This window comes from Paraburkholderia sp. BL17N1 (genome assembly GCF_003634175.1).
Taxonomy (GTDB): domain Bacteria; phylum Pseudomonadota; class Gammaproteobacteria; order Burkholderiales; family Burkholderiaceae; genus Paraburkholderia.
Genome location: NZ_RBIW01000001.1, coordinates 3,035,366 through 3,150,708, shown reverse-complemented (window position 1 = coordinate 3,150,708; position 115,343 = coordinate 3,035,366). Strand labels below are relative to the sequence as shown.

The 115,343-nt window shown below is 60.2% G+C and carries 96 protein-coding genes and 6 pseudogenes; 36 read left to right on the top strand and 66 right to left on the bottom strand.

Features of this window, described 5'->3' with window-relative positions; genetic code table 11:
- The first annotated feature begins 204 nt into the window (after positions 1-204).
- Positions 205-528 (top strand): carboxymuconolactone decarboxylase family protein, encoded by a 324-nt coding sequence (locus B0G82_RS14205; protein ID WP_121307712.1) that lies wholly within the window; start codon positions 205-207, stop codon positions 526-528.
- A 252-nt stretch (positions 529-780) separates the two neighbouring features.
- Positions 781-1,962 (top strand): porin, encoded by a 1,182-nt coding sequence (locus tag B0G82_RS14200; RefSeq protein WP_199730132.1) that lies wholly within the window; start codon positions 781-783, stop codon positions 1,960-1,962.
- A gap of 114 nt (positions 1,963-2,076) precedes the next feature.
- Here B0G82_RS14200 and B0G82_RS14195 read toward each other — a convergent pair whose 3' ends face one another.
- Entirely contained in the window at positions 2,077-3,048 is a 972-nt protein-coding gene (locus B0G82_RS14195) for an NAD(P)-dependent oxidoreductase (protein WP_158608143.1), read from the bottom strand.
- A gap of 233 nt (positions 3,049-3,281) precedes the next feature.
- Here B0G82_RS14195 and B0G82_RS14190 point away from each other — a divergent pair, with 233 nt between their 5' ends.
- Complete coding sequence (locus B0G82_RS14190; RefSeq protein WP_121307709.1) at positions 3,282-4,619, top strand: MFS transporter; 1,338 nt, start codon at positions 3,282-3,284, stop codon at positions 4,617-4,619.
- A 335-nt stretch (positions 4,620-4,954) separates the two neighbouring features.
- A complete protein-coding gene (locus tag B0G82_RS14185; RefSeq protein ID WP_347237209.1) occupies positions 4,955-5,788 on the top strand; it encodes an amidohydrolase family protein in 834 nt (277 codons plus the stop codon).
- A gap of 264 nt (positions 5,789-6,052) precedes the next feature.
- Here B0G82_RS14185 and B0G82_RS14180 read toward each other — a convergent pair whose 3' ends face one another.
- The 8 genes from B0G82_RS14180 to B0G82_RS14145 all read right to left on the bottom strand — a co-directional run bounded on the left by B0G82_RS14180 (position 6,053) and on the right by B0G82_RS14145 (position 16,889).
- Positions 6,053-7,483 (bottom strand): aldehyde dehydrogenase family protein, encoded by a 1,431-nt coding sequence (locus tag B0G82_RS14180; protein WP_121308699.1) that lies wholly within the window; start codon positions 7,481-7,483, stop codon positions 6,053-6,055.
- The gene (locus B0G82_RS14175) at positions 7,483-9,237 is read right to left on the bottom strand and encodes an NAD(P)-binding domain-containing protein (RefSeq protein WP_121307708.1); all 1,755 of its coding nucleotides are present in this window, start codon (positions 9,235-9,237) and stop codon (positions 7,483-7,485) included. The genes B0G82_RS14180 and B0G82_RS14175 overlap by 1 nt, the downstream gene beginning before the upstream one ends.
- 20 nt (positions 9,238-9,257) lie before the next feature.
- The gene (locus tag B0G82_RS14170) at positions 9,258-10,232 is read right to left on the bottom strand and encodes a tripartite tricarboxylate transporter substrate binding protein (RefSeq protein WP_241974578.1); all 975 of its coding nucleotides are present in this window, start codon (positions 10,230-10,232) and stop codon (positions 9,258-9,260) included.
- 98 nt (positions 10,233-10,330) lie between these two features.
- Positions 10,331-11,731 carry an MmgE/PrpD family protein gene (locus tag B0G82_RS14165; protein ID WP_121307707.1) on the bottom strand — a complete coding sequence of 467 codons (1,401 nt, stop codon included), beginning with the start codon at positions 11,729-11,731 and terminating at the stop codon, positions 10,331-10,333.
- A 349-nt stretch (positions 11,732-12,080) separates the two neighbouring features.
- Positions 12,081-13,163: an amidohydrolase family protein gene (locus B0G82_RS14160; RefSeq protein WP_241974567.1), complete on the bottom strand. Its 1,083-nt coding sequence runs from the start codon at positions 13,161-13,163 to the stop codon at positions 12,081-12,083.
- Positions 13,164-13,230: 67 nt separating this feature from the next.
- Entirely contained in the window at positions 13,231-15,081 is a 1,851-nt protein-coding gene (locus B0G82_RS14155; protein ID WP_121307705.1) for an NAD-binding protein, read from the bottom strand.
- Positions 15,082-15,127: 46 nt separating this feature from the next.
- Positions 15,128-16,495 carry an MFS transporter gene (locus tag B0G82_RS14150; protein WP_241974565.1) on the bottom strand — a complete coding sequence of 456 codons (1,368 nt, stop codon included), beginning with the start codon at positions 16,493-16,495 and terminating at the stop codon, positions 15,128-15,130.
- Between the two features lie 202 nt (positions 16,496-16,697).
- Positions 16,698-16,889 (bottom strand): rubredoxin, encoded by a 192-nt coding sequence (locus B0G82_RS14145; RefSeq protein ID WP_347237504.1) that lies wholly within the window; start codon positions 16,887-16,889, stop codon positions 16,698-16,700.
- Positions 16,890-17,281: 392 nt separating this feature from the next.
- Between B0G82_RS14145 and B0G82_RS14140 the strand changes: the two genes are divergently transcribed.
- The 3 genes from B0G82_RS14140 to B0G82_RS14130 all read left to right on the top strand — a co-directional run bounded on the left by B0G82_RS14140 (position 17,282) and on the right by B0G82_RS14130 (position 20,101).
- The gene (locus B0G82_RS14140; RefSeq protein ID WP_121307703.1) at positions 17,282-18,451 is read left to right on the top strand and encodes a thiolase domain-containing protein; all 1,170 of its coding nucleotides are present in this window, start codon (positions 17,282-17,284) and stop codon (positions 18,449-18,451) included.
- 5 nt (positions 18,452-18,456) lie between these two features.
- Positions 18,457-18,858, top strand: coding sequence for an OB-fold domain-containing protein (locus B0G82_RS14135; RefSeq protein ID WP_121307702.1), 402 nt, complete (start codon positions 18,457-18,459; stop codon positions 18,856-18,858).
- Between the two features lie 76 nt (positions 18,859-18,934).
- Positions 18,935-20,101, top strand: a complete 1,167-nt coding sequence (locus B0G82_RS14130; protein ID WP_121307701.1) for a beta-propeller fold lactonase family protein — start codon at positions 18,935-18,937, stop codon at positions 20,099-20,101.
- Between the two features lie 42 nt (positions 20,102-20,143).
- Here B0G82_RS14130 and B0G82_RS14125 read toward each other — a convergent pair whose 3' ends face one another.
- Complete coding sequence (locus B0G82_RS14125) at positions 20,144-20,971, bottom strand: SDR family NAD(P)-dependent oxidoreductase (protein WP_241974563.1); 828 nt, start codon at positions 20,969-20,971, stop codon at positions 20,144-20,146.
- Positions 20,972-21,223: 252 nt separating this feature from the next.
- On the opposite strand from B0G82_RS14125, the gene B0G82_RS14120 reads away from it, so the two are divergent.
- Positions 21,224-22,345: a CapA family protein gene (locus tag B0G82_RS14120; protein WP_121307700.1), complete on the top strand. Its 1,122-nt coding sequence runs from the start codon at positions 21,224-21,226 to the stop codon at positions 22,343-22,345.
- A 50-nt stretch (positions 22,346-22,395) separates the two neighbouring features.
- Positions 22,396-23,172 (top strand): SDR family oxidoreductase, encoded by a 777-nt coding sequence (locus tag B0G82_RS14115; protein WP_121307699.1) that lies wholly within the window; start codon positions 22,396-22,398, stop codon positions 23,170-23,172.
- Between the two features lie 18 nt (positions 23,173-23,190).
- Here the strand turns inward: B0G82_RS14115 and B0G82_RS14110 are convergent, their stop codons facing one another.
- The 9 genes from B0G82_RS14110 to B0G82_RS14065 all read right to left on the bottom strand — a co-directional run bounded on the left by B0G82_RS14110 (position 23,191) and on the right by B0G82_RS14065 (position 34,185).
- On the bottom strand, positions 23,191-23,928 hold the full coding sequence (locus B0G82_RS14110; protein WP_199730088.1) for an IclR family transcriptional regulator: 738 nt from the start codon (positions 23,926-23,928) through the stop codon (positions 23,191-23,193).
- Positions 23,929-24,117: 189 nt separating this feature from the next.
- A complete protein-coding gene (locus tag B0G82_RS14105; RefSeq protein ID WP_121307698.1) occupies positions 24,118-25,680 on the bottom strand; it encodes a tripartite tricarboxylate transporter permease in 1,563 nt (520 codons plus the stop codon).
- On the bottom strand, positions 25,677-26,162 hold the full coding sequence (locus B0G82_RS14100) for a tripartite tricarboxylate transporter TctB family protein (protein WP_121308694.1): 486 nt from the start codon (positions 26,160-26,162) through the stop codon (positions 25,677-25,679). The genes B0G82_RS14105 and B0G82_RS14100 overlap by 4 nt, the downstream gene beginning before the upstream one ends.
- A 199-nt stretch (positions 26,163-26,361) precedes the next feature.
- Entirely contained in the window at positions 26,362-27,522 is a 1,161-nt protein-coding gene (gene tcuB, locus B0G82_RS14095) for a tricarballylate utilization 4Fe-4S protein TcuB (protein ID WP_121307697.1), read from the bottom strand.
- A complete protein-coding gene (gene tcuA / locus B0G82_RS14090; RefSeq protein ID WP_121307696.1) occupies positions 27,509-28,918 on the bottom strand; it encodes an FAD-dependent tricarballylate dehydrogenase TcuA in 1,410 nt (469 codons plus the stop codon). The genes tcuB and tcuA overlap by 14 nt, the downstream gene beginning before the upstream one ends.
- Before the next feature lie 475 nt (positions 28,919-29,393).
- A complete protein-coding gene (locus B0G82_RS14080) occupies positions 29,394-30,182 on the bottom strand; it encodes an enoyl-CoA hydratase-related protein (protein WP_241974561.1) in 789 nt (262 codons plus the stop codon).
- Between the two features lie 49 nt (positions 30,183-30,231).
- The gene (locus B0G82_RS14075) at positions 30,232-30,960 is read right to left on the bottom strand and encodes an enoyl-CoA hydratase/isomerase family protein (protein ID WP_121307694.1); all 729 of its coding nucleotides are present in this window, start codon (positions 30,958-30,960) and stop codon (positions 30,232-30,234) included.
- Between the two features lie 26 nt (positions 30,961-30,986).
- Positions 30,987-32,027, bottom strand: coding sequence for a CDP-6-deoxy-delta-3,4-glucoseen reductase (locus B0G82_RS14070; RefSeq protein WP_121308692.1), 1,041 nt, complete (start codon positions 32,025-32,027; stop codon positions 30,987-30,989).
- A gap of 37 nt (positions 32,028-32,064) precedes the next feature.
- Entirely contained in the window at positions 32,065-34,185 is a 2,121-nt protein-coding gene (locus B0G82_RS14065) for an acetate--CoA ligase family protein (protein WP_121307693.1), read from the bottom strand.
- Between the two features lie 487 nt (positions 34,186-34,672).
- On the opposite strand from B0G82_RS14065, the gene B0G82_RS14060 reads away from it, so the two are divergent.
- Positions 34,673-35,290 (top strand): hypothetical protein, encoded by a 618-nt coding sequence (locus tag B0G82_RS14060; RefSeq protein WP_121307692.1) that lies wholly within the window; start codon positions 34,673-34,675, stop codon positions 35,288-35,290.
- 310 nt (positions 35,291-35,600) lie between these two features.
- Here B0G82_RS14060 and B0G82_RS14055 read toward each other — a convergent pair whose 3' ends face one another.
- The 3 genes from B0G82_RS14055 to B0G82_RS14045 form a co-directional block, all read right to left on the bottom strand.
- Entirely contained in the window at positions 35,601-37,712 is a 2,112-nt protein-coding gene (locus B0G82_RS14055) for a 3-hydroxyacyl-CoA dehydrogenase NAD-binding domain-containing protein (protein WP_121307691.1), read from the bottom strand.
- A gap of 199 nt (positions 37,713-37,911) precedes the next feature.
- Positions 37,912-38,724: an IclR family transcriptional regulator gene (locus tag B0G82_RS14050; RefSeq protein WP_241974557.1), complete on the bottom strand. Its 813-nt coding sequence runs from the start codon at positions 38,722-38,724 to the stop codon at positions 37,912-37,914.
- 98 nt (positions 38,725-38,822) lie between these two features.
- Entirely contained in the window at positions 38,823-39,746 is a 924-nt protein-coding gene (locus tag B0G82_RS14045; RefSeq protein ID WP_121307690.1) for a LysR substrate-binding domain-containing protein, read from the bottom strand.
- 292 nt (positions 39,747-40,038) lie between these two features.
- Here B0G82_RS14045 and B0G82_RS14040 point away from each other — a divergent pair, with 292 nt between their 5' ends.
- Together B0G82_RS14040 and B0G82_RS14035 are read left to right on the top strand one after the other, a co-directional pair.
- Entirely contained in the window at positions 40,039-41,010 is a 972-nt protein-coding gene (locus B0G82_RS14040; protein ID WP_241974555.1) for a tripartite tricarboxylate transporter substrate-binding protein, read from the top strand.
- Between the two features lie 144 nt (positions 41,011-41,154).
- A complete protein-coding gene (locus tag B0G82_RS14035; protein ID WP_121307688.1) occupies positions 41,155-42,462 on the top strand; it encodes an NAD(P)-dependent oxidoreductase in 1,308 nt (435 codons plus the stop codon).
- A gap of 100 nt (positions 42,463-42,562) precedes the next feature.
- On the opposite strand, the gene B0G82_RS14030 is transcribed toward B0G82_RS14035, so the two are convergent.
- The 7 genes from B0G82_RS14030 to B0G82_RS14000 form a co-directional block, all read right to left on the bottom strand.
- Positions 42,563-42,970 carry a GFA family protein gene (locus B0G82_RS14030; protein ID WP_121307687.1) on the bottom strand — a complete coding sequence of 136 codons (408 nt, stop codon included), beginning with the start codon at positions 42,968-42,970 and terminating at the stop codon, positions 42,563-42,565.
- Between the two features lie 863 nt (positions 42,971-43,833).
- Complete coding sequence (locus B0G82_RS14025; RefSeq protein WP_121307686.1) at positions 43,834-44,817, bottom strand: aldo/keto reductase; 984 nt, start codon at positions 44,815-44,817, stop codon at positions 43,834-43,836.
- A gap of 212 nt (positions 44,818-45,029) precedes the next feature.
- Positions 45,030-46,136: an IS5 family transposase gene (locus B0G82_RS14020; protein ID WP_199730087.1), complete on the bottom strand. Its 1,107-nt coding sequence runs from the start codon at positions 46,134-46,136 to the stop codon at positions 45,030-45,032.
- An 88-nt stretch (positions 46,137-46,224) separates the two neighbouring features.
- Positions 46,225-46,671, bottom strand: coding sequence for a type 1 glutamine amidotransferase domain-containing protein (locus B0G82_RS14015; protein ID WP_241974551.1), 447 nt, complete (start codon positions 46,669-46,671; stop codon positions 46,225-46,227).
- Positions 46,668-47,732 carry an NAD(P)-dependent alcohol dehydrogenase gene (locus B0G82_RS14010; protein WP_121307684.1) on the bottom strand — a complete coding sequence of 355 codons (1,065 nt, stop codon included), beginning with the start codon at positions 47,730-47,732 and terminating at the stop codon, positions 46,668-46,670. Before B0G82_RS14010 ends, B0G82_RS14015 begins: the two co-directional genes overlap by 4 nt.
- A gap of 104 nt (positions 47,733-47,836) precedes the next feature.
- Positions 47,837-48,136, bottom strand: a complete 300-nt coding sequence (locus tag B0G82_RS14005; protein ID WP_121307683.1) for a superoxide dismutase — start codon at positions 48,134-48,136, stop codon at positions 47,837-47,839.
- Positions 48,137-48,168: 32 nt separating this feature from the next.
- On the bottom strand, positions 48,169-48,735 hold the full coding sequence (locus B0G82_RS14000; protein WP_121307682.1) for a flavodoxin family protein: 567 nt from the start codon (positions 48,733-48,735) through the stop codon (positions 48,169-48,171).
- Positions 48,736-48,915: 180 nt separating this feature from the next.
- Here B0G82_RS14000 and B0G82_RS13995 point away from each other — a divergent pair, with 180 nt between their 5' ends.
- The 7 genes and pseudogenes from B0G82_RS13995 to B0G82_RS39405 all read left to right on the top strand — a co-directional run bounded on the left by B0G82_RS13995 (position 48,916) and on the right by B0G82_RS39405 (position 53,349).
- Complete coding sequence (locus B0G82_RS13995; RefSeq protein ID WP_121307681.1) at positions 48,916-49,821, top strand: LysR family transcriptional regulator; 906 nt, start codon at positions 48,916-48,918, stop codon at positions 49,819-49,821.
- A gap of 70 nt (positions 49,822-49,891) precedes the next feature.
- On the top strand, positions 49,892-50,314 hold the full coding sequence (locus B0G82_RS13990; protein ID WP_199730086.1) for an antibiotic biosynthesis monooxygenase: 423 nt from the start codon (positions 49,892-49,894) through the stop codon (positions 50,312-50,314).
- Between the two features lie 25 nt (positions 50,315-50,339).
- Positions 50,340-50,858, top strand: coding sequence for a DUF1330 domain-containing protein (locus tag B0G82_RS13985; protein ID WP_121307680.1), 519 nt, complete (start codon positions 50,340-50,342; stop codon positions 50,856-50,858).
- 64 nt (positions 50,859-50,922) lie between these two features.
- On the top strand, positions 50,923-51,288 hold the full coding sequence (locus tag B0G82_RS13980; protein ID WP_121307679.1) for an antibiotic biosynthesis monooxygenase: 366 nt from the start codon (positions 50,923-50,925) through the stop codon (positions 51,286-51,288).
- Positions 51,289-51,307: 19 nt separating this feature from the next.
- On the top strand, positions 51,308-52,240 hold the full coding sequence (locus B0G82_RS13975) for an NAD(P)-dependent alcohol dehydrogenase (protein ID WP_121307678.1): 933 nt from the start codon (positions 51,308-51,310) through the stop codon (positions 52,238-52,240).
- A gap of 2 nt (positions 52,241-52,242) precedes the next feature.
- Positions 52,243-52,434: pseudogene (locus B0G82_RS13970) on the top strand (HTH domain-containing protein); the annotation flags it as partial.
- 471 nt (positions 52,435-52,905) lie between these two features.
- The gene (locus B0G82_RS39405; protein WP_147439481.1) at positions 52,906-53,349 is read left to right on the top strand and encodes a hypothetical protein; all 444 of its coding nucleotides are present in this window, start codon (positions 52,906-52,908) and stop codon (positions 53,347-53,349) included.
- A 795-nt stretch (positions 53,350-54,144) separates the two neighbouring features.
- On the opposite strand, the gene B0G82_RS13960 is transcribed toward B0G82_RS39405, so the two are convergent.
- Positions 54,145-57,123, bottom strand: coding sequence for a TrlF family AAA-like ATPase (locus B0G82_RS13960; RefSeq protein ID WP_121307676.1), 2,979 nt, complete (start codon positions 57,121-57,123; stop codon positions 54,145-54,147).
- A gap of 206 nt (positions 57,124-57,329) precedes the next feature.
- Entirely contained in the window at positions 57,330-58,307 is a 978-nt protein-coding gene (locus B0G82_RS13955; RefSeq protein ID WP_241974547.1) for an ATP synthase subunit J, read from the bottom strand.
- Positions 58,308-59,156: 849 nt separating this feature from the next.
- Here B0G82_RS13955 and B0G82_RS13950 point away from each other — a divergent pair.
- Both B0G82_RS13950 and B0G82_RS13945 read left to right on the top strand, forming a co-directional pair.
- The gene (locus B0G82_RS13950) at positions 59,157-59,990 is read left to right on the top strand and encodes a DUF932 domain-containing protein (RefSeq protein WP_121307674.1); all 834 of its coding nucleotides are present in this window, start codon (positions 59,157-59,159) and stop codon (positions 59,988-59,990) included.
- 123 nt (positions 59,991-60,113) lie between these two features.
- Entirely contained in the window at positions 60,114-62,312 is a 2,199-nt protein-coding gene (locus B0G82_RS13945; RefSeq protein WP_121307673.1) for a ParB/RepB/Spo0J family partition protein, read from the top strand.
- A gap of 58 nt (positions 62,313-62,370) precedes the next feature.
- Here B0G82_RS13945 and B0G82_RS13940 read toward each other — a convergent pair whose 3' ends face one another.
- The 3 genes from B0G82_RS13940 to B0G82_RS13930 all read right to left on the bottom strand — a co-directional run bounded on the left by B0G82_RS13940 (position 62,371) and on the right by B0G82_RS13930 (position 64,280).
- Positions 62,371-62,997 (bottom strand): hypothetical protein, encoded by a 627-nt coding sequence (locus tag B0G82_RS13940; protein ID WP_241974545.1) that lies wholly within the window; start codon positions 62,995-62,997, stop codon positions 62,371-62,373.
- 82 nt (positions 62,998-63,079) lie between these two features.
- Positions 63,080-63,802 (bottom strand): protein mobD, encoded by a 723-nt coding sequence (locus B0G82_RS13935; RefSeq protein ID WP_121307671.1) that lies wholly within the window; start codon positions 63,800-63,802, stop codon positions 63,080-63,082.
- Between the two features lie 10 nt (positions 63,803-63,812).
- Positions 63,813-64,280 carry a hypothetical protein gene (locus tag B0G82_RS13930; RefSeq protein WP_241974544.1) on the bottom strand — a complete coding sequence of 156 codons (468 nt, stop codon included), beginning with the start codon at positions 64,278-64,280 and terminating at the stop codon, positions 63,813-63,815.
- Positions 64,281-64,551: 271 nt separating this feature from the next.
- Here B0G82_RS13930 and B0G82_RS13925 point away from each other — a divergent pair, with 271 nt between their 5' ends.
- Positions 64,552-65,658 carry an IS5 family transposase gene (locus B0G82_RS13925; protein ID WP_199730085.1) on the top strand — a complete coding sequence of 369 codons (1,107 nt, stop codon included), beginning with the start codon at positions 64,552-64,554 and terminating at the stop codon, positions 65,656-65,658.
- A gap of 1,033 nt (positions 65,659-66,691) precedes the next feature.
- Here B0G82_RS13925 and B0G82_RS41075 read toward each other — a convergent pair.
- The 4 genes from B0G82_RS41075 to acnA all read right to left on the bottom strand — a co-directional run bounded on the left by B0G82_RS41075 (position 66,692) and on the right by acnA (position 71,892).
- Positions 66,692-67,060: an aldolase/citrate lyase family protein gene (locus tag B0G82_RS41075; RefSeq protein ID WP_277872790.1), complete on the bottom strand. Its 369-nt coding sequence runs from the start codon at positions 67,058-67,060 to the stop codon at positions 66,692-66,694.
- 492 nt (positions 67,061-67,552) lie between these two features.
- Positions 67,553-68,287, bottom strand: coding sequence for an ABC transporter substrate-binding protein (locus tag B0G82_RS13910; RefSeq protein ID WP_121307666.1), 735 nt, complete (start codon positions 68,285-68,287; stop codon positions 67,553-67,555).
- 38 nt (positions 68,288-68,325) lie between these two features.
- Entirely contained in the window at positions 68,326-69,219 is an 894-nt protein-coding gene (locus B0G82_RS13905) for a GntR family transcriptional regulator (protein ID WP_116142001.1), read from the bottom strand.
- 48 nt (positions 69,220-69,267) lie between these two features.
- Entirely contained in the window at positions 69,268-71,892 is a 2,625-nt protein-coding gene (acnA, locus tag B0G82_RS13900; protein ID WP_121307665.1) for an aconitate hydratase AcnA, read from the bottom strand.
- A 247-nt stretch (positions 71,893-72,139) separates the two neighbouring features.
- Between acnA and B0G82_RS13895 the strand changes: the two genes are divergently transcribed.
- The 5 genes and pseudogenes from B0G82_RS13895 (at position 72,140) to B0G82_RS13875 (ending at position 76,862) form a co-directional block, all read left to right on the top strand.
- Positions 72,140-73,201: a lactonase family protein gene (locus B0G82_RS13895; RefSeq protein WP_121307664.1), complete on the top strand. Its 1,062-nt coding sequence runs from the start codon at positions 72,140-72,142 to the stop codon at positions 73,199-73,201.
- A 55-nt stretch (positions 73,202-73,256) separates the two neighbouring features.
- Entirely contained in the window at positions 73,257-74,582 is a 1,326-nt protein-coding gene (locus B0G82_RS13890; protein ID WP_121307663.1) for an MFS transporter, read from the top strand.
- Positions 74,583-74,665: 83 nt separating this feature from the next.
- Complete coding sequence (locus B0G82_RS13885) at positions 74,666-75,892, top strand: porin (RefSeq protein WP_121307662.1); 1,227 nt, start codon at positions 74,666-74,668, stop codon at positions 75,890-75,892.
- A 118-nt stretch (positions 75,893-76,010) separates the two neighbouring features.
- Positions 76,011-76,364 (top strand): annotated as a pseudogene (locus B0G82_RS13880) (transketolase C-terminal domain-containing protein); the annotation flags it as partial.
- Between the two features lie 303 nt (positions 76,365-76,667).
- Positions 76,668-76,862, top strand: a complete 195-nt coding sequence (locus B0G82_RS13875) for a hypothetical protein (protein WP_121307661.1) — start codon at positions 76,668-76,670, stop codon at positions 76,860-76,862.
- A 612-nt stretch (positions 76,863-77,474) separates the two neighbouring features.
- Here B0G82_RS13875 and B0G82_RS13865 read toward each other — a convergent pair.
- From B0G82_RS13865 to B0G82_RS13835, 7 genes are all read right to left on the bottom strand, one after another.
- Positions 77,475-77,852, bottom strand: coding sequence for a Rieske 2Fe-2S domain-containing protein (locus B0G82_RS13865; RefSeq protein ID WP_116148536.1), 378 nt, complete (start codon positions 77,850-77,852; stop codon positions 77,475-77,477).
- Between the two features lie 4 nt (positions 77,853-77,856).
- Entirely contained in the window at positions 77,857-78,813 is a 957-nt protein-coding gene (locus B0G82_RS13860) for a VOC family protein (protein WP_116142020.1), read from the bottom strand.
- A gap of 75 nt (positions 78,814-78,888) precedes the next feature.
- The gene (locus tag B0G82_RS13855) at positions 78,889-79,998 is read right to left on the bottom strand and encodes an FAD-dependent monooxygenase (RefSeq protein ID WP_121307659.1); all 1,110 of its coding nucleotides are present in this window, start codon (positions 79,996-79,998) and stop codon (positions 78,889-78,891) included.
- A 139-nt stretch (positions 79,999-80,137) separates the two neighbouring features.
- Positions 80,138-81,136 (bottom strand): fumarylacetoacetate hydrolase family protein, encoded by a 999-nt coding sequence (locus B0G82_RS13850; RefSeq protein WP_241974543.1) that lies wholly within the window; start codon positions 81,134-81,136, stop codon positions 80,138-80,140.
- 172 nt (positions 81,137-81,308) lie between these two features.
- Positions 81,309-81,797 carry a PaaI family thioesterase gene (locus B0G82_RS13845; RefSeq protein WP_121307658.1) on the bottom strand — a complete coding sequence of 163 codons (489 nt, stop codon included), beginning with the start codon at positions 81,795-81,797 and terminating at the stop codon, positions 81,309-81,311.
- Positions 81,790-82,785: a fumarylacetoacetate hydrolase family protein gene (locus B0G82_RS13840; RefSeq protein ID WP_199730083.1), complete on the bottom strand. Its 996-nt coding sequence runs from the start codon at positions 82,783-82,785 to the stop codon at positions 81,790-81,792. The genes B0G82_RS13845 and B0G82_RS13840 overlap by 8 nt, the downstream gene beginning before the upstream one ends.
- Positions 82,782-83,642, bottom strand: a complete 861-nt coding sequence (locus B0G82_RS13835; protein ID WP_121307657.1) for an ABC transporter substrate-binding protein — start codon at positions 83,640-83,642, stop codon at positions 82,782-82,784. The genes B0G82_RS13840 and B0G82_RS13835 overlap by 4 nt, the downstream gene beginning before the upstream one ends.
- 173 nt (positions 83,643-83,815) lie before the next feature.
- Here B0G82_RS13835 and B0G82_RS13830 point away from each other — a divergent pair, with 173 nt between their 5' ends.
- Positions 83,816-84,382: a cupin domain-containing protein gene (locus B0G82_RS13830; protein WP_121307656.1), complete on the top strand. Its 567-nt coding sequence runs from the start codon at positions 83,816-83,818 to the stop codon at positions 84,380-84,382.
- Positions 84,379-85,308: a 3-keto-5-aminohexanoate cleavage protein gene (locus B0G82_RS13825; RefSeq protein ID WP_121307655.1), complete on the top strand. Its 930-nt coding sequence runs from the start codon at positions 84,379-84,381 to the stop codon at positions 85,306-85,308. Before B0G82_RS13830 ends, B0G82_RS13825 begins: the two co-directional genes overlap by 4 nt.
- A gap of 55 nt (positions 85,309-85,363) precedes the next feature.
- On the opposite strand, the gene B0G82_RS13820 is transcribed toward B0G82_RS13825, so the two are convergent.
- Positions 85,364-86,047: a TetR/AcrR family transcriptional regulator gene (locus B0G82_RS13820; protein WP_121307654.1), complete on the bottom strand. Its 684-nt coding sequence runs from the start codon at positions 86,045-86,047 to the stop codon at positions 85,364-85,366.
- Between the two features lie 390 nt (positions 86,048-86,437).
- Here B0G82_RS13820 and B0G82_RS13815 point away from each other — a divergent pair, with 390 nt between their 5' ends.
- Positions 86,438-87,610: an MFS transporter gene (locus tag B0G82_RS13815; protein WP_121307653.1), complete on the top strand. Its 1,173-nt coding sequence runs from the start codon at positions 86,438-86,440 to the stop codon at positions 87,608-87,610.
- 609 nt (positions 87,611-88,219) lie between these two features.
- Here the strand turns inward: B0G82_RS13815 and B0G82_RS13810 are convergent.
- The 6 genes from B0G82_RS13810 to B0G82_RS13785 all read right to left on the bottom strand — a co-directional run bounded on the left by B0G82_RS13810 (position 88,220) and on the right by B0G82_RS13785 (position 94,099).
- Positions 88,220-88,714: a MarR family winged helix-turn-helix transcriptional regulator gene (locus B0G82_RS13810; protein ID WP_121307652.1), complete on the bottom strand. Its 495-nt coding sequence runs from the start codon at positions 88,712-88,714 to the stop codon at positions 88,220-88,222.
- A gap of 164 nt (positions 88,715-88,878) precedes the next feature.
- Positions 88,879-89,574 (bottom strand): TetR/AcrR family transcriptional regulator, encoded by a 696-nt coding sequence (locus B0G82_RS13805; RefSeq protein ID WP_121307651.1) that lies wholly within the window; start codon positions 89,572-89,574, stop codon positions 88,879-88,881.
- A gap of 244 nt (positions 89,575-89,818) precedes the next feature.
- Positions 89,819-91,288 carry an NAD-dependent succinate-semialdehyde dehydrogenase gene (locus B0G82_RS13800; protein ID WP_121307650.1) on the bottom strand — a complete coding sequence of 490 codons (1,470 nt, stop codon included), beginning with the start codon at positions 91,286-91,288 and terminating at the stop codon, positions 89,819-89,821.
- An 11-nt stretch (positions 91,289-91,299) separates the two neighbouring features.
- Positions 91,300-92,310, bottom strand: a complete 1,011-nt coding sequence (locus B0G82_RS13795) for a dihydrodipicolinate synthase family protein (RefSeq protein WP_121307649.1) — start codon at positions 92,308-92,310, stop codon at positions 91,300-91,302.
- 43 nt (positions 92,311-92,353) lie between these two features.
- A complete protein-coding gene (locus B0G82_RS13790) occupies positions 92,354-93,358 on the bottom strand; it encodes an ornithine cyclodeaminase family protein (RefSeq protein ID WP_121307648.1) in 1,005 nt (334 codons plus the stop codon).
- 150 nt (positions 93,359-93,508) lie between these two features.
- Positions 93,509-94,099, bottom strand: a complete 591-nt coding sequence (locus tag B0G82_RS13785) for a YceI family protein (protein ID WP_121307647.1) — start codon at positions 94,097-94,099, stop codon at positions 93,509-93,511.
- A gap of 330 nt (positions 94,100-94,429) precedes the next feature.
- Here B0G82_RS13785 and B0G82_RS13780 point away from each other — a divergent pair, with 330 nt between their 5' ends.
- Positions 94,430-95,110 (top strand): FCD domain-containing protein, encoded by a 681-nt coding sequence (locus tag B0G82_RS13780; RefSeq protein ID WP_121307646.1) that lies wholly within the window; start codon positions 94,430-94,432, stop codon positions 95,108-95,110.
- Positions 95,111-95,144: 34 nt separating this feature from the next.
- Here the strand turns inward: B0G82_RS13780 and B0G82_RS13775 are convergent, their stop codons facing one another.
- Both B0G82_RS13775 and B0G82_RS13770 read right to left on the bottom strand, forming a co-directional pair.
- Positions 95,145-96,761 carry a methyl-accepting chemotaxis protein gene (locus B0G82_RS13775; RefSeq protein ID WP_121307645.1) on the bottom strand — a complete coding sequence of 539 codons (1,617 nt, stop codon included), beginning with the start codon at positions 96,759-96,761 and terminating at the stop codon, positions 95,145-95,147.
- An 89-nt stretch (positions 96,762-96,850) separates the two neighbouring features.
- On the bottom strand, positions 96,851-97,936 hold the full coding sequence (locus B0G82_RS13770; RefSeq protein ID WP_121307644.1) for a porin: 1,086 nt from the start codon (positions 97,934-97,936) through the stop codon (positions 96,851-96,853).
- A 1,138-nt stretch (positions 97,937-99,074) separates the two neighbouring features.
- Between B0G82_RS13770 and B0G82_RS41070 the strand changes: the two are divergent.
- Positions 99,075-99,197 (top strand): annotated as a pseudogene (locus B0G82_RS41070) (LysR family transcriptional regulator); the annotation flags it as partial.
- Positions 99,198-99,535: 338 nt separating this feature from the next.
- Here B0G82_RS41070 and B0G82_RS13760 read toward each other — a convergent pair.
- Positions 99,536-99,845 (bottom strand): annotated as a pseudogene (locus B0G82_RS13760) (acetyl-CoA C-acetyltransferase); the annotation flags it as partial.
- Positions 99,846-99,884: 39 nt separating this feature from the next.
- A pseudogene (locus B0G82_RS13755) lies at positions 99,885-100,259 on the bottom strand (FAD-binding protein); the annotation flags it as partial.
- 103 nt (positions 100,260-100,362) lie between these two features.
- Between B0G82_RS13755 and istA the strand changes: the two are divergent.
- Together istA and istB are read left to right on the top strand one after the other, a co-directional pair.
- Complete coding sequence (gene istA / locus B0G82_RS13750) at positions 100,363-101,889, top strand: IS21 family transposase (protein ID WP_121306548.1); 1,527 nt, start codon at positions 100,363-100,365, stop codon at positions 101,887-101,889.
- A complete protein-coding gene (istB, locus tag B0G82_RS13745) occupies positions 101,879-102,655 on the top strand; it encodes an IS21-like element helper ATPase IstB (RefSeq protein ID WP_121306549.1) in 777 nt (258 codons plus the stop codon). The genes istA and istB overlap by 11 nt, the downstream gene beginning before the upstream one ends.
- A 68-nt stretch (positions 102,656-102,723) precedes the next feature.
- On the opposite strand, the pseudogene B0G82_RS13740 reads toward istB, so the two are convergent.
- From B0G82_RS13740 to guaB, 4 genes and pseudogenes are all read right to left on the bottom strand, one after another.
- Positions 102,724-103,773: pseudogene (locus tag B0G82_RS13740) on the bottom strand (integrase arm-type DNA-binding domain-containing protein); the annotation flags it as partial.
- A 222-nt stretch (positions 103,774-103,995) separates the two neighbouring features.
- Positions 103,996-105,579 (bottom strand): glutamine-hydrolyzing GMP synthase, encoded by a 1,584-nt coding sequence (gene guaA / locus B0G82_RS13735; RefSeq protein WP_106279670.1) that lies wholly within the window; start codon positions 105,577-105,579, stop codon positions 103,996-103,998.
- Between the two features lie 203 nt (positions 105,580-105,782).
- On the bottom strand, positions 105,783-106,520 hold the full coding sequence (locus B0G82_RS13725; protein ID WP_121307642.1) for a hypothetical protein: 738 nt from the start codon (positions 106,518-106,520) through the stop codon (positions 105,783-105,785).
- Positions 106,521-106,526: 6 nt separating this feature from the next.
- On the bottom strand, positions 106,527-107,987 hold the full coding sequence (guaB, locus tag B0G82_RS13720) for an IMP dehydrogenase (protein WP_106279664.1): 1,461 nt from the start codon (positions 107,985-107,987) through the stop codon (positions 106,527-106,529).
- Positions 107,988-108,259: 272 nt separating this feature from the next.
- Here guaB and B0G82_RS13715 point away from each other — a divergent pair, with 272 nt between their 5' ends.
- Positions 108,260-109,237, top strand: coding sequence for a DMT family transporter (locus B0G82_RS13715; RefSeq protein WP_121307641.1), 978 nt, complete (start codon positions 108,260-108,262; stop codon positions 109,235-109,237).
- A 43-nt stretch (positions 109,238-109,280) separates the two neighbouring features.
- On the opposite strand, the gene B0G82_RS13710 is transcribed toward B0G82_RS13715, so the two are convergent.
- Complete coding sequence (locus B0G82_RS13710) at positions 109,281-109,613, bottom strand: RnfH family protein (protein WP_121307640.1); 333 nt, start codon at positions 109,611-109,613, stop codon at positions 109,281-109,283.
- Positions 109,610-110,047: a type II toxin-antitoxin system RatA family toxin gene (locus tag B0G82_RS13705; RefSeq protein ID WP_012433427.1), complete on the bottom strand. Its 438-nt coding sequence runs from the start codon at positions 110,045-110,047 to the stop codon at positions 109,610-109,612. The genes B0G82_RS13710 and B0G82_RS13705 overlap by 4 nt, the downstream gene beginning before the upstream one ends.
- A 100-nt stretch (positions 110,048-110,147) precedes the next feature.
- Here B0G82_RS13705 and smpB point away from each other — a divergent pair, with 100 nt between their 5' ends.
- On the top strand, positions 110,148-110,594 hold the full coding sequence (smpB, locus tag B0G82_RS13695; protein WP_012433428.1) for an SsrA-binding protein SmpB: 447 nt from the start codon (positions 110,148-110,150) through the stop codon (positions 110,592-110,594).
- A 109-nt stretch (positions 110,595-110,703) separates the two neighbouring features.
- Here smpB and B0G82_RS39690 read toward each other — a convergent pair whose 3' ends face one another.
- The 4 genes from B0G82_RS39690 to ppsA form a co-directional block, all read right to left on the bottom strand.
- Entirely contained in the window at positions 110,704-110,853 is a 150-nt protein-coding gene (locus tag B0G82_RS39690; protein WP_158608139.1) for a hypothetical protein, read from the bottom strand.
- Positions 110,854-110,912: 59 nt separating this feature from the next.
- Positions 110,913-111,845, bottom strand: a complete 933-nt coding sequence (locus B0G82_RS13690; RefSeq protein WP_106279656.1) for an SPFH domain-containing protein — start codon at positions 111,843-111,845, stop codon at positions 110,913-110,915.
- A 61-nt stretch (positions 111,846-111,906) separates the two neighbouring features.
- Positions 111,907-112,362 carry an NfeD family protein gene (locus B0G82_RS13685; RefSeq protein ID WP_121307639.1) on the bottom strand — a complete coding sequence of 152 codons (456 nt, stop codon included), beginning with the start codon at positions 112,360-112,362 and terminating at the stop codon, positions 111,907-111,909.
- Between the two features lie 166 nt (positions 112,363-112,528).
- Positions 112,529-114,934 carry a phosphoenolpyruvate synthase gene (gene ppsA / locus B0G82_RS13680; RefSeq protein ID WP_121307638.1) on the bottom strand — a complete coding sequence of 802 codons (2,406 nt, stop codon included), beginning with the start codon at positions 114,932-114,934 and terminating at the stop codon, positions 112,529-112,531.
- Positions 114,935-115,343 lie beyond the last annotated feature (409 nt).

Below are 115,343 nucleotides of genomic sequence, written 5' to 3'. Positions count from 1 at the left end.
TTGATTCCCGCTTCGAAACAGGCATAACCTCCGCTTACCGCGTTCGGCCGGTTGCGGTCTCGCCCAACCAAAGAAGCCACCTCGCATCAGTAGACCCGTCGTGCGAACGTCCCCTCGCTCGAGGCGGCACATCATTCTCTCCAGACGGTCAGTGATATGTAGCGCCGCCGCAAGTCGGTGAACACTACCCACAGCATCTTTTTCATGAAGAAAAAAGAAAGAATCCCGTCATCGCAGAGATTGGCGGACGCGAATCCGGAAGCCATGCAGCACTACAAGAGGTTGCGCTTCGCGGTTTCGGCGTCCGCCGCTGTCGACGGCGGCCTTCGTGAAGCCGTGCTCACGGCGCAGTTTGCCGTCTTGGGGCATGAGTTCCCGTTCAAGATTCATGCGCGTCGCGCAATGGAACAAGGCCTGACTGCAGACGCACTGCGCGCGCTGCTGATGGCAGGGCTCGGCGTGACCCTTGTTGCGAGCGAGGTCGGTTGTGCCCTCTCGTGGCTGGAGGAAGCCACCACCGAAGCGTGATGCATCGTCGTTCCTCCAACTCCGGATCACACTTGTGCATTAGACACAAGTTCCACTCAGTGGCACTGATTCCGTTAAATTGACGGTGCTCCACACGGCGGATAGATTCGGAAGCGCGTGCTCCTGTCCGGCCATAGAGCGATGGTCGTGGAAGTCCTGGCTACCGACGCTTGCGACAGTGAGACCGTGCGCATGTCCATTACGGAATGGCATCGCGTCCATGCACCTACTACAAGACATTGGAGACAGATGATGCGAAAGCAGTTGTTTGCGCTTGCCGCGCTTGGCAGTTTCAGTTTGTCCGTCTATGCCCAGAACAGTGTGACCCTGTACGGGGTCATTGACGAAGGTATCAACTACAACAGCAACGCGGGCGGACAGCGTCTTTACAATCTTTCGAGCGGTGTCCTGCAAGGGAGCCGGTGGGGACTCAAGGGCCGTGAAGACCTCGGCGGCGGAATGAGCGCCCTTTTCGTACTTGAAAGCGGCTTCGACGTTAATAATGGCAAGATGGGCCAAGGCGGCCTGCTATTCGGTCGACAGGCGTATGTCGGCCTGGGCAGCCGATATGGGACTTTGACGCTTGGCCGTCAATACGACATGGTCGTCGACAATCTCGGCCAGTTTATAGTCGGCGATCAATGGGGCGGCTACATGGCCGCGCATCCGGCCGATCTCGACAACTTCAACAACACGTACCGCGTCAACAACGAAATCAAATACACGAGCCAGCCAATCGCCGGACTCACATTCGGAGGCACCTACTCGCTCGGCGGTGTCGCGGGCAACGTCAGCCGCAATCAGATCTGGTCTCTTGGCGCCAACTATGCGAACGGCCCACTTCTGGCGGGCATTGGATACCTGAATATCCGCAATCCCAACACCTCCTTCTATGGCGGCGGAGGTGCGCAGGCGGCCATGACTGCCGGAGTGCCGGGATCCAACCTGGGCTCGTCGCCGGTCATCTCTGGATACGCATCGGCTCATACGTTACAGGTGATCGGTGCAGGTGCCGCGTATACGTTCGGGGCTGCCACAGTGGGGGCGACATACTCGAACACCCGGTTCATGAGTCTTGGCGACAGGACCAGCGGTCCTGTACCAGCCGGTGGCATCGCTGGCACCGCGGCCTTCAACAACGCCGAAGTGAACTTCAAGTACCAGCTTACTCCTGCTCTCGTAGCCGGCGTCGCGTACGACTACACTCACAACAGCGGAGCCGCGGGTCAAAGCTCAGCAACATATCATCAGGGGTCGGCCGGCATGGATTATTTTCTGTCGAAACGGACCGATGTTTACACTGTCGCAACGTTCCAGCACGCGCATGGCACAGACTCCACCGGCAAAACTGCTGTGGCCTCGATCAACCAGTTGACGCCATCGACCTCGGACCGCCAATTGGCGATCCGCATTGGCATTCGGCACAAGTTCTAACCGTCACTGTCGCGGCGCCGGTGAGCCCCGGCGCCGTCTCATGCTGAAACAACCACAGTTCGCCAAACAAACAGATGACGACCACACGCCGGCATCGTCGCGTTCGTGACGCCGTCAGGATTCCCGGTAGTTCCGGTAGGTCTCCAGGTATTCGGCGATTCCGCGTTCGATCTGAAACTGTGGTGCCCAGCCCAGCAGATTCTTCGCCATTCCGATGTCGAGTGGCACCCGCGACTTGAGGTTTTCCTCCTCTAGCGGCGTCAAGGTATCCCCGATTTCGATCTCGGCGCCGGGCACCATATCCCGCACGATGCGTGCGATCTCAGCCGGCAACACAAGGTTCCCCGCTGCAATATTGATGACGTGCGACTGGCCGGGCTGTGTGCCGTCGAAGTGAACCGCTGCGGCAACTGCCCGGCCAACGTCCAGCACATGAGTCAGATCCCGCTTCATTCGTCCCCCTGTCGCGAATGTCGTCTTGAGCCCATCTACTGCATTCTCGATCATCGGTTTGATATAGAGCGGTGTCCGCATGCCAAAACCGTACACGGCAGCAACACGAAGCGCCCGAAAATCGATGCCGTGAAATTGGCCGTAAGACATTCCGATTGCCTCGGAAATCATCTTCGAAGTGCCGTAGTGAGCGGAGGGATTTGCACGCACTATCGAAAACGCGGGATCGGTTTCTTTCTGCACGGGCCCGACTCCGGCATGACATGCAGTGTTGCTTGAAATCAGAACGACTTTCCGGACATTAAACGCTCGCGCAACTTCGCAGACGTTCACGAAACCCATCACGTTGGTCTGGTAGAAACCGCTCGGGTCTTCGAGCGAAGGCTCAAACCCTACACGCGCCGCCGCGTGCACAATGACGTCCGGCCTGACGCTACTGCACGCCGAAGACAGCGAAGCGAAGTCTGCGATTTCGCCGTGAATCAGCGCATCGGGCAAACCCTTGGCAACCCACGCGAGATCGGCCGCAACCTGCGCCCGGTCATACGCATAGACCTCGCTCCCCGCTCGCGTCAGGGCGTCGAAAATGTATGCGCCGAGAAAGCCTGCACCGCCAGTAACAAGAATTTTCAAAATCCGTTCCTCATGATTGTCGCAATCGGATATGAGCGCATCGTGCTTCCTCACACTGCCCTCGCACTCCCGATTATGACAATCAAAACTTCTTCTACCAAAGTTTCATTGTTCGAAACTAATTCTGTAAACGTTGACCCTGTCAAATAATCGGAATAGATTCGGCTCAACTGGTCGAGGGATGTGAAGCCACCGCGACCACAAGAACGGATATCAAATCACGGAGACAAACGATGGCAAGTCCAGCATCGGCAACGACGCGGCAGAAACGCCTCATCATCGCATCCACGTTCATCGGGTCGACGATCGAGTGGTATGACTTTTTCATCTTCGGCACGGTTTCGGCGCTGTTCCTGAACAAGCTCTTCTTCCCGGCTGTCGACCCGACAATGGGCGCGATGTTCGGCTTCATGACCTTTGCGACCGCCTGGCTGGTCCGCCCGATCGGCGGTGTGATTGCCGGGCATCTGGGCGACAAGGTAGGTCGCAAGACAACCCTCCTGTGGAGCTTTGTCATCATGGGCGCGGCCACCACGCTAATCGGACTGTTGCCGACGTACGATAGCGCCGGATATATCGGCGCCGTCCTGCTCGTGCCGCTGCGGATCGTACAGGGTCTGTCGGCCGGTGCCGAATACGGAGGCGCGATCGTAGCCGTCGTCGAGCATGCTGACGAGAAACGACGCGGCCTGTTCGGCAGTGTCCCGCAGAGTGCGGCGTTTTTTGGTCTGCTGCTCGGCAATCTTACGTTTCTAGCCATGACGACACTCGACAAGCAGGCGCTGATGGCATGGGGCTGGCGCGTTCCGTTCATTCTGAGTGCCGCCATGCTGATGGTAGGCATCTACATCCGTAATCGGGTGGCCGAGTCTCCCGCATTTGTGAAGGCAAAAGCGTCTGGCAACATCGAAAAACTACCGGTAATGACCGTATTGCGCGAGTACCCGCGTCAACTGCTCGGCGTCCTGTTTGCGCAAGCAGCGCCGAACACGTTCTTCTACACCTGTGCCGTCGCGATGGTGTCGTACGCGGTGTCGAAGCTCAAGATCGCCCAGGCCGACATGCTTATTGCAGTCTCGATGGGGGCCGCGGTCGAGATGCTGACGATCCCGATCTACGGCATGCTGGCCGACGCGATCGGTCGCCGCAAGGTATTCGTATGGGGCATCGTTGCGCTTCTGGCGGGTGCCATCCCATTCTGCCTGGCAGTGGAAGCACGCTCGTATGCGGGCATGGTTGCCGGTTATATCTGGGTTCTTGGCATCGGTCATGCCGCATGTCACAGTTCACAGGCGTCATTGTTTTCCGACATGTTCCCCACATCGGTGCGCTATACAGGCATCTCGGCCGGCTACCAAACGTCTGGCGCGATCTTCGGAGGCCCGCTGCCAATTATCGCAACCGCGTTGATTGCTTACCAGAACGGGGGTATCCGCGTGTTTTTCGGCTACACCGTGCTTATTGGCGTAGTCAGTCTGATTGCTATCATGGCTAGCAAACCGCATTACTCGCTGGTGGACAAAGTCGCAACGGCGACGCCCGGAAACCGGCAAGTTAAAACGTCGCTCTGACTTACCCAGTCAATCACATCGCGGCAAGCGATGATACGTTGCCCGGCTCGACAAGCCGGGTAACGTAACAAACAATTGCCGTCTACACCTTTTGCGTCATGGGTAACACGCATGCCTGACGATTCGATAGACGCTGTACTCAAGGCACACCCGTCTGTGAGACATGACTGGCTGGCATTGCGGTCAGAAGACCTTCTCGATCCCGAACTGGCGATCGTGGATCCCCACCACCACCTGTGGGACCACCCTGGCGATCGCTACCTCGCGAACGAGGCCATCGCGGATTTCACATCCGGTCATAACATCATTTCGACCGTACATGTGCAGTGCGAAGCATGTATCGCGAGCACGGCCCCGAACCATTCAAGCCGGTGGGCGAGACAGAATTCGTCCGGGAACTCGCAGCGGCAACGAACACCGCGCACGCGCCGCTTCAGCTGTGTGCCGGAATCATAGGCACTGTGGATTTGCAACTCGGCGACGACGTTCAGCCGGTGCTCGACGCGCATACCGACGCAGGCGTCGGTCAGTTCAAGGGCATACGGCCGACAGTCGTCTGGCACGAGAGCCGCGAGATTCTGCCTGTCAGCAACCCTGAGGGTCTACTGAGGGCAAAATCGACAAGAGCGGCTATTGCCCGAGTCCAGAAAATGGGATTGACACTGGATCTGTGGGCTTTCTTCACGCAACTCGGCGATGTTGCCGACCTCTGCCGCGACCACCCCGATCTGATCGTCATCATCAATCACACCGGGGGGCCACTGGGTATCGGCCCATACAAAAACAAGCGGGCGGAGGTCTTCGAGGAGTGGCGCGCACGCGTCCAGGAACTCGCCGCCCTCCCGAACACCGTGATGAAGCTTGGCGGGCTCGCCATGCGCTACGCCGGTTTCAGGTTCCACGAACGTCCATTGCCACCGTCTTCGGACGAGCTGGTCCACGCATGGGAGCCTTACATGCGGCTTTGTATCGAGTTGTTTGGTGCCGAGCGGTGCATGTTCGAGAGCAATTTCCCGGTCGACAAGGCGATGTGCAGCTACAGCGTTCTCTGGAACGCCTACAAGAAGATCGCCGCCGACCTCACCGCTGCCGAGCGCCTGAATCTGTTTTCAGGCACTGCAGCACGCACCTATCGGCTCGATACGCCCCAAGTCCTGCGTTCAGCGTAAGGTCGCGGCACTCATCGCTCCCATACAAGGACCGCGCCGCGCCCGGCCATAGCCGTCGCCGGCGGGACTGCAATCCCTGCCCCGCATACGCATGGACGAAAGAGCGGCACAACCTGCTCGTTACCCGCAAAAAAAAACCGGCGCACTTGCGCCGGTCAACCTTGGATCTTGCGCCACCACTTGCGCTTACCGCCTGCAACACAGCAAGTTGCCGACGCGCCGGGGGGCGCCTCTTCACGACTCCCCGGCGGAATCGGGGCCGCGTTATCCTGCGGAGTTCGCAAAGCCGATCATTGCCTTGACCTCCAGATATTCTTCAAGTCCAAAGACGCCCATTTCCCGGCCGTTACCGGACTGCCTATAGCCGCCCATCGGCGCAACGTTATTCGACGGAGCACCGTTGAGAAAAATACGGCCGGCCTGCATGCGCTCAGCGACCCGACGAGCCTGCTCCAGGTTCGACGAGAAGATATACCCGCCCAGACCGTAGCGCGTGCCGTTGGCGATGTCGACGGCGTCATCGATATCGTGATAGCTGATGATGGAAAGTACGGGACCGAAGATTTCTTCCTGCGCAATCGTCATGTCCCGGCTAACGCCCGAAAAGACCGTTGGTCGAATGAAAAAGCCCTTATCGATGCCTTCGGGACGGCCCGGGCCGCCCGTGACGACTGTCGCGCCCTCTTCGATTCCGCGCTCGATGAAGTGCTGAACCCGTTCGAACTGCGCTCGATTGACAACAGGCCCAATGGTGGTTTCGGGGTTCTTCGGATCGCCCACCTTGACCGATTGCGCTTGTTCCTTGATCAACGTTATCAGTTTGTCTGCCTGAGTTTTCGATACAAGCATGCGCGTTGGTGAATGGCACGACTGTCCCGTATTCGAAAAACCCCGAGAGACATTGAATCGCGCAGCAGCCGCAAGATCCGCGTCGGGCAGGATGATGTTCGCGGACTTTCCACCCAACTCCTGGCATACCCGCTTCACGGTGCCGGCCGCAGCCTGAGCCACCATCACGCCAGCGCGCGTGGACCCGGTGAACGAAACCATATCGATGCCGGGGTGCCGCGAGATCGCCTCGCCAACGGTCGGACCATCTCCATTCACCAGATTGAACACGCCTGGCGGCACACCCGCAGAGTCAAGTGCCTCTGCGAGGACGACCGCACTGAGCGGCGTGAATTCACTCGGCTTCGCGACAACCGTACAACCAGCTGCGAATGCCGATGCCAGCTTCTGGCACATGAGCTGCAAAGGCCAATTCCATGCGGAGATGAGACCACAGACCCCGATGGGCTCGCGGCGGACCACGTTGTCGCCAAGCATGTGCTCGAATGAGTAGTCACGTAACGTGACAATTGCCTGACGGAAGGCCTGTACCGCGGTGCCCGTCTGCCCCTTCAGACTGCCAGGCGCCCCCATCTCTTCGGTTACCGCATCCATCAGGTCTGATTCGCGTTTCAGCATCGACTCGACGACGTTGCCAAGCAGTTCCATCCGCCATTCCTTCTTCGACCGGGAGAAGGATGAGAATGCTCGCCGGGCTGCTGCGACTGCCATGTCAACATCCTCTGCACTTCCGAGCGTAACGTGGCCGTATGCTTCTTCAGTTGCGGGGTTGATCAGTTCGAAAAAACCCGTACCTGCAGGCTTCGTCCATTTTCCGTCGATATAAAACCGGTCAAGTTTCTTCATCATTTCTCGATTCCTTGAAAAGATTCAATTCCGTACAGGCGGCCGAGATCATCGATCTGCGCCGCCGGTCCCAACATTCTTGATCCCGCCTCGAGAACCGTCCTTGCCGTATTAAGCAAGGGTATAGGCGACCCGGTCGCACGCCCCATGCGACCGATCAGTTGCTGATCTTTAACTACGGTCCTCAGACTCGCGTCGGCCGTAGGAGAACCCGTCATGATGGAGTGCAAGATCCGGTCAAGCGCGCCCGAGGCGCTCGCCCCCGTCGACAGAGCCGCGCGCAACGTGTCGATCCGCAAACCTGAAGCGGCTGCAACCGACAACATCTCGTAGATGATCAGCCGGTTACCCGCACCAAGCGAATTTTTGACAAGCTTGATTGCCTGCCCGGAACCTGGCGCTCCGAAATACACAACCTCGCCTCCCATCGCTTCAAGTATCGGCCTCACGCGGGAAAACGCAGCATCCTGTCCGCCGCACATCGTAATGAGAGCGCCGTTTCGGGCTCCGTCGGGCCCACCCGTCACCGGAGCGTCGACCATCGCTACTCCCGCAACCGCGAGTCGCTCGCCGAAGCGAACGGTTTCAGCGGGGCTACACGTCGTCTGGTCGATCACTATCTTTCCGCGATGCAGAGCCGCATACATCCCATCGGGGCCGAAGAGGATCTGTTCAACCTCTTTCGCGCTGGGAACGCAAAGAAAGATCAGATCACATACTGCAGCAAGAGAGGCGACGTCAGCAGCAGCGCGTGCACCTTGCCTCGTCAGGTGTTCGACCTTCGCCGGATCGGGATCGTAGACATGAACTTCCCGGGCAACCCGCAGGGCCTGCATTGCCAGAGCGCTGCCCATTGCACCCAGCCCGACATAGCCTATAACCGGTGAAGGCGAGGTATCGACTCCCGCAGGTTCATCCGCGTTACTGGTGACGACCAGATCCCTTCGTAGTCCAACGAGTCGTTCATAACGGGCGAATGGATCGGCGCCAGGCCGCCCGTCGTCGACGTCATCGACCGGTTCCAGGCTTAACAATGCCAAAGCGGCTGAAGTCAAGGGAAGCGGCAAGCCCAGTGCCATTGCCACATCGACGAGGTGCCCCAGCATCGTCGCAACGGTCCCTGATTCGCACGCGTCATCTCGATCCGGATGAATCAGACCATCAAAAAAAATCTCTGTCTGCCGGCTGCGGCCGCTGCTGCGACCAATCACCGAGGCAGCAAGGTCGACAGGTAAACCTGCACGCACGCCCATGCCAGCAGCTTCAATTACCACCATCCGGCCGAGCGCGCAGATTGCGTGCTGGATCAGTGCGATCAATCGGGCGTCCTCTGCGCGGGCTCCGCAATAAACCGGCGCCAGCGACATTTGCGCGAAGATCGGCGCAGCAACTTCACTCGCCATCACGTCACCGGACAGAAAAACTCGTCCCCCAGCCGTTTCATCGAGCGACAATGCGGCAGATACGACCGGTAGGTGCACAATGGTCTCAAGACAGGGGCTCCCCTCGCGCGAACACTCGTCAATCAGCACAACGACTACGACGTTCGATGCGGGCTTCCGCCCGGTGAGAATCCGGTTTCTGAACTCAGGACTTACGTCAGCGGAGATCAGGACGCTCGCTGAATCGAGGGCCAACAACTCAGCGCTCCATTGTTCTTCGCCCGCGCTCATCCACGTCAAGGCATCGAGCTTCTGCAACGCACTCAACCACCTACCTGATGGCTTTCCGACACACACGACCGATCGCATCATTGCCCCTAGCCTTTAGGCGACTACTGCTTCGGAATTCCCATTGTCTTGATCATGTTCTGGTTGTCGGTCAGATCTTTTTTCAGGAACGAAGCAGAATCGGCAGTGGTTTTGTAGAACGGCTCAGTGCCCTGTGCTTCCAGTTTCGCCTTCAAGGTCGGATCACTGAGCACCTTCGCCATGGCGTCATTCAGCTTCTTGATGACATCCGGAGGTGTGCCTGCGGGCGCGAACAGTCCGAGCCAGTAGTAATAGGTGAAGCCCGGCAGGCCTTGCTGGGCTGTGGTGGGCACATCTGCGAGCACGGGCAGACGCGAATCGCTGGTGACGGCGAGTGCCTTGAGAAGTCCTCCGTGAAGACCGGCGGCGCTACTGCCATATGCGTCGATCATGAAGCTCACCCGTCCCGCGATTACATCAGGCATGGCCGCGCCGTTGCCCTTGTAGGGCACATGTTGCATCTGGAGATTGGCCTGTTTGAGCATCATCGCGGCAGCGATATGCGTGGTTGTCCCGATGCCGGCCGAACCATAGCTGATCTGGCCTGGATGCGCTTTCGCGTCTGCGACGAGATCGCTGAAGCTCTTGTAATTCGACTTTGCACCTGCGACGACAAGAGCGGGAGAACGGGCGAAAGACCCGACCAGAGTGAAGTCTTTCAGGGCGTCAAATCCCGGCTCCTTGTTCAGCGCTTCCTGGATCGATATCGTGCTCCCTGTGGACATCAGGGTGTACCCGTCCGCCGGTTGCTCCTTCGTGTATCGAATACCTACCAATCCACCCGCACCAGTCCGGTTGTCGACGAGTACCGACTGACCGAGCACCTCCCCAAGCTTTTGCGCAAAAACGCGCGTCGTTACGTCGCCCCAACCTCCGGCTGAAACAGGAACGATAATCCGTATCGTTCGGGACGGGAAATCGGCCGACGAAGCATTGCCAGAAAAAGCACTGGTCGCCGCGACAAGCATCCCGATCGCAATCTTGTTCAACGTTTTCATTTATGTCTCCTCGCTTCAGTTTCGCACGGCTGCAGGCTATCAAAGCTCAACTGCGCGACAGTTAAGTCAATTGCGCCAATGCGGCGCAAGTCTCCTCTCTACGGCGTATCCGCTTTTATTGTGTCGATCAGGTCACGGATGGAAGTCAGCGCGTTCATATCCTGGATCTGGTTGAAGCTTGCCGCCACATGCTTTGCGCTCACCCCGCCGTATGGCATGAGCGCCTCATACTTCTGCCTGAGTTCGGCCCAGTGAATGCCGCGAACCGCTGCGCCCTTTGGTGCCAGCACAGAAGCTTCGTAAACCGCACCATCAATCGTCGTTATCCTCACAATCGCTCCGCTCTTGAAGCCGGCCTTGTTCGGAACGTCATAGTCGAGCCGCGTGACACGATCGAAGAGTGAGCGGATGCGCGGATCGGCGATCTTTTCAGGAAGGGCATGCTGCCAGCCATACCCGCGGTCTGCCGCCCCTGCGGCGGCAAAGTAAAAGGGACTATGGGCAATACCGATCAGATCGGTTGGATGCTTCGGCCCAGGAAACGGATAGTCGGGGAGTGTGAATTCGATTTCCTTGATGTCGGCCACATCGAGATCACCCTCTTGCGCCGCGATCGCTGCTGCTTCCGCAACCGCATGGAATGGAGAGCCCCCGGGTACCAGTTTGATGCCCAGTTCCGTCTGCAGACTCCACCTTCGGCCTAGCTGCCCCACAACGTCTTGTGCATGGCCGCCCGTGCCAAGCGTGTCGAAGAACCCTCTCGGCATCTCGAACCCAGCCAGATCCGCCGTGTATCCGTGCTTTGCCGCCTCGGCCGCCGACACGCCCATCATTGCAGCATTGCCCGCGTGGTACTCGCGCGCGAGGCTCGTCGCGGCGACCGCATGCAGACCACCCACCGACGTCGCGGCGAGAACCAGCGCATGTGCTGTCTGATCAGGTTGTAGCTTGAGCAGACGTGCCGCCGCTGCGGCCGCAGCGAAGGTCGCGACCACACAACCATGGAAACCCTTGCGCTGCAGGCCGCCGATCATTGCGGTGTTTATGTTTCCCGCAACTTCGTAGCCCACGATGATCGCCTCCAGCACCTGCGTCCCACTTGCCTTGCAAGCTTCACCAACGGCGATAGCCGCCGCGCAGGCTTGTGTGCCACTGTGAACGATATTGCGAAGATCACTGTCATCGGACGCGGCCGCATCGCTCATGAGGCCGTTCAGGCGCGCGGCGGCTACAGCTGGCAACCTGTCCCATCCACCGAACCAGACCGTACTGACCGGGAATCCACCGCGTTCCTCTTCGAGCTGCCTGATCAGTTTGCTCGATTGCAGCGTCGATCCCAGCGCTGCACTCGCCATGGTGCTAGCAATCAGCATCTTTCCGTATTCGGCGACGTCGCTAGGGAAGCTTGCGAGATCCGCGTTCGCGATAAACCGGCCGTAGCTCTGAGCGACTGTTTCAGTGCGATGACACAAATCCGTCTCCTGTTGATTTTTGCTCACCCTGACTGGCGAATCTGTCGGGTCCGCTTTTCCAGATGCGAACTAACGCTGGTGCAGATGGAACCCGTTCGTTTAACTGTACGACCGTCACAGGACCGGCGTCAACATAAAAGAAACTAGTTCCAATGAGTGAAACTTAGAAGCTTGGCGTAGGATTGCGATCCTTCACGTTGGGAAGTTGGGAAAGGTCGATCGTGGAAGTGAAGGCTCTCGCCTGAATTACCGACCGGCCAACGGAATCGCGCCGATACAGACGGGGACCAGAGCAGGTCCTTCTATCTGGTCTGCACCGACGTCTGTGGTGGCCGAAGCAGGCAGTGGTACAGCGGACGGGACGCTTGCAACTGCGTTACCCGATCGGTTGTTCAAGCCTGTAGACCCGCGCTGCTGTGTCACTGTAGAGCGCCCGTTTTTCTGACGGCGAAAAGCGCTCGGTGATCCGCTTGAATGCATTCCAGAGAACGCCGTAGCCGCATGTCTGCTTGTCGACCGGAAAGTTGCTTTCGAACATGCATCGTTCGGGGCCAAACAGGTCTATGCAAGTTTCGACGTATGGCCTCCAGCAGGTTGCCAGATCTTCCGAGGACGGCGGCGTATCGCGAAGATGGAAATCCCATCCTGCGTAAAGCATCCCCAGCCCACCAATCTTGACTGATACGTTCGGGCAACTTGCGACCTGCTTCAAGTTCTTTCGCCAGGTCTCGAAGACTGCAGCACGATCAGTGTGCGGATCGATGCCGAGGACGCCTCCCGCATGATCTATGACTACCTGCGTGTCAGGATAGTCACGCAGAAGCGAGACCAGGTCAGGCAGTTGCGGGTAGAACAGCCACGCATCGAACGTGAGTCCCATCGGGGCGAGTCTTGCGAATCCGCGCCGGAACGCTGCGTCGGAGAGAAGATGTGGCCTTGCGAAGGTCCGCCCATACCCGGCGCTGCCGCTGTCCCAGGTAGCGCCATGCCGGATACCCTTGAGCCTTTTGCCCCCGGACTCTGCCATCGCGTCGAGCACGGCCTGCACTTCGTCTCCGAGCGTCAGGTCAGCGTGAGCGATGATCCCTTCGCAAAGTCGCGGCCCGTCAGGCTTCTGAATCGCGCAGGTATCTGCGAACGACCGCGCGAACTCAACCTCGCCGACCGGCTGCATCGACGCCGGGCCCTCTTTCCGGTATCCGGACTTGAACTGCACAAATACCGTCGCTTCGATACGATGGCCACTCGACAGATCGTGCATCAATTCTGCGGACATGTACCGTCCGCGTTCGTCATCCCACACGTGATGATGCGGATCGATGATGGGAAGATCCGGTTCAAGTGCCTCTTCGCGCACCAGGTCGGTCCACTTCGCCAGTTCGGCGACCTGACGGTGGGTCGTTCCCTTGAATGCAACACCTGCCGTCCCGGAGGACGGCATCACTTCATACCTGTTCATACTGTACCGACCCTTACGACAGTTTCACTGAAGATGAGAAGCCGTTGTGCACCTTGTAGCGCACGTCCTACCGATACATCTCGACAACGCTCGATCCAGCACTCCTCACTTCAACGCCGGCCCATCGCTCATACTGTCGGGCCACGGTCGTGACATCATCGGTCGGGCAAGCGCACGCCTGCACGAGACCGTAGATACCCCGTACCTTGTCGAAGATCCACGTCGTCACGCCAAGTCGACGCGCCTCGTCGGTCGCAGCAGTAAGTCGTGCGGATGTCTCGCCCAGGCTGAAGCCGTAGTCGAAGTGACGTGTTGCCACCTCACCAGGCAGTATTCGCGCACTTGCCGCGTTGCGCCCCGTCTCGATACCCATGATTTTTGCCATCTGCCCGGGCGTCAATCCTGCCTTGGCGCCGGCAACGTACGCTTCGCTCGTGACCGCCAGCAGCGTCGCAAACAACGACGCATGGATGTTCAGCATCAGATGTGCGGCGCCGGCCGCCGAGCCGATCTGGTAGGCGTCGCGGCACAGATTCACCATCACGTGGTTCGCGGCATGAATGGCTAACGTGTCCCCTCCCATGATGACCACACCATCACCTGCCGTAATCTCGCGGTGCGTGCCGGTATGCAGCGCGTCGCAATAGGGGATCTCCGGACCAAGCAGCGCCTTCATCCTGGCGGCCTTGTTCATGGCCATCGCACACATGTTTACAACTGCGGCACCATCATGAGCAGCCTCTACGATGCCGACCGCAATCGACTCTTCGGATTGTTCCTCCGCTACGGCAAGAAGTGTCACGGTGATCCGGGAGGCGTACGGCAATCCCAAACGGATCGTGTGTGGATCTTCATCGTGCTGCTGGCTGCTGTATCCTGACGCGACCAGTCTGTCGGCCAGTTCGCGGACATCCGCGAGCGCGCAGATCAGCACCAGCGGTCGATGCGCGGGTTCAGCAAATGAAATCCGGCAGGACGGCTCCTCATCCGGGCTGGAAACCTCGATGCCGGCCCACGGTTCGAGGTATGTGATGAGGGAGGTGCCATCGCGGTCGTATCCTCCCTGCGTGGATGCAAACTTCCAGATCTGCTGGACGGTCTGCGCCACCCACATTGGAACGCCGCGACTCTGTGCTTCCTCAACGGACAAGCTGATGTCCTTCGCCGTGATCGCCATCCGTGCGCCGAAATCGAAGCGGCGGGGCAACACCGAACGCGCGAACTTGTTCCGCGAGGCACTCGAACTCGCGTCTCCCGAATTGATAATCTCGAGCATGCGTCGCGGCGCAAGCCCACCTTTGATGCCCAGAATAAACGCCTCGCACGTTGACGCCATTCCCGTCGCAGACAGCAGGTTGTTCAGCAATTTAAGGGTCTGCGCCTTGCCCGACTCCTCACCAAGATAGAACACCGTGGCACTGGCGAGCGTCGCCATGACTGCAGCGACCTTTTCGTATGCCACGCGGGGCCCCGAGCACATGATTCCCAATGTGCCGTTACCTGCGGTCGTGACGTTTCCAGTGATCGGCGAATCGAGCAGCGCAATATTACGGGCCGCGAGTTTTTCCGCGACTTCACTGGCGAAATTCGCTCCCGTCGTTGAAAAATCGACCACGACGCGAACCGCAGAACCACCGGCAACACCGGCTTCACCGAAGACGACATCGCGGATGGCCGGCAAAGAAGGCAGACACAGCAGGACAATACTGCATTGATCTGCCACTTCCCTAGGCGAGGCCACCGCCCGCGCGCCGTACCCGACGACCGAATCGACGGCGGAACGGTTGAAGTCGTTGACGACCAGCCTGTAGCCCTGACGGGCAAGGTGGCACGCCATTGGCGCTCCCATGGCGCCAAGCCCAATGAACCCGATCGACGTGCTGAGATCGAATTCTGCTTTCAGTTCTGCCGTGTCCATGCACTTTTTACCGTGGTTAATTTATGCCCCGGAACCGGGATGATGATTAAATCGAGGTGTCCTGACGTTCCCGTAGCGCAGCGGCCGGCACGCCGACCAGAATGATCACGCCTCCAGCGAGCGCGATTGCCGCAATGGTGTACAACCCGATCGCAATGCTGTGGGTATTCGTCATGAGCCATCCGAGCCACGTTGGCGTGAGGAGCGAACCTGCCTGTCCGAGGCTGCTCATTAACGCTATACCAGCTGCGACCGACGCAGCCGAAAAATATGCGGGCGGAATCGTCCAGAACATCGTGCTACCTGCGTAGTACGCGATGCCTAGCAACGACAGGCATCCGATCGTGAGCACGGGATTGCCGCCCACCTGAGGCAGTAGCACGAGGCCAATTGCTCCGATCAAAATCGAGAAGAAGTAGTGCCAGCGTCTTTCCACGTGCTTGTCGGAATGCCGCGCGATCAAAATCATTCCAATTGCTCCGAAGATCGACGGGATCGATGAAAGCAGCGCCACATGCAGGATGTCTTTCACTCCTGCCCGATGAATGATGGTGGGAATCCAGTAATTCATCACGATGCCAAGCATTGGCGTAACCAGAGAAGCGAGAACGACCACGTAGACCCTTGGATCTCGAAGAACCGCGAGCAGCCCCTGATGACCCGTCGCCCCCTTGAAATTCCTGTCTGCCTGGATGTTGTCGATCAGGATCTGCCTTTCTGTCTCGGTCAGCCACTTCGCGTCCTTTGGCTTGTCGTCGAGATAGAAGTATGCGATGACGCCGAGCAGGACCGCCGGCAGCCCCTCAATCAGGAAAAGCCACTGCCAGTCACGCAGTCCCGCCACATTGTTGAAGCTGTGAAGGATCCATCCGGCGATGGGGCCGCCGATGATTCCTGAAACGGCGATCGAAAGCAGGAACCGCGAAGTGATCCGCGCGCGTCGGGCCGACGGGAACCAGTAGGTCAGGTAAAGAAGAAGCCCTGGGTAGAAACCAGCCTCAGCAGCACCGAGAAGAATACGCGCAAGGTAAAACTGGGTGGTGTTATGGATGAACATCATCGAACACGTCACTGCGCCCCAGAGAACCATGATGCGGGTCATGGTGAGCCTTGCCCCGATCTTCTCGAGCATCAGATTGCTGGGCACCTCGAAAAGCACGTAGCCAATCGAAAAAAGACCGACCCCCAACCCGTAAGCAGCGTCGGAAAGTGCGAGATCCTGGGAGAGCGACATCTTCGCGAAACCAAGGTTGACCCGGTCAAGGTAATTCACGACCCAGCACAGAAAAAGAAACGGCACGAGTCTGAACGCAACCTTGCGATATGTATGCTGAATCTGCTGGTCGGTTACGACCGAACTGCCTGCGATGCCTTCGCCCCACTTGTCGATGAGTGGCTGCACTGAATGGTTCATGGGTGTCTCCTTCAACCGTCCTACGCGGCTGAGTCGTTTTTGTGCGAACTATCAGCTTCGGGCGCTAAGGGCCCTGAAAGCCGTCATTCAACCGTTGCCTGCATGCGTTTCGTGCCTGTGGTCTGGCTAACAACCGCGCTACAGGTTTTGCCTGCGGGTTGCGCCCAGCCACTGAACGACACAGACGTCTCTCTCTGAAGACCTAGACCTCCACCATATCGAAATCGGCCTTACCTACCGAGCACTCGGGGCAAACCCAATCGGCCGGCACATCTTCCCAACGCGTACCCGGCGCAATGCCTTCCGACGGCAGACCTTCTGCCTCATCGTAAATGAAGCCACACAATGCGCATTGCCAGATCCTGAATTCCGCCTGCGGTTGGGGCGCAGCAATTTCCGTAGTCACTTCTTTCACCTGTTCAATCATGATCCTCTCCATGACAGCGCGCCAGCGCTGACAGCCCACATACGGACGCCTGGCCACCAGGTGTCGCCTGATCAGCAGCCTCCGGCTCAGGCAGCCGCACCGATGGAGCCGGAAAAATCCGGGTGACAAAGACCCGCGGCGACCCTCACTACGCGCGAGCACGTCATTCCACGATTTTGGTCCGTTTCGCAGAAGAACTTTCAAGCGTGAACCGATGGTATCATGGTTCTAACTGACAGCATAGATTCCACTGATTGGAACTTGAGAGCAGCAAGATACAGTCATCGAATCCCCGAGCATTCCGGACGACAAGGCGGCTTGACGCGGCGAACGCATCACTGAGACAGGAGACGTAACGTATGACCATCAGAGGTAAGGCTTATATCGTCGGTGCCTACGAACACCCGTTGCGCAAGGCCCCTCATCATTCGGTTGCCCAGCTTCACGCTGAAGTCGCGAAGGGCGCGATCGAGGACGCCGGTCTTACACGCGACGACATCGACGGTTTTTTTTGCGCGGGCGACGCTCCTGGCGCAAACCCATGGTCGCTCTCGGACTATCTGAATCTGACGAGGTTGCGCCACATCGATTCGACCGATATGGGCGGCTGCTCATACCTCATCCACGTGGCGCACGCCGCACAGGCAATCGCGGCCGGCAAGTGCAATGTCGCACTCGTGACTCTTGCGGGTCGGCCCAACTCCGAAGGAAGCGCTGGAACACAGGTGCGCAACCGGGGCACCAATCTTCCCGACGCTCCGTTCGAGATTCCATACAATCCTGTACCTCTTAACCTGTATGCAATGGCGGCAAAGCGCCATATGCACGAATTCGGGACGACAAACGAACAGCTGGCGTGGGTCAAGGTGGCCGCTTCCCATCACGCGCAATACAACGAGCATGCGATGCTGCGTTCCGTTGTGTCCGTCGAGGACGTTCTGGCGTCGCCTATGATCTCGGACCCACTTCACCGGCTTGATTCGTGCGTCGTCAGCGACGGCGGCGGCGCGATCGTCATTGCGCGACCTGAGATAGCAAAGTCGCTTTCACGCCCGCGCGTTCGGGTGCTGGGATGCGGTGAGTCGGCAAAGCACCTGACGGGTGGGGACATTGACCTGACCTACACGACAGCCGCATGGACGGGGCCACGCGCCTTTGAAGAGGCCGGAGTGACGCCGGCAGACATCCAGTACGCGTCTATCTACGACAGCTTCACCATCACGGTGATTCTCCAACTCGAGGACCTCGGGTTCTGCCCGAAAGGCGAAGGTGGCAGGTTCGTCGCCGATGGCAACCTGATCTCCGGTACGGGAAAGCTTCCCTTCAACACCGACGGGGGCGGCCTGTGTAATAACCACCCGTCGAATCGCGGCGGAATGACGAAAATTATCGAAGCAGTAAGACAGTTGCGCGCTGAAGCCCACCCGTCGGTACAGGTCCCGAACTGCACGCTTGCTCTGGCCACCGGCATCGGCGGCGCCATTGGAAGTCGCCATGGCGGCGCAACCGTGATCCTTGAAAGGGAGTAACCCGCATGACTTCATCCGTCGCAGAACGCGTGATCAAAGATCCCGCTATGAACCCCGGTGACGAGCCTTATTTCGAGGCTGCAGATAAAGGACAGTTGCTGCTCAAGTTCTGCACGAGCTGCAGCCGGCCTCATCACTATCCCCGGTCCCTATGCCCTTTTTGCTGGAGCACCGATCTGTCGTGGAAGGAAGCCGCAGGAACTGGCGAAATTTACTCGTACAGCGTCATGCGGCGAGGCGCTGGGGCGCCTTATTGCATCGCTTATGTCAAGCTGGACGACGGTCCGAAGATGCTCACCAATATCGTCGACACCGACTATGACGCAATTGCAATTGGCCAGCGGGTTCGGGTGGTTTTCAGGAGATCTGAAAGCGGCATCGCCGTCCCTATGTTCACGCCGGTCTGACACGCAACTTTCGGTCGGGCAAGAGTGTCAACGACGGCGAACCCGCCTGTTACGCCGCAATCAGGAGCCTCAAGCAATGGGCCTCATTTCGCTTTTCAGCGCCGTCGACGACACCCTGACACGCTACGATGTCGACGTCGCTTCCGCAACGCTAACCCGGCGGGAAAGTATCCGGACCGCTGCAAAAGTCCAGTATGCCTGGCCCCATCCAGGCGGCGCGTATCTTTACGTGGCGACCAGCGCCGCGGGGCCGCGCGTACCCTCGGACTTCAACCACGTGAGTGCGTACCGGATCGGCGGCGACGGGGCGCTGACCATTCACGGCCCATCACGCCCGCTTGATCGACGCGCTGTCCACATCTGCATAGATCCGCAGGGAAAGTACCTGCTGAGCGCGCACAACTTTCCGCGCAGCGGTCTGACCATTCATGCCCTGCTGAAAGACGGCAGCATCGGCGAGCCCGTCACTCAGAACAATGCCCTTGACTGCGGAGCCTATCCGCATCAGGTTCGCGTGCTGCCGTCGGCACAGGCAGCGTTGATCGTTGACCGGGGCAACCACGCCGGGCCGGACAAGCCGGAGGATCCTGGTGCGTTGAGGCTGTTCCCGTTTTCGCACGGCGTCCTCTCGTCGGGCGACGTGATCGCACCGGATCGAGGCTACGGTTTCGGCCCAAGACACGTCGACTTTCATCCGACGCAGCCATGGATGTATGTTTCGGACGAGCGCACCAACCAGCTTTACATGTTCCGGATCTCGGACAGTGTCATCGAGAGTGAGCCGACATATCGTTGCAGCCTGCTTGAAGCGCCCAACCGCGTAGACGCCCGGCAACTGGGTGGTCCCATCCACGTCCATCCCTCGGGTCGATACGTGTACGTGGCAAACCGCGCCGACCGGACTGAGGAAGTCGACGGCCAGAAGGTTTTTGCAGGCGGAGAGAATAGTGTCGCCGTGTTCAGGATCGACTCATCCACGGGCGAACCAACGCTTGTGGAGCATGCCCACACGCGAAGCATTCACGTTCGTACTTTTGCGTGTGATCCTACCGGCAGACTGTTGGTGACGGCAAGCGTCAAGCCGCTCGCGGTGAACGTCGAGGGCGAAATCAAGCCAATCGCGGCGGCTCTCACGGTATTCCGGGTGCGTGACGATGGCTCGCTCGAGTACGTCCGTCAATACCCGGTAGACACGCATGACGGTCAACTGCAGTACTGGATGGGCATCGTCGCGGCACCCTGACGGAAGAAGCGAAGGCAGCTTCCGCGCTGCCTTCGGCCGCTTTCAGATACGGTTCAGAATCCGGCCGCCGTCGACGAGCAATGACACGCCCGTAACGAAGGACGCTTCGTCGGACGCGAGGTAGAGGGCGGCATTCGCGACGTCCCATGCAGTGCCCTGGCGGCCGAGCGGAACCTTGGCATCCCGTTCCGCCAGGACCTGTTCCCGGCTTTGATTCCACTCGCGAGCTCGCGTATCTACCGCCATCGGGGTGGCAATCAACCCAGGCAGGATGCAGTTGGCGCGGATGCCATGTGAGGCGTTCTGCAGCGCAAGCTGCTCCGTGAACGCGATAACGCCTGCCTTGGTCGCCTTGTAAGCGACATAGGGATACTTTCCAGGTCCAGCGGCCGAAGAGACGTTGACAACCACCCCTGATCGCTGCTCGCGCATGATCGCCACCGCATGTTTGCACGCGAACACGGTACCGCGCAGGTTGATGCGGCAGATGTTGTCAAACCGCTCTTCTGTGATGTCCATCAGGTCGGCGTCGCCGCCGCCGAGACTGACGCCAACGTTATTGTGCAGTATGTCAACCGCTCCCCACTTCTGTCTGGCGCCATGAATGGCCCTCGCGAGTTGCTCCTCGTGCGCGACGTCAGCGGCGATCGCATCTGCCTCGAAGCCCTCTTTCCTGATGATTCGCGCGGTCTCCTCCGCTGATTCCACCGATCTGTCGACGGCCAGCACGCGCGCGCCTTCCCTCGCGAAACGCATCGCGACCGCCCGTCCGTTACCCACGCCCTCACCCGGACTCTGCCCTGCCCCGACAACAACCGCCACCTTGCCGGCAAGGCGGGCGCGTGAGGTCCAGCCATCAGTATCAGCCACCACTGTCTCCTTCGAGTTGTAAGTCACAACGAAACGGGTCGCGCGCAAAACAGACCCGCACAAGCTGCATTTGCATACATCGCCGCGTCGACAGATGCTATCATGGGTTCCTATAATCAATACCAATTTCACTGATTGAAACTTTGACAACGATGACCGGCGCTTTTTTCGGGTTTCCCTGGTTGGCTGCTTGCGCTAGCCTACCAATGGGGTCCGTTTAGTAAGACGGCCGGTAAAACATAAGGAGGCGGAATGACACGGCTTGCATCGATTCTGATTGGTGGCGACTGTGGCCCCACCCATGGGCCAGAGCAAGGGTTCCCCATCGAAGGCTACACGGAGCTGGTAGCGCCCGTCCTGCGGGAGGCCGATTTCCGCTTCGTGAACTGCATGCGGACATACTCCACACGTGGCGTGAAATCGGACCACGCGCCTCAGGTCTGTCAGCCGATCGAAATGTCGACGCTTTTTACGGGCGGACTGTTCGACGCGGTAACGATGGCGAACAATCACAGTCTCGACGCCGGCCCGCAAGCGATGCTCGACACACGACAGCTTTTCCTCGAAAACGGCCTGCAGGTTACCGGTGCGGGACTCGATCTGGACGAGGCCCGTCAGCCAGCCATTGTCGAAAAAGCTGGCGTGCGTGTCGGCTATCTCGGCTACACGTCGGTAGCCACCGCCGGGACCGACGCAGGCAAAGGAAAACCCGGGGTGGTCAACATCCGGGTCAAGACGACTTACGAGCCGCGTGGACCCCACCAGCCGGTTCGGGTATGGACCTCACCAAACCCTCAGGATCTTGCGCAGCTCACGGAGGACATCGCGGCTCTGCGCAAACAGGTCGATGTGGTGATCCTCGCGTATCACGCCGGCGCAATACGTCTACCGAGAATCGTTTCCGACTATCAGGTCGACGTCGCCCACGCAGCGATCGACGCCGGCGCCGATCTTGTCGTCGGGCACGCCCCGCATATCCCCAAGGCCATCGAGGTGTACAGGGGCAAGGTCATCTTCTACAGCCTCGGTGTGTTCGCGATGACCAAGTCGTTTGCCGCCCCCGCCTGGACAAACGAGCCCGCCTGGGCGCAAGGGGCGGTACGCAACTTCATGGACCTCGATCCGGACTATCCCCTGATGCCATACGGCAAGGACTGCACCCTTGCCCTGCTCGCAAAAGCGTACGTTTCCTCGCAGGGAGTCGCGAAGGTCTCGTTTCTTCCGGTCAGATTCGATGGCCGCTATCGCCCAGAGGCGCTTCGCGCAGGCGATTCGCGGTTCGAGGAAGTCGTCGAGTATATGGAATGGGCATCGGAAGACATGCCCCATCGATTCGAGATCGAGGGCGATGAAGTCGTAGTCACCGCGCCGTGAAGCAACGGCAACGGCAACCGTTCCATCATCAAAATGAAGGGTAGTTCATCATGGATTTGGGCATCAAGGGTAAAACCGCTCTGGTCACCGCGTCGAGCGGCGGCATGGGCCGCAACATTGCTCACGCGCTCGCGGCAGAGGGAGCAAACGTGGTCCTTTTCGCACGCTCCGAGGACAAACTGGTGGCGGTCGCGAACGAGATCACCCGGCAGCACGGGGTGAGGGCTGTTACGAAAGCTGGAGATATGCGCATAGGCAGCGACGTCGCCGCGCTCGTCGAAGTGGTAAAAGCGGAGTTTGGCGGACTGGACATTGTCGTACTGAATACGGCTCGCCCACCAAACCCTATTCGGGAGACGACCGAGGAGGTAGATATGGCGCGTTGGGACGAGGCATATCAGAATCAGCTTGCCGGTGTGTTGCAGGTAGTCAGTCAGACTATTCCGCTGATCACCACGCGCGGATGGGGCCGGGTAATTGCGATCACTTCGGCATCGGTGAAAGCGCCCATGGCTCACCATAGCCTCTCGACGGTCTTCCGGGCCGGTGTAACCGCTTATATGAAGCATCTCGCCAACGAGGTTGGCTCAAGCGGCGTCACGGTCAACTGTGTCGCGCCCGCCCTGATCGAAACCCCGCATCGCGCCGGTTCCGCCGCCTACACTCCCGATCAGGCCGAGGCGCGCAAGAAGTTGACGCCTCTTGGCCGGATGGGCACGCAAGGCGAACTTGCGGGTGTGGTGACTTTTCTGGCGTCGGTACAGGCGGGATTCATCACCGGTGCGACGATCCCGGTTGAAGGCGGGATGCTGGGATCGTTGTTCTGAACCTTTCCCAGTCCCCCCTTATTCTGCGTGCCCCCCAAACTGACGCGAGATATTCACAGCGGCTTCGACTACGAGCTTGATGAAATTCTTCTCATGCATCTCCATGCGTACGGTGGGGGCACCAACGGACAGGCAATAATGGACCTGTTCGTCAACTCCGATGATCGGTGCTGAGATTGCCGAAATACCCATCAGCCGCTCACCGTGCGAGACAGCGTAGCCAAGCTCACGGATGCGTTGGAGATCTTCGAGAAACGCCGTCCTGCTCTGCTTGGTGGCTTTCGTCGCGGCTGGTAGCAGCGGCGTCAGATCCGCCTTTGACATATACGCCATTAGCACCCTGGAGCCGGAGCCCGCCTGCAGCGGTATCTGTTCTCCTGCCTGCACCACTGCTCTCAGCGGGGCTGTGACAGTCGATATGGAATCGATGCATACACGGTTGCGGCCGCTCACCGTATGGAGGGAAACGGTTTCTTTCGTCGTTTCCGCGAGTTCCGTCATGAACGGACGGGCGATTTCGCGAATACCCAAGGTGCCGCGCACGAGACCGGCAAGCCTTGTGAACCGGAACGACAGACAGTACTGCTGGTCTTCAAGTCGAACCAGATAGCCGGCTCGCTCCAGACTCTGCACGATCCGGAAAGTGGTGGACTTCGGCAGGTCAATGCGTTCGGAGATTTCCTGAAGAGACAGGCTGCTCCTCTCAACGCTAAAACTTTCGAAAACAGCCAGAATACGTTCAACCGAGCGCATCATTTCGTAACGTTCCGTACGGGGTCAAAGACAGGCGTATGGTACATCAGCCACGGTCGCGTCAAGCAATCTGCCTTCTGTAACTTTGGCGAAGCGGGATATCGGCATCCATACAGGAACCGGGTACCAGGCCCTCCCGCACGCAATATAGCCGGCGTAAATCGAAAGCCCCGCATCTGCGGGGCTTTGGCATCATTCCTCGGTCAGCGGAGCATGAGATAACGGAGGCACCGCCACCTCCGGCGCCCCACCTTTCGAGCGCTTGCGCTTGTGCTCACGCCAGGCGAAGTAGCACTGCCCGACGACCAGCACCAGGCAGATCGACATGAACGCTGCACTGATGGGCCGTTGCGCGAAAATCGCGAGGTCGCCGCGCGACAGCAGCAGTGCACGCCGGAAATTTTCCTCGACCATGGGGCCGAGAACGTATCCGAGGAGGATGGTGGCGACTGGGAAATCCAGTGCGAGCAAGACCGCCCCAATAATCCCAAACACCAGCACCTCGCCGACTTCGAAAAGGCTGTTGTTCGTGCTGAAGACGCCGACCGCGATGAAAAAGAGCGCAGACGGATACATCAGGCGATAGGGTACCTGCAGGAGTTTTACCCAGACTCCAATCAGCGGAACGTTCAGTAGCACCAGAAGCACATTGCCGATCCAGAAACTCGCTATCAGCCCCCAGAAGAGATCGGCATGCTGCGTGATCAGTTGAGGACCCGGCTGGAATCCCTGAATCAGCAAGGCGCCTAGCAGCAGGGCCATTACCGCATCGCCCGGAATACCGAGCGTCATGGTCGGGATGAAATCAACCTGGGTCTTTGCGTGAGTAGACGCTTCAGGACTGGCCACGCCTTCAATGGCACCCTGGCCAAACCGATCCGGTCGCTTGGATATCTTCTTTTCGAGCGCGTACGCAAGGAAAGTGGTGATGGTCGGGCCGGTCCCCGGCATTGCACCAAACAGGGTCCCCACGATTGTGCCCCGGACCATCGGCCAGAAGGCCTGCTTCAGCTCGCCTCGTGTCGGCCGCATATCTCGAAGACGGACCTTGGTCTGCGTCCCCACGAAACTGATCCGGTTGACGTTGATCAGAAAGTCGGCAACCCCGAACAGCCCCATGGACAGCGCGACGAGTTCAACCTTGTCTGAAAGTTCGGCGAAGCCGAAGGTGAAACGTTCTACGCCGCTGTTGACGTCGGTGCCAACGATCCCAAGGAGCAGCCCAAAGACCGTCATTGCGATTCCTTTCAGCTTTGATCCCCGTGACATGGTCGCGCCAGCGATCAGGCCCAGCATCATGATCGAAACGATCTCGGTCGGACCGAAATCGAACGCGATCTTGACGAGCCAGGGCGAAAGAAAAATCATCACCACGATGCCTACGGATGCGGCGAAGAATGAAGACACCATCGTAATGCCCAGCGCAGCGCCTCCACGCCCCTGTTTCGTCATTGGATACCCATCGATACAGGTCACCGCGTGCGGTGGATGCGACGGCAGGTTCAGCAGGATCGCACCCAGCGCGCCGCCATACTGCGACCCATAAAAGATCCCGGCAAGCATGAGAAGCGCCGGAACAGGGTGCATTGAATACGTCAGAGGCATAAGCATTGAGATTGCCGAGAGCGCTCCCATGCCAGGAAGTACGCCAATCAGATTGCCAACCAGCACACCGACAAACGACCAGAGCAGGTTCTGCGGCATCGCTGCGACGCTGAACCCATACATGAGATCCTGCAGCGTTTGCGCGATCATACGGCACCCCACTTGAACAACGGCAACTGGATCTGCAACGCCCACCAGAACACGACTACGGCGATTGTGACCATCGCCAATGCCAGCAGGCCTGCTGACTTGAGGGTGTTACCCCGATCGCCGAGCGCCGATATAAACACCACCGCAAATGTGCCCGCGACGAGTCCGAGATACTTCGTCAGCACGACAAACGCAACCATGCCCAAGCCGATCAGAATCCACGCCTTCCATTCCGGTCGCAGCTCCTTCTTGGCAGCGGGCTTCTCGGACACGGCCTCAGCATGCACCGAGAGGTAGCCCTGAACGGCAATGCCGCAACCAACCAGGGCGAGAATCAGGCCCAGAAAGAATGGGAAAAAACCCGGCCCCATCTGAACCAGCGTACCTATGTGGTAGGCAACGGAATGCGTTAGCACTGCGATTCCTACGATGATCAGCAGTGTGCCGCCGATCAGATCCTTATGTAACAGTGTTCTGTTCACGGTGTCTCCTCCTATGAACGTCAATAACACCCAGTTCTCTCCGCCAGGAAATGATCTGCTCCTGACATGTCGCTGCGTTACCGATGGCGAGGACTTTCTTTGGATAGACTGATGATGTCCACTATCCGCCATCGGCAGCATTTCGCGCGGTCGCCCGGTCTGAAGGCCGGAACTTTGCTTCAGCTTCCTCCTTGTGCCATTACTCCTCGACCATTAACGAAGACGGTTTTCGCTTCTCGATCGCCCACCTCAGCAACGCGGCGGATCGATAGATGCCGTGGGCAAACTTTCCATAGGGCAGCGTAATAAAAAGCGCTATCACCACACCCAGATGCACGGCCAGCAGCACTGGCATCGCGCCCGTTTCCCGGAGACCCAGGAGTACTAGCCCCGTGATACCGGCCAGCCAAAGCAACGCAATGAATCCGCGGTCCATCCCCTTCTGCGATGCATCGCCGTGTAGCGGATGGCGTCTGAGATTCAGGATAAACAGCCCACTGCATCCCACGACGAGACTCGTCCCCCCGAGAGACCCCAAAAACACGGGAAGACTGGTCAGGCCGTAAGGTGCTTCCAGAGCAAAGACGTAGTGATAGAGCGTAGCGACGCAGGTCGATGCAAAACAGAGCATGAAGCCGTAGAACGTCAGATGATGAAACCGTCTCCGGGAAAGCGAATAGGTGTCGCTCTCGTTGTTACAGCCCTCGCCGTGTCCACCACCGAGGTATCTGAGCGTCAGCACTGATCCCGCTGCTTCTGCCGCTGCATCGACCGACAGCTCACCCGGACTTTCGTTTTTCCAGAATCTGCGCACACCAATCGACAGCGAGATGATGGCGAGAAGAAACACGGACCCGAAGGTAAGAGCGAGAAGATTGTGGGGGAACACGCTGTAGAAGTTTGCGCTGCCGGGTTGCGGTCTGCCTGCGATCGCGGCGAGGGCGAGAAACAGTGCAAGCCCACCGGCCAGCGCCAGCGCGACCGTCGTGCCGTTTTTCCGGTACAACGCTCCGAACGACGCGGGCCACGCATACTCCGTATAGGTGTTCACTCGCACCTTCGCCATCGCCTGCGGGACGTTGACAGCGAATTCGTGCGGTGGTGCGTACTGGCAAGCGTGCAGGCATGCGCCACAGTTGTGGCAAAGGTTCGCGAGGAAATGCACGTCCGCCCTGCCGAATTCGAGCCGTCGCGTCATTGCCGGAAATACCGCACAGAACCCTTCGCAATACCGGCAGGCGTTACAGATCTGCATGATGCGGCTGACTTCCTTCTCAGCCTGAGTCATGTCGGTCCGGGCGACGACTTCGTTTGCCGCGAGCGCTGCAGCCTCGCGGGTCAATGCTTCAAGCGACTGCATGATTGATAGCTTCCCTGTAGTGCTGCGCCGCTGCCGCGGCCTGAGTGCCGGCGATCCGGCCAAAGGCAGTTCCGATCGACATCCCCACGCCCGCCGTGTAACCCTTGCCCAGGATGTTGCCGGCCATCATCTCTCCCGCAACGAACAGGTTCCGGGATGGCTCGCCGCCGAAATGAACGGCAGCATTCGAATTCACCTTCAGGCCGAGATAGGTGAACGTGATGCCGGGACGCAGCGCATATGCGTAGAACGGCGACCGGTCCAATGGCTGAGCCCAGTGCGTCTTGGGCGGGGTTAAGCCTTCGGTGTGGCAGTCGTCAAGCACCGCATGATTGAACGTACCGGGCTGGCATGACCGGTTGTACGTCTCGATCGTCTCCAGAAATTCGTGCTCGTCGAGGCCGAGTGCCAATGCGAGCTCACGCAGCGAATTCGCTTTGGTACCCGGGAACACTGGCGGCATGAACCGACCGATCGCTTTGGAGTCGATGATCGAATAGGCTATCTGCCCAGGTTGCTGCGCAACCAGGCGGCCCCAGATCGCATAACGCTTGGGCCAGAAATCCTCACCTTCGTCATAGAACCGCTCGCCATCGCGGTTGAGCACTATGCCCAGCGACACACAGTCGACGCGCGTGCAGATTCCGCCGTCATAGAGCGGCGCGCGCGCATCGATTGCCACGCAATGCGACTGGGACGGGTCACCGATAGCATCCGCGCCAGCATCGATCATGAATTTGAGCAAAGTGCCCTGATTGAACCGGGTGCCGCGGATCAAAAAATTGTCCGCCACCCAGACACCGTTCACCTGCCCCCACGCTTCGCGCAGCCACTCGCGATTCGATTCAAAGCCACCCGCTGCAAGGACACAACTCTTCGCTTCAATGCGCTCATTGCCGATCCTTGCGGCGACAAACCGGCTGCCGTCGAGCTCAATCGAATCGACGGGTGCGTTATACCGGACAGTGACACCGATCGCCTCGGCGCTCCGGTAATAGGCGTTGACCAGCGCTTTTCCCCCTCCCATGAAGAATGCGTTGGTACGGGCTACGTGAAGAGCGCCGGAAAGGGGGGGCTGGAAGTGCACGCCTTGCTTTCGCATCCAGTCGCGGCAACTGGACGATGCGCGAATTGCAATACGAGCCAGCTCCTCGTTCGTGTTGCCGCCCGTTACCTTGAGAAGGTCCTGCCAGAATTCTTCTTCGGGATACGCGTCGACGAGCACGTCCTGTGGCGCGTCATGCATGCAGCGCAGGTTGCGCGTATGTTGCGAATTGCCGCCGCGCCACTCCCGTGGAGCCGCTTCAAGCAGAAGTACACTGGCACCCGCTTCTCGCGCCATTATTGCGGCGCAGAGTGCGGCGTTGCCTCCTCCGATTATGAGAACGTCTACCATAATAATTGTCCTATTCTGAGAGGCCATGCTACGGGCGCATTGGAGTCATCGCCACCAGCCTTCAGACAACACGTGTTCAATTTTTTTGAAGACCCAAATCCTGTCCTCGTGCATGAATTCCACAAGAGCGACTAGTCGCTGTCGCCCGCTTGCTGCAATTGCAAAGTGAACGACGGCCCGCGCCGGGCAGGCGGCAAAACGCTCCATGAGCCGTCCATATGTCGAAACAGGAAGAGTGCGATTTCGCTATCCGGATCTTTTTCGCGAACACAAACACACCTCACGCCCCATCTCACGCCGGGGGCCCTCGTCACGACGATCCGATCCTGGCACGCCGGTCCGAACCACTTGTCGATGTTCCATCTCAACGAGCGCACGATCTCTTGCATGGTCTGGTGTGATCTTGTCGAAGTCTGCTTCTGGCCTGGCTGCGAATCTCATGCGAGAGCCGGTCGAACGGGGTACTTAAGGAGCGTCATCGCCCTTTAAATTCGCCCTTACGCTTCTCCTTGTATGCCGTGATCGCTTCACGGTAGTCAGCGGTCGACTGGACCACCGCCATGAGAGCTGAAGTCGTCTCGAGGCTTGTGCGAAGATCCGTACGCATTGACTGGTACATCAGTTTCTTGATGTCGCGCGTCTGAACAGGCGGCCCTTCCGCCAGACGGGTGGCAAATGCCAAGGTCTCGTCCTGGAGGCTTTCGTCCGGCGTCACGCGGTTGACGATACCGAGCCTGTGCGCCTCGTCGGCGTTGACGAAGTCGCCGGTCCATAGCAGTTCCAGCGCCTTGGCGGGCCCAATCAGTCTAGGCAGGAAATAGCAGCCGCCGTTGCCCGGGATCAGGCCAACACGGATATAGGCCTCCGCGAACCGGGCCGATTGGGCGGCGAAGCGGATGTCACACATCAGCGACAGGTCCATGCCCGCGCCAACGGCCGCACCGTTCACGGCTGCGATCAACGGTTTCTCGAACTCCTCAATCGCCAGCGCGACCTTGTGAGTGACACGCTGGAGTCTGTGTTTTCGCTCTAGCGGCGTGGGATCCCCGCCTTCGGCCGCGCGGCGACCAAGATCGCCGCCCGAGCAGAACGCGTCTCCTGCCCCCGTAAGAACGAAACTTCCCACATCGTCGTCTTCGTTCGCGCTTTTCAGCTCGTTGCGAAGCAGCTCAAGCATGTCCTCGCTCAGCGCGTTCTTTTTCTCCGGTCGATTCAGCGTAGCAACCACTACACGACCCACCCTGCTGATTTCAAGATCCGCCACGTCCGTCTCCGTCTAAATTCGTGATGATGTTCCGCCAGTCGCCGCCCCCTTACTTCGCGACATCTTGCATCTCCGCCCGATGGCGCGCGTGCTCCCGCCGGGCTTCCTCGAGCGCGGAGCGCAAGCCGCGATTGATCCAGCGCTTGTTGTCGGCGAATGCCGCGCGGTTCTTGGTTCCCAATGCCTCTGCGATTTTTCTGGCCGACTGTTCGAGTTCACTTCTCTCGACCACTGCGCTGATCAGGCCGCGATTCAGCGCGTCCAGGGCCGGCAGCCGCCGTCCGGTCTGGACCAGGTCCGCTGCAAGAGCGCGTCCACCGAGTACCGTGAGAATGTTTGCGCCCGAAAAGGTGGCGATCCCGATATCGATTTCTGGAAGCGAGAGCGCCGAACCTTCGACGGCGACACATCCATCAGCCATCAGTGCGAGCATGGCGCCCGCACCGACAGCAAGTCCGTTCAGCGCGACGACGACTGGAATCGGCGTCGCGATCACCGAATCCTGAAGCGCCGCGAGCGCGTGAGAACGTCTCTCCCGCTGACGCGCAGCATCTCCATCCGGGGACTGCTCACGCACGTCCACTCCCGCACAGAAAAGCTTCTCGCCCTTCGCCGTAAGAACCACGGCCTGAGTCCTATCGTCAGCGCCGGCGTGAACAATCGCGGACGTGATCCCTTCCATCATGGCCACCGTCATGGCATTCGCCTTCTCTGTGCGGTCGATCTCGATCCACAGTTGCGAATCCCGCTTGCCGATTTTCAGCCCATCTAACGACATACCAACTCCTCAGTTTTTTTGCGTATTCAAGCCGAGGGTTCTGCGCCGGACACGAAAATGTCAGCGAAGAACTCGTCTTCAGGCAGCCCGCGTCGCTCGGTAAAGTCTCTCCTGGCGGAGAGCACAACTACTGGCGCTCCGCACGCGTAGACCTGAAACGACGAGAGGTCCGCGAAGTCCTTCATCACCGCTTCGTGAACGAATCCCGCACGCCCTTTCCATTCGTCTTCTGTATGGGCATCGGAGACGACCGGGATGTAGCTGATTCCGTGGTCTGCCCAGGATCGGGCGAGTGAATCGAAGTACAGGTCGTGGGGCCGCCGGCCGCCCCAGTACAGTGTCATCTGTCGGCCAGTGCGCTTTCGCAGTTCATGCTCGATGATGGACTTGATCGGAGCGAATCCGGTGCCACTTGCCAGTAGGATCATTGGCTTGTCGGAATCGTCGCGCACGAAAAACGTGCCAAACGGACCCTCCAGTCGAAGGAGGTCGCTCTCCTTCAACTTGCCGAATACGAAGGTACTCAACGGTCCGCCGTAATTGCGAAGATGCAATTCGATAAAGCCTTCATCCTCTGGCGAGTTGGCTATCGACAGGCTGCGCCTGATTCCACCGGGGATCAGCAGGTCGATATATTGCCCCGGAAGGAATCTGAACTGCACGTTCGCTGGCAGCTTGAGCCGGATCCGCATGACGTCGTCGGCGAGCCGTTCCAGCGCAGCGACGCGGCACGGTGTCTTTTTAACCGGATAGCCCTCGACGGACGGGACGGTCCGGCATTCCACCGTCACATCCGATGCCGGCGTCGCCTGACACATCAGGACATAGCCCTGCGCTGCTTCCGAAGCCGACAGGCCCGCATACTGTGCTTCGCCATGCTCGCAGGCCCCAGCCGTCACCCTGGCCCTGCACGATCCGCAGACACCACTCTGACAGCTGTAGGGAACGGGAAAGTTTGCCGCCAGCGCCGCCGCGAGGATCTTCTCTCCACGACGGACCTCAAGCGCGCAATCGAGCGGCTGGAACGTGACGGTGTGGCGTTCAGCGCGAACTGTTTCGTCATTCATGGAAAGATCAACAGGTAGTTCCACAATGGCCATCCGTTCAATGACCCGGGAACGACACGGGCACGATCAATGCGTCGGCCGCCAGGACGCCTTCCGGCAGAACGAAAAGCGGGTTGACATCGATCTCGGATACGCCATCGCGGTGCTCCCACGCAAATCGGGAAAGTGCTGCAAGCGCTTTCGAGGTGGCATCGACGTCGAGCGCCGGTTTGCCTCGAGCCCCGTCCAGAATCGGACGACACCGCAATTCGTCAAGCATCTGTCGCGCGACCGCTTCATCGAAGGGCGCGAGACGACACGACGAGTCGCGCATCAGCTCGGCGTAAATCCCGCCAGCTCCGACCACCACGACGGGACCAAACACTTCGTCGTTCACCACACCAGCGATCAGTTCGAATCCGTCCTTGACCATCTGGGAGACCATGACGCCTTCGATTCGCGCGTCGGGGACGTGAGACTGCGCGTTCGCGCGAACTTCGGCGATGGCCGCCTCAAGTTCCTTCGGATCACGGACTCCGACCTTGACGCCGCCAATTTCCGTTTTATGAGCGATATCTGGAGATACGATCTTCACGACGACAGGCCATGACAACGGGTCCGGCAAGCTTTTGTCGGCGGCAGTCACCAGTACATCACGCGTGACCGGAATACCTGCGCGCGACAGGATGTCCTTGGACTGCGCTTCGGACAGTTTGCCGGACCAGCCCGAGAGAACGTCTTTCAATGACTGGCCGGGGCGGGAATCTGCAGATTCGAAGCTGGCCACCTGGTTTCGTGCGGCGTCGTAGCGGGCAAGCATCGCCAGCGCTTTTGCCGCGCGGGACGGCGATGGGAAGAGAGGCACTGCTGCAGTATCGAGTAGTCTGATGGCGTCGACCAGCTGGTCACGGGGAGCCGATGAAAATACGCAGACAGGCTTGGCCGTCCCCTTTGCCACATCGGCGATCACTTCGGCTGCAGCGGCACTGCCGGCGCTCCCCGTCGTTGCCAGGTTCACGCAAAGGGCATCCACTCCGGGATCGGCAAGTGTGACCTCGATAGCCGTGCGCAGCTTGTCGCGATTGCCCGCGGAAAAATAGCCTGCAGTCAGGTCGATCGGGTTGTGCACCGCGCCGATATTCGGCACCACCTCCGCGAGCAACCTTTCCGTTTCTTCCGCAAGATTCGCGAGATGGAGCCCCTCGGGTTCACCCGCATCCGCAAAAACGATGGCCGAGCCGCCGGAAACACCCATGACAGCAATCCCGCCGCTGGCTGGATATTTCTTCGCCGCGAAGGCCTTGAGGAAGTCGACCGCTTCGTGGATCTCCCTGACTTCGACGATGCCCGTCTGCTTGAAGAGCGCACGGTAGAAATCGTAGCTGCCGGTCATGCTCGCGGTATGCGAAGCGGCTGCCCGCGCACCCTCTTCAGTGACTCCGCCCTTCCAGAGCAGAACCGGCTTGCCAGCCGCAAGCGCGCGTCTGCCGACATCGAGTAGTGACCGGCCATCCTTCGTACCTTCGATGTACGCGAGGATGATCCGGGTTTCATCATCGTCGAGCAGCGCGTCGATCAGTTGTACGGTGTCTACGTCCGTCTCGTTACCGGTAGCGATCACATGCCGAAATCCGATGTCTGCCTCGGCACAGGCCAGCGCGAGGCTGTATCCGAAACCACCACTCTGGGTGACGAGGGAAACACCCCCCTTCTTCAGCTTGGGTTCCCGTGTGATGCTCCCGAACGCTGCAAATACCTGTGAGTGAATGTTTGCGAAGCCCAGACAGTTCGGGCCGATGATGCGGATTCCCGCCGCTCTTGCGACCTGCAGCATCTCACGCTCGCGCTCGACGCCTTCGGGGCCGCTCTCGCGAAAGCCGCCGCTTAGAACCACGACATACGGGACCGCCTTTTCCGCACATGCCTTCAGGACCGGAATAACGCCTTTGGCTGGCACACCGATCACGACCAGGTCGATCGACTCAACGATGTCGCTTACCGCACCGTAACACTTGAGACCATCGAACTCCGCGTACTTCGGATTGACCGGATAGATTTGCCCCTGATAACCGTTCTTGACAAGCGCACGAACAGCTTGCGAACCCGGGCGGCCCGCTTCGTCCGACACCCCGACCACCGCGATCGACCGCGGTTCGAGAAGATATTTGAAATCGTTCATTTCCGATCCGTCTCCAGCTGGTTGTTCCTGAAAAGTCTGCAGAGCGATTTCTCCGCGGCCGCTCCATTACTTCGCGAGCGATCCAATGGTTCCGACTGTAGACCTTAGGGCAGTCGTCGTCAACAAAAATGAAATGCGTTCCGATGAATGAAACTTGCGTGCCGACACACGCTGGCACACGCCACAATTCAAGGCGTCATCATTCAAATCATTGGTTTCACTGATTGGAATCGGTGCTGTTCCTCAAAACTCATGCTACGATGCCATCGTGGTTTGCCAGATGCCGGCGAACGCAACAAGCATCGCAGAGCGATCTGCGGACGATGGCAGATTCAAGGAGACTTAAATGATCTACACACGAAGCGGCGCCGACGCTCTTTCCAGAAGAGACGTCGTGGTTTCTCCGGGCACCGGAAACCAGCATTGGGGAACGGTGTTTTTTGGCCCTCGCAGTTCGAACGCTGCAGGCTCAGGACCGCAGGCCACCATGTCGGAACTGCAACCGCACGAGTCGGTTGTTTCCCATTTTCACGGTGTGACGATGTTCCAGATGTTCATCGCCGGCTCAGGGACGCTCGGGAACAAGCAACAGCCGCTCGAGCCGCTGACCGTGCAGTTCAAGGATCACCACACTGCTTACGGCCCGATCGTCGCAGGTCCGCAGGGTCTGTCGTTTGTCGCGATGCGGATGTACACCGGCAACTCGCAGCCGGTGTATCTGAACAAGGAAGGTTATCGGGACCAGCTCAAGCCGAGTAAGCGCCGTCATCTGACCTCGGAACGCGTGCGCTTCTCCATCGAGCCGGTGCTGAAGGAACGGGCCGAGCCCGTCTGGGAAACGCTTCTGAGAGACGACTCGGACGGCATGCATGCGCAGATCGTTCGACTCGGTGCCGGCCAGAGCGTCGAAGGCCCAGATCCAAAGGCCGCTGCCGGTTACTACGTATTCGTCGGCAACGGCACCCTCCTGCACAACGACGAAGAACTTCCGCTCTGGTCCATGGTTGTCGTCGAGCCAAACGAAGAAAAGTTCACGATCCGCTCCGGCGACAAGGGACTCGAGGCGCTGGTCCTCCAGTACCCGCGCGAGGAAAACAACGCCTGACCCTGCGGGCTTTCACGCCGGACCCCGGAGACACGTAAGCTGTCTCCGGGGTCTTAACTTTTCGTTTGGCGAAGGTTCGGACGGCGTTTCAGGCACGCGTCTGCCTCACCGACGCAACGAGGCAGGATCAGCCGATTGCCTGGCCGTCGAGCATCTATCGGGAAATGACTGCAGCGGCAGTGTCAGATATGAGCGATGCCGGTGTTGCCGGTGCCGGCAGACATAGGGCATTCATCACAACGCTGAAGGTTGGTGCGACGAGACCTTCGATCCCCTGTCACATGAACCGAAGGTCATTGGCCACGCGATATCAGACGCCCGGCGCGCGGAGGTCGCGCAGCTGAGATCCCGCAGCCGCAGCTTCGAGCAGGAGGCGTCCCGGCTTCCAGCGTTTGCCGAACTGCTCGTACCATGCCTGAACCTGCTGGCCAACCTTGCCTGCCCCGACGGTATCCGCCCAATACATCAGGCCGCCCCGGTGTCGAGGAAATCCGAAGCCGTACAGCCACATCACGTCGACGTCGCTCGCGCGGTACGCTTTTCCATCCTCGAGAATCTTGCAGACCTCGTTGACTGACGCGAAGAGCAGGCGCTGAAGAATCTCGTCGTCCGAGAACTCCCGCTGTTCGATGCCGAGTTCGCGTGCCACGCCCGCAATGATGGTGTCGACCTCAGGGTCCACGATCGGTTTCCGGTCGCCAAGGTTGTATCGGTACCAGCCGGTGCCGTTTTTCTGACCCTTGCGGCCAAGTTCAACCATTCGATCAGGCACGTGAAGTTTGCGATAGGTGGGGTCGACAGCCGCCCGCCGTTTCCGGGTGTCGTAGCTGACATCGAGACCTGATAGGTCGCTGACCGCGAACGGCCCCATTGGATACCCGAACGCCTTCATGACGCGATCGATCTGATCTGGTCGAGCACCTTCTTCGAGCAGCAACATCGCCTCCGTGACCAGCGGCGCACGGCTGCGGTTTGCGGCAAAACCGTCGCACGATCCCGCAACGACGCTTACCTTGTTGAGGTCGCGTCCGAGCCGCGCGGTACGCAGGATGGTCTCGACAGAGCTACTAGTGCCTCGCACCACCTCGCACAGCTTCATGACGTTTGCCGGAGCGAAGAAGTGTGCGCCCGCCACGTCGGCTGGCCGGCGCGTTACGTTGGCCATCGTATCGATATCGATCGCCGAGGAGTTGGTCAGCAAGAGCGCACCCTCCTTCATTACGCTATCGATTTTTCCGAAGACTTCCTTCTTGAGGTCGATGCGCTCGAAAACCGCCTCAATCACCACATCCGCGTCACCGATCTGTTCATAGTCCATCACCGGCTGGATGTACGCGAGGCTCTCGTCCATCTCGCCCTGTGTCAGACTGCCTCGGTTCACTCTCGTCGCATAAGTGTCCCTGATTTTCTGCATTCCGCGATCGCTGCCCTCCTGACTTGCTTCCAGCACTTTCACTGGAATGCGGGCGTCGGCGAAACAGATGGCAATCCCTCCGCCCATCGTTCCTGCTCCAATCACGGCAGCGCTGCGAACCGGCTCGGGCTTGTAGTGGTCCGGCTTGCCCGGAATCTTTGCGGCTTCGCGCTCCGCAAAAAATGCATAACGGAGCGCCTTCGCCTCATCGGAACTTTCGAGTTCTGCGAAAAGCGACTGTTCAAGCGCGATGCCTTCCTCGAAGGATCCGTTCATCGCCATTTCGATACAGGCCAACGCGCTGTGTGATGCCTTGACGGATCGCGCCTTCCTGGCGGCTTCGTCTCGCGCAGGTGTCCACTCTTGCGGATTGCCTTTCGCATGCTCGATCCGCTCGCGCATGTCGCGAACGCGGCGCACGCCCAGACCCTGAGGGAGCCTTTTTACAAAGTCCAGGGCTTGCGCGAGGACGAGTTCGTCGGCGACGACGCGATCGATCAGACCCAATTCCAGAGCGTCTTTTGCAGACACGTGGCGGCCACTAACGATGATGTCGATGGCCGCTTTCGGCCCAACAAGCCGTGTAAGCCGTTGCGTGCCTCCGCCAGCAGGGATTACGCCGATCTTCACCTCCGGCAAACCCAGTTTTGCGTCCGGAGAGGCGAACCGGTAGTGACATGCGAGCGCATGCTCCAGACCTGCGCCCAATGCGTAGCCGCGGATCACCGCCACGACCGGCTTCTGGCTGGCGTCCAGCGCTGCAGTGCTGACCGACGATGAGACTTTGCGCTCTTTGCCGAACTGCCGGATATCGGCCCCCGCCACGAAATTGCTCCCGCCGCCTGTCAGAACGACGCCTTTCACTGAGTCGTCGGCATTCGCACGCTCGAGACATTCGATCAGGCCCTCCCGCATCCCGGGCGCGAGCGCGTTCACCGGGGGATTACTTAGCGTTATCACCGCTACGCCATCAACGACCTTATATCCAACTAACGTTTCTTCCGACATCGCCGGTCTCCTTTCAGCAAAAATCCGGTTCCGAGCGCGCGATACCCGATAGCAAAGTCCCTGTAGCGTGTGTCGACCTACGCCGAACCACCGTGAGGGCAACTTCCCGCCCGCATACAAATGCGTTCGATGTTATCACGCGTTCTACTGGACAGCATCGGTTTCGATAGATGAAACGTGAACGAAGATTTTTGCGAAGTCAGCCGCTGATGCGATGGGTGATCTTTCCTGTATTTTTCGCGAGAAACTGTGTTGCCTCATGAAGATCCACCGTCGCGGCGCCGAACTGGCGTGAGATATCGGCTGCGGCAACCAGAATGCTGCGTACGATTTCATCCTCGTTGATCTTCATCCGAACGGTGGGAGCGCCAACCGAAATGCAATATCTGACCTGGTCCTCCGAATCGCGAATCGGCGCAGAAATCGCTGAAATGCCGAGAAGACGCTCCCCATGAGACACAGCAAACCCCTGAGTGCGGATCTTCTCCAGCTCCCTCTCAATTTCGGCCCTCGGCCTTCTTGTCACTCGCGCGACGTCGACAACCATCGCAGACAGCTTCTCCGGTGGCATGTACGCCATCAAGACCTTCGAACCAGCTCCCGCCACCATTGGCACCTGCTCGCCAGGTTGGGCGACCATCCTGAGCGGCGCGGCGACAGTTGCCACCGCGTCGATACAGATCCGATAGCTACCGGAAAGCGTGTGCAACGATGCCGTCTCGCGAGTGCGATCGGCAAGCTGAAGGAGGACCGGCCGAGATATCTCACGAATCCCCAAAGTGCTGCGGACGTGTCCCGCCAGACGGGTGAACTGGAACGACAGGCAATACTGCTGATCTTCAAGGCGCACCAGATATCCCGCTTTCTCCAGGCTCTGGACGATACGGAACGCCGTCGACTTGGGAAGTGCGATGCGGTCCGCTATTTCCTGAAGCATCAGACTCGTCCGGTCCACGCTGAAACTTTCAAACACTGCCAGGATGCGTTGCACCGAGCGCATGGTCTCTTTCACGGAAAAACCTCTCGAAATATTCGACTCCAGCCTCGCGTGGCACATCACGCAACCCACGCCGACCGGAAAGCCAACTCCTCAATGGACGTTCGCGCTGGTTAGATCAGCGCGGTCACCCCGAGCCAGTGCCCATCATCGACCTGCTTTAGCGCCACCTCCCGTAACACAAGACGCGCCGCCAGACCGGACGGTGTCAACTCCTCATCCGCCAGAGACGCGACAAGATTGAGCCGGCTGAGTGTGGTCCCAAGGATCGGCACCGTGTGTAGCTTTGATCCCTTGCAGCGCTCCAGGGCTGCGGCTGGTTGAATCGTCACGCCCATGCCACTGCTGACGGCCTCCATCAGCGTTGCGAGTCCGTCTATTTCGGCAGTCACGTTCATCGCGGAGCCGACCCGCGAAAAAGCGCCATCCACTAGCGATCGCAGTCCGTGAGGACTGCTGGGGAGGATCAGCGGAAATTGCGCCAACTCGGCGATGTCATACCCGGATGGGTCGGCGGGGACTGGCAATGTGTCAGCCGAAATCACATAAAGCCGCTCGGAAAGCAGTGGAACGGTCTGGACACGCTTGGCCCGCGATCCGCCGAAGATGATCGCTACGTCGATCTGTCGCGACGAGAGCAACGATTCCAGGTTGCCGGACAGGCTCTCGACGATGCGAACCCCGACGTCTGGATACCGGGACCTCATCTCCCGAAGGAAGGGCAGCGCAACCACGCCTGAGGTGCTTGGCGCGAGTCCCACCGACGCCTCGCCGGACAGACGCCCCAGTTGAGCCGCCCTTGCCGCGTCGTCGGTCATGCGCAGGATCAATTGCGCTTTGTGCCAGAAAGCGAGACCCGCGTTTGTGGGCTGCACTCCATTCTTGGTGCGTTTCAGAAGTCGCACGCAAAGCTCGCTTTCCAGACGACTGACTTGCTGGCTTAGCGCAGATGTAACGAGATCGAGCTCAATGGCAGCTCGCCCCATGCTACCGCTCTGGACGACCTGCACGAAATAGCGAAGCTGCCGGATTTCCATATGCATTGCCTTATTCAGCGCCACCCGACGGGTCGGTGCGTCATCGTCGTCGCAGCGGGAGCCGACGCAATCAACCGTCGATGCGACATAGCGAATACCTAACCCAGCGCGAATCAGGATCGCTCTCGCGCCACACACAAGCTAGTTTCGACTATCGGAACTCGTACCATTTTAAATACTTTACCGCATCAAACAGGCAAACTGTGAGAAATTTAATTGACCGTGATCGGAGGAGGGAGACATGCGCAGGCTTTGGAGATTCAGGGCTTTTGGACCCTTGCTTGGAGTGAGCATGTGGATGTGGATTTTCGCAGCCGCGTTCATCTCGGGACACGCACGCGCAGAAAGCTATCCGGTCCGACCGGTGAGGCTACTCGTGGGATTCAATGCGGCAGGCGCCACTGATACGATCGCCCGATACTATGCGTCAAAACTCAGCGACGTCCTGCGGGCAAACGTCTACATCGAGAACCGCCCTGGCGCGTATCAGATGATTGCGATACGGAATCTGAAGTCCGCGCCGGCCGACGGGTACACGCTGTTCCTGATCACCGGTAGCGCCGCGTCCCAGTACCCCGGCCTGCAGAAGGACCTTCCGTACGATCCGGTTAGAGATTTTTCGTTCATCGGTCTGGTCGGCGAGGCGCCAGGCGTGATTGTTGCCAGCCCGTCCCTCCCCGTCGCCGACATTTCAGAACTTGTGAAATACTGCAAGGCTCACCCCACCTCGCTGAACTTCGGGTCGTCCGGCATCGGCTCGGCCAGCCATATACAGATGGAGTATCTGTCGAGCCTCGCCGGAATACGGATGACGCACATTCCGTTCAAGGCTGACGCCGAAATCATCACGGCCCTGCTCTCCGGTTCGGTACAGATCGGGATGACACCCATTCAGGGAGCGCTCCCGTCGATTCAGAGCGGCATGGTGCGCGCCCTTGCAGTTACGGGTAACAGACGCGTCGCCTCGCTGCCCAATGTCCCCGCGCTAGGGGAAGCGAAGATCGCCGGCCTGGGGAACGTCGACCCTTACACATACTACGTGCTGGTTGGACCAAAGGGGCTTCCTGCGGACGTTATCCAGAAACTGAACAGTGCGATCAACACTGTGTCCCGCATGCCCGAGACGGTCACCTATATGCACAAGCTCGGGTACGAGCCAGGTATCAGCACGCCCCAATCTGTGAAGGACTACGTCCTTCGGGACACGAAAAAATGGACTGACTTCCACGCAGCGACGAACTTTGATTTACACATTGGCCAGTGAACCATGGTTCCGACTAACGGAATCAATACCGATAAATGATTCGCGTGTTACGATCCCTTCAAAGAAGCTAGAGCTTCTGCGTTACGGGATCATCTTCGCGGGAAGCATCCCGACAAGAACCAGATACCATCATGTGAGGCGACAATGAACATCGGATATATAGGGCTCGGCGCGCTGGGTGGCCAGCTTGCCCGGCGATTCCTGAAAGACCATCAATTAACGGTTTGGGACATCAGCGCCACTGCGGTGGGAGAACTCGCGTCCCTTGGCGCCAACGTGGCGCCCACTGCGGCTGAGCTCGCGAAGCGCTCTGACGTGGTCTTCCTCTGCCTGCCGCGCAGCGCCGATGTAAAGAACGCGGTGTTCGCCCCGGATGGGCTTGCAGCGGGGTTAAGCCCCGGAAAAATCGTGGTCGATCAGACTAGCGGTGTGCCCGAAGAAACCCGCGAGATCGCGGCCGCGCTCTCTGAGTCTGGCGTGCTGATGATGGACGCGGCGGTATCGGCAAGTCCACAGATAGTTCCGACGGGAAATGCAAACCTTATGGTGTCGGCGCCTGCCGAGGTTCTGGATCGCGCAGACCCGGCGCTTCGGGCGATCACGGACAAAATTTTTCGCTGTGGATCGCGGGTGGGTGACGGCCAAGCCATGAAAACCGTCAACAACGCGATGAACGCGGGCAACCGTCTCGGCGTCCTTGAGGTGCTGGCATTTGGCCGAAAATCCGGACTCACGCTTGAGGCAATGGCGGACCATCTTTCAGACGGTGAAGCGCGCTGTCAGATCACCGACCGTATGTTGCCAGCCCTTCTTCAAGGCAAGGCATCGACCGATTTTGCGCTGTCCCTGATGCTGAAGGACATCTATCAAGCGCTATCGCTTGGCATGAAGCACCACACTCCAATGCCGATCACCGGTATTGCACAAGGTCTCCTGCAGATTGGCGGGAATCTGCAGGGCCCCCAAGCTCGCCTCGAAGATATGGTGAAGATCATTGGGTCAATGGCAGGCTCGATCATTGCCGGCGATGCAGCTGAGTCCGCAGTCGCACGGCGCATAACCAGCGGGGCCGGCATGCCGGAAACCATCGCCAGTATCATTGCGTCGCAGTCCCGCGCGATTTCCTACGAATGCATCTCTGCTGGCCTGAATTACGGGCTGCAACTGAAAGACATGAGCCAGGTCCTGCATAGCAGTTCGGGCTGGAGTATCGGGTCACGAAACATCTTTAGCGAACTGATCAACGGCGAACAACCGAGCAGCTTGTCTGTCGACGATGCGGTACAGCATCTTCAGGAAGGGTGTTCACTCGCTGGCCGAATCGGTGTTCCGTTGATGATCGCAAACGGGACGCGCACTATCTTCGAGCAGATGCGCGGCCAGTTCGGACATGGAAAGCGCGTCCATGAGCTCTCTCTGCTCTACCCCGCTACCGCTCGCGATGCGACTTGATTCACCCGGTGCAGATGATGCCGGCTTAACACGGGTCTTTAATCGAACCGCATGGTCTCTGTAGAGAGGGCCAGCGGTTCTTCGACCTTCATTTCCTCTTCTACGGCTGCCCATCGAATTCCTCCGTGCCTTCGATGGGAGGCAGCCACGCGAACTTCCTCTTCGTCCAGATCTGCCGTGTTGGCTTCTGCAATTCATATCTCTGTTCGAGCGCGCCCACTCGCAGCGAATAAGCCTGTGCGTTTTCTGCTGCCGACGAATAAACAGGCCCACCGCACGTTTCACAGAACGCGTGGATGCGCCTGTTTCCTCGCTCCGATATCCTCAGATAAGTCTTCGGCGTCCCTTTTACCAGGCGGAATGTGTCTGCAGGCGCTGATATGTTCATCCTGAACACGGAACCCGACTGACGTTGGCAGTCCGAACAATGGCAGATGGAAGCTGTACCAGACTCCACCTCTGCCTCATAAACAATCGCTCCACACAGACATCGACCTTCGACTCGCATTCTCGCCTCCCTCTATCGTGGTTGGATTCCAGGCGAGAATTTGTCTCGCCGGCTTTCACTATAGGAGCGGGATCATTGCACAGGCAAGTTGATTTCCTGCCACTGGTGTTATCGAGTCCGTCTGCGCCATTCAATTCGTCGAGACTGAATGTCTTATGCACGGTATTGTGCTCGGTGCACAGGCAGCGATCGCACTGAGGCCGCGTGGCGGACCGATCCGCTGCTGGCGGGGGGCAAGGCAAAGCTATACGGTCGTTATCCGAGCAAGGGTTCGGCGGATCCAGCATCGATTCGGCCATTCGCAAGGAACTTCTGCGTGCCGTCGAGCCGATTAGCAATCGAAGCCTGTCCAGCAGGGCGAGCAAATGCACATCGATACTCTAAACAAGCAGCGACGGATTGTGGAACTCGAGCTACCGCGAACGGACGTAACGAAGTCGGCATGGCGAAACAAATCCATAGTCCTCCGCAATTATTCCGGCCTAAGCAGCACTGTTTGCCGGCACAGTCGCTCCCAGGTCCGATAAGCAAACTTTGCCCTATCGGCACTATCGAGGGCGAGTCCGTTCGCGAAACCTTTTGCGTCACCTTCCGGCCGGTACTGGTAAGGGTGGTCGATGGAGAAAAGGATGCGTTCGGTACTGACGGTTTCAATCGCGCGCTGCAGATACTGCGCCGGGAAGGGTCAGCCACGCGCCCTTGATATCGGCCGGCAGCACATGTTCTTCGATGCCCACGACTCTCATTGCCACACTCCTCTACCGCAATCGAATGTCTGCCACGGGCTGGAACCGCACGGCCGATGCAAAACGGCCGATCTGCTGCATTCCTGGAGCTCACGCCGGCATCGCACATCGTCCGCCCTATTGCCCGGAAAAGCGCAGCATGGCCTCCGGGTAGCGAGCCCCCTGGACGACAATGTTCGCCTGCCGGATCATGTCGAGGTCGTCCTGATCCACCCTTACGTTTAGCGCGCCGATGTTCTCCTCGAAGCGTTCGAGCTTGCGCGTGCCGAACAGCGGCACGATCCACGGCTTTTGTGCCAGCAGCCACGAGAGCGCTATCTGGGCCGGTGTCGCGCCGTGTTTCTGTCCGATTCTGCGGATAAGATCCACCAGCTTCTGGTTAGCGGCGCGGGCCTCATCGGCAAACCGCGGCGTTTGCGCACGGATATCGGAACTGTCGAACGTTGTGTTGACGTCGATGCGGCCTGTCAGAAAACCCTTGCCAAGCGGGCTATACGGCACCAGCCCGATGCCGAGCTCTTCGAGCGTTGGGATGATCTCCGCCTCGGGCTCGCGGGTCCACAATGAATACTCGCTCTGCAGCGCCGCGAGCGGTTGCACCGCATGCGCGCGGCGAATCGATTGTGCACTCGCCTCGGACATGCCGAACCACAGCACCTTGCCCTCGGTTATCAAATCTTTCACCGTGCCGGCGACGTCTTCCATTGGCACTTCGGGGTCAACCCGGTGCTGATAGTACAAGTCGATATGGTCAGTACGCAGACGCCGCAAGCTACCCTCAATGGAGCGGCGGATCTGAGCCGGCTTGCTGTTGACTCCGCCCCGGTGTTCGCCTGTGTCCTGGTCGATGTCCCAGCCGAACTTGGTCGCTACCCTGACCTTGTCACGCATGGGTGCGAGCGCCTCACCCACCATCTCTTCATTGGTCCACGGGCCATAGACTTCTGCGGTGTCGAAGAAGTCCATACCGTGCTCGACGGCCGTGCGAATGAGGGCGATCATCTCCGTACGGTCGGGCAATTCCCGCGCCTTGCCGTAGCCCATCGCCCCGAGAGACAAGGCCGACACTTCAAGCCCTTGGCCAAGTTTGCGCGTGATCATGCCGCATCTCCTGTTTTGTCGCGTGGTGTGACGCAAACCGTTGCAGCGCGTCTAGCAGGCTGTTGAAAAGCGCCCCGTCATGACGACCGAAGCTATGTTCAGGAGACTTGCGCGTGCAATTTCCCGCTGAATTACCGGTTTGCCGCGCTGTCCGCGCGGGGCATGCGCACGCATGCTGCCCTTCTGGCGCGCAGTCTTCGCGCCGTGGCGGCTCATCGCGTCGCTCCTTGCGGCACCACACCTGGCATTCGGGCCATGCGGGTCAGATTGCTCGCAACCATCGTCAGTTTGAAGTGCTGGTCGACGCGCCGGATGCCACGATAGACCGTCTGCCGGATCCGACCGACCGTTTTACCCCAGCCGAAATGCTCTTCGATACGTTTGCGGATGATCTGGCTGATCCTGTAGCCCGCATGCCGCGAAGTGCGACCGTCGATCGCGCTACCACCTTGGCGATCATCGTTGCGCGCGACATGCGGCGTTACATTGCGAGCCCGGCAATCGTTCACGAAGTCGCGGGTGTCATACGCCTTGTCGGCACCGACTGTCTTCGTATGAGCGCCTGGCACGCAGTCGAGCAATTGCAACGCGCTCGCCCGCTCGGCAAAACCATCCGCGTGACTGACCACGGCGCCGACCACCAGCCCCGAGCGGTTCTCCATCAGGATGTGTCCGTGGTAGCACAGGATGGCCGGGCTCTTGTGGCTCTTCTTGAACAATCGCGCCTCCGGATCAGTAGTCGACTCGTGCGTGGCATTGCTACGTCGCTCGCCTTTCCAGTCAGTGTCGGCGTTACGGCCACCGCCGGCTGGCGGACCATCGTCCGGGCCGTCCTTGCGGCGGAAGCTCTTGTGACTGGCCCACGCCTGAATCAGCGTGCCGTCCACCGAGAAATGGTCTCTCGACAGCAGGCCCCGCTTGTCCGCCAGGCTCATGACTTCAGTGAAGAACGCTTCCACGACTTCATGCTCCAGCAGCCGGTCGCGGTTCTTCGAGAACGCCGAGTGGTCCCACACGGTGTCCTCAATCGCCAGCCCGACAAACCAGCGCAACAGCAGGTTGTAGCGCATCTGCTCCATGAGCATGCGCTCGCTGCGCACCGAGTAGAACACCTGCAACAGCAGCGCCCGCATCAGCTTCTCGGGCGCAATCGAGGCACGGCCGGTGTCCGCGTAGATGACGCTGAACAGCCCGTTGAGCCGTTTCAACGCATCATTCACCAGCAACCGGATCGGTCGCAACGGGTGATCCGCCGGGACGAAGTCCTCGAGCTTGACTGTCGTGAACAGGGGTTCCTGCATCTCATCCATTCCGCGCATCGCATCCGCTGCCAAAAATCATGAACACGATATCCATAACGCCCGTCCCTCAAACCCCGTTTACACGGGATCCAAATTCAACAGCCTGCTAGAGGTAACTGCCGTCCGAGAGCGTCGCGTTCACCAGCGTGGCCGGTCCGTAACAGACCGCAGACACGATGCCGCCGGCCTCCCATATCTCGCGAATGACTTTCTGCACGGCAGGGCTGTCGGCGAAGTCCCACATCGTACCGTGGCCGCCGGCAAAGAAAACCGCCGAATAGCGTGATAGATCGAGATCGCCGAGCACCCGCTCGTCGTGAAAGCGCTTGTCCTGCCAGTAGCGATCATTGACCGGAGCCGACAGATCGAAGAAGTTGAATGGCGGGTGGCCACCACGAATCGAGGCGATTTTTACCGGAATGCCGGCTGCTTCGAACACGCCCAGTGGATGCGTCAACTCCATCATCGCAAAACCGGTGGGCTCGCCCGGATCGCCGCGGATAGGATGGCTGGTGACCACGCACAGGATGGGATTGATGCCGGTGCCGTTCATACTTGCTGTCTTGCGTTTTTGAGCGAAGCCATGTCGATGACGAAACGATATTTGACATCGCTTCTCAGCATGCGCTCGTAGGCTTCGTCGATCTTCTCGACAGGAATGATCTCGACATCCGACACGATTCCGTGCTCGCCGCAGAAATCGAGCATTTGCTGGGTTTCGCGCACGCCGCCAATAAACGACCCCGATATCGCCCTGCGGCCACGCACGACTGAACCGGCATTCACCGGAGTGCCGAGCGGTCCCATGTATCCAATGAGCACCAGCACGCCCTCCAATGCGAGCGTCGGCATGTAGGGATTGACGTCGTGATCGTACGGAACCGTGTCGACGATCACGTCGAAGCGGCCGGCAACGGCCTTCATCTGTTCGGGGTCGCTCGACAGCACGACGTGATCGGCACCGAGACGACCCGCATCGTGTTCCTTGCCCGCCGAACGTGTGAACAGCGTGACTTCGGCGCCGAGCGCGTTGGCCAGTTTCAACGCCATGTGACCCAGCCCGCCGAGCCCGATGACCGCGACCTTGGTCCCCGCCCCGACATTCCAATGGAGCAGCGGCGACCATGTCGTGATACCGGCGCAAAGGAGTGGTGCCGCGCCTGCCGGATCGAGGCCGTCGGGGACAGACAGCACAAACTTGTCGCGCACGACGATGACGTCCGAGTAGCCGCCATAAGTGATACTGCCGTCGTGCCGATCCACGCTGTTGTATGTGAATGTCGAGCCCTCGGCGCAGTCCTGCTCCCATCCCTTCAGACAAGGTTGGCAGTGCTGGCAGGAATCGACCATGCAGCCGACGCCCACCATCATGCCCGCCTTGAAGCGCGTCACGTTCTCGCCAACCTGGCGCACGCGTCCGATGACCTCGTGGCCGGGCACGATCGGATAGGCGGTGAAGCCGCCGTGGTTGCGTGCGAGGTGTAGATCTGTATGACAGACGCCGCAATAAAGAATGTCGATCACGACATCGTCCGACCGGGGAGTGCGCCGCTCGAAGGCGAAATGCTGGAGCGGATCGTTGGCCGAGTGAGCTGCAAAGCCCGTTGCACTCATGAAGTGTGATCCCTCGTCGCGCGTCGCGCGACCGAAATGAATGGATGATCCGGTCACGTCATACGCAATGATTCGACCGGAGGCGACACGCCTGCGCTCGATTCTCAGGCATTGCCGGAAGCGAACAGCGCTTCCCAGTTCGTGAAGGGGCCAAGCGGGATGACGTCCCAACCGATCAGCCCGGCCTTGGCCAGCGGGAACTCGGCGAGCGCCGTCTTTGCAGCCTCCACCGACTCAGCTTCTGCGATGATCGCGACACCAGGACGGTCCTGTCGAAAATAGATATCGCGGATGATGCCTCCTTTGTACATCTGCCACGCATGGCGAGCTTCGTCCTGCATGTGCGGCTGGTATTTCTCGAGGCTGGCACCCGGCTGGGGGACATCGAGGCAAAGCAGTTTCATCGTCGAATCTCCCTTAAGTAATGCGAAACGGTTCAGACGGGTTGGAAGCGGCCCGCTATTGTCGCGACGCGGCGGCCGAGGTACTGAGCTGTCATCAGATCGCTTGCGGGCGGCGCCACATCGGGTGCCTGATCCACGTTCGCATGGGTCATGACACCCAGCCAGCTGCCCAGCCGGTTCAGATCGTCAGGGCTGGCGGTGCTGCTGTTGTTGCCGGGCATCAAATCGAGGCCCACCCAGATCATCCCGTGCTGTGCGGCAAATAACGCCATCGATACCAGCGAGTTCAGCTTGTCGCCGTGCTGAGCGCCCGAGTTGGTGAACCCCGCGGCAATCTTGTTGCGCCATTTCAGCGCGGTCCATGCAGCCTTTGTCGATTCTTCGAAGAACTGCTTGAGCCGGGCGCTGATCATGCCGTTGTAGGTCGGCGAACCAAAGATGATCGCGTGGCTCTCTTCGAGCGTTGCCCAATCGACGCCGTCAGCGACTGCTAACAGTTTCGCCTCGGCCCCGTGGATCTGCCGAACGCCTTCCGCGACGGCCTCCGCCACTCGCGCGGTGTGGCCGTAGCCACTGTCATGCACGATTGAAATCAACATATGTTTGTCCTTGCCTTGAAGGTTTTCGCTTGCCGAGAGTCAGTTGGATAAGCAATGCTTCATAAGCACGCCTGAAAATCTCGTTGCTGGCTAATTACTTTAAAGTAGAATTTGAAGAAGCATCGTCGGAAATAATTCCCACCTGTGCTTCCTCAATTTCTACAATCGCGGAGCAATTCTGTGCGTGACCGATTTGATGGCGTGCAATTGTTTGTGGAGGTCGTCGACGCAGGCGGCTTTGCGAAAGCGGGTGAACGACTTTCGCTGACGCGCTCGGCAGTCGGCAAGGCTATCGCGCGTCTCGAGGAGCGGCTTGGGGCGCAGTTGTTTCAGCGCACAACCAGGAATCAGTGCCTGACCGAAGACGGACAGCAATATTACGAGCGCTGTCTTCGAGCGATCGAAGAGATGCGCGCTGCGGAAACCATGCTGGAAAACGGCCGCCGGGAAGTGGTAGGGAGGTTGCGCGTCACACTGCCCACGTTGTTCGGTCGCTACTGCGTCGCGCCGATCCTGCGATCGTACGCGCGAGCCCATCCCAAACTTGAACTGGAATTGAACTTCAGCGATCGCCAGGTCGATGTGATCGCCGAGGGCTTCGATCTCGCGGTGCGCAACGGCGTGGCGGGTAACGGCACCACGCTGCGCGCCCGGCTGCTGGTCAATCAGCGCAAGGTATTGTGTGCATCGCCAACCTATCTCGCAGCGAGAGGCGAACTGCACACGCTGGCCGATCTGGCGAAACACGATTTGCTCCCCTACTGGCGCAACGAGCACGGTCTGCTGTGGCAGCTTCCTGACACGACCGATGCGCTTGTCGATTTTCAACCGGCTTCGCGCTTGCGTTTCGACGATCTCGAGGCAATCGCCGATGCCGCCGTCGACGGCATGGGGCTGGCCTGGCTTCCCTACTGGCTGATTCGCGACCGGATGCGACGTGGCGAACTGGTCGAGATCTGGCAACATCGGCCGACGGCCGTCGTCGAAGGCTACGCCGTCTGGCCGGCAGCGCAGTACCTTCCTCTGCGCTGCCGCCTGGCTATCGACGTACTCGCCTCTGAACTGCCGAAACGCGTCGAGGCGTAATCGCACAGTCCCGCTTGATCGCGCCATCCAAAAACATCGCCCTACATCAACCAGACCAGCGAGACGTCATATGCCTGAACATCGCATTCGGTTGGGACCATGGCTGCTTGCCGCAGCCATGCTCTGCAGCCCCGGGACCAACGTGCTGCACGCGCAGGAACCGGACAAGACCGTGGTTCGCATCGCCGAACTGGTGATCGATCCAGCGCAGCTGGGAGCCTACAAGGCGATCGTCATGGAGGAGATGGACGACTCCGTCCAGCTCGAACCCGGCGTGCTCGCCATCTATTCGGTCGCCGAGAAGGACAAACCGAACCATCTGCGTTTCTTCGAGATCTATGTGAGCGACGAAGCCTATCGGGCGCACATCGAATCTGCGCACTTCAAGAAATATGTCGCGCTGACCCAGCGGATGATTCAGTCGCGCGCTTTGATCGAGACGACGCCCGTACAGCTCAGCGCCAAAGCGCGGCAACCGAAGTCGGTCGATTGACCCTGCTTCACGACGGAACCCCTGCATGAAACGAAAGCACATCTTGCTTGCCGCGATCGGTGCGACGGCTACGTTAGCCGCCAGTGCATTAACCGCGCTTGCTCAAACACCAGCTTCCGAGTCGCAACCCAGGCATGGCAAGACACCCGCGTACTACATCGCTGACTTCGAGCTCACCGATCCGGAAGGCATCAAGCCGTACCGCGATCAGGTGGATGCAACATTCAAAGCCTACAGCGGACGTTACATCGTGCGTGCAAGCAACGTGGTTCGGCTGGAGGGCAATCCGCCGAAACATCGATTGATCATCATCGAGTTCGACAGCATCGACCTGGCCCGTGCCTGGTACAACTCGCCCCAAATACGCCAGGATCCGCCCGTTCCGCCAACGCTCCGGTCACACGAACGCCTCCATCGTCGAGGGACTGCCGCAGTAGCAGATGATCCGGCAGACATTCACGCGCCCAAACCGCGACCACCGAAACGATATCATGCAAAATCCGTGTTCGAATGGTGCCAGAAACTGTCACCACCCCTTGCTTAGAATGGCTCCGCGAACGACGGGCAGCAAACCGCGCTGCCCTCGATCACTCAACAGGAGCTGCACCATGCATCGTTTCGAACCGGTCGACCCCGTTTATCCGGTTGCCCGCCAGGCAGATATCGACACCGCCTCCATCATGGTCAATCTCCTGACGATGAAGCCGGGAGACGAGGCCGCGTTTCCCGCGGCGTGGACGGCCGATTCGCTGTTCATGAAGTGCCAGGCCGGTTTCGTCTCGACGCAGTTGAATCGCGCGATCGGCGAGAACCCGACCAACCTCAACTATGCCGTCTTCCACGACGTGGCCGCATGGCGCAGTGCCTTCAGAACGCCAGAGTTCCAGCAAAGGCTCAACACACCCCCGGCATACGTTGCGGCCCGGTCCCACCTGTTTGCGAAGGTCGCGGTTCCCGACCTGTGTAAGGCATGAAGCTGAGGCGACAACACAGATGAAACGAATTCAATACAGCCGTTATGGCGGCCCAGAGCTCATGCGCGTGGAGCATTTCCAGTTACCTGCGCCGGGCAACGGCGAAGTTGCCGTGCAGGTGAAGTTTGCCGCCATCAATCCGATCGACTGGAAGCTGCGCCATGGACAGATGAAGATCGTTACGGGCAACGCTTTTCCCCGCCCGATGGGCATGGATTTTTCGGGGACGGTCATCAGCGTCGGTCCCGGTGTCACGCAGTACAAGGCCGGCGACTCGGTATTCGGCCTCGCCCGCTTCAAGGAAAGTGGCGCGCTCGGGGAAGCAGTCGTGACGAAAGAAAACTTTCTAGCGACCAAGTCCGAGAACATTTCTTTCGAGGCCGCCGCGTGTCTCGGCACCCCCGGTGTCACAGCATGGAACGGGCTGATCGACAAGGCGAAACTGCGAATGGGCCAGCACGTCTTTATCAATGGTTGCGCCGGCGCGGTCGGTGAAGCAGCCGTGCAGATCGCGCGACTCTTCGGTGCCGTCGTCTCCGGCAGCTGCAGCGCCCGAGACATGAAGCGCGCAACATCAATGGGTGTGCAGCACGTCTACGATTACCGGACGACGGATTTATCGGCAATCACGACACGCTTCGATGTAGTTTACGATACCGCAGCCACCATGACGGTATCGTGCGGCCTGGCCATGCTGCGCCGGGGCGGCGTGTTCCTGGATCTCAATCCAAGCCCGGGCAAACTGGTCCGGTCGCTTTTCGAGCGACGGCTCAAGCCCATCATCGGTTCGCCGCGAGCCGAGATCCTGGAAAAACTGGCGAGTGCCGCTCGCGAAAACAGGTTCGGGATACCCGTTGGAGAAACCGTTTCCCTGAACGGTGCCATCCAGCTGATTACCGAGCTGGAAAGAGGCCGCAAGCTCGGCGGCAAAGGCGTTGTGGCGATGGAGTGAGCATGGCCAGAAGTCATCGACTCTTTGATCTGATGCAGGCGCTTCGACGACACCGAAGGACGGTGTCGGGCAGAGCGCTTGCGCAGGAACTGGGCGTGTCGCTACGTACCATCCGTCGCGACGTCGCGACGCTGCAACACATGGGTGCCGATATCGACGGAGAGCCGGGCGTCGGGTACATCCTGCGGCCAGGGTTAGCCATAGCGAGCGCTGGCATTCCGGCGTCATGCTTGACCAGTTGTTGCGAACTGCGTTGATCGCGGGCCGGTCGCTCCAGCGTCTCCAGCACTCGATGCAGGCGCGCTTTACCGTTTCGGACCGAGTCGAATCGAAGACCTTCCGCACGTAGACCGCTCTGGACTTCGTAGGACCACCATAAAGCGTGCGCAGATAGTGCAGTATGCTTCCCTCGACCTGCAATAGATGCGAACTTTGTTCAGGAATACGGTCGAGATACCAGTCAATGGTCGCATGAATCTCTTGGAACCCAAGGTCCATGCGAACTGCATAAACACCCCGCATAACGGAAGCCCACGAACCACGAAACGAATTGAGGTTCTTAGGCTCGAGAAGCGTGGCGACAAGACCAATCGCCGCTTTGGGCGCCACCAAACGCAAAGTCCTGGTGATCTGCGTAACCAAAAAGTTATCGGGAAGCTGTACAGTTGGAGCAGCTGATATGCGATAACTTTCTACGCGTTGAAAAACTTGAAGGACCGGCATCCGAAAGCTTTCGTGAACTGGTTGGTGGTTCGGTCTCAGACTCGCTCGACGACGGTGAAGCCGCGACCCTAGCGTTTGCTCACAATAGCGGTTTTACCGCTGCAATCGACGAGAAAAAAGCGACACGAATCGCCGCGGCACGTTTCGCGTCACTACGCCTTGTGACGACTGTCAATATTCTTGCTTACCGTTCCGTGCAAACACGATTGGGGACTCAGGCATTGGCTGAAGCAATGTTTCGCGCGCTTCGATTCGCAAGAATGCAGGTTCAAGAGCGCCAGTTCGATTGGGTCTCTCAGCTCATCGGACAAGAGAATGTTCAAGCTTGCTCGACGCTGAGGCGACATGTAAGACGGAAGCTCGCCGTAAATGGACCGGGAGTGTGAACCCGCACAAAACTGCACACAGGTATGCGAGAAACCTCTTTTGCAACCGAAGGCTCCGGCGTTGCTGTGCCATCGGCTATCTGCTGTCGACATCGCCAGCCTCATTCGTGACAATCTGCGAGCGCTGCTCGGATAGCGGGAAGTGGAACGCCCGAGCGGAGCCTGCAACCGTTGGCGTGTTATTCAACCCGCCGATCGCCACGTGATGCAGATCTGGGCTGACTATATGAGGGCTATCCTGCCAAGATCCTCCGGGATCGGTTTGCGGTACAGGATCGAATGGCATGTTGAAGTCGTGATAGTTGAATCGTCATCGATGATCTCAAAGCCATGTTCACAGATGACGATCTGATAGGTCGAGATGCGGTCAAGGTTCAACCGGAAAAATCGGACGTTCGGGTAACGCTGAATCAGGTAGTCACAGGTTCGATCATGACTGCCCGTCACCATGAGAATTTGTTTATGCATTTATCGGAATACATTGAATCCTGCGGCGGGAATGCCGCGTTCGCTTTCGGGAGCAGGAGCCCTGACGCCCCGCGCCACCATTCCTCACCATCGTTAAAGATCAGGCTTCGGCGGAACCAAACGAAGCTCACGACTCAATGGGCGAAAACGAGGCGACTTGAGGTTTATTGATGGAAACCGCGCTCCCGGAGTACGACACGCGTAACGCATACCCGCCCCGGACCGCCACTCGCCAAAAAAATCCGGCCAGAGACCCTGCAAGCCTGGACCGTCTCCTCGCAGCGCTGAGGCGACGTGGGTAGCCAGTGTCAGTGCGTCCTGCAAATCTCATCGTTCAAGGCGCACTCTCAGGCGGCGGGCCCGTTCCTGGAACGCACCCTCTCCGCCTTCCAGGATATCGCACACCGCTTTCCGGATCTCTGCGTTTTCCAGCCCGCCGGATTTGTAGGTAATGGGCGGAAGCGCTCCTGGCGGATGGGGTCCCGACTCTGCAATGATGATCTGATCTGCATCCGTATTGATCACGAGGTTAGCATTGTGCGTCACCATGATGACCTGGCGATACGCCTTCGCTTCGACGAAGAGATGAACGAGTTCGTCAAAAACGGATTTTGGGTCGAGATTCTCTTCGGGCTGGTCAATCACCAGCGGTCGGTTATCGCTGTCGTCAAGCGCCAGATAGAGAAGAAGCAGCACGATTCCGCGGGTGCCAGGAGACAACTTGCGGATATCGACGCCGTCATAGTCGATTCCGTAGCGCACCTCGACATGGTCCGTGCTGAACAGCCACTGCGCGAAGCGCCTGGACCAGGCACGAAACTCCGCCTGCTCACTTTGTGCCACCGGTGAATGCTCAAGAAGATCCTTCTGATACAGACGGCGGAACTCGGCCATCGCGCCGCGCACCGCTGCGGAATCACCCGCCTCCCACGCTCCCTTTAGTATCTCGTTCGCCTTTTGGAGCAACGTGCCCTTCCCACGAAATGCACCTGCCATCCGGAGATCGATGAGGGTGTCCTCCGCCTCTGCCGCCCACCCCTCCACATTCGCCACCCGCGCAACGGAAAACGACAGCTTCTTCAGCGTACCGGACGCAGCAGCCAGCCGAGCCATTAACGGTGCGTATAACTCTTCCAGCACCGTCTGTTCGGCGATCAGGGCGTCGAACGCCCGGCCATAGGCCTCCTCACGCTCCTTCTGGAGTTCACGCGCACGATCCTTCGCGCCGTGTGCGTCCTTGATCTTGTTGTTGAGCGTCTGCAAGGCCGCTGTCTCTTTCGCGATGCGACCTGATAACGCCGTATATTTCCGCTGCGTCTCCTTGTCAGCGCTGACCAGTTTCTCAAGCCGTGCCATCTCCGCCTCAAGCATCGCGAGCGACAGTTTGCCGACATCTCCGTCATCCGGGAAGAAGGGCTTGTTGGGATCACCCGGTGCCGGGGCGACTCCCTTGACTAATGCGATCTCCTCATCGACCCATTTCACGTAGCCGGCAAGATTGTCGTCCACCGGACCTTTGTAATCGAGCAGGAACGAGGCCCACTGCTCGTCTGACATACCACTGTGAAGGTGCCGCACCCGAGCCTGGCGCAAAGCGTCAGGGGCCTGATTGACGCGGAGATCCTTCACCTCGTCTTGCATGGCGAGGAACGTCTGCCGCTGGCTGGAAAGGTTACGTAGTTTTGATCGCAGCTCGTTTGCGGCTGCCCCGAGTTCCGTGTGGCGCTGGGCGCGCCGTTCACTGCCAGCCGAGACGAGCTTCGCCCGGTCTGCCGTATAGGCATCGACCAACTTCTTCTTCTGTGCGGCCTGACTCTCGAAGCCGGAGAGGAGCTTCTCCTTTTCCAGCTCATTATTGATCAGATCGGAAAGCTGAGATACGGCCTCGGCCTCACGTTCACGCGCAAGGCGATGCCGTGATGCGCGCTGTTCGAGCAGCTCTTCGAAATCCAATGCCCCGTCGCGGGACTCGTCGGGGTGCGCGTTGAAAATGACCCGCTCAATCTCCCGCAGGAGCCCGTCGGTCAATCCGCTTGACGAGCACAGCTCTTCCACGAATTGCTGGGAGAGATAGCGCACCCGCTCGTACACAGCGGGACCATCTGCATCGGTCCCATCTAGTCTGCGGACACTTGGCTCACCCGCCGCCCAACTGACCTTCACCTTCCCGTTTCCGACCAGTTCGCGAGCGCGGACGAGAAAAGAAGGATTCGCCCATTCATTCGCATGCCACGCTTCGCTGGAAATCGAATCGCAGCCGGCCGCAATCATGTCCGCGAGCGCGGTCTTCCCGGACCCGCGCGCGCCGATGATGGCCACAAGTCCTGGATTGAGCGGAATGACCGGCGTGTTGACCCAAGGCGCGTCCTGTATTTCGATCTGAGCGATGACCTGCGATGGCGTCGCGGTGGCCGGAGGCTCCGAGCCGACATAGGCGCGTCCGCCGGGATCGATGCATGCCTGCCGGAGCGAGTCAAACTCCAGTCCGCCCTTGACCCAGGAAAAGCGATCACCGAATGGGGTGGCGACGTCTTCGAGCTTGTGCGCGTCACTTCCATGCAGGCACGGTTTAAGGCCCCCATACAGCGCGTGGATTTCTGCGGGTCTGAGGCCACGCTGGCCGAGCCAGAATTCTCGCTGTGATGCGCTGCTGGCGAAGATCACATGAGCAAAACTTTCAATCTCGCGCCGGATCGTCTGATCTGCCGCCTCACGAACCCCGGACGTGCCGTCGTTTGCTCCGCCCGCAACGGCGATCAGGATGTTCTTCTTTGCCCATCCGCTTTCGCTGAAGACCTCGCGCAACTGCTGGAAATTCACCTTGAACTGGTTAGCTCCGTAGGCGAGCGCTGCGCGATCATCGGTGATATTCGGATCTGCCTTCTTCCCAAGGCGGATCAGCTCCGATCGCGTACAGTCGAAGCGATCCTGCATCACATTGAACTGAAGACGGGACAGCAGCCGCTGAAGTTCCTCCAGATGCTTCGCGTCGTCGGGACTCACAAACAGGTGAAGATTGACGAAGCCTCCCTTGGCAGTGGCAACGTCGAGCCGGAGTTCGACATTCGGAAAGACGAGCTTCACACCTGGCAAGCGGCCTGCAACCTTGTGCCGGCAGACTGCCTCATACGTATCGGTAACATAATAGTCAGTGACTGCAATCGCCTCGATAGCGGGCGTCGCATTTTCCAGAGCGGCGAGATAGTCCTCCCATGCTGTCGGTCCGTTGAACTGATTGTTCATGACGGTACCGGGTGCGTGAATATGTGGCTCCCACCTGCGCCATTCTGATCCCCGACTCATCATTGTAATTAGACCCCTATGTCCGAAAAATTTTTTGCAATCTCGCTACGTGTTCGCGCGCACAACACTGCAGGGAGGACACCGTTTCAATGCTTGCGCCGCTCCTTCCCGGACGCTATGGAATAACGCCCACGCACCGACAAACCGCCATGGTCTGCTCCATGCCGCGGTTTGCCTATGACATGAACGAACGCTATGGCGTTTGCCTGTCAATCTTCGGCTCCTGTAACCTGGCGCCGGAATTTCGGCTCAAGCATCAACTTGTGCGTCACATAGGTGACGGCCCCGAACGGATTGCGTGGGTCCTTGCCCGACTTCTCCACCCTATCCTGCGCCCGCCAGATGCCGAACATGACGATGGCGGCACCCACGGGAAAGTTCAAAAGCCAGTTCGGGTCCTCATGAGCAATGCTGACTTCGAACGTCTCGACACGGTCTGAAGCACCGGTTTTCCGGTAGAGCGCGTCGCAGTTCAGAAAAGCATTCTTGAACTTGTCTCCCGGTGACGGAACGTAGTGCGAGCGCACGGTCGCCGCCAGTGCGATCGGAAAAGCGTTCGTCCCGCCCTGCCTCACCAGCTCCCACGCTTCGTCGTACCGCTCACGCTCGAAAAAGAAGTCCTTCCATGCGATGCGTCGCGTACCGAAACGCAGGATCAGTTCCGACGCCATGAACGTATCCGATTCGCATAACGCGCGAAGGGCGACGAGATCGGCCGTCGTTCGCACGTAACCCGAGAGCTTCTTCTCTGACTGGACAACATCGATGGTGGCATTCCGGCCCGGCGTCCCGGCACCCGTGCCGGGACGGACCGGTGTCGTGCCGGAAAGCCCCTTGCCGCGCAGGCCATTGTGAAGCACGAGCAGTCGCAGTTCGCGTTTGCCGGTATCGAGTGCCTTCACAAAATCCGGATCGGATTGCGCGACGATAGCCGTCAACCGTCCCGGCGCGTCATAGCGGCATCCAGCGACATGCTCGGAATCACTGGTCAGGCCGATGTAGGCGGGCACATCGATTGGCTCGATCCGGTTAGAGCGGTTCTGCTGGTAACGATGCACGAATCGCACCGCACATCCGCATGGCGGATGATCGCAGACAAGATCCGGTATTTCCCGCTGCCCGTCATGAAGCGCCTGCAACGCCTCAACGGTCCACGCCTTTCCCCGTCGGTCCAGCGCGGACCGCATCCTGATTCCTTTTCCCATCGTTCTAAATCTTTTACTGTCAGGAATAGGCATGTTATCCCATCAAGACGCCGATGTGCGCGCAACAGCAACGTTGAAATAACGACCTGTGGCGAAGGTACCGCGCGGACCCGCAAGCCTAGCCGGCGACAGCGCCGGTGGTAAATCGCGCCGGGCACGACCCGCACAAACCTCCCTGAAAGACGAATGCAAGATCCATCGGCATGCCCGGATTGCGCGCTGGATTTGTGCAATGACACCGATTGTTTGCGGGAAAGCGGATCCGCGAGCCGGGCATCCTCCGCGCCGCCGATGCAGGGCTCGCGTTTGACCGTCTCCGCGCTTGTTCATCCGGCATGCGAAGGCACCCCGGCGGCTACCGGAAGGGCGCGACCTGGCTCAATGTCGGGCGCCCCCGCCGCTTACGCGCCGTGACCGGGCTTTCGCGCTGCGCGTCGAGCCCCGTTCCGCGTCTCGCCCCTGACGGGCATCAATCCCTGGCGCAGCAGTTGACCCGGTCGCCTTCGAGCAAGATGCCGCATCCGCGGCACCGCTGCCCGGTCCACCCGGAACGCGGCATGCATCCGGCCCCCTGGTTACCGCCCTTGACCCGCGACCGTAGCCGATAGCGGGCAGGCATCAAGGGGCAAGGGACCGTGTTGCCCGCACCCCTCCCTCGCCTTTTTCCTTGACGCCTGCCCGCTATCGGCTCCTCCAGTCGCACGGGCGGAAACCCGGGAGCCTAGCGGCAGCAAGGCCAACCCCGAGTTCCACCGGAAAGTGTCCAGCCGCAACGGCACGGCGCATTCCTCCGCCCGGTTTCAGACCTCAACCTTGACTGTGGAGACTGCCATGCAACTCGCATCCTCTTTCCGTTACGGCTCGCCGATCCTGCGCGCCGACTCGCCTCTGTCGGACGACCAGATTCGCCATGTAGCGCCGTCGATTTTCGCGGACGGCAAGCACGAAAGCCGTTCGGAACGCTACACCTACATTCCCACCATCAACGTGTTGCGCGGCCTTCGCAACGAAGGGTTCCAGCCGTTCATGGTGTGTCAAACCCGCGTGCGTGACGAAGGCAAGCGCGAGTACACAAAGCACATGCTCCGGCTTCGCCATACCGAGCAGATCATCGGGGACGAAGCCAACGAAATCGTGCTGCTGAACTCGCACGACGGCACCAGCAGTTACCAGATGCTCGCGGGCGTGCTGCGCTTCGTCTGCCAGAACGGCATGGTGGCAGGCGACAGCGTCCGTGATATCCGCGTGCCGCACAAGGGCAACATCGTCCAGAACGTTATTAACGGCGCATTCGACGTGCTCGATGGATTCGACCTGATCAGCGACCAGAAGGACGGTATGCGCACCGTCGAACTGAACCTCGATGAACAGCAAGCGTTCGCCCGCTCCGCTCTCGCCCTGCGCTACGACCCCACCGACGCCGAGGCACCCGCCCCGGTCAGCGAAAGTCAGCTACTGATGCCGCGCCGTTTCGAGGATCGCCGCACCGACCTTTGGACGGTCTTTAACCGCGTTCAGGAAAACCTCACGAAGGGTGGCCTGCATGGTCGCTCGCGCAGCGGGCGTGCGATGTCCACGCGTCCGATCACTGGCATCGACCAGAACGTGAAGCTCAACCGCGCACTGTGGATGCTCGCTGACGCCATGCGCCAGATGAAAGCGTAAGTGCGCCAGAGACAACTGCACGCCGCCTCCCCTCATTCCATCAGGACTCCTGTCCGGGTTGCGTCCTGATGGAATCCGGTAGCGGACCCGGAATCTTCGTTCTCAACTTTTATGGGGTCAGTCATGCAAAGCCAAACCGAAACCACCACGGCAAATACCTCCGAAACGGGCTCTCCGCTCGAAACCAATTTCGGTAACGAGCAGCCAATCGTGACAGTGCCGTATTCCAGCCTGCGGCCCTCACCGCTCAATGCCCGCACGAAACCCCTGTCGGGCATTCCGCCCCTCGCTGCCAACATCCGCGCGAAAGGTCTGCTGCAAAACCTCGTCGTTCATGAAATGAAGGGCGCGCGCATCAAGCAACGCAAATATGGCGTCTGCGCGGGTCAGCGCCGCGAGGCCGCGCTCGACCTGCTGTACGAGCAGAGACACATCGCTGCCGATTACCCGGTGCCGGTACGGATCGTCAGCGAAGGCGAGGCCCTCGCCATTTCGTTGATCGAGAACAGCGAACGCGAAGGGCTCGACCCGTTCGACGTGCTGCGCGCGTACAGGATGCTGTCGGAGGAAGGCCGCAGCGTCGATTACATCGCCGCGCTTTTCTCCGCTTCGCCACTCACGGTCAAACGGCGCATGAAGCTTGCCAACGTGTCCCCGAAGCTGCTGACGCTGTTGCGCGAGGACGCGATCACGCTCGACCAGTTGGCCGCGCTCTCCCTCGCGAACGACCACGAGACGCAGGAGCATATCTGGTCCGAGGCGAACGAGTGGCAGCGCCAGCCGAACTACCTGCGGCAGGCCATCACGCGCGCCGAAATCGATGCCAGCCAAAGTCGCCTCGTGCGTTTCGTCGGCCTTGCGGCCTATGAGGCAGCAGGCGGCTATGTGCGCCGTGACCTTTTCAGCGACGACGAGCACGCGGGATACATTGCCGACGCCGACCTGTTGCAGAAGCTCGTCGCGGAAAAGCTCGATGCCGCTGCCAGTGATGTACGCGCAGAGGGGTGGGGCTGGGCGGAAACGCGCATCGAGCGTGATTTTCTGGAACTGAACTGTTACGGCAGGCTGCGCCCGGTCCAGCGTCCGTACGCCGCGGACGAACAGCGCGATATGGATGCACTCACCGCGCAGCAGGACGAACTGGCCGAAAAGATCGAGGCGCTGTCGGAGGACGACGATAACGCCTACGAAGAAGCCGACCGGCTCAACGACGAAATCGAGCGGGTCAATGGCGCAATCATCGCGCTCGAAGGCCGCACGGTGGTATGGGACACGCAGCAGATGGCCGAAGCCGGCGCATTCGTGATCGTCGGCCGGCAGGGCGAACTCGTCATCGAACGCGGCCTCGTGCGGCGCGAGAACAGCGCGGCGCTCGATGCGGCGGGCGCAACGGTCACCGGCATCCCGGAAGCCGAAGCGCCGGATACGCTGTCCGCGAAAGTACAGAAGATCAAACCCGTCCACAGCGCTAAGCTCTGCCAGCGCCTCACCGCACACCGTACCGCCGCCATCCATGCGGAACTCGTCGCGCAACCCGCTATTGCGCTCGCGGCATTCCTGCGACAGCTGGTCCCGGCGGCGCTACCCGAGCAATACGGGCACACCTCCTCGCGCGGCTATCTGGCACTGTCCGGCGAAAACAATCACGACAGCCTGCTGCGCGCCACCGACGACCTGCCCGCCAGTCCGGCATGGAACGCTATCGAGACGCAGCGTGCACGCTGGATCGCGGAATTGCCCGCAAAACGGGCCGACCTGTTGCCGTGGCTGATCGACCAGGATCCCGGCACGACGCTGCTCGACCTGCTCGCGTTCTGCACTGGCACGCTGCTCGATGGCATCACAACGGAAGAAAAGCCGCACACGATCAACGCACTCGCGAGCGCGCTGAACCTCGACATGACCAAGTACTGGACGCCGACCCGCGCCACGTATTTCGATCATGTCAGCAAGGCGCGCATCGCTGAAGTCGTGTCTGCCGCCGTGTCGCCGAAAGCCGCTGCCGATCTCGACAGGATGAAGAAAGCCGATGCGGCAACCGCCGCCGAGCTTCGGCTCGCGAAGGCAGCATGGCTCCCGGAAATCCTCACCGATCGCGAAGTCCCGGTCACACCCGCCTGGGCTATCCGCGACGAGGACGAGGATAGCGACGAGGACGACGAAACCGAACCGGAAACGATGGCAGGCACCAGCACAGAGCACGTCAGCGGCAGCGCGCGCGATGTAGCAGCGCCCCTTGCAACCGGCAGCGAACCGCCGCCGTGGCCCTTTCCAACCGCCACCAGCGTGAACATCGCGCCGACCGGTCGCCCCATCGCATAACCACCACCCCAAAAAGGGGCAAGGCAGACGGCCAAGCCATTCAAGGCCTGCCGTCTGCCTATCTGGACCGCCCCGCCTCGCAGTGCGCGCCCGCAAGATGACACCCGGTCCCCCAGTACGCCAGCCCACTCGCACCTAGGACCGTCAGGCACAAGATGACACCGCCGACCAGTAACATGCGACGCATGGAGCGTGCGAAGCGCCGCTCCATGCGTGTCGCCATCGCCTCGACCCGGCCCTCCGCCGTATCCACCGCCTGCCCGAACTTGCCGATCGCGTTGCTCATCAGCTCGCGCTGCTCGCGTGCGGAAAGTGCCGCTGCGCCAATCAGCCGGTTACCCGCCGCACACGCCACCTGAATCGTCATGCGCTCTATCATGACGGTCAGCGCGGTTTCGTTCAGGTTCGCCAGGGAGGCCCGGTAGCGGGCCTCATGCTCGTGAATGAGGTTTTCCGCCAGCTGGATGGTCGCCTTGCACCGCTCGAGCGCCTCGCGATGCTGCTGCATCAGCGCCTCACTCGCGCCGCCAACCTCTCGACGCGCGGCTTCGAGACTTCCCTCGCTCGCCCATCGGATTCGTTCCGGCATCGCTTCATACATGCGCGCGTAATACTCAAGCACGGCGATGATCGACCATAACGCGTCGTTATCGCGCAAGTCCAGTACGCTCGACACCTGATGCATGCGCGCAAGGCTGGCCGCATCCGGAACCTCGCCGGACACCGCCCGAAAAATGCGGACAAGCGGATCGACCGGCTTCGACCGCTTACTGTTCATGCGTCTGCTCAGGTGTCGCCCCGCTAGCGCCGAGCACCTTCGAGAACATCACGTCGCACAGCACCCGCCAGCGCAGCAGTTCCGCCCGCTCGCCAATGTGCATTTTTCTCGCCGCCTTGCGGATCGACATACGCTGGATACGCAGCTCGTCCGCGACACGATCCGCCAGATCGGGAAAATCGAGCGAGTGGCCGCGTGCCTCGACGGTCTTGCGAAGCTGTGACGCCTGATACAGCGCAAACTTGTCGGGCGTACCGAAATAACCATTGCGTACGACATGCGTCACCGCATCGGGAAATGTACGGCTGAATGCATGCAACAGTTCAAGGCTGTCTCGCTGCCTGTTGATTACCCAGAGCACAACGAGTTGACGTCGCAACTCGCCGAGCGTCGTTGCCAGTGTGGCACCGAACTGTGCAACGCCCGGCTGGTTGCGGGCCGCAGTGTTGACGATGACGGCTGCATCACGGTGTTCGTCGCAAAAGTTGACAAGGCCGATCCAGCCTTCGGCTTCATCGAGATCATAGGCAATGCAATGCATCTCCTCCTGAACGGCCTTCATCACGTCCGGATTGGACGTATCGGTTTCCACCAACGTGACGGGAATATCCTGGCGCTGAAGATAGTCGGTGAACGCGAGCGAAACAAGGCTCTTGCCCACGCCCCCCTTGCTACCGCCAACCAGAAAAATGGGGTAAGTCGTCGCATTCATTTAGGGTCCTCTACAGGTTTTCGACATCGGGCGTGATTTCGAACGAGAACACGTCCCGCATGACCATCGCCCCCGGCTTGCTGTCTGCCCTTCCCCCATCCTGCTGATGTCCGCTGCGCGTTTTATCCGCGTGCAGCAGTCTCGCCTGATCCTGCTTCCTAACGCGCTGCGATCCCGTGGCGGATACCGTCGTTGCCTTCTTCTCCACTGGTTGGGATCGGCTATCTTTTGTGGCGCGCTGCATCGCATATCTTAGTGTGCTGGCACTGATGTCCACACCTTCCTGCGCGAGTTGCTGGACGATCTCGTCGAGCGTGTATCCTTTCCTTTGCGCGTCACTGATTCGTGACCGCATTGACTTCACCGCATCCCGCACGTTGACGCGATGCTCATGAGCAGGCTTTTCCGGCAGCGCCTCCAGACGCCGGGCCGCTGCGCCCCATTGCGCCTGGGTAAAGCTCTTCACCACGGGCATCATGTACTCCAACGCGCTGTCTTCTCGCCATCTTGCTGAATGGGCTAACGCTCGTCAACGTTCGAACATCGGCCCCGACCGGGACGTCGGTACTTCCCGGTATGCCCCGGAATTCGCCGGAATTCGCCGGAACAGAAAATTTTTTTGCGCCGTGGTACGCAGGCAACTCAACGGCAAGTGCCCTAGCAGGCTGTTGAATTTGGATCCCGTGTAAACGGGGTTTGAGGGACGGGCGTTATGGATATCGTGTTCATGATTTTTGGCAGCGGATGCGATGCGCGGAATGGATGAGATGCAGGAACCCCTGTTCACGACAGTCAAGCTCGAGGACTTCGTCCCGGCGGATCACCCGTTGCGACCGATCCGGTTGCTGGTGAATGATGCGTTGAAACGGCTCAACGGGCTGTTCAGCGTCATCTACGCGGACACCGGCCGTGCCTCGATTGCGCCCGAGAAGCTGATGCGGGCGCTGCTGTTGCAGGTGTTCTACTCGGTGCGCAGCGAGCGCATGCTCATGGAGCAGATGCGCTACAACCTGCTGTTGCGCTGGTTTGTCGGGCTGGCGATTGAGGACACCGTGTGGGACCACTCGGCGTTCTCGAAGAACCGCGACCGGCTGCTGGAGCATGAAGTCGTGGAAGCGTTCTTCACTGAAGTCATGAGCCTGGCGGACAAGCGGGGCCTGCTGTCGAGAGACCATTTCTCGGTGGACGGCACGCTGATTCAGGCGTGGGCCAGTCACAAGAGCTTCCGCCGCAAGGACGGCCCGGACGATGGTCCGCCAGCCGGCGGTGGCCGTAACGCCGACACTGACTGGAAAGGCGAGCGACGTAGCAATGCCACGCACGAGTCGACTACTGATCCGGAGGCGCGATTGTTCAAGAAGAGCCACAAGAGCCCGGCCATCCTGTGCTACCACGGACACATCCTGATGGAGAACCGCTCGGGGCTGGTGGTCGGCGCCGTGGTCAGTCACGCGGATGGTTTTGCCGAGCGGGCGAGCGCGTTGCAATTGCTCGACTGCGTGCCAGGCGCTCATACGAAGACAGTCGGTGCCGACAAGGCGTATGACACCCGCGACTTCGTGAACGATTGCCGGGCTCGCAATGTAACGCCGCATGTCGCGCGCAACGATGATCGCCAAGGTGGTAGCGCGATCGACGGTCGCACTTCGCGGCATGCGGGCTACAGGATCAGCCAGATCATCCGCAAACGTATCGAAGAGCATTTCGGCTGGGGTAAAACGGTCGGTCGGATCCGGCAGACGGTCTATCGTGGCATCCGGCGCGTCGACCAGCACTTCAAACTGACGATGGTTGCGAGCAATCTGACCCGCATGGCCCGAATGCCAGATGTGGTGCCGCAAGGAGCGACGCGATGAGCCGCCACGGCGCGAAGACTGCGCGCCAGAAGGGCAGCATGCGTGCGCATGCCCCGCGCGGACAGCGCGGCAAACCGGTAATTCAGCGGGAAATTGCACGCGCAAGTCTCCTGAACATAGCTTCGGTCGTCATGACGGGGCGCTTTTCAACAGCCTGCTAGGCATCGCACATTCATATCGGCCTTGCGATCGAACAGTCCCAAGCTCTTCCGGGCAACGCTTTGCCATTGATATGCATGCACCACGTGATGGGCGGGAGTTGCGAAACCTGATGTGATGTACGTCGCCGCTGCAGTGTTTACTGCGCGACCTGATGATGGTCGGCTCATTCAATCTGCGCAAGCTCGACAGCCTGTCGCGCGTCGCCATCACATTTTCTTGTGCAGGGTGTCCGCTAATGTTCTCGAAAATTGCGCCGAGGCACGGGTCTCACGGCTTTCGGTCGCGTTGTTTATCTGCGCGAGACGAGCAAACAGATTCACTGCGGCGTCGTTCTTTTCGCCAGTTCCGGTTCACCTTGCTGCGCGAGATGCGCAGCTTTCCTGCACTTGGTGGGTACGGTTCATTGCAGCCACAGTCCATCTATTCGCGGAGGTACAGCAGATTTCACTCCTTCTTTCTGCGTCGGGCTCTTGGACCTGACGGACGAGATGCGTGGTTTTTCTGCGCGTTCGGGTGCGCCGTTTTGATCGGGTAGCCCGTCTTTTCGCACCCGCACGGTGAGATGCACTCACGCAATGTGCGCCACGCGAAAATAAAGACGTGAAAACAAAGTATGGCAGGATAGGCTTGCGCCGGTTTTGGGCGCCCAAGGGGCCAACGCTTGAATTCCAGAGAGTCGTCCGCGCTGTCTCCGCATCGTCATAGTGGTCGTGCGCGTCGTATTCGTCGCCGACGCAATGAACTGGATGTCCAACACTGGGCCTACAAGGAACACGACAATCTCATGTTGCCGCTACAAGTCAAAATTTTGCTCATTTCTTTTATGTCAAATGCCCTCTGCCAACATTCGCTTTCAATGTATCGACGCGCGTCAGCATGAGCCGGCGCGAGGTTCGCGGCGGCTCATGCTGACACTCCGGGCCGCCCGCTGTGCTTCCGAGATAGCCGCCTGCCCTGCCTGGTCCGACGCATTGCCAAGATAGTCCATCGTCGCTGCCAGATCCGACGGACCAACGAAGGTCGCGTCAACTCCGCCTACGGATGCGATTTCGGCCGCCGCTTTCACGCCAGCGGGCGACTCAATCTGCATCACCAGGGCGATGTCCTCAGAGGCGTTGCGATGATTGTTAGGCACGCGTCCATAGCGGTTGGCTCGCTGCAAGCCAGCGACCCCGCGCTTACCCTTCATCGGATACCGGGTCTGTTCAACAATCGCCACAGCTTCCGCCGCGCTCTCTATGCACGGGAAGATCAGCTAACGCGCGCCAGTATCCGGGAGCTGTCTGGTCAGGTAAGGATCAGAACTCGGCAGCCGCACCAATGCTTCGAGGGATCGGCGTCCGTAACCAGGAGCTGGATCAGTACGCTGGGCAGGTCGTTCGGAGAGTGCTCCATGTCGATGGCCAGCCAGTCGAACCCCGAGGCTGCAATGAGATCCCACGTTACGTTGTCAGCGAGCGAGCACCACAACCAGATCTGCAACTTGTCGTCATACAGAGCACGTTTGTTCCGACGCAATCGAATCAAATTTCAGGCTGTCGCGGCCGTTTTCAGGGTTTCGGGGATTCGCAACGAAGCGTGGCATCTCACCGGCCCGAATCGAAAGCATGTCGTCTGTCTGTCGACAGTTCGACGGCGAAGGGCTGATGTCGGGCCATGTAGAGTCGCTCGTTGGGGTCTCGTGTGCGACCACATCCAGGCGCAAAGCAGCCACTGATCCCAACCGCCGCGACTATGCTTCCGGCGCCACAGCCGCACCAACGATTCCATGGCGCCTCAGCGAATCACCCACGAATCCCGAAGCCTTCATGTCCTCGACAAAAGTGCCCAGCACCTCGGCCGCGACACTGCCTCGACTCTTGGGCGTACCCATCGCCTGCTGTATCACCATGAACCGCTCGTCGAGCAATCGCAGCCCAACGGCCGTTCGTGCATCAGCCTCGAGCTGCTGCTTCACGCCCGCTGCCAGCTCCAGATTCTGTTCGAGGAAAGTCGCTACGACGCTCGGTGAAGTCGGCGCGCGAACGATTTGGGCCGTCTTCAGCTCACGGGTCAGGAACAGGTCATAGGCGCTTCCCTGGCCAACCGCGACGCGGTTCTTCCTGTGATCAACATCCTGATTGGTTTTGATGGGTGATTCATCGCGCACGAGATAGAAGCCTTCGATCAATACGTAGGGTGCCGTGAATGCAATTGTCTCTCCACGCAGTGGATCGACGGCAAAGAAGCCGAAATCAGCGCGCTCCTCACTCACTGCCTGAACTGATTTCCCGGCCGCGTCAAAGACCACCAGCTCCAGTTCGACGTTGAGCCTCCCGGCGAACGCCCGCGCAAGATCGACCGAGACGCCGAAGGGCTCGCCGGTTTCCGGACTTTTATTCGCAAGAATCGGATTGCCGAGATTGATAGATGCGCGGAGCTTGCCAGTTGGCGTGAACGCGGCGACAACGGATTGATCGATGTTCATGGATGCTTTCGTTGTGACCGCATTTTTGAGCACGCGGTCTAAGGTTCAAGAATTTCGCTGATACGGGACAACGCATCGAGCGTGTGAAGCAGGTGCTCCCGCATTGCCTCGGACGCTTCCTCGTTTCGCTCACGTTCGAGCAGATCAAGGACATGCAGATGTTGCTTCGCGTGTTCGACATAGCGCTCCCGATGCTGCATGGAGCGATACGACAGCAGGCGGCGTACGCGGTTGACCCGCCGGATCGTGTCAATAAAAAAACCGTTTCCGGAAGCCTCGACCAGCGACTCGTGAAACCGCACACCCCGCTCGTGCAGTTGGTCCGCGGTGTCGGTTTCGATGCCGCCTGCGAGCAGATGCTTTTCCACATCGCGACATCGTTCGAGCACCTTGCGCTCGAGCCGGTATCCAGGTTCCAGCAGCGCGGCTGGTTCGAGCGCAAGACGCAGCCGGTATGACTTCAACAGACTGTCGGGCGTTGTCAGCATTGATGAGAACTGCCATCCGTAACCGGGCTTGCGCTCGGCCCAGCCCTCCTGTGCAATACGTCCCAGGACGGTCGTCAGCTGTGCGCTGGTCAATCCGTACCGGTTGCGAATCAGCTGTTCGGAGAACTCGTCAGGCAATTCGCCTTTCAGGCGATCATCCGCGATCTGGAAATACGCACTTGTCACGAGGTCGGTTTCGGCCAGCCCCAGTTCTCCCACGAGATCCGATAGCGGTTCGATGACAGGCTTTGCGACGAAGAACCCCCGATTCTTCTCGCGCGTCAGGATGCCTTTTTCATGTAACAGGGCAAGCGCCTCATTGACGGGCGAACGGGAGACACGCAAGCGGTCCGCGAGCATCTGCGCCGGCAGATGCGCGCCTGCGTCAAGTTCTTCTGTCCTGATCAGTTCAACAATCTGGGTCGCGATGGATCTGTCAATCATGTGAGTTTTGCCTTCTGCTTTAAACGCAAACGCAGCAGTGGCTATGTCTCAAACCTCCTGCTTCGCCAGACTTCTTTGCAATATCAGCGGGATGACGCCTCCCGAACGCAACAACGTACATTCGAGCCGGGTTTCAACCGCCGCCGTCGCCTCGACGGCTTGCACCTTTCCGTTCGCTCGCACGATACGCACGGGGATCCTGCAGCGGGGTGACAGCATATCGGCCGGTGCGTCGACTTCGAGCTTATCACCCGGCCCAAGATCAAGGGAATCCGGGCCCGAGCCGGACGCGAACCGAAGCGGCAGAATGCCCATGCCAATCAGGTTCGAGCGATGAATACGCTCGAAGCTGGCAGCCAGCACCGCGCGGATGCCGAGCAACCGCTGACCCTTGGCTGCCCAGTCGCGCGACGAGCCGGTGCCGTAACGTTCACCCGCGACGAGCACGACAGAGTCGCCATCCCGCTGGTAGCGCTGGGCGACTTCGAAAATCGGCAGCACATCACCGCTCGGTACGTGCAGCGTATGCGCGACGGGCATGCCAGCATGCAGGTGGTTGACGAGCGTCCTGTTGTAGAAGGCCGCGCGCACCATCACTTCCCAGTTGCCGCGACGTGACGCAAAGACGTTAAGGTCGTCGCGATCGTCGCCTCGCGAGACGAGAAAATCGGCAACATAGCTGTCCTTCGGGATCGCGCTGGCAGGCGAGATGTGATCGGTCGTTACGTCGTCGCCGAGCACAAGCAGCGGATATGCGCTGTATTCTCCGAGCTGGCTGCCCTGCGTCGCGGAGGCGAAAGGCGGTCTGCGCAGGGCCGTCGACGCCGGATTCCAGGGGAACTGCGCGCTATCGGGTGCGTCGAGCTTGTGCCAGGCCGGATTTTCGCTGGCGAGCGCGAAGGCACGCGGATAGTCACGCGGATCGGCGGCTGCGGCGACGAGCTCGGCGACTTCTTCGCGGCTGGGCCAGAGGTCGCTTAGATAGACGGGTTTGCCGTCGACAGTCCGTTGGATCGGGTCACGGCTCAGGTCGATTTGCGCGTCACCCGCAAGTGCAAAGGCAATCACGAGCGGTGGCGACATGATGAAGCCGAGATCGAGATCGGGATGGATGCGGCCTGGAAAGTTGCGGTTTCCCGACAGCATCGCAACAGGATAGATGCTCTTTTGCGCCAACCCATCACGGACCGGGGCAGTCAACGGCCCTGAATTTCCAATGCAGGTCGTGCAGCCGTAGCCGACGATGTCAAATCCGACCGCTGACAGATCGTCGATCAGATTGGCCCGTTCGAGGTAGTCGGCGGCAGCGGGCGACCCGGGACCAAGAGAGGTCTTGATCCACGACGGCACTTTCAGGCCTGATGCCCGCGCCTTGCGAGCAAGCAGACCGGCGGCGATGAGTAGCGCGGGATCGGATGTGTTCGTGCAGCTTGTGATCGCGGCAATCGCAACTGGATGCCTGGGCATCAACGGATGTGATTGCGCGGGATGGAAGTTGAGACTCGCGAGCGCTTCTGCGGTCTGCGAGTAGTCGAGCAGATCCTGTGGTCGGCGTGGACCGGCGACATGCATGCCGATGCTGCCTAAATCAATGTCGATCGTGCGCGTGTAACGCGGCTCGGCCTGCGGATCGAACCACAGACCTGCTCGTTGCGTGAACGCCTCGACCAGCCTGATCGAGGGTTCCCGACGGTTTGTAGTGCGCAGATAGTCGAGCGTGTGCTGATCGACCGGGAAGAAACCAGTCGATGCGCCGTATTCCGGGGCCATGTTGGCAACCACCGCCCTGTCACCCGCGCTGAGCGTCGCGACACCGGGTCCAAAGAACTCGACGAACTCGCCCGACACGCCAATGGCGCGAAGGCGTTGGGTGACGGTCAGCGCGAGATCAGTGGCCAGCACGCCGGGCCGCATTGCCTGTGTTAGCCGCACGCCGATCACGTCGGGGATGCGTTGCATCACCGGCATGCCGAACATGACGGTTTGCGCCTCGAGTCCACCCACACCCCAGCCAAGAACGCCGATGCCATTGATCATGGGCGTGTGGCTGTCTGTGCCAATCAGCGTATCCGGCACGGCCCACTGGTCTCCGTCACGCGCCACCGTTGTCACAACGGTGGCGAGTTGCTCGAGATTGATCGTATGCATGATCCCCGTGCCCGGCGGATGGATGCGCACACCCTTCAGCGCTTTCGATGCCCAACGCAAAAACCGGTACCGCTCTGCATTGCGACGCAGTTCGAGTTGCAGATTCAAAGGCGCTGCATCTGGCTGCGCAAAGTATTCGACGGCCAGCGAATGATCGACCGACGAATCGACAGGCAGTACCGGATTGAGGGCTGCAGGGTCTGCTCCCGCCTCCGCCAGTGCGTCCCTCATACCGGCAATGTCGACCAGCGCGGGTGTGCTCGTCGTGTCGTGCATCAACACCCGGTTGGGCTGGAACGCGATCTCAGCTTCGCTGGTCGCGTGCACAGCCCACCCGAGGATGCCTTCCACGGCCTGCTGGCGTTCTTCGCCTTCGGTGTTCCTGATGACATTTTCCAGCAGCAGACGCAGCACGACGGGCAATTCGCGGAGCTTGTCGCCGAACATCCCGGGCAGGTCGACGTAGCGATACGACGCGCCATCGACGTTCAGACGGGCCTCGGTGGGGGAGTAAGTGTTTTCCATGACTGTATTTTTGCACTTTGCCAGGTAAAAATGCAATCTAGTGCAAACCCCAAATACAACAATCTGGAGACACCACGTGGAAAAAAACAGTCGCGACCGGCGTAAAGAGGGCCCGAACCATGCCAGACGACGTCTCGTTCAAGGCGCTACGGCGCTCGGCGCGTTGGCCGCATTAGGTCCTATCGCCCGGTCGGTTTCTGCGGGGGAAACGGCGGCACCTTACTCAGATTTCAAAGGAAAGAAACCCATGTTTGCTTACGTCGGATCGCGGACGACCCGCGAACGGAACGCCCACGGCGACGGGATCAGCGTGTATCAGGTCAATACGGAAACGGGCGCGCTCAAATTCGTCCAGCTCGTCAAGGACCTGGTCAATCCATCGTTCCTCGCTCTGAGCGGCAACGGCGAACGTCTTTACACCGTTCACGGTGACATGAGCGACATCAGCGCGTTCAAGGTGGACAAGACGTCGGGCAAGCTCACGTTTATGAACCGGCAGAGCACACAGGGCAAGAATCCGGTGCATCTTGCGATCGATCCTTCGGGACGTTACATCGTGGTGTCGAATCACATCGGCTCGAGCGTTGCCGTTCTGCCGATCGCCGCGGACGGCTCGCTGCAGGAGCTGACTCAACTGGTTCATCTCGAAGGCCCGATCGGTCCACATCGTATCGAGCAGAAGCAGTCCAAACCTCACTTCAATCCGTTCGATCCGACCGGCCAGTTTGTCATCGTTCCGGACAAGGGACTTGACCGTATCTTCACGTTCCGCTTCAGGGATGGTCATTTGACGCCCGCATCCCCGGCCTTCGTCGTTGCACGTGAGACGTCGGGTCCGCGCCACCTGGCTTTTCACCCCAATGGCGCCTATGCGTATGTCGTGAACGAGCTTGACTCGACGGTGACGACCTACCGGTATTCAGCCACCAACGGCGCCTTGATGCCAGTGCAGATCGTGTCTTCGTTGCCCGATACCTTCACGGGCAATAGCCGTGCGTCGGAGATTGAAGTCGATCGCACTGGCCGCTTCGCGTATGCGTCGAATCGTGGCTACGACAGCATCGCACTGTTCAGTATCGATCAGACAAGCGGACACCTGACCTTTGTCGACGCAGTGCCGACACTGGGACGCACGCCGCGCTTCATGACGTGCACACCCGACGGTCGCTTCATGTACGCACTGAACGAGGAAAGCGACAGCATTGTTGCGTTCGCAGTCGATCCGTCCATGGGACAACTGAAGCCCACGGGTTTTTCTGTCGAATCAGGCAGCCCTGTGTGCATGGTGTTCTCGGAACATCAGGCGTAACCCGCAATTTCGATTTCAAGAAATCCAGCGGGCGCGCCCGTAGATGGAGATCCACATGCAAGCTACAACCGCAATCGACGAACGTGCCCTTGTTCGCAAGATCGCCTGGCGCATCATTCCGTTCGTTTTCATCCTGTACATCATCTCCTACCTCGACCGCGCAAACATTGGCTATGCCGCGTTACAGATGAACCGGGATCTGGCCTTGACGAGCGAGGCGTTCGGCTTCGCATCGGGCATCTTTTTCATCGGCTATTTTCTGTTCGAGGTGCCCGGCAATGTCATGCTCAACAGGTTCGGGGCGCGCGTATGGATCGCACGTATCCTCGTTACGTGGGGGATCGTCTCGGTTATCTCCGCTTTCGTGCAGAACGCCACGCAACTGTATGTCCTTCGCTTTTTGCTGGGGGTGGCAGAGGCAGGCTTCTTCCCCGGCATCATCGTCTACCTTACCTATTGGTTCCGTGCTAAAGAACTCGCCACGACAGTTGCGCTCTTTACCGCGGCTATCCCGGTGTCGTACATCATCGGTGCGCCGCTGAGCACCTGGATCATGGATACCGTCGACTGGTTGAACTGGAGCGGGTGGCGGTGGATGCTCGTTCTTGAAGGCATTCCGGCCTTGATTGGCGGCGTCATGTGCTTTCTCTATCTAACCGATCGACCTGCCGACGCAAAGTGGCTCACACCCGAAGAGCGGGACTGGCTGCTTAACGAACTGGCCAATGACCGCAAAGCGCGTCCGGACGCGAAACACTTCGGCTCGCTCAAGGCGATGACCAACCCGAAGGTGTTGTACCTGTCGTTCATCTATTTCGTGTATCAGTGTGGCAGTCTGGGCGTGGGTTACTGGATGCCGCAGATCATCAAGGGATTTTCGAAGGCATTGAGCCACACCCAGGTTGGGCTCATCGCAATGATTCCCTACATCTTTGCGACCGTCGTCATGGTGTTGTGGTCGCGCAGTTCGGACCGACACAGTGAGCGGCGCCTGCATTCAGCCATTCCGCTGGCGGTCGCCGCATTAGCGCTGCTTGGTGCAGGGCTCACGACCAATCCGTATGTGTCGATCACGATGATCAGCCTGAGTCTCGCTGGCCTTTACGCTTTCAAGTCGCCGTTCTGGGCGTTGCCGACGCTGTTCCTCACACGTTCGACCGCTGCGGTATCGATTGCCGTGATTAACTCGGTCGGTAATCTCGGTGGCTTTGTGGGGCCGTTTGCGATTGGTTATATCAAGGGGGCTGGGCAGAGTGCGACACCGGGTCTTTTGTTCCTTTCGGCATTGCTCGTGTTGTCGTTCCTGATGACATTCCTCATTCGGATCAATGAGCAGAACGCGGTTGATGCTCCCGGAGCTGTCGCCAATCAGAGCCACTAGACAATGAGTGCGCGCCCGGGCGTCAGGTAAATGCCCGACGCCTCCCAGCGAGACAAGAACTAAATACTGGAGGAGAATTCCCAATGAAAAAATCTTTTATTCCGTTAGTCATACTTAGTTTTTCGGCCGAGATTGTGTATGCGCAAAGTAACGTCACGCTCTATGGCATCATTGACAGCGGCGTGAACTACACGAACAGCGTCCAAACGGCGAAGGCCGCGACAGGTCTCAAAGGCGGACACCAGATTGCGATGATCGAAGGCGGTTCGGCCGGCTTGCAGGGCAGCCGCTGGGGGCTGAAGGGGACTGAAGACCTGGGCAGCGGACTGAAGGCGCTTTTCCTGCTCGAAAGCGGTTTCTATAGCAACAACGGCGTGCTGAATCAGGGGGGCGCGATGTTCGGCCGGCAGGCTTACGTCGGTCTGGGCAATCCGGTTGGCACGGTGACGTTAGGTCGTCAGTATGATCCCGTCGTGGATCTGTACGGGCCGTTTCTCGCGGCGCCGCAATGGGGCGGATACATGTCCTCGCACCCGAGTGATCTCGACAACGCGCTCAACACCCGGCGGATCAACAACTCGATCAAGTTCCGTAGCACCAGCTACAGCGGGCTAACCGTCGAAGCCATGATGACGTTGGGTGGCACGCCGGGCTCGTTTTCGAATAACTGGATCTGGGGAGGCGGAGCTGCTTACGCGAATGGTCCGTTTTCAATCGGCGCAGGCTACCTCAACATTCGGAACCCGAACACGTCGTTCTTCGGGGCCAATCCGAATGCGGGGCCGGCTACGACCAACAACCTGGGTAGTTTCGGAAGCGCGACGAGTCCCCAGAGTAACCCGGTCTTTGCCGGATACGCCTCTGCGAATCGGCTCGAAATCGCAGGCGTCGGCGCCGGTCTGACGCTTGGTTCACTCAATGTCAACCTCGCCTATTCCAACACACGGTTCGAAGATATGGGTTCCGCGTCTGGACCGAACACGCTGCACTACAAGGGTACGGCGGCATTCAACAACGCAGAGGCCAACGCAAAGTATCAGTTCACGCCGTCTCTTCTTGCTGGCATCGCCTACGACTACACTCGTAACGGCGGGGCGGGTGGTAAAGGGGGAGCGAACTACAACCTGTTTAGCGCGGGTTTGGACTACTTCCTGTCGAAGCGCACCGACGTCTACACCATCGCGGTCTATGAGAAGGCAAGTGGCACTGACTCGTTGGGGCAGAGCGCCGTGGCACAGATCACCGGTTTGACACCTTCGACAAACGATAAGCAGGCTTCGTTTCGCGTTGGCATCCGTCATAAATTCTGATGGCAACCGGCGCCCACTCTGCTGGGTGTTGCTCTGGACGATCGGAGCGGTTGCCGGATATGGATGACGGCTTGGGGGCGGTGGCGAGTCATACAGGCCGCCCGGGCGATTGGCTGGATCGTCTGGCATCATGACCATGCGCTCGCTGGAGGTGGCGAAGTTGCTGGAAGCGGACAACGTGGGCGTTGGCGTGTTGCACGTGCCAACGATCAAGCCGCTCGACACCGAGACGATCTTGCGCGAGGCCCGACGGACGGGCCGGATGGTTGTGATTGCCGAGAATCATTCCGTGATCGGCGGCCTTGGCGAAGCGGTCGCAACTACGCTGCTCACGGCGGGCGTCACGCCGATGTACCGTCAAATCGCCCCGCCCGATGAATTTCTTGGTGCGGGGGCGCTGCCGACTTTGCACTATCGTTATGGCATCTCGACCAACGTCATTGCAGATACCATCAAGGGCTGGCTTGGATGAGCCCACGTTGTCATCATGACGCTGCAGCACGGCGGACATCGCTCCGCCTGCGTGTGAAATGGGTCGTCCGCTAGCTTGAGCGGGAACGGTGCGTCAGTTCCGTCGACGCACCGCTACCGAAACAAGCAGAACGCCGACATTTGTTAAGCAAAGCCTGGACGACCGAACAAGACGTTTGATCGGCCGCTTACTGCCTGTCTTCGGCCCCTAAGAATGAGCGAGTGACTGACAGCAAGGGGTCCAGCCTGTGTGAAAACACATCGATCGCCTATACTGAGTCAACGCACTGAGACCGGGTGACTCATGAAGCGATTCGTCGAAGGCGATGACCGCAAGCAGGTCGCACTACTTCCCGAATGTGTCGATGACTGCATCGTGCAGGACAATCCGGTAAGAGTAATCATTAGCGAACAAATTCGCGCGCATCGCGTGGGCGCTATCGGCGCGGAACGCCTTGTTCAACCCGGTTGGAAGCGCGCTGGAAACGTGATGCTTTAAGTTCGAATCGTGCCTCACCTGGATCTATCTACCTGGTTTTGCGACTGTTGAACTCTGATGACGTGAACGGCACACCGGCCTGACGGACAACCTGTGGAAAATATCGGCTTACCGAAGCCGACGTGCTTTTTAGGACCGTCAGGCGCGAATCTCATCGTGGCACGGGGAGCGATCCCCACAACGACGCCGAATAGATTTACGCAAGCCAACCGCCTCACCACTTCAACATTGCAAAAACGAGGGCGATCATAGACTATTTTCCGATTTCTCAAGCGACCCCTTAGTAAAAAAGCTCTTTGCATTCGATAAGCCGCATTCCAGTTTCCCTGTCACGCGACAGCAGAGCCGGTTCTATTTTCACGTCGGCTCACCCGCACGTTGGACTCGGCCTGTCAGCGAATTGACTCCGCGAGTCGCCCGTCAGCGAAAAAGCGCCACGGATAGTGGCGCTTCCAGAACCTCTTGCCCTTATGTCACGGCTGCGATTCCACCGTTCCGGAAAGCCAACCCTTTGCAGGTTCCCGCCGCGCCGCGATCGGATGTTGAGCAACGCGGGAATGAAAAGCCGGATCAACTGTTCGTCATATGAGCAGGATGGGGCTGCTATTCGGTTTAAAGCGCCGGATCATCGAGCGGAAGATACGCGCTCAGATATGCGTCTTCTTCGATTCGTAGTGGAATGGCTTCGAGCGTTTGGCCAAGGCACGGACCCAGTACGCACAGTCCATCATCGAGCGTGAATCTGGCTCCGTGTCCATGGCATACGATGTACTGCATCGTAGGATCGAGGTAGCCGTGCTTGCACCACGGCAGTGTTGCCCCAGGCCAGTGCGGGCACGAATTTCTGTAGCCACGCAGCAGGTCGTACTGGCGGACAACAAATATATCATCAACCCCTTGGGCCCGAAGATCGAAACCGCGCGCCCCCACCGTGGGGAGCGCGCTGAGTTCGCACAGGCGGACCCACTGCGGAACGCCGTCTGCACACATCACGTCACGCCTCATGTTTCCCTGAGGGCGGCGGCGGCGGCGGCCCGCCCGGCGCCCATTTCTCGCGCCATTGCAGCAGGAACTCCTGCGCGAGATCGGCATGGGCGGGGGCAACGCGCGGCACCCAGGAGTCGTCGTGCAGATCCATGTCGGCATCGTATTCGACGTGGCATCCAAACGGCGAGTTGAAGTACCAGAACCAGTTCGAACCGAACTGGTGGCGGCCCGGTCCCCAGTACGATTCGTAGCCTTTAGCGGCAAACGCGCTGCCCGCACGCAATACCTCAGTCGGGCCGCCCAGGTGGAACGTGAAATGTTCGCAGCCTTGCATGAAAGGCGGTGTCTGGATAAGGAACAGCGTGTGGTGATCGAGCGTACCGGCGGGCCGCAGGAACGGGCCCATGCCGATAAACTTGTCGCTCAGCCGGAATTTAAGCCGGTTCACATAGAATGCTTCGGCCTTCTCCGTGTCCGGAACGAAATAGACGACATGCGACAACGTCCTCGGACGCGGCGGCGCTTCGCACTGACCAGTGACCGATCCGGTGACGTTCACGCCGCGCCGCGCGTCCCCGGGCGCGTTGATCTGCTCGGCGGGAAGCGCGGGTCCGCGTCGTACCGTCACCTGAAAGCCGAGCACGAAACCGGTGTCGTCGACGGATTCGAGCGAGCCGTCGGCTAACAGTTTCACCTCGCGGTCCTTATGCAGTTCGCTCGCGATTTCATCCAGCGCCGCTTGATCCGCTACGCCGTAAACAGTCTTGCGTAACTGGTTAGCGGTGGGAAATGGCCATGCCGGCAGGCGCGGGTCGTCCTTCGCGCGAATGACGACACCCGTGCCGTCCAGAGCTTCGAAGTGACCGTCGCCTCGCGGCGTCAGTCCGTAATCGACAAGAAACTGCGTGCAGCCGTCGAGGTCTTCGACACCGAAGACCAGTGTGTCAGGTCCGAGGATTTTCATCGTAGTTGTCCAGTTGGTGAAGCGGTCTCGCTCAGTCCGAAACGAAATGCAGGCAACGCTCCTGCCGTCGTGCAATCAGATAGGTTCGCCCAAATACTGATAAGTCTCGAGCAACAGCGCAGCCGAGCGGTCCTTCCTGCCGGCCGCATCCTGCTGTTCGTTCACGCATAACTGCAGCGAGGCGTCGTAGATTCTTTTTACCCTGTAGAACCGCCGTGTGTCATAATCCGCCAGCGCCTCATTCACGGAATCGCTGCCGGCAAAACATTCCGCGAGCACGATGGCATCCTCCACCGCCATGCCGGCGCCCGAGGTCATTTGTGGCGTCGGCGCGTGCGCGGCATCGCCCAACAGCACGACACGCCCCCGGTGCCACGAGGTCGGCACCAGCGTGATGTCGAGAGGCCGGAAAATCACCTGCGAGGGCTCGGTGATCAGGTCGAGCGCATTGCGTATGACTGGGGCCTCGAACTCCGCTAGACGATCGCGAATCAGCACATGCGAGCGGTCTTCGGCAATGCGCATTGGCTCCCGGCTGCTTTCCAGGTAGAACATATAGCAGCTTTCCCGCGAGGTCGGAAAAATGCCCAAGACCTTGCCGGACGGGGCCCGATAGAGACAGAACCCGTCCGCCTCCGCAGGACGCGGTGCATTGAAGCGCCACACACTCTGGCCGGCGAAGCGCGGTTCGTAATCCGTACCGAACACGCGCTTTCGCAGGCCTGAATAGACGCCATCCGCGGCGACGACGAGGTCATACGAAACCTCGCGGCCATCGGAGAGCCGCACGTCAACGTACTCGCCGCGGTCCGTCAGATCCTGCACCGTCATCCCCTTTTCAAGCACCGCACCACTTTCCTGCGCGGCCGTTTCGAGGATGCGGGCAAGCTCCGGCCTGCGGATGCCGCAACTCGGAGGCGCGGGGTGCGCGTGCAGCAGACGGCCCGAGTCGTCGAACTCCTTGAATACCGCGAACGGCATGCCGCTTTCCCGACAGGCGTCGGCGAGGCCAATCGTCGATAGCGCCCGCATCGTGTTGTGAAGCAGACAGATGCCGGCGCCTGTTGCGGGCCGCTCGGGCTTGATATCGATGCAGTGAACGTCGAGCCCCTGCCGGGCGAGTGTAATCGCCGCCGTGGCGCCACCGATTCCGGTGCCCACGATGAGCACGCGTCTGGCTTTCATTCCCTGTCTCCTATTTTTTATTTCAGCGGTGGATATGATCGATTTGACCATCGCTGAAACCGCTGAACCTGCGCCAGTCGATGCATGTCCAGCCGATTCTATGCCTACGCCGCAAACTCCTGCGCTCCGCGCGAGCGGCTTACATGAAAGGTGCGCGCCGCTCGGGCCACCACGTTTTTTGAGGATGCTGGGCGATGCGATTGCGCAGCACACCGATGCCCGATACGTCGAGCTCGATGACGTCACCAGGCTTGACGCTTCGCCCAAGCTCCAGCGCCGAGCCGTTGCCCATCGTTCCCGATCCGATCACGTCGCCGGGCTGCGCGTGATCGCCTAGCGATACGTACGCAATCAGTTCTTCCGGCGTCCAAAGCATTTCCGACGTGTCGCCCTCGCCCCACGTCTCGCCGTTAACGCGCACAGACATGCGAATGTTGTCGAGCCGCGGAAACTCGTCGATAGTGGTAATCCACGGCCCGATGCCGTACGCGAAGTCCTTGCTCTTGGTGGGTCCCATGCCAATCGCAAACTCACTGCCCTGCAGATCGCGGGCGCTGAAGTCGTTGAAGATCGTCACGCCGAAGAGGTATGAGCGGGCGACATCGGGAGTGATGTTATGCGCCTGCCGGCCGACTACCCAGCCGAGCTCCAGCTCGTAGTCGAGCCGCTCGGAGCGGGCAGGCCAAGGCACTTCCGCCTCGTGTCCAATCACGGTCCACGGCGAGCCCTTGAAATAGCCGGGCACTTCGAGCAGTGCCGGCGTCGGGCTGATGTTCATCCGCTCATGGAACTGGCGAATGTGCTTCGTAAAGGTCAGCCCGTCGCGCACGACGGACGGATCGCAGGCGGCGCCCCAGCGCAGGCCGTCGATTGCGAGGGACGCGTCGTCGCCATACTTTGCTATCGCCTCCGTCGCGGTGTCGAGAAAACGCTGCCCGAGGGCGATGGCGGCGGACATGCTTTGCGGAAATACGATCGACGCATAACGCAGCGCGGCCTCGCGGGTTGCGCCTTGCGCCTGCAGGCGCAGCGCTTCGGCCGCGCGCAGATCGATGACGCGGCCCTGCTCCGGCTGCACTGCGCAGATGCGCTGTACCGGCCCGTCCAGACCTTCGACCACGAATCGCCCAAGTTTCATTTGCTTCTCCACTGTAAGAACAGAATGACGCTCATAATGAAACTGAACGTATCGTTTTGTCAACGAACCGGAAGGTAGGGGTATCTCCCAGTGACATTATTCAAGTCCTGTGCACAACCTTGAACGCGTCCTACCTCTCGTTCATCCCCGCGCGAGGCGCGAGAGCGTGTGCCTAGCCGCGCACATCGAAGATGGCGAACGAGGCCGTCGCATTGGCCACGCAACGCGTCCTGGTGGCGCCGTCGTAAAGGTCCGCATCGAGGAACGCGATGCGGCCGCCTAGCCGCTTAACACGTGCCTCGACGGTGAATTTGCCGATATGGCCCGGTTCGAGCATGTTGACGGTCAGACTGATGGTCGCGCACGTGCGGCCGCTCTGAAGTCGGGAGAGCAACGCAAGCGCCATCGCATGATCGAGCATCGATGTGAGCGCGCCGCCAGACACGACGCCATTGCCCTGAATCGACTCTCGAGGCGCGGTGAACCCGACCGACAGCGCGCCTTTCTCCCCTCCCAGTAACAAAGCGCCAAGCCATATCAATGCCGGGTTCATCTCGAGCGCGACGTTGCGCCTTCCGGCGGCGAGAGCCTGCTCGATAAAGGCGCGGTCCGGATTGTCAGCGTTGATCGAACTACCCGTCGTCGAAAATCCTTCAATCATTACCGCCCCTCGTGCAAACCTGCCGTTGACGGCCCAGACCTTCGATCTCCGCCTCCATCACGTCGCCTTCGCGCAAAAAGCGGTTGTAGTGCGTGCCGTTGCCGGCCGGCGATCCCGTACAGATGATGTCGCCAGGCAACAGCCTCGTGTAGCGCGAGATATATTCGATCTGCCGCTCGATGCCGAACAGCATGTCGGCCGTCGTTTCATCCTGCATGACGCGGCCCGACACAGTGAGCCGCATCTTCAAGCGATGCGGATCCGGCACGAACGCACCCGGCACAAAGTACGGACCGAGCGGCAGAAATCCTGGCTGGCCTTTCGAGCGCAGCCAGTCGGTGCCGAGCATTTTGTAGTCCGTTCGTGGAATCAGGTCGCGAGCGGATATGTCATTGACGATGGTGTACCCCGCCACGTGATCCAGCGCGTCGTCGCGTGAGATCCGATAACCGCCGCGGCCGATCACCACGGCCAGTTCGAGTTCCCAGTCCGGCTGAGTCGTCGTGTCGGGCAGCACCAGCGGATCGAATGCGCCGGAGACTGCCGAGACCGGTTTGGTGAACGCATACGGCTCGCCGTGCGCCACTCGTTCGTCGAGCATGTTTTCTGCCCATTGCCGCAACTGCGCTTCATCCATCCCTTCGGGGCCGACTTTCGAATCGACCGTGAGGTCGACCACATGCTTGCGGTAGTTGGCGCCGGTGCAGAAGATCTGGCGGGGCAGATCGATGGCCGGATGCGTGCGGAGGTCGGCCACGTCTTGCCATTCGCTCCGCTCGGGGGAAACCTCGGCCGCGAGGCGCGCCAGCGCCTGCTGGCTCGCGCCCCAGTTCTCGAGCAGCGCGAGCACCGTCGTTGCGCCCGCAAGCATGCTGTCGCCATGCTTCGCTGCGAGCTTCGCAAGAGACGCGACCCGATCGTTCATGACGAGACCAGTGAAACGCACACCGTCGCGCGCAGAAAATGTCCCAAGTGAATATGGCTTCACGCCTTTTCTCCGATAGGTTTCTGGACCAGCGAATCGTCAACGATTGCCGGGTAATCACTGTCCGCGCCTGCCAGACCAAGTACCCGACGATGTGCAACGAGAAGCGCCACACCTTCGGATGTCGGCCGCAACGACTGTGGGTTCAGCGCGATCATCCCGTCGGCGGCAGCAACGGGCAGACCAGCGGAAAGAACCGCCTGCCGGGCCAGGGCGGGACGCTCCTGGACCACCTGTCGCGCCCGCTCCAGGTCCTCCAGCCAGGCACCCACCAACGCACGCGCGCGGCTTCCCCTACGCATGACGATCCCCTGGCCAGGGAAGTCGGGATAGTGTTCCTGGACGCTGGCATTCCGGACAAAACCCGCCTTGACAGCCATCGTGTCGAATGGAGGTCCCAGAAGAGTGGCAACGCCCTGCCCGGCCAGCAGTGCATCCAGGCGCTCCTGCACCCCTCCCGCCGGCACGAGACGATATTCGTCACGGCCGATACCCGCATCGTCGAGCATTACCCGTAGCGCCGTGACAAAGCCGTTATCGGGTGCGTCGACGAGGATATCGGCGCCGCGAAGCGAGCTCATGTGCGACCGGCCGGCGCGCGCAACGAGTATTAACGGGGTGGTCCGCTCAATCTGTGCGACAACGCGGAAGTCCTGAGGCCCCACCCTCCGGTTCCATCCAATAATGTTGTCCATCGACGTCACCACAGCATCGACTTCACCCCCCACAAGCCCACTGAACTGCTCGTCGGACGAGCGGTTGCGGATTGCCTGCGTCACCACGGAGTGCCGCTCCTGAGCAGCGACCATCGCAAGCAGTGGCGGTACGAACCACATCACCCGGATCGTCTGTTTGTCCATGGTGTCATCCTGTCTGAGTCAGCCCTTTTCAATTACAGAACGGATCGTTCTGTTTTGTCAAGCCAGGATTTTGTGCGACGCGCCTGCATCCGCGATGATTGTCCCTATTGACAGGGTCATCGCCGTGGTTAACGATTCAATACGAAACGAATCGACTCGTTAATGGAGAAAAAATGGAAACGACGGCAGACACGGACAATGTGCAGCATGCGCAGCCTGATGGCTATCGGCCGGTGAGACGGATCATCACGGACACCAATTCGGATGGAAAGTCGTATTTTCTGTCTGACCAGCCAGCACCGAACAGGACGGCCCGCCCCGGCCTGCCCGTCGCCCATGTGCTGTGGGCAACGGGTGAAGCCCGCGCGCCCGGCGCAGAACCCGCGCCGGCCGGTCACGCGTTCGAGTTCCATTCGCGAGGCGGATCGCTGCTGCGCATTGTCGATTTTCCGCCCGATGAAACCTACGATGAATCCCAGCTGAAACAGTTTCTCGACGCGAATGGCGTCCGCGACAGGAGCAACCCCCGGCATTTCTGGTTCCACAAGACACAATCGCTCGACTATGCCTTTGTCCTTGAGGGAGAAATCTGGGCGCTGCTGGACGAAGGCGAAACGCTCATGCGCGTCGGCGACGTACTGATCCAGCGCGCAACCAATCACAGCTGGGCGAACCGCTCCGGCAAGCTGTGCCGCATGGCATTCGTACTGCTTGACCTCGCCGAAGGAGAGCCGCTGTGAGCAAAGCGATCATTACGTGCGCCGTAACAGGCGGCGCCCATACCCCCTCGATGTCACAGTTCCTTCCCGTCACGCCAGAGGAAATCGCGGCCGAGTCGATCGCCGCAGCCGAGGCGGGTGCGGCGATCATTCATCTGCACGCCCGTCATCCCGAGGATGGTCGTCCCTCGGGCGACCCCGACATCTTCAGGCGCTTCGTGACCGCCATCAAGTCGGCGAGCAACGCAATCATCAACATCTCGACGGGCGGCGGCGGGCCGCACATGTCGATCGAGGACCGCGCGGCGGCAGGACGTGCGCTCAAGCCGGAGATGTGCTCGCTGAATATGGGATCCCTCAACCTGGTCCTGGCAGAGATGGCCGAGCGCAGGCGTGAGTGGAAATATGACTGGGAAGAGCCCTTTCTGGAAGGCACGCGCGGGCTGATCTTCCGCAACACCTACGACGATATCGAATGGATTCTGGAGCACGTCGGCAAGGCCGGCGGCACGCGGTTTGAATTCGAATGCTACGACGTCAGCCACCTCTACACACTTCAGTACTTCCTGGAGAAGGGGCTTGTCAAGGCTCCGCTGTTCGTGCAAACGGTATTCGGACTGCGCGGCGGGATGGGCGCACACGTCGAGGATCTGCTGCACCAGAAGCGTACCGCCGACCGGCTGTTCGGCAATGACTACCACTGGTCCGTACTAGCTGCTGGCAAACACCAGATGCCGATGGCGACCATGGCAAGCCTGATGGGCGGTAATGTCCGTGTCGGTCTCGAGGATAGCCTTTACATCGGACGCGGGCAGCTCGCACAGAGCAACGCCGATCAGGTTCGCAAGATCCACCGGATTCTCGACGAACTGGGCATTGAGATCGCCTCGCCAGATGAAGCGAGGGAGATACTGAACCTGAAGGGTGCTGACCAGGTGAATTTCTAGCCGGAACGGACCCAATCCGCACCGGGCACAGGCCCGGTCGGAAGTGCCCTCCCGCTCAGCGCGTGGCAGCTGTCTTTTCCGCGGGAGCGCTCCGCTTCACTACGTCGAGTTCCGCTATGCTCGGCGGCTCGACACCTAGCAGCGTATAGATGTAATTGATGTGGTCCTGCGCGAACCGGTCGTCGAGCGGTCCACTGCCCGCCAGCAACCGCATGTAAACGGGCGCGTACAGGAGCTCGGCCAACGTCTCCACATTCTCCGGGGCACGTATGGGCTCGGCAACGCGCCACTCTTCCAGCATTTCCCGAACAAGCGCCCGGCGGCCGTAGTGGAACCGTTCGCGGAATTTCCTGAGCACGGCAGGATCGGCCTGACCTTCGGCGATGATCTGCGCAACGATCCGCCCTGACCATCCCGCGTATTCGTGAATCAGCGACACCAGATGCGATGCGATAGCCTTCCCAGGAGGCAGATTGCGCGGCATCGGGGTTTTGACTATGTGGTGCTCCATGAAGGCATCTATCACGACGAGCGCCTTCGAGTTCCACCAGCGATAGATGGTCGCCTTTCCCACACCAGCCTCCCTCGCGATCGCTTCGATCGAAATCGACTGGACCGTGCGGGTTTCAAGCAGGCGTACGGTCGCCGCGAGAATCTGGGTGCGTGTTCCCTCGCTGCGGGGCCGACCGACCCCTCTTGGGACGACCAGCGCGGCGGAACCCTGAATATCTGTTTTCATTGGCAGGAGAGTTGGATAGTGAACAACGTCATCACGACTTTACGTTGCAATGCCACTCAGCGATACATATTCAAAACGGAGCGTTCAATTATAATACACTCCGTATTCTAATTTACCTACTGTCTGCCATTCTGGAATCCAGATCCGCATCGGGCGAACCGGATCCGGGCAAATCGCCGGCTCAGGATATTGCGGACAAGCTTTCGCACGAAAACAGACGTAGCGGAGGCTACGATAGCGGAAGATGCATTCGCCTCAGCAGCGTTCAGCGACATGCTTCGGGTCCACGGGTTTGACCCAATATCCGTAACGGAACACGCAGCTATCATGTGCCAAATCGAGACACACCGTTTCGTATATAAATGGCGGGCGTTGCCCCATGGAGACACGATGAACAGATCTATTGGCGGACCGAAAGGCCGGACGTCGCTTGTGCTGGGTCACTGTGCCGGCATGATTGATGTCGTCGCACTCCCCGTATGGGTAGGTATCGTCCTGATCCGATACTATGGACTGGATCCACAAAGTGCCGGTGCGCTGGCCACTTCATTCCTCGGAGCGGCGGTGGTAAGCAGCCTGTTCATCTCTTCGCGGATAGACCGTATCCGCGGGACGATTGCAGCGCCTGCGGGATTCGCACTTGCGGCGGTTGCGTTTTTCTGCATGGCACTGACACGGGACTACACCGTACTGATCGGGTTGCACATCGTCGGTGGACTCGCGGTCGGATGCGCCCTTTCCCTCACGCATTCAGCCATCGGCGCAAGCCCGAATCCACATCGCCTGATCGCCATCGGATTCACCGCGCTCAGCATCCTGTCACTGGGATTTCTGGGAGGTGTGCCGCGAATGGTGTCCGCGCTGGGTGGCCAGGTTGTATTTCTTGTCCTTGGCGCCATTATGCTCACTGCCGCACTCTTTGGGCTGCTTGGCTTTCCAGATCGCCCGACATTGGCATCGCGTGACGGCGTGCCACGTCAGCGGGAACGCCTGTCTCATGGCGTCTGGTTTGCGATGGTGGGAACAGGTCTGCTCACCCTGAGTCATTCGATGATGCTCAGCTTCCTTGAACCCATCGGTCTCGCACGCGGATTCAGCGTGGGGCAGGTTATGAACGTACTGCTCGTCATGGGGATGGTGAATATGTTGCCGGGACTGCTGGCCGCGCTCCTCGAACGCAAGGTGTCGGCCCGCGCGGTCATGGTTGCCGGTCCGGTGCTACAGGGTGCGCTAGGCTTTGCACTGACCCGTTCGACGTACTTTGCGCCATACGCCGTTGCGGGAGTCATCTTCCCGACGGTCATAATCTTCACTCACACGTTCGTGTTTGCCTTCCTCGCGCGAAACGATCCGTCAACAAGAGCGGTGGCGGCGACCCCCGTCATGGCGATGACGGGATCCGCAATTGGCCCCATTCTGGGCGGCGCAGTGGCTCGACATTTCGGATACGAAAGCATCGGCTGGGCCATCCTCGTCGCAGCGACGATCAGCGTTGTCTGTTTCTGGCAAGCGGGCCGCCGCACCCAGTCCGTGCACACCCCCGCCGCGGAGGCAGCCCACTAACCGGATCTCGCGCAATTACCGAAGCAGCTTTGCGCTTATCGAGGGTGGCCAACCGGTGAAGGTTCAGGCCGCCCGCTTATGAGGGTGGGTAGTCCGTTGTTCAGGCTACCCAATCACGTTCGTCGCAAAAGCGTTCAGATTCCCGATACGGTTACTGGCATCATGCGAGCGCGAATCTCCGCCCTGCATCTGGCGACTATCGGCTCAGCAGGGTCCCGGCGCCTTCGGACCGCCGGTTGTATCGCACATAGCCATGCCTTGCGTCTTCCACATACGATCCGAAAGAGCACAGAGTCAATCAGCCATTCTGTCACGCGGATCTGCCGCGCCAGTTCGAACCAGCGGTTAGCTCGCGCACGCGACGACTCTGGCTCGGTATAGTAGCCCTGCAGAAACGCGTGCCGCAACGTTGCCAGCGCCTCCTGATCAGCAACTTCAAGCCAGAACGCAACGGTCGCTACATCGCTCAGTTGAAGACCGATCCCGCGATCATGAAAGTCGAATAGCGTGACTTCGGTATCCTCTGACTCTCGCGCTGGTGTTCTCGGTGCGGCACGATCAGTGACGCGAACAGTGCGACGGAAAGCGCATGCATCACCGAAGCCCGCGTCAGGCGGATTTTGTGACCCTCTCCATGTGGGGCGCGGCGTTGACGAGCAGGCGCTTGAGCAAAGCCACGAGAAAATATTCTTCGTCGTTGGTCAAGGCACCGGTCGACCTGTCGTCGATTGCTTTAAGGATAGCCGCAATGTCCGCCAACATGTCCGCACCCCGCCCGGTCAGCGAGATGCTCCATGACCGGCGGTCTTGAGGTTGCCGACTCTTCGTTGCAATCCCCGCTGCGACAAGATGGGATATGAGCCTCGACATTGCCCCCACGTCGTAATTCAATCGATGTGCGAGCTGGGCCTGCGTCAGGCATGGTTGATGAGCCAGACATGCGATGGCTTTAGCCTGCGTAGACGAAATTCCAACCAGCGAATTCAGCTGTTGATCAGTGGATCGAGAAATTGCCCGGTCCACTTCAACGAAGCGACGGATGAGCCAATTCTCAGCCAGCACATCACCAGGACCACCCACCGGGAGCTGATCAACGTTCTTCATCCTCCCGCTCCACCTCAATCTCTCGTTTTCGACCTGCAGGATCGCGAGGCTGCTCGCCGCCGCATGATTTGCCGCCGCCCGACTGATATGGCCGGGCGGACTGGCGCTTATTTTCTCGGAACGTCACTGCCTGCCTGGCGATCGGGGGGACGCACCGCCACGGCTCAACGTGCGGCAACTGCCGTCTTTCTCGTGGGTGCTTTCTGCTTTTTCGGCCGTTCGCCGGCTTTCAGCACGTCAGGCACCTCGACACCCAGCAGGTTGTAGACGTAGCTGATATGTTCCCGCGCGAAATGATCGTCGAGTGGCCCGTTTCCGACCATCAGACGCATATAGACCGGCGCATACAACAGTTCACTCAGGGTCTCAATGTTGGGGGGGACGGGAATGCGCGCCGTGCTCCGCCAGGCCTCGAGCATTTCCCGTACAAGCGCCCGACGCCCATAGTGGAACCGCTCGCGGAATTCGCGCAGAACGGCCGGATCGGCCTGCCCCTCGGCAATAATCTGTGCGACGATCCGGCCAGACCATCCCGCATATTCGCGAACCAGCGCCATCAGATGCACCGCAATGGCTTCACCTGGCGGCAGGTTGTGCGGCATCGGGGTTTTGACTATGTGATGCTCCACGAAAGCATCGATCACGACGAGCGCCTTTGAATCCCACCAGCGGTAGATTGTCGCCTTTCCAACGCCCGCCTCCCGGGCAATTGCTTCGATGGTGATGGACTGTATGGTGCTGGTGCGGAGCAGCCGAACCGTCGCAGCAAGAATCTGAGTACGGGTTTCCTCACTGCGCGGCCTGCCGACGCCTCGCTCGGCGGCGGGGGCGGGAACGGGAAGCTGAGCTTTTGTCTTCATTGGCGTAACGGAAGGTCGGCCGGCAATTGCTCCCACTTCCCTTCTGGGATGCTGGACAGCCGTGTTGAGGGGTGTCCCGAACGGTATCACGGAATTATAAGACACATCGTGCCTTAATTACCTGCCAGTTGGAAGGACACCTGTTCGCCGCGGGCTCGCCGACCGATGGGTAGCGGGGCTGACCGGTCCGGTCCTCGGGACCGGTCATCACACGCGGCGTCCCGCGTTGCGCCTGACGTTTCGCTCAGAGCCCTCCCAACGCCACGTATTTGATCTCGAGGTAGTCGTCGACACCATACCGGGATCCCTCGCGACCCAGTCCGGACGCCTTGACACCGCCGAACGGCGCAACCTCGGTCGAGATCAACCCCTCATTGACGCCCACCATGCCAAATTCAAGCTGATCGACCACACGGAAGATCCGGCCCACATCACGTGCGAACACGTAGGATGCCAGACCGAACGGCGTGTCGTTGGCGAGCGCAATCGCCTCTTCTTCCGTCTCGAACCGGAACAGCGGCGCTATCGGACCGAACGTCTCTTCATGGAAGATCAGGGCGTCCACGGGAACGTCGGCCAGCACAGTGGGCTCGAAGAAGAATCCTCCCAGTGCGTGGCGCTTGCCACCCGTGAGCACACGGGCACCTCTGGACAGCGCATCGGAGATATGCTCTTCCACCTTCTGAACGGCATACTCGTTGATTAGCGGCCCCTGCACCACGCCCGCCTCCATGCCATTGCCAACCTTGAGCGCGGCGGATGCGTCGGCCAGTTTCCTTGCGAAAGCATCGTAGACGCCCGACTGCACCAGTATGCGATTGGCCGCGACGCATGCCTGGCCTGCATTGCGGTACTTCGCGGCGAGCGCACCCTTTACAGCAGCGTCGAGATCGGCGTCGTCGAATACGATGAGCGGCGCGTTGCCACCCAGTTCCATGCTGGTCTTCTTGATGGTGGGTGCGCACTGCGCCAGCAGCTGCGCCCCGACCTCGGTCGAACCCGTGAACGACAGCTTGCGCACCACCGGACTGGCGGTGAGCTCGCCGCCGATCGCGCGAGCCGAGCCGGTGACGACGTTGCATACGCCCGACGGCAGACCAGCGCGCTCTGCAAGGACGGCCAGCGCGAGAGCAGACAGCGGCGTCTGGCTCGCCGGCTTGATGACACCGGCACAACCGACGGCCCAGCCAGGGCCGGCCTTGCGGGTAATCATGGCAGACGGAAAATTCCACGGCGTGATCGCCGCAAAAACACCGATCGGCCCCTTCTGCACCAGGATTCGACGGCCGTCGACGTTCTGCGGGATGATGTCGCCATAGATCCGTTTCGCTTCCTCCGAGAACCACTCGATGAAGCCTGCGGCGTACAGGATTTCGCCGCGCGATTCGATCAGCGGCTTGCCCTGCTCTGCCGTCATGATGACAGCGAGATCATCAATGTGTGCCAGCATCAGGTCATACAGGGTGCGCAACACCCTGGCGCGTTCCTTCGGCAAGGTCTTGCGCCAGCCCCGCATCGCCCGCTCAGCCGCCGCGATCGCACGCCGCGTCTCGTTCGCGCCACCGTCAGGCACGCGCGCAACCAGTTCGCCCGTGGCGGGATTGCGCACTTCCAGTGTGTTGCCGCTATCAGCCTGTACCCATTCGCCATCGATCAGCATCGCCTGACGCAGCAGGCTCGGGTCCTTCAGGGGAAGCGTGATGAGTTCACTCATGTCAGTCGGCCTCACACCGGGTTACGGCCGACAAAGAAGGCTTCGTCGGGATCGCTGGTCGGGTTCAGGCCTGCTGCTTCCAGGCCTTTGCGCAGGACAGTCATGTCGCGCTGGTATACACGTTGGGTAGGATGCGGCATGGGACCGCCGTTATAGCCCTGCAGCCATGCCTGGTACTTCCACAGCATGCGGTTGAGCAGCCCGTTGGCCGCGATGGGCAGGCTCGCGAAGGCCTTGCGTGCGGGATCCATCTTGTACCAGAGCTGCGTCGCCTGATCGTATTCGCCTGCGCGGATCAGCTTGTGGATCTGCGGCAGCAGCGGGCCGTAGTAGGCCGAATAGTTGGTGCCGCAAAAGGGGATGTCCATGACCTGCGCCAGCGGCACGTATTCGTATTCCAGCGGGGAGGAGATGACGACTTCCTTGTGGAATTCGCGGTGCACCTCGATCGCCGACATGATGTAGGGCAGACCGCCCTCGGCCTTGATCGCGACGACGTTGGGGATCTCATCAACCATCCGGCGCAGTACCGGCAGCGGGATGTCGGCAGGATGCAGGCGGGAGAAGCCCCACGCCGGCAGCGGGAATACCATCACGCCGAGATTCGTCGACTCGCAGATCGCCCTGGTGTACTCGAACACCTCGTCGTAGGACTTCGGGTAGAAGTACGGCGGATAGCCGAGTAACACCAGGTCGGCACCGCCCGCTTCTGCCCGCCTGATCGCCTCGATGTTGTCCTCGAGTGTATTAAACACCGCGTGATGCACGATCACGAGGCGGCCCGCGGCCTGGTCGGCCATGATGCCGCAGAACTCGCCATACTGCTCCTGCGTGATGGCCACTTCCGAGCATGAGAGGGAGCCGACGAAGCCGTGCCTGATAGCCAGTTCGACGTCGTGGCGGACTGCTTTTTCGTTAATACGCCTGAAGTCCGACGTCATGGTCGGAATGGTCACGTTGGCGACGCCAACAAGATGTTCACGCGCCCATTCGCGGGCTTCCTTTTTGATATAGCGAGCCATGCAATGCTCCTTTAGTCTGCGTTGATGTTCAACGTCGCGCGCATTAGCGCTTGGTTTCGAATTCGATCGGTAGCGTCGTGGCCAGACCAGCCTCGATCGCCTTGTTGAGGATCAGCTCGGCCACCACGATGTCCTGCAGACCTCCTCCGACGGACTTGTACATCCGGGCCCTGGTGTCCTTCAGGCGCTCGTCGAGCGCACCCGTCATCAGATCGGCCAGGCTGAATGATTTGTCGTGGAACGAGACGCCAGCCCTGTGAGCAGCGAGCATGTCACCCGTCTCCTCCAGTACTTCCTCCAGCATGTCGCAGACGATGATGTCGCTTCGGGCAACCACCGAGACGTCGATCTCACGCTGCTCGGGAATCGTCGAACCGATTGACACGACAGTCGCACCGGGTTTGAGCCAGTCGCCGAAAAGAATCGGCTGCTCATCCCGGGAGCGGGCCGCCGCAAGCACGAGATCGGCTGCCTCCACCGCTTCCTGCGCGGACGCAACACCGCGGGCGGGAACGCCCAGGTCGCGCGTCACGGCGTCCGCAAACGCGGCCCGGCGCTCGGGCGTCGGACTGAACACGATGACCTCCGTCAGATCCCGCACGCTGGCAATGGCCCGCGTGTGCATCGACGCTTCGAGGCCGCTGCCCAGTACGGCCAGGCGGGCCGCTTTCGCGGGTGCCAGCCGGTCGAGGGCGGCTGCCGATGTGGCGGCCGTGCGAAAGCCTGTCACCAGATTGCCGTCGACAAACGCCGCGATGCGGCTGGTTTCCTGATCGAACAGCACGATCACATATTCCACACCCGGTGCCTTCGAACCCATCGCCATGCCCATGACCTTGGCGCCGTAGTAACGGCTGCCCACGGGCACGGCCGGCAGCGTACGCAGCCACGTCTTGCCCGCGACTGCGACAGTGCGCGGCGGAGTGCTTTTGGGCGGGATGGGACGGGCGTACGCCGTCTGGAGCGCGCGGATGGCATCTTTCCAGACAAAGACGGTGCTGGCGGCCTCGCTGGAGACAAACACGGGGGCAAACGGAGAAGTGGTCATGGGCGGAAACAGGGAGTGACTTGAAGGGCTCGGCCAGTCGCACGGCCTGTGTGGTCAGCAGGCGAAGGACTCGAGAACGATAAGGCGGACATGGTTGTTGGGATACGGAATTGATGCGTGCTTTTACAAGCGCCCGTGAGGCACGCCAGATCAGGCCTGGCGGGTCACTTCCGCCGCGATCTTCAGACGGACGTTGTCCGCCAGTGCATGAGGGATCGCATCCATCCCGTAAGCACTGCGACTGATGCTGGCCGTCGCCTCGAACGCGACCACCGGACCCAGCGTCCAGGGGTTCACTGCGCGATCGATCAGCGACGCATCGAAGGTGGCCGGCAGCGTGATGCCGCGAATGGTGAGATCCCCGTCGATCACATACTGGCGCTCCTCTGCCCGCCGCACGGCGCGGGACCCGAAGATGATCTTCGGATGTGTCTGCGCATCCAGCCAGTCGGCGCCGCGCAGGTGTTCGTCGCGCATGTCGAAGGCCGTGCCGATCGACGCGGCGTCGATTTCAAACGACACGCTCGAGGCCTCGATACGCTGGTCGTCGAACGCCAGGTGCGCATCAAAACGCCTGAAGATTCCGGGCGTGCGCGTAAGCCCCAGATGACGGACCGAAAAGCTGATGTGGGTATGTGCCGGCTCGAACGTCCACGGCGCGCGCGCCGACGCCGTACCCGGTTCGATGACGGCGGCCTTCGGCAACGAAGTCCATAGCAATGGCAACAGGATGTTCAACATGCAGTGTCTCCAATCCCACCCTTGGGACCGTTCTTATTGAACTGAATGCTAACCGCCAGACGTCATCAATGCAAGCATTGAAGCGTATCTTTTTTATTATTGATGCATTTCAAAACCATATCGATGGGGCGTAACGGTCGAATCCAATGGCGGAATCGTGCATAATGACCACGCATTGATGGTTCGATCGCGCATCAATTAACCGTGACCGGCGCGGTGCTGCCCGATTCCCACGAACGGGACTGTGGGCGCACGGCCTGTGCGGTTCGTCTTTACAAGCGGATGCCATAATCGGGAAGGAGAGCCTCCCGGCGCTGGAGGTCAAGGAATATGTCCGAACAAGCGAACATGATCGATCAGGATGTGCTGCGACTACGCGAGTACATCGAGGGCCACGTGGCCGGCAGCGCAGACCTGCGTCTGCCACCAGAACCCAAGCTTAGCGAGACGCTCGGTGTCTCGCGGGGGCGGCTGCGTACGGTGCTTAAAAGGCTGGAAGACGAGGGACTCATCTGGCGACACGTCGGCAAGGGCACGTTCGTCGGCCCCAGACATGTGAAGCCCGACGACGAGACCTGGTCATCCTCGATCAGCGTCGACGACATCATGGACGCCCGGCTCGTTCTGGAACCCCAACTGGCCGCGCAGGCGGCAGTCCACGCCACGGCCGCCGACCTCGCGGCGATGGACCAGTGCCTGGCCGACATGGCGGATACAGCGCCATTCATACCGTGGAAGCGCCTGGACGAGCACCTGCATCGGATCATTGCGGAATCGACGCATAATGCCCTGCTGCTCATGCTGTACGACACGATGCGGTTGCAGGTGCGTCTTAATCTGGACACGCGCATGGAAGAAGTATTTACGTCCCAGACGGGACCTCGACACGATACCGATAGCGAACACCGGCAACTGGTCGATGCGATCCGGACGCACAACCCGGCGCTGGCCGAGCAGTTGATGCGTGAACATCTGCGCTCGGTAAGAACCCGGCTGTTTGGTCTGCGCTAGAACCTCGGAGCGGCTTCAGCCGATGACGCCTCGCTCAGGCCCCGAGCGGTGCGGTGGATGGACCGTTCCGGATCCCGACCTGGCCCCGCCCCTCGCGCAGCGGCCGCGCGGCCAGCCTGAATACCGCCACGCTGGCGCTTAGCCGGCTCGCCTGCTCTTCCAGCGCGCTTGCCGCTGCAGCCCCCTGCTCAACGAGCGACGCATTGCGTTGCGTTATCTCGTCCATGCTCGTCAAGGCCCGACAGATTCCTTCGATACCGCGGCTCCGCTCATCCGAGGCCGTCATGATCTCGCCAACGATGGTGGAAACGTCGCCGATAGCCTGCTTCACGCGGGCCATCGTCTGACTTACCTGCGCAGCCTCTTGCGCGCCGCCGCGGACCGTCGCGACGGATGAACCGATGAGATCCTTGATTTCGCGGGCTGCAGACGCCGAACGTTGCGCCAGGCCGCGCACCTCGCTGGCCACCACAGCAAAGCCGCGTCCCTGATCGCCGGCGCGCGCCGCCTCGACGGCTGCGTTCAGCGCCAGTATGTTCGTCTGGAACGCAATGTCCTCGATAACGCCGGTAATCTGCGAAATCCTGCCCGAGCTCGCGCTGATCCTGCCGATGGATTCAAGCATGCGCTCGACCGCCTCGTCGCCGGCGTGCGCGAGATCGCTCGCGTTAGAGGCAAGGTGGTCGGCATGTCTCGCGTTGTCGGCGTTCTGCCTCACCGTCTGCGTGAGCTGCGTCATGCTGGCAGCCGTCTCTTCCAGCGACGCAGCCTGCTGTTCAGTGCGCGCCGACAGGTCCTGATTGCCCGCCGCGATTTCTCTCGACGCAATGGCTATCTGATCGGAGCCATCGCGCACCGATCCCACCATTTGCGCCAGGTTCAGATTCATGCGCCCCAGCGCTTTGATGACCTGCGCCGGCTCGTCGTCGTGCGGCGTTTCAATGGCACTGGTAAGGTGGCCCGAACCGATCGCCTCGGATACACGAACCGCGTCAGACAGTGGGCGCACGATCGAACGGGTAACAGCCCATGCCAGACCCATACCGAAAAGCAGCGCGCCGAGCCCACACACGACCAGCCACAGCAGCGCTTGCCGGTAGGCCGCATCTATCCTGGCGCGCGGCGCCGACATCTGTGACTCGGCGTACGCCGCGAGCCTGTGCTGCGCCAACAGATAGGTGTCCTGCAACGTTGAATCCGATCCATAAAGCGCCACGGTGGCTTCGGCTTTCCGACCTTGCATGGCAAGCTGGATCACTGTGCCAACATAACGGCCATAGCGCTCGCGTGCGGCCACGACATGCTCATAAAGCTGTTTGCCTTCTCCTGTGTCGAGCAAGGTCGAGAGCTGGGCCAGATGCGCGTCGGATCGCTTCCGGTCCTCCTCGAGTCCTTTCAGGTCGCCCGCCATCGACTGGCCGTCAGTGCGCAGGATCAGGTTGCGGATGAGGCGCGCGCTATCGAGGTCGAGCAGCGCGTCCGCGTGAACAGCGGCGAGGGCCGCATAGACCTGCCCAGTGGCATATCCGGCGCTGCGCCGCTGCGCATTGAGACCTGACAGGCCTATGCACACCGCAATACTGTTCAGAACGAGGACAATTCCGAACCCCGCAGCGAGCCGGGCACCGATCCTCCAGGAAAGCATGTTCATTATGCTTCGTTATCCATATTACATTTGGGGTAAAGTGGCTGGCAATGACCGACCGCGCTCACTGCGCGACCGGCCATTGACGAGCGCGATCAGAACATGTGCATGATCCCGATCGTGGCTCCGGTGGTGGTTCCCGCAGGCGCAAAGAGCGACGTCGTCCCGACCCCGGGCGTCAGGCCCAGGTTCGCCTTCCCGTGATTGTTCACCACGCCGACTTGCGCATACACGCCCGTGCGTTTCGACAGGAAATAGGTCGCGCCCATGGCACCCATCAGCGAGTGGCTTGATGAGTCGTTGCGATCGCTGACGTACCAGACACCGGCATTGAGGTCCAGTTGAGGCAACGCGAAGTAATCGACGCCACCGCCGTACACGTTGTTGGTCGCGCCGCCCTGGACCTTGAAACTTTCGAAAGAAGCCTTTGCGGTGACGGGACCGAACTTGTAGGCCGCGCCGATCACCCGTCCCACAAATGGCACATTGCCGGGGGGAACGGTGACCACCGACCCGCCGGCGTTGCTGTCGAAAAAGGCAGCGTCGAGCGTCAAGCCGCCCAACTCGTACTTAAGACGTGCGGAATACTGACGGCCCGACTGGAAGTTTCCGGCTACGCCGCCGAACGAGTACATCGCGCTCGCCTGGAGACCGTACAGTTCCGGGCTCGTATAGGAGATCGCATTCGAGCTGAACGAGCCCGTCACGCTGACGTTGTTGGAATAAATGGCCAGGATGCTGCCGAACTCCGAAAAGACACGCGGATCGAGCGCCCAGGCAGACAGAAAAAATGGCGAAAACTGCAGGCCTGCCTTGACCTCGCCGAAGCTGCCCTTCAGCCCGACGTAGGCCTCGCGGCCGAACAGGTTGCCATTGCCGTTGTTAAATCCGCCGTTGGAGAAGCCAATGCCGCTCTCGAGCTTGAATATCGCCTTGAGCCCACCGCCGAGATCCTCCGTACCCGTCAGGCCGAATATGGCTGGTGCAACCCCGCCGTTCTGGAAACCCACAAATTTGCCGCCGTCACCCCCGGTTGCCATATTCAGCGTCTTGCTCAGATAGAGGACGCCAGTGTCCGCAATACCATACAGCGTGACGCTGCCTTGCGCATGAGCCGATACCGCAAGCAGAAAACTCGACGCTACTGCGGTCGCCGTCCCGACAACGCACCTCCGATCCATGACTGTCTCCTTGATTTATTTGCCGCGTGCGCGACTTAGTTTGGATTGCACAATATCGGATCGATACATACCGCTCGTCAGATAACCAGCCTTTCGACACAGACTGAGCGCCGCGCGAGCCCTACGAGGCTCTCACACGCCCAAACGCCATAACGTTGCCAGCGAATACGACGCTCCGGCCATCCGCAGCCCGGACGGATTCGAACGTTCGTCAGGTTCTGCGTGCGGTCGGCTTCAACTAGCGGACCACCTGCAGTTTCTCACGCCAATATCGATACGATAAGACTCATAATATGCCTTTGCCTCTTGCATAACAAGTGGATTACCCCTGAATATCACGCTCCTATCCGTAGGAAAAACCCGAATTATCGACACGATACGACTCGTATATAAACAGGCTGCTCGCAGTGTTGCTGCCTGGCGAACGCCAGGCAATCGACGGACTTACGCATCGCTTTCAAACCGGCGAGTGAATACGATGGCCTCTTCGTCACGAAAAGCTCGACCCGGACGAAATATTGCGGAGTCTCGCATCGGGTAACTCAGGATTTTCGCGAAGAACTTCGCCACCGGGACCTTTCCATGGATAGTCACACTGGAGATGCTTGCGCCGTTCCCCGCACGTCCTTCGGCGCGCGGCAGGCAATCCCCAGCCACTTCCCTACCTCGATTCGTCCTCGCAAAGGGAGTGGGCGATTTCGCCATCGAGATCGAATTCAGTATCCCGACAGACAGGATGCGTGCCAACGGCTAACTGGTGGCCAGTTTGGGGTCGCGCCGGTCCACGCCTGGAAATACGTCCCCTGACGCACCCTTGAATGAGGGGAAATGCACTGGCGTCCGTCGCAGCGTGTCAATTGAGTTCAGCCTCACGTAGCAACCCGGGGCGAACACCGCCCTCTCCAGCATTCGGTGCTGCGTGAGGCTTCGCAGCAAAGTCCGCGGTCGGTCCCGTCAGCTGATCCCACTCGAACCGCGACAGTGCCGTTGCTAACATGAGGTCCGACAGGCAAAGCTTTTGCGTATAGCGGGACCTCGGCATCAATCGTCTTCAGTGTTTTCTGATAGGAGATGCAAGATATGTGGCAACCGATCCAACAACGCGAAGATCTTCATTGCCACCTGAAAGGACGGCGGCATCGCGCGGGCGAGCACGCGGGTAGTGATGGCCGCCGCAGCGATAAGCAGACGCCTTGCCGACATGGAGCATGCGCTCGGGACCACGTTGTTGCTGCGTCGGGCTCACCGGGTCATCCCGACGCCAGCCGGCGAAATTCTCCTGCGCCACGCGCGTCACCTGATGCACGGCTTGGATGCCCTGCAACCGGATCCGAGCGAGTTTTCGACGGGCTTGCGGGGGCTCGTCCGTGTATGCGTCAACGTTTCTTCCGTTGCCGAGTTGGCTCCCGATCAAATTGCGTCGTTCCTGAAATCGAACGAGAAGATCAGCGTGGTTCCTGAGGGGCGAGTACCGACATTGTCCGGTGCATTGCCGATGGAACCGCAGATATCGGCATATGTCGTGATTTTGCAGGGGCCGGACATGCAGGGGCTGCCGTTCCGATCGGACTATTTTGCGATCGTAGTCGATATTTCCAGTCCGCCGGCGACGACGATCTCCGCGTCGCCCGCGACGATACGATGATAGCGTTCGCCGCGTGCATCACGGCCTTCAGACCTGAGCCGCAGACCTTCTTGATGTCATGGCCGGCACCGAGCCGCGCAGGCCTGCCCTTACGGAAGCCTGACGCACGATGTACTGGCCCGAACCAGCGGTCAACGCCTGACCCGTGATCACTTCGCTCGCCTGCTCGGGCTTCATGTCCGCGCGCTCCAGCGCCGCCTTGATGACCACCGCACCCAGATCGGGCGCGGCGAGCTTCGTGAGAGAGCCGCCGGCTTTGCCCACCGCGGTACGGACGGCCGATCCGACTTCTACTACCTACATTTATGCCATTGCCCCAACTAGCTCTGGCACAACCGTGAACAGATCGCCGACGAGGCCGTAGTCCGCCACGCTGAAGATCGGTGCTTCTTCGTCCTTATTGATCGCGACGATGACCTTCGAGTCCTTCATACCGGCAAGGTGCTGGATCGCACCCGAGATGCCGACCGCCACGTACAGCTGCGGCGCGACGATCTTGCCGGTCTGCCCGACCTGATAGTCGTTCGGCACGAAGCCCGCGTCCACCGCGGCGCGCGATGCGCCGAGCGCCGCATTCAGCCTGTCGGCCAAAGGCTCGAGCACCTGCGTGTAGTTCTCGCTGCTGCCCAGACCGCGGCCGCCCGAGACGACGATCTTCGCGCTCGTCAGTTCCGGACGTGTTGATTTGCACCGAATCCTGACCCAGCCTGCGCAGTAATTTGCATCGAATATTGACCCACGTAGAACACTGACCTGCTCGGCAACGGGCAGGGGAAACGGAGTGATCGACGTGGCTATATTGAGCATCATCCGACGCTGGCACTTTCGCGATCATGTCTCGTTGCGCGAGATTGCCAAACGGCTGGGCGTGTCCAGAAACACGGTCAGGCGTTACATACGGGCCGGCACCGTACTGCCCGCCTATCCCGAACGCCACAGCCCCAGCAAGCTCGACGGGTTTGCTGCGAAGCTTGCTGGGTGGTTGAAGACCGAGGCGACGCGGCCCCGCAAACAGCGTAGAACCCTCAAGCAGATTCACGCGGACCTCTGCGTGCTGGGCTTTACTGGCTCCTATGACCGTGTTGCGGCGTTTGCCCGGCGCTGGCGACAGGAGCAGCACGAGCAGGCAAATACGACCGGGCGCGGGACGTTCGTTCCCCTCCGGTTTGCCGCTGGCGAAGCGTTCCAGTTCGACTGGAGCGAGGACTGGGCCGTCATCAACGGCGAGCGTACCAAGCTGCAGGTCGCGCAACTCAAGCTCAGCCACAGCCGTGCCTTCTTCCTGAGGGCTTATCTACTACAGACCCACGAGATGCTGTTCGACGCGCACCATCATGCGTTCGTAGCGTGGGGCGGCATTCCGCGCCGCGGCATCTACGACAACATGAAGACCGCCGTCGACAGGGTGCGCCCCGGCAAGGTCCGCGAGGTCAACGCGCGGTTCAGCGCGATGGTAAGCCACTACCTGTTTGACGCCGAGTTCTGCAACGTCGCCTCCGGCTGGGAGAAGGGGCAGATCGAGAAGAACGTCCAGGACAGTCGCCACCGGCTCTGGCAGAAGGTGCCGACGTTTGGCTCGCTGGCGGCGTTGAACGACTGGCTGGCCGATCAGTGCGTGCTGCTCTGGCAGCAGACGCGGCACCCCGAGCAGGACACGACGATCTGGGATGCGTGGTCCGCCGAGCGTCCCCATCTGATGCCGGTGGGCCAGCCGTTCGATGGTTTCGTTGAACACACCAAACGCGTCTCGCCGACCTGCCTTGTGAACTTCGAGCGCAACCGCTACAGCGTGCCGGCGTCGTTCGCCAACCGGCCCATCAGTCTGCGCGTCTACGCAGCCAGACTCGTGTTCGTCGCCGAAGGCCAGGTGATTGCCGAGCACGAGCGCTGTATCAACCGCAGCCATGACCACGGCGAAACCATTTACGACTGGCGTCACTACCTGGCAGTCCTGCAGCGCAAACCGGGAGCGCTTCGCAACGGTGCACCCTTCGCCGAGTTTCCAGCTGGCTTCCGCAAGCTGCAGGGCGTGCTGATGAAGCGCCCCGGCGGCGACCGGGAGATGGTCGAGATTCTGGCGCTGGTCCTGCTGCACGATGAACAGATGGTGCTCACTGCAGTCGAGCTGGCCTTTGAGGCCGGCGCACCGAACAAGCAGACGGTGCTGAACATCCTGAGCCGGCTGCTCGACAGCCCGCCTGTGCCGCCGCTGCAGACGCCACAGGCCTTCGCACTGAAGGTTGAGCCACAGGCCAACGTGGGCCGCTACGACCGCCTGAGGAATCGGGAGGACGATCATGCAGCCTGACGTCATGATGCAGATGCTCAAGTCCCTCAAGCTGCACGGTATGGCACAGGCGTTAGGCGAGCTCGCCGCGCAGGACTCGCCGGCCTACAAGTCAGCTTCGCTGGTGCTTGCCGGGTTGCTCAAGGCGGAAATCGCAGAGCGCGAAGTGCGCTCGCTCGCGTACCAGATGAAGGCGGCACGCTTCCCGGCGTATCGCGACATCGGCGGCTTCGATTTCAGCTGCAGCGACGCCAACGAAGCGCTGGTGCGTCAGTTGTACGAGTGTGAGTTCATCGACTCGGCGCACAACATCGTTCTGGTGGGTGGGCCGGGCACTGGAAAGACCCATCTGGCAACCGCGATCGGAGTGCAGGCGCTTGAGCATCATCGCCGCCGCGTGCGCTTCTTCTCCACCATCGAACTGGTCAATGCCCTTGAGCAGGAGAAGCTCGTGGGCAAGCCCGGACAGCTCGCAACACGACTTGTGTATGCCGACCTCGTGGTGCTGGATGAACTCGGCTATCTGCCATTCAGCCAGACCGGCGGTGCGCTGCTGTTCCACCTGCTCAGCAAGCTCTACGAACGAACCAGCATCATCATCACCACCAATCTGAGCTTCGCCGAATGGGCCAGTGTGTTTGGCGACGCAAAGATGACGACGGCGCTGCTCGACCGGCTCACGCACCACTGCCACATTGTAGAAACAGGCAACGATAGCTATCGTTTCAGAAACAGCACGACGCAACCAAAGAAGGAGAGAAAGAAGACCCAGATACCCACCGAATAACCCGCAAGCTGCTCCAACGGGTGGGTCAGAATTCAATGCAAATCGTGGGTCAGGATTCAGTGCAAATCAACAGTGAAAGGATCAAAATCTGTCCCGCCGTCGCGTATCAGCTTGACCGCGCTGTCAATAACGCGGTTCAGAGTCGCCATACTTATTGGGGAGGCCGTCTCATAGCGGCCGGGATGCACGTACGAACTCGCTCCGAAGCACGTCTTGAATGCGACCAGAATGTCCAGAGCCTGTTGGCTCAGATAGACAATATGGGGGCGACCGGCCTTCATCCGTTCCTTCGGAATTGTCCAGACTGCGGCGTCGAAATCTATCTCACCCCACATCGCCAGAATGAACTCGGACTTGCGCACCAGCGTGAGCAGCATGAATCTGATAGCGAGGCGCAGCGTAGGCATCGTCGGCGTCTGTTCCAGTGCGCTGAAAAACACATGGATTTCGGCAGGCGACAGTGTCCGATCTCGCGGCTTGAAGCTGGCGATCGCAGACGGGCGGATGGCCTCCGCAGGATTGTCTACCTTTAGTCCCCGCGCCTGCACGAAACGGTAAACCTGCAGAACGATGTCGCGCGACTGCACGGCAGGGGCCGCAGCGCCCCTCTCTTTGATCTTCTCACAGCGCGCCATCAATCGTGCGGGCGTGATTTCTTCCAACTTCAGCCGGCCAAATTCCGACGCGAGATTCCGCTCGTACACCGATTTGCGCATTGCTCGTGTGGAGTCGGCAAGAGTGGTCTCCACAAAGTATTTCTCCGCCCACTTACCAAACGTCAGCGCCTCGGTCGCCTCGACCCTTTTCTCGACTTTCGCACGTGACGGGCTTTCGCCGCGTTGGATTGTGCCGTACGCATGGTCGCGTAGAAGCCGGGCTTCCGGGAGGCTAATAGCCATTCCGAATCCGAGTTCGTCTGGCTTGCGTGGCTTCCGTGCGGAAAGTGATGGATCGTACCGGCCGATAACCAGCGTTTCCCGGCGACCGTTCACCCGGTAGTCGTATCGGAAGCTCACTGCGCCTGAAGGCGTCACTGCCGCATATAGTCCACGCTGATCGGCAACCTTGTAAATCTTCTGAGCCGGCTTTAGCGCTCGCAACTGCATGTCTGTGAGCATAGGGACTCCTCGAACGTATACCGTCAACCGATACCGTCAGACTGATTTGACGGTATCGGACAAGGCCGTCCGAGGAAGAAATGTCGGTACCGTCACCGATACCGACATTTCCATTTGGCATCGCCCGGATCACAGTAGACCACACCGGACAATAACCTCATGTTTTTAAACGGAAAAACATAGAAAACCGGACCTCCCGGGACGACTTGGGAGCAGTCTAAATTATTCCCACTCAATCGTCGCCGGCGGCTTCCCCGAGATGTCATACACCACCCGGTTAATCCCGCGGACTTCATTGATGATCCGGTTCGACACATGCCCCAGCAGCTCATGCGGCAGATGCGCCCAATGCGCCGTCATGAAGTCCAGCGTCTGCACGGCACGCAGCGCAACGACGTACTCGTACGTACGCCCGTCGCCCATCACGCCGACGCTCTTCACCGGCAGAAACACCGCGAACGCCTGGCTCGTCAGATCGTACCAGGACTTGCCGGTTTCCTTGTCGATGAAGGTACGCAGCGTCTCGATGAAAATCGCGTCCGCGCGGCGCAGCAGGTCCGCGAAATCGCGCTTCACTTCGCCGAGAATCCGCACGCCCAGGCCCGGGCCCGGGAACGGATGGCGATACACCATGGCCGGCGGCAAACCGAGCTTGACGCCGAGTTCGCGCACTTCGTCCTTGAACAGTTCGCGCAGCGGTTCGAGCAGCTTCAGATTCAGCGTCTCAGGCAGGCCGCCCACGTTGTGGTGGCTCTTGATGGTCTGCGCGCCCTTCTTGCCCTTGCCGGCCGATTCGATCACGTCCGGATAGATCGTGCCCTGAGCCAGCCATTTCGCATCGGTCAGTCGTCCGGCTTCAGCCTGGAAGACTTCGACGAATTCCGCGCCGATGATCTTGCGCTTCGCCTCCGGATCGGTCACACCGGCCAGCTTGCGCAGGAACACATCGCTGGCGTCCACATGAATCACCTTCACGCCCAGGTGATCGGCGAAGGTCGCCATCACCTGTTCGGCTTCGTTCAAACGCAACAGGCCGTGATCGACGAACACACAGGTCAGCTGATCGCCGATCGCGCGATGCAACAGCGCCGCGGCCACCGACGAATCCACGCCGCCCGAGAGCCCCAGAATCACGTGCTCGTTGCCGACCTGCTCGCGAATCTTCGCGACGGCTTCGTCGATATAGTTGCCCATTTCCCAGTCGGGCCGCGCGCCGCAAATCTGCAGCACGAAGCGTTCGAGCATGGCGCGGCCCTGCACGGTGTGCGTGACTTCCGGATGCCACTGCAGGCCGTAGAAATGGCGCTTTTCGTCGGCCATGGCCGCAATCGGACACGATTCCGTCGACGCCATCAGCGCGAAGCCCGGCGGCATTTCCAGCACCTTGTCGCCGTGGCTCATCCACACCTTCAGCATGCCGTGACCTTCCGGCGTGGTGAAGTCGCTGATGCCTTCGAGCAGGCTCGTGTGATTGCGCGCGCGGACTTCGGCATAACCGAACTCACGCAGGTGGCCGATATCGACCTTGCCACCCAGCTGCTCGGCCATGGCCTGCATGCCGTAGCAGATTCCGAGCACCGGCACGCCGAGTTCGAACACGGCTTGCGGCACGCGCGGCGTATCCGTTTCGGTGACCGAGCTCGGGCCGCCGGACAGGATCACGCCCTTCGGCGCGAAGTCGCGAATGAACGATGCATCGACGTCGTAGGGATGAATTTCCGAATACACGTTGGCCTCGCGAACGCGACGTGCAATCAGTTGGGTGACTTGCGAACCGAAGTCGAGGATCAGGATCTTGTCATGCATGGCAGCGGACGGAGTCAAAAGTGAGCGGATACGGAATGCCGCGCGCGATGCGCGGCGTTGAATTCAAAGCGGTCCACGTGGGAACGATCGAGCATGAAACGTAACGATGCAGCGGGTTGGCGCGGGCCGCGTCGCAGGTGCTTGCCCACGGCGCACGCAAACGAAATCCGGGTGCTTCAGCGGATGGCGTAGCGCGCAGCGCGTCACCCATGAAACGGCGGCCGGGGCGCGCCAGGCGCGTCAGCGGCGCCATTGCGCGCTTCGTCGCGCGCGGCGGCGGCTTCAGCCCGCGCTGCGCGTTCGGAGGGCGTCAGACCGGCTTCGTCGACGACCGGATGAAGCGGCGCCCCTGCAACCGGACTCGTGGCACTGACAGGCCGCGTAACCGGCACGACAGGCTCCACGACCGGCTCGGCGTGATAGACCGGAAAGCCCGCCGTGACGCGGCCCGGCTCGCGCCGGTTGGCCGCGTCTTTCGCGGCGTCTTTGGCAGCCTGCTTCTCGGCGCGCTCGGCAGCGGCGGCTTCAGCCAGCCGCACTCTTTCACGCCGCCGCACCGCGCCCGCCAGACGCACGCCGCCCAGACCGATCACCAGCAGCACCACGCCCGTCAACACCGCGACGATCTGCCCGAAACCGGTCAGCGCCGGCGTATGCAGACCGAGCAGCCAGATCAGCATCAGCACGCCGGTCAACCAGTTCACGTGCCCGACCACCTTGGCGACGGTGGTGGTAAGCGCGCCGTCGATCGACGCGTGAAAGGCCAGCCATGCCAGCCCGACCAGCGCCACGCCAAACCCCTGGCCGACCAGAGCCGGCTGGGTTTGCACCAGAAGCAGCGCGTTGTACAGCGAAGTCCACGGCGTCAGCAGAAACAGCAGGCCGAACGCAAGCAGCAACAAGGCATCGAGGATGAGTACAGCGCGCAGCAATGGCTTCATTGGCGTTTAGTCCACGTGGTAGTTGGGCGCTTCCTTGGTGATTTGCACGTCATGCACATGCGACTCGCGCAGGCCCGCGCCCGTGATCTGCACGAACTCGGCCTTGTCGTTCATCTCCGTGATGGTGCGGCAGCCGCAGTAGCCCATGCTGGCGCGCACGCCGCCGATCAGCTGGAACAGAATCGCGTTGACCGAGCCCTTGTAGGCGACGCGGCCTTCGATACCTTCCGGCACCAGCTTGTCGATGTTCGCGGAGTTGTCCTGAAAGTAGCGGTCCGCGGCGCCGTCCTTCATCGCGCCGACCGAGCCCATGCCACGGTAAGACTTGTACTGGCGGCCCTGATACAGGAACACGTCGCCCGGCGCTTCTTCAGTGCCGGCGAACATGCTGCCCATCATCACGGCATTCGCGCCGGCGGCGAGCGCCTTGCTGACGTCGCCCGAGAAGCGCACGCCGCCGTCGGCGATGACCGGCACGCCCGTGCCCTTCAGCGCTTCGGACACGTTGGAGATCGCGGTGACCTGCGGCACGCCCACGCCGGCGACGATCCGAGTCGTGCAGATCGAGCCCGGGCCGATACCGACCTTCACGCCGTCCGCGCCGTATTCGACGAGCGCCTTGGCGGCCGCCGCGGTAGCGATGTTGCCGCCGATCACTTCGACGTGCGGAAAGTTCTGCTTGACCCACTTGACGCGCTCGAGCACGCCCTGGCTGTGGCCGTGCGCGGTATCGACGACGATCACATCGACGCCCGCCTGCACCAGCAGTTCGACGCGCTCTTCGTTATCTGCGCCCACACCGACCGCCGCGCCTGCACGCAGCTTGCCGTGTTCGTCTTTACACGCGTCCGGGTGTTCGGTCTGCTTGGTGATGTCCTTGACGGTCATCAGGCCGCGCAGTTCGAATGCGTCGTTGATGACCAGCACGCGCTCGAGGCGATGGCTGTGCATCAGCGCCTTGGCTTCGGCGAGCGGCGTGCCTTCCTTGACGGTGACGAGGCGCTCGCGCGGCGTCATGATGTTGCGCACCGGCTCGTCCAGACGCTCTTCGAAACGCAGGTCGCGGTTCGTCACGATACCGATGAGTTGCGCGCCTTCGACGACCGGGAAGCCCGAAATGCCATGCTGCTGCGACAATGCGATCACGTCGCGCACTTTCATTTGCGGCGGCACCGTGATCGGATCGCGCACCACGCCCGATTCGAAACGCTTGACCTTGGCCACTTCACGCGCCTGCTCGGCCGCGGTGAGATTCTTGTGGATGATGCCCACGCCACCCATTTGCGCCATCGCAATGGCGAGGCGTGCTTCGGTGACGGTGTCCATGGCGGCGGACACGAGCGGCATATTCAGGGAAATGTTGCGGGTCAGCCGGGTCTTGAGGCTGGTGTCGCGCGGCAGAACATCGGAAAAAGCCGGGACGAGGAGCACGTCATCGAACGTGAGTGCTGTTTGGATCAGACGCATGGCAAATCCTATAGGCGCAAAAGCGAATTATACGCGATACCTCCCTGGTTTTCACTGCACGAACAGCAGCTTAGCGAATTCGGGCGATTTTTTTTCATGCCATCGGGCCGCTGGATTTCGCTTGGCTGTTCGCCTCGGGTTCGATCGGGTTTCGTTTGCGCGTTCGGGCGCAACGGGGTGCCGGCGGGCTCGAATTGCAGGATCGAACAAGACGCCCGGGCCGCCAACCGGCTATTCTGCCGACCAGTTCAGTTTTTTTGCAGGGGCAGTCGATGCAGCGCGGTGTGGCATATGGAGTAATGGCCGGGGCCTTATGGGGCATGGTTTTTCTGGTGCCGCGCGTGCTGCCGGACTTTTCGCCGCTGCTTCTGAGCGCGGGCCGCTACACGATGTACGGCATCGTCTCCGTGGCGGCCGCACTGCCCATGGCGCGCTCGCTCGTCAAACGCCTGACCCGCGAGGATCTCGGCGCGCTGGTAAAGCTGGCCTTGGCCGGCAACCTCCTCTATTACCTGCTGCTGACGGCGGCCGTGCACCTGATCGGCATCGCGCCGGCGTCGCTGATCGTCGGCGTGCTGCCCGTCACGGTGACGCTGCTGGGCCGGCGCGATCACGGCGCCGTGCCGCTCGCGCGCCTCGCCTGGCCGCTCGCGATGGTGATGGCGGGCATCGCCTGCATCAATATCGATGTATTTACGGTAGCGGACAGCACGCCGGTCAGCGTCATCACCAAGCTGATCGGGCTGGCCTGCGCGGTCGGCGCATTGGGATGCTGGACGTGGTTCGCGGTCGAAAACGCCCGCTATCTGCAGCGCCAGACGCATTTCAGCGGCAACGAGTGGTCAGTCTTGTGGGGCGTGGTGACGGGCGCGCTCGGCGCCGCGCTGTGGCTCGTCATCGCCGTGCTGCCGGCGGGCGGCCCGCATGGCGAACTGGCCGACGGGCGCTGGCACACCTTCTGGATGCTCAATCTGGGGCTCGCGATCGGCGCGTCGTGGCTCGGCAACGGGCTGTGGAATGCCGCATCGAAACGGCTGCCGCTGACGCTCTCAGGCCAGATGATCGTGTTCGAAACGCTTTTCGCGCTGCTTTACGCGTTCATTTATGACCAGCGATTGCCGCGCCCGCTCGAACTGGCGGCGATTTTGCTGCTGGTGGCCGGCGTGTGCTGGTCGGTGCGCCAGCATGCGGACGACGATACGTCCGGGGTTGCCCGGATCAAGGACAAGCCGCAGGCGTCGGCGCCTTGAGGCGCAGGGCGTCCTCGCCCTTCTGCGCCCACGCGAGATCCGCTTACCGCGAATCCTTGTTCTGCCAGCGACGCCCTTCGATCGAGCCCGCCTTGCGGGTCTTCTCGACGCGCCGCTGACGCGACACCTTGGGATCGACCAGCAGCGGCCGGTAAATCTCCACCCTGTCATGGTCGGCCAGCACCGCGTCGAGCGGCTTGAGCTTGCCGAACACGCCCACTTTCTGCGTACCCAGATCGATCTGCGGGAACCGCCGCAAGATGCCGCTCGCGTCCAGCGCCTGCTGCAGCGTGGCGCCTGCGGGCAGCTCAATGGCAATCAATGCCTGCTCGCCCGGCGACGCGTAGCAGACTTCAATCGACAAGCGCCCGCTCATGCCTTACCGTAGCGCTGATCGGCGCGCTTCACGAACGATTCGACGAAGGTGTTGGCGATGTGGTTGAACACCGGGCCAATGATTTTCTCGAGAATGATATTGGTGAATTCGTAGTGCAACGCGAATTCGATCTTGCAGGCATCGGCGCGCAATGGCGTAAAACGCCAGAAGCCCGTGAACTTGCGAAACGGGCCGTCCGCGAACTCCATATCGATGCGCGTGGGCCGCTCCATGCTGTTACGCGTGGCGAAATGCTGCTTGATGCCCTTGAAGTTGATATCGATCTTCGCCTCCATGCCGGTTTCGTCCCGGCGGCGGATTTCGACTCCCCCGCACCACGGCAGGAAGTTGGGGTAATCGGCGACGTCGGTGACGAGGTCGAACATCTGTTCCGCCGAATGGCGGATCAACACGGTTTTCTGGACATCTGCCATAAATTGAACAGCGCGTGGCAAGGGTGGACGAGCGCAGCGGGCTTTCCTTGCCCCGCTTTGCTAAAATCGTGATTTTAAACGAGTTGGGCACTTTCCATTCATGAGCATTATCGACAACAGAAAAGCCTTCTACGACTACTCGGTCGAAGAACGCTATGAAGCAGGGCTCGTGCTCGAAGGATGGGAGGTCAAGGCGCTGCGCGCCGGGCGCGGCCAGATCAAGGAAGGGTACGTCGTTATCAAGAATAACGAACTGTTCCTGATCGGCACGCACATCAGCCCGCTGCCCGAAGCCTCGACCCATATCAATCCCGATCCGGTACGCACGCGCAAGCTGCTGTTGCACAGCGAAGAGATCAGCAAACTGATCGGCAAGGTCGAGCAGCGCGGCTACACGCTCGTGCCGCTGAATTTTCACTACAAGGGCGGCCGCGTCAAATGCGAGATCGGTCTTGCCAAGGGTAAGAAGCAGCACGACAAGCGCGAGACTGAGAAGAAGCGCGATTGGGAGCGTGAAAAGGCGCGGTTGATGCGCTCGCCGACCTGATGGCAGGTCTGGTTTGATCGACGGTTGATGGCAGGCGGCGTGCTGTTTTGCCGCGTTTCGTCTGCCAACGTTCGCTGCGACTGGATCGCGGGTGGCAAGGAAGCGTGCCTCACAAGCGCTGAAAGGCAAATGGCCCGCACAGTCCGCGGGCCATTTCTTTTTGCAAGCCGGCAAACGCGCCGAGCAACGCTTTCGGTGCTTTCGGTACAGCCTGCGCAGTCACGCGTTCGACGCACACGAGCATGGTCAGGACATTCACGACATTGCGCCTGGCCCATCAGCTCCCCGCTGCCGGCGCGTTGAGCGCAGCCGGCCAGTTCAACGCACCTCGGTCACGCCCTTGCCTTTATTCACAATCGTCAGCGCCGACGCGATCATCGAACTCATGTCCGCGAGATTGCCGGGCACGATCAGCGTGGTGCCCTGCTTCGCCAGATTGCCGAACGCGTTCACATATTGCTCGGCCACCTTGAGGTTCACCGCTTCCATCCCGCCGTTCGATTGAATGGCCGCCGCGATCTTCTGAATCGCCTGCGAGTTGGCTTCGGCCACGGCCAGAATCGCCGACGCCTGACCTTGCGCCTGATTGATCGCCGCCTGCCGTTCGCCTTCGGACTTCTGGATCGCCGCTTCGCGGCCGCCGGACGCGATATTGATCTGCTCCTGCTTACGCCCTTCCGATGCCGCAATCAGCGCGCGCTTCTCGCGCTCGGCGGTGATTTGCGCCTGCATTGCGTGGAGAATTTCCTTGGGCGGCGTCAGATCCTTGATTTCGTAGCGCAGCACCTTCACACCCCAGTTCGTCGCAGCTTGATCGAGCGACGACACGATGCTGTGGTTGATGAAGTCGCGTTCCTCGAAAGTCTTGTCGAGTTCGAGCTTGCCGATCACCGAGCGCAACGTGGTTTGCGACAGCTGCGTGATCGCGAACACGAAGTTGCTCGACCCGTACGACGCCTTCATGGGATCGGTGACCTGAAAGTACAGCACGCCATCCACCTGCAACTGCGTGTTATCGCGCGTGATACAGACCTGGCTCGGCACTTCGAGCGGAATTTCCTTGAGGATGTGCTTATAGGCGATCCGGTCGACGAACGGAAACGCGAAGCTCAAGCCCGGCGTCAGCGTACGGTGATAGCGGCCGAGCCGCTCCAGCACCCACGCATGCTGCTGCGGCACGATCTTGATAGTCTGCGCCGCCAGCACGATCACGATGATCAGAAGCACCGCCCCGACAATGGTCGAATCCATTACTGCCCTCCGGTCCGTAGTTCGAATAGTTGTGTGGGATGCGCGTATGACGCGTTGGTGCTCAGGCCGTGGTGGCCCGGGTGTTTGAATGACGCGCGGCCACGACGACGAGGCAACTGCCGCGCAACTCCGTGATTTCGTAGAGCGGCGCGTCTTCCGGCTCGCCCGCGGCCAGTTCGACGTCCCATGCCGCGCCGCGATAATCGACGCGTGCCCGCCGTTCGTGCCACGCCGGCACGGTGAGCGTTTGACCGATGTCGAGATTGACGTCCGGGTTGCGCGACGCCTCTTTGCGCGTTCTGCGGCCGAACCGCGAGCGCCTGAGCAGCAGCACCGCCGCCAGCGCCACCACGGCCGCGACCGCGAACTGCACGTCGGCTGCGGCGCCTGCAAGGTGCGCAATCGCGGCCGCGACGCAGCCCAATGCGATCATCAGCAGGTAGAAGGTGCCGCTGAGCAACTCCAGCACGACCAGCACACCCGCCCCGATCCACCAGAACAATCCACCTGGCGCCACGTCGACCTCCACAAAGCAAAACACCCCGGATCTACCGGGGTGTTTATAGCACGAAGCGAGCGCGTTCAACGGGCGATACAGCACGGTTTCACGTGCATTCGACGCGCGCTTGACCTACCGCATCGCACGTTATGCATGCCGCTTAGGAAGCGGCATGCCGTTCGCCTTACTGCTTCGCCGACTTGGCCAGTTGCTGCCACGTCTCGACGATCGTGTCGGGGTTCAGCGAGATCGACTTGATGCCTTCATCGGTCAGCCACTGCGCAAAGTCCGGATGATCCGACGGGCCCTGGCCGCAAATACCGACGTACTTGTCCAGGCGCAGACACGTGTCGATTGCGCGCTTCAACAGGAACTTGACTGCCAAATCGCGTTCATCGAAATCCACCGCCAGCAGTTCCATGCCGGAGTCGCGATCGAGGCCGAGCGTGAGCTGCGTCAGGTCGTTCGAACCGATCGAGAAGCCGTCGAAGAATTGCAGGAATTCTTCGGCCAGAATCGCGTTCGACGGCACTTCGCACATCATGATCAGGCGCAGGCCATTCTCGCCGCGCTTCAGGCCGTACTTGCCCAGCAGCCCGACCACGCGCTCCGCCTGCTTCAGCGTACGCACGAACGGCACCATGATCTCGACGTTGTCGAGGCCCATTTCCTCGCGCACCTTCTTCAGCGCGATGCATTCCATCTGGAACGCTTCGGCGAAGTCGTCCGCGATGTAGCGCGACGCGCCGCGGAAACCGAGCATCGGGTTTTCTTCGTCCGGCTCGTAGCGCGAACCGCCGATCAGCTTCTTGTACTCGTTCGACTTGAAGTCCGACAGACGCACGATCACGGGCTTCGGATAGAACGCCGCCGCGATCGTGGCGATACCTTCGGTCAGCTTGTCGACGTAGAACGCGCGCGGCGAGGCGTGACCGCGAGCAACGCTTTCCACGGCCTTCTTCAGGTCCTGATCGATGTTCGGGTACTCGAGAATCGCCTTCGGGTGAACGCCGATGTTGTTGTTGATGATGAACTCGAGACGCGCGAGACCCACGCCTGCGTTCGGCAGTTGCGAGAAGTCGAAGGCCAGCTGCGGATTGCCCACGTTCATCATGATCTTTACCGGAATCGGCGGCAGTTCGCCGCGCTGCACTTCGGTGATTTCGGTTTCGAGCAGGCCGTCGTAGATTCTGCCTTCGTCGCCTTCCGCGCACGATACGGTGACGAGCGCGCCTTCCTTCAGCATGTCCGTCGCGTCGCCGCAGCCGACCACCGCCGGCACGCCCAGCTCACGGGCGATGATCGCCGCGTGGCAGGTACGGCCGCCACGGTTCGTGACGATTGCCGACGCGCGTTTCATGACCGGTTCCCAGTTCGGGTCGGTCATGTCCGCGACCAGCACGTCGCCCGGCTGCACACGGTCCATTTCCGACGGATCGTGAATCACGCGCACCGGACCCGCACCGATCTTCTGGCCGATCGCGCGGCCGGTGGCCAGCACGTTCGATTGGCCCTTCAGCTTGAAGCGCTGCTCGGCCTTGCCCGCCGCCTGGCTCTTCACCGTTTCCGGGCGCGCCTGCAGAATAAAAATCTTGCCGTCGCGGCCGTCCTTGCCCCATTCGATGTCCATCGGACGCTCGTAGTGCTTTTCGATGATGACGGCGTATTTGGCCAGTTCGATCACGTCTTCGTCCGTGATCGAGAAGCGGTTGCGCTGCTCGTGCGCCACGTCGACGGTCTTCACGCGGCCTTCTTCGCCCGCCTTGGTGAATTCCATCTTGATCAGCTTCGAGCCGATCGAGCGGCGGATGATCGGATACTTGCCTTGCGCGAGCGTGGTCTTGTAGACGTAGAACTCGTCCGGATTCACCGCGCCTTGCACCACGGTTTCGCCGAGGCCATAGCTCGACGTGATGAAGACAGCGTCCTTGAAGCCCGATTCGGTATCCAGCGTGAACATCACGCCGGCTGCGCCGACGTCCGAGCGCACCATGCGCTGCACACCCGCCGACAACGCGACTTCGGCGTGAGTGAAGCCCTTGTGGACGCGATAGGAGATAGCGCGGTCGTTGTACAGCGACGCGAACACGTGCTTCATGCGGTCGAGCACCTCTTCGATGCCGACTACGTTGAGGTAGCTTTCCTGCTGACCCGCGAACGAAGCGTCCGGCAAGTCTTCCGCCGTGGCCGACGAACGCACGGCGAACGACAGCTCTTCAGGCGAGCTGTTTTGCAGGGTGTCGAAGCCCGCGCGGATATCCGCCTCGAGTTGCGGCTGGAACGGCGCGTCGACGATCCATTGACGGATCTCCTTGCCCGCTTCGGCGAGCGACTTCACGTCGTCGACGTCGAGCGTTTCGAGACGTTTGGCGATGCGTTCGGTCAGATTGTTGTGATGCAGGAAGTCGCGGAAAGCCAGCGCCGTGGTGGCGAAACCGGTCGGCACGCGCACGCCTGCTTCAGCGAGCTGACTGATCATCTCGCCAAGCGACGCGTTCTTGCCACCGACGATTTCCACGTCGGTCATCCGCAACTGCTCGAACGGAACTACATACGCCTTATCCTTTGCGACGGTAACTGCGTTAGTCATACAAGCCCCTAAGTGTGAAAGAAATTCACGGCTGTGCAAGTGGGCTCGAACGCGAGACGCCCATTGGGAGCGTAACCTCGCGTCTTGCACAACCTGTTGGAGAAGCAATCGCTTGTTGCAAAATGCCCCAGCGCGGCTTGCGCCCGATATGCGACGAAGCACGCGAATGGACGATTTTACCGATCGATCCCTTGCGTTGACTGCCGCTTGGCGACCACAAATACCGACCAAAAGCGAGGTGTTGAACGACCGTTCGCGGTAAGTTAGCCGCCAATCGCCCGCAATTGCTTATCCAACAGGTTGCCGCTATTCTACCGTGCCGACTCTCGAAATGTGACAGTCGGACGAGAATTGCGCCTCGAATCGCGCCCCGGACCGGCCAGCGGGCTTTTGCGAGGCCCCGCCGCCA

Bases quoted from the DNA above. Each gene is read 5' to 3' on its own strand.
- B0G82_RS14060 (WP_121307692.1), top strand. From the start codon at position 34,673: ATGTCGGAACTGCAACCGCACGAGTCGGTTGTTTCCCATTTTCACGGT.
- B0G82_RS13975 (WP_121307678.1), top strand. From the start codon at position 51,308: ATGAAACGAATTCAATACAGCCGTTATGGCGGCCCAGAGCTCATGCGC.
- smpB (WP_012433428.1), top strand. From the start codon at position 110,148: ATGAGCATTATCGACAACAGAAAAGCCTTCTACGACTACTCGGTCGAA.
- B0G82_RS13940 (WP_241974545.1), bottom strand. From the start codon at position 62,997: ATGCATCAGGTGTCGAGCGTACTGGACTTGCGCGATAACGACGCGTTA.
- B0G82_RS14110 (WP_199730088.1), bottom strand. From the start codon at position 23,928: ATGATGCGCTCGGTTGAACGTATTCTGGCTGTTTTCGAAAGTTTTAGC.
- B0G82_RS13790 (WP_121307648.1), bottom strand. From the start codon at position 93,358: ATGACCACTTCTCCGTTTGCCCCCGTGTTTGTCTCCAGCGAGGCCGCC.
- B0G82_RS14180 (WP_121308699.1), bottom strand. From the start codon at position 7,483: ATGAAGAAACTTGACCGGTTTTATATCGACGGAAAATGGACGAAGCCT.
- B0G82_RS13710 (WP_121307640.1), bottom strand. From the start codon at position 109,613: ATGAGCGGGCGCTTGTCGATTGAAGTCTGCTACGCGTCGCCGGGCGAG.
- B0G82_RS13845 (WP_121307658.1), bottom strand. From the start codon at position 81,797: ATGATTGAAGGATTTTCGACGACGGGTAGTTCGATCAACGCTGACAAT.
- B0G82_RS13875 (WP_121307661.1), top strand. From the start codon at position 76,668: ATGAAGCGATTCGTCGAAGGCGATGACCGCAAGCAGGTCGCACTACTT.
- acnA (WP_121307665.1), bottom strand. From the start codon at position 71,892: ATGGAAAACACTTACTCCCCCACCGAGGCCCGTCTGAACGTCGATGGC.
- B0G82_RS13980 (WP_121307679.1), top strand. From the start codon at position 50,923: ATGCATCGTTTCGAACCGGTCGACCCCGTTTATCCGGTTGCCCGCCAG.
- B0G82_RS14025 (WP_121307686.1), bottom strand. From the start codon at position 44,817: ATGATCACGCGCAAACTTGGCCAAGGGCTTGAAGTGTCGGCCTTGTCT.
- B0G82_RS14075 (WP_121307694.1), bottom strand. From the start codon at position 30,960: ATGTCGTTAGATGGGCTGAAAATCGGCAAGCGGGATTCGCAACTGTGG.
- B0G82_RS14205 (WP_121307712.1), top strand. From the start codon at position 205: ATGAAGAAAAAAGAAAGAATCCCGTCATCGCAGAGATTGGCGGACGCG.
- B0G82_RS14040 (WP_241974555.1), top strand. From the start codon at position 40,039: ATGTGGATGTGGATTTTCGCAGCCGCGTTCATCTCGGGACACGCACGC.
- B0G82_RS13810 (WP_121307652.1), bottom strand. From the start codon at position 88,714: ATGAAGAACGTTGATCAGCTCCCGGTGGGTGGTCCTGGTGATGTGCTG.
- B0G82_RS13805 (WP_121307651.1), bottom strand. From the start codon at position 89,574: ATGAAGACAAAAGCTCAGCTTCCCGTTCCCGCCCCCGCCGCCGAGCGA.
- B0G82_RS13795 (WP_121307649.1), bottom strand. From the start codon at position 92,310: ATGGCTCGCTATATCAAAAAGGAAGCCCGCGAATGGGCGCGTGAACAT.
- B0G82_RS13905 (WP_116142001.1), bottom strand. From the start codon at position 69,219: ATGATTGACAGATCCATCGCGACCCAGATTGTTGAACTGATCAGGACA.
- B0G82_RS13775 (WP_121307645.1), bottom strand. From the start codon at position 96,761: ATGAACATGCTTTCCTGGAGGATCGGTGCCCGGCTCGCTGCGGGGTTC.
- B0G82_RS13715 (WP_121307641.1), top strand. From the start codon at position 108,260: ATGCAGCGCGGTGTGGCATATGGAGTAATGGCCGGGGCCTTATGGGGC.
- B0G82_RS14150 (WP_241974565.1), bottom strand. From the start codon at position 16,495: ATGAACCATTCAGTGCAGCCACTCATCGACAAGTGGGGCGAAGGCATC.
- B0G82_RS13835 (WP_121307657.1), bottom strand. From the start codon at position 83,642: ATGGACAAACAGACGATCCGGGTGATGTGGTTCGTACCGCCACTGCTT.
- B0G82_RS13860 (WP_116142020.1), bottom strand. From the start codon at position 78,813: ATGAAAATCCTCGGACCTGACACACTGGTCTTCGGTGTCGAAGACCTC.
- B0G82_RS13955 (WP_241974547.1), bottom strand. From the start codon at position 58,307: ATGCGGTCCGCGCTGGACCGACGGGGAAAGGCGTGGACCGTTGAGGCG.
- B0G82_RS13785 (WP_121307647.1), bottom strand. From the start codon at position 94,099: ATGTTGAACATCCTGTTGCCATTGCTATGGACTTCGTTGCCGAAGGCC.
- B0G82_RS14140 (WP_121307703.1), top strand. From the start codon at position 17,282: ATGACCATCAGAGGTAAGGCTTATATCGTCGGTGCCTACGAACACCCG.
- B0G82_RS13800 (WP_121307650.1), bottom strand. From the start codon at position 91,288: ATGAGTGAACTCATCACGCTTCCCCTGAAGGACCCGAGCCTGCTGCGT.
- B0G82_RS14170 (WP_241974578.1), bottom strand. From the start codon at position 10,232: ATGAAAACGTTGAACAAGATTGCGATCGGGATGCTTGTCGCGGCGACC.
- B0G82_RS13930 (WP_241974544.1), bottom strand. From the start codon at position 64,280: ATGATGCCCGTGGTGAAGAGCTTTACCCAGGCGCAATGGGGCGCAGCG.
- B0G82_RS13850 (WP_241974543.1), bottom strand. From the start codon at position 81,136: ATGAAACTTGGGCGATTCGTGGTCGAAGGTCTGGACGGGCCGGTACAG.
- B0G82_RS14135 (WP_121307702.1), top strand. From the start codon at position 18,457: ATGACTTCATCCGTCGCAGAACGCGTGATCAAAGATCCCGCTATGAAC.
- B0G82_RS14010 (WP_121307684.1), bottom strand. From the start codon at position 47,732: ATGAGTGCAACGGGCTTTGCAGCTCACTCGGCCAACGATCCGCTCCAG.
- B0G82_RS14120 (WP_121307700.1), top strand. From the start codon at position 21,224: ATGACACGGCTTGCATCGATTCTGATTGGTGGCGACTGTGGCCCCACC.
- B0G82_RS13690 (WP_106279656.1), bottom strand. From the start codon at position 111,845: ATGGATTCGACCATTGTCGGGGCGGTGCTTCTGATCATCGTGATCGTG.
- guaB (WP_106279664.1), bottom strand. From the start codon at position 107,987: ATGCGTCTGATCCAAACAGCACTCACGTTCGATGACGTGCTCCTCGTC.
- B0G82_RS13910 (WP_121307666.1), bottom strand. From the start codon at position 68,287: ATGAACATCGATCAATCCGTTGTCGCCGCGTTCACGCCAACTGGCAAG.
- B0G82_RS14105 (WP_121307698.1), bottom strand. From the start codon at position 25,680: ATGATCGCGCAAACGCTGCAGGATCTCATGTATGGGTTCAGCGTCGCA.
- B0G82_RS14175 (WP_121307708.1), bottom strand. From the start codon at position 9,237: ATGATGCGATCGGTCGTGTGTGTCGGAAAGCCATCAGGTAGGTGGTTG.
- B0G82_RS14035 (WP_121307688.1), top strand. From the start codon at position 41,155: ATGAACATCGGATATATAGGGCTCGGCGCGCTGGGTGGCCAGCTTGCC.
- B0G82_RS13895 (WP_121307664.1), top strand. From the start codon at position 72,140: ATGTTTGCTTACGTCGGATCGCGGACGACCCGCGAACGGAACGCCCAC.
- B0G82_RS14020 (WP_199730087.1), bottom strand. From the start codon at position 46,136: ATGCGCGGAATGGATGAGATGCAGGAACCCCTGTTCACGACAGTCAAG.
- B0G82_RS13820 (WP_121307654.1), bottom strand. From the start codon at position 86,047: ATGAAAACAGATATTCAGGGTTCCGCCGCGCTGGTCGTCCCAAGAGGG.
- B0G82_RS13725 (WP_121307642.1), bottom strand. From the start codon at position 106,520: ATGAAGCCATTGCTGCGCGCTGTACTCATCCTCGATGCCTTGTTGCTG.
- B0G82_RS13780 (WP_121307646.1), top strand. From the start codon at position 94,430: ATGTCCGAACAAGCGAACATGATCGATCAGGATGTGCTGCGACTACGC.
- tcuB (WP_121307697.1), bottom strand. From the start codon at position 27,522: ATGCAGTCGCTTGAAGCATTGACCCGCGAGGCTGCAGCGCTCGCGGCA.
- tcuA (WP_121307696.1), bottom strand. From the start codon at position 28,918: ATGGTAGACGTTCTCATAATCGGAGGAGGCAACGCCGCACTCTGCGCC.
- B0G82_RS14005 (WP_121307683.1), bottom strand. From the start codon at position 48,136: ATGAAACTGCTTTGCCTCGATGTCCCCCAGCCGGGTGCCAGCCTCGAG.
- B0G82_RS14015 (WP_241974551.1), bottom strand. From the start codon at position 46,671: ATGAACGGCACCGGCATCAATCCCATCCTGTGCGTGGTCACCAGCCAT.
- B0G82_RS13925 (WP_199730085.1), top strand. From the start codon at position 64,552: ATGCGCGGAATGGATGAGATGCAGGAACCCCTGTTCACGACAGTCAAG.
- B0G82_RS14190 (WP_121307709.1), top strand. From the start codon at position 3,282: ATGGCAAGTCCAGCATCGGCAACGACGCGGCAGAAACGCCTCATCATC.
- ppsA (WP_121307638.1), bottom strand. From the start codon at position 114,934: ATGACTAACGCAGTTACCGTCGCAAAGGATAAGGCGTATGTAGTTCCG.
- B0G82_RS14130 (WP_121307701.1), top strand. From the start codon at position 18,935: ATGGGCCTCATTTCGCTTTTCAGCGCCGTCGACGACACCCTGACACGC.
- B0G82_RS14160 (WP_241974567.1), bottom strand. From the start codon at position 13,163: ATGAACAGGTATGAAGTGATGCCGTCCTCCGGGACGGCAGGTGTTGCA.
- B0G82_RS14030 (WP_121307687.1), bottom strand. From the start codon at position 42,970: ATGCGAGTCGAAGGTCGATGTCTGTGTGGAGCGATTGTTTATGAGGCA.
- B0G82_RS13990 (WP_199730086.1), top strand. From the start codon at position 49,892: ATGCCTGAACATCGCATTCGGTTGGGACCATGGCTGCTTGCCGCAGCC.
- B0G82_RS14055 (WP_121307691.1), bottom strand. From the start codon at position 37,712: ATGTCGGAAGAAACGTTAGTTGGATATAAGGTCGTTGATGGCGTAGCG.
- B0G82_RS13705 (WP_012433427.1), bottom strand. From the start codon at position 110,047: ATGGCAGATGTCCAGAAAACCGTGTTGATCCGCCATTCGGCGGAACAG.
- B0G82_RS13855 (WP_121307659.1), bottom strand. From the start codon at position 79,998: ATGAAAGCCAGACGCGTGCTCATCGTGGGCACCGGAATCGGTGGCGCC.
- istB (WP_121306549.1), top strand. From the start codon at position 101,879: ATGCAGCCTGACGTCATGATGCAGATGCTCAAGTCCCTCAAGCTGCAC.
- B0G82_RS13885 (WP_121307662.1), top strand. From the start codon at position 74,666: ATGAAAAAATCTTTTATTCCGTTAGTCATACTTAGTTTTTCGGCCGAG.
- B0G82_RS13770 (WP_121307644.1), bottom strand. From the start codon at position 97,936: ATGGATCGGAGGTGCGTTGTCGGGACGGCGACCGCAGTAGCGTCGAGT.
- B0G82_RS14065 (WP_121307693.1), bottom strand. From the start codon at position 34,185: ATGAACGATTTCAAATATCTTCTCGAACCGCGGTCGATCGCGGTGGTC.
- B0G82_RS14070 (WP_121308692.1), bottom strand. From the start codon at position 32,027: ATGAATGACGAAACAGTTCGCGCTGAACGCCACACCGTCACGTTCCAG.
- B0G82_RS14185 (WP_347237209.1), top strand. From the start codon at position 4,955: ATGTATCGCGAGCACGGCCCCGAACCATTCAAGCCGGTGGGCGAGACA.
- B0G82_RS14045 (WP_121307690.1), bottom strand. From the start codon at position 39,746: ATGGAAATCCGGCAGCTTCGCTATTTCGTGCAGGTCGTCCAGAGCGGT.
- B0G82_RS13950 (WP_121307674.1), top strand. From the start codon at position 59,157: ATGCAACTCGCATCCTCTTTCCGTTACGGCTCGCCGATCCTGCGCGCC.
- B0G82_RS13935 (WP_121307671.1), bottom strand. From the start codon at position 63,802: ATGAATGCGACGACTTACCCCATTTTTCTGGTTGGCGGTAGCAAGGGG.
- B0G82_RS13830 (WP_121307656.1), top strand. From the start codon at position 83,816: ATGGAAACGACGGCAGACACGGACAATGTGCAGCATGCGCAGCCTGAT.
- B0G82_RS14200 (WP_199730132.1), top strand. From the start codon at position 781: ATGCGAAAGCAGTTGTTTGCGCTTGCCGCGCTTGGCAGTTTCAGTTTG.
- B0G82_RS14115 (WP_121307699.1), top strand. From the start codon at position 22,396: ATGGATTTGGGCATCAAGGGTAAAACCGCTCTGGTCACCGCGTCGAGC.
- B0G82_RS13865 (WP_116148536.1), bottom strand. From the start codon at position 77,852: ATGTGTGCAGACGGCGTTCCGCAGTGGGTCCGCCTGTGCGAACTCAGC.
- B0G82_RS13985 (WP_121307680.1), top strand. From the start codon at position 50,340: ATGAAACGAAAGCACATCTTGCTTGCCGCGATCGGTGCGACGGCTACG.
- B0G82_RS13815 (WP_121307653.1), top strand. From the start codon at position 86,438: ATGAACAGATCTATTGGCGGACCGAAAGGCCGGACGTCGCTTGTGCTG.
- guaA (WP_106279670.1), bottom strand. From the start codon at position 105,579: ATGCATGACAAGATCCTGATCCTCGACTTCGGTTCGCAAGTCACCCAA.
- B0G82_RS13890 (WP_121307663.1), top strand. From the start codon at position 73,257: ATGCAAGCTACAACCGCAATCGACGAACGTGCCCTTGTTCGCAAGATC.
- B0G82_RS14000 (WP_121307682.1), bottom strand. From the start codon at position 48,735: ATGTTGATTTCAATCGTGCATGACAGTGGCTACGGCCACACCGCGCGA.
- B0G82_RS14155 (WP_121307705.1), bottom strand. From the start codon at position 15,081: ATGGACACGGCAGAACTGAAAGCAGAATTCGATCTCAGCACGTCGATC.
- B0G82_RS13945 (WP_121307673.1), top strand. From the start codon at position 60,114: ATGCAAAGCCAAACCGAAACCACCACGGCAAATACCTCCGAAACGGGC.
- B0G82_RS13960 (WP_121307676.1), bottom strand. From the start codon at position 57,123: ATGATGAGTCGGGGATCAGAATGGCGCAGGTGGGAGCCACATATTCAC.